Annotated in this window: 151 protein-coding genes and 10 pseudogenes (2 of these 161 only partly in view); 42 read left to right on the forward strand and 119 right to left on the reverse strand. The window is 34.9% G+C overall.

Annotation, left to right across the window (positions count from 1 at the left end):
* A protein-coding gene (locus BV11031_RS08345; protein ID WP_010328570.1) for a hypothetical protein crosses the window boundary here: on the reverse strand, positions 1-39 show its start. The gene continues 252 nt to the left of window position 1, outside the view; only the first 39 of its 291 coding nucleotides appear in the window; it begins with the start codon at positions 37-39; its stop codon lies off the left edge, out of view.
* Positions 40-349: 310 nt separating this feature from the next.
* On the opposite strand from BV11031_RS08345, the gene BV11031_RS08350 reads away from it, so the two are divergent.
* From BV11031_RS08350 to BV11031_RS22925, 4 genes are all read left to right on the forward strand, one after another.
* Positions 350-982, forward strand: coding sequence for an HNH endonuclease family protein (locus BV11031_RS08350; protein ID WP_010328571.1), 633 nt, complete (start codon positions 350-352; stop codon positions 980-982).
* Between the two features lie 33 nt (positions 983-1,015).
* Complete coding sequence (locus BV11031_RS08355; RefSeq protein WP_010328572.1) at positions 1,016-1,258, forward strand: hypothetical protein; 243 nt, start codon at positions 1,016-1,018, stop codon at positions 1,256-1,258.
* A 168-nt stretch (positions 1,259-1,426) separates the two neighbouring features.
* Complete coding sequence (locus BV11031_RS22920; RefSeq protein WP_010328573.1) at positions 1,427-1,888, forward strand: response regulator aspartate phosphatase; 462 nt, start codon at positions 1,427-1,429, stop codon at positions 1,886-1,888.
* Positions 1,875-2,390, forward strand: a complete 516-nt coding sequence (locus BV11031_RS22925; RefSeq protein ID WP_010328574.1) for a tetratricopeptide repeat protein — start codon at positions 1,875-1,877, stop codon at positions 2,388-2,390. Before BV11031_RS22920 ends, BV11031_RS22925 begins: the two co-directional genes overlap by 14 nt.
* Positions 2,391-2,540: 150 nt before the next feature.
* Here BV11031_RS22925 and BV11031_RS08365 read toward each other — a convergent pair.
* From BV11031_RS08365 to BV11031_RS08405, 10 genes and pseudogenes are all read right to left on the reverse strand, one after another.
* Positions 2,541-3,180: pseudogene (locus tag BV11031_RS08365) on the reverse strand (T7SS effector LXG polymorphic toxin); the annotation flags it as partial.
* A gap of 90 nt (positions 3,181-3,270) precedes the next feature.
* Positions 3,271-4,110, reverse strand: a complete 840-nt coding sequence (locus BV11031_RS08370; RefSeq protein ID WP_010328576.1) for an SMI1/KNR4 family protein — start codon at positions 4,108-4,110, stop codon at positions 3,271-3,273.
* Positions 4,111-4,531: 421 nt separating this feature from the next.
* Positions 4,532-5,866: a type I glutamate--ammonia ligase gene (gene glnA, locus BV11031_RS08375; RefSeq protein WP_010328577.1), complete on the reverse strand. Its 1,335-nt coding sequence runs from the start codon at positions 5,864-5,866 to the stop codon at positions 4,532-4,534.
* A gap of 58 nt (positions 5,867-5,924) precedes the next feature.
* Entirely contained in the window at positions 5,925-6,332 is a 408-nt protein-coding gene (gene glnR / locus BV11031_RS08380; protein WP_003238341.1) for a transcriptional repressor GlnR, read from the reverse strand.
* A 109-nt stretch (positions 6,333-6,441) separates the two neighbouring features.
* Positions 6,442-7,707, reverse strand: coding sequence for a methionine gamma-lyase family protein (locus BV11031_RS08385; protein ID WP_129550726.1), 1,266 nt, complete (start codon positions 7,705-7,707; stop codon positions 6,442-6,444).
* A gap of 16 nt (positions 7,708-7,723) precedes the next feature.
* On the reverse strand, positions 7,724-8,986 hold the full coding sequence (hflX, locus tag BV11031_RS08390) for a GTPase HflX (RefSeq protein WP_129550727.1): 1,263 nt from the start codon (positions 8,984-8,986) through the stop codon (positions 7,724-7,726).
* Positions 8,987-9,120: 134 nt separating this feature from the next.
* Positions 9,121-9,546: pseudogene (locus BV11031_RS08395) on the reverse strand (stage V sporulation protein K); the annotation flags it as partial.
* Positions 9,521-11,212 carry a recombinase family protein gene (locus tag BV11031_RS08400; RefSeq protein WP_010328579.1) on the reverse strand — a complete coding sequence of 564 codons (1,692 nt, stop codon included), beginning with the start codon at positions 11,210-11,212 and terminating at the stop codon, positions 9,521-9,523. The pseudogene BV11031_RS08395 and the gene BV11031_RS08400, both read right to left, overlap by 26 nt.
* A gap of 88 nt (positions 11,213-11,300) precedes the next feature.
* The gene (locus BV11031_RS22650; RefSeq protein WP_164834083.1) at positions 11,301-11,447 is read right to left on the reverse strand and encodes a hypothetical protein; all 147 of its coding nucleotides are present in this window, start codon (positions 11,445-11,447) and stop codon (positions 11,301-11,303) included.
* The gene (locus tag BV11031_RS08405) at positions 11,444-12,043 is read right to left on the reverse strand and encodes a hypothetical protein (protein ID WP_010328580.1); all 600 of its coding nucleotides are present in this window, start codon (positions 12,041-12,043) and stop codon (positions 11,444-11,446) included. Before BV11031_RS08405 ends, BV11031_RS22650 begins: the two co-directional genes overlap by 4 nt.
* A 655-nt stretch (positions 12,044-12,698) precedes the next feature.
* On the opposite strand from BV11031_RS08405, the gene BV11031_RS08410 reads away from it, so the two are divergent.
* Positions 12,699-13,784, forward strand: coding sequence for a hypothetical protein (locus BV11031_RS08410; RefSeq protein WP_010328582.1), 1,086 nt, complete (start codon positions 12,699-12,701; stop codon positions 13,782-13,784).
* Between the two features lie 248 nt (positions 13,785-14,032).
* Positions 14,033-14,245: an acid-soluble spore protein SspC gene (sspC, locus tag BV11031_RS08415; RefSeq protein WP_010328583.1), complete on the forward strand. Its 213-nt coding sequence runs from the start codon at positions 14,033-14,035 to the stop codon at positions 14,243-14,245.
* A 212-nt stretch (positions 14,246-14,457) separates the two neighbouring features.
* Here sspC and BV11031_RS08420 read toward each other — a convergent pair whose 3' ends face one another.
* The 15 genes and pseudogenes from BV11031_RS08420 to BV11031_RS08495 all read right to left on the reverse strand — a co-directional run.
* Entirely contained in the window at positions 14,458-14,667 is a 210-nt protein-coding gene (locus BV11031_RS08420; protein WP_010328584.1) for a hypothetical protein, read from the reverse strand.
* Positions 14,668-14,862, reverse strand: a complete 195-nt coding sequence (locus BV11031_RS08425; RefSeq protein WP_010328585.1) for a hypothetical protein — start codon at positions 14,860-14,862, stop codon at positions 14,668-14,670.
* A 206-nt stretch (positions 14,863-15,068) separates the two neighbouring features.
* Positions 15,069-15,422, reverse strand: a complete 354-nt coding sequence (locus BV11031_RS08430; RefSeq protein WP_010328586.1) for a hypothetical protein — start codon at positions 15,420-15,422, stop codon at positions 15,069-15,071.
* Between the two features lie 124 nt (positions 15,423-15,546).
* A complete protein-coding gene (locus BV11031_RS08435; protein ID WP_010328587.1) occupies positions 15,547-16,068 on the reverse strand; it encodes a dihydrofolate reductase in 522 nt (173 codons plus the stop codon).
* Positions 16,068-16,907, reverse strand: a complete 840-nt coding sequence (locus BV11031_RS08440; RefSeq protein WP_129550728.1) for a thymidylate synthase — start codon at positions 16,905-16,907, stop codon at positions 16,068-16,070. Before BV11031_RS08440 ends, BV11031_RS08435 begins: the two co-directional genes overlap by 1 nt.
* Before the next feature lie 56 nt (positions 16,908-16,963).
* Positions 16,964-17,308, reverse strand: coding sequence for a hypothetical protein (locus BV11031_RS23255; RefSeq protein ID WP_010331073.1), 345 nt, complete (start codon positions 17,306-17,308; stop codon positions 16,964-16,966).
* A gap of 114 nt (positions 17,309-17,422) precedes the next feature.
* Positions 17,423-17,638, reverse strand: coding sequence for a hypothetical protein (locus tag BV11031_RS08450; protein ID WP_010331072.1), 216 nt, complete (start codon positions 17,636-17,638; stop codon positions 17,423-17,425).
* Positions 17,622-17,927, reverse strand: a complete 306-nt coding sequence (locus tag BV11031_RS08455; protein ID WP_010331071.1) for a hypothetical protein — start codon at positions 17,925-17,927, stop codon at positions 17,622-17,624. The genes BV11031_RS08450 and BV11031_RS08455 overlap by 17 nt, the downstream gene beginning before the upstream one ends.
* 4 nt (positions 17,928-17,931) lie before the next feature.
* Complete coding sequence (locus tag BV11031_RS08460) at positions 17,932-18,099, reverse strand: hypothetical protein (protein WP_010331070.1); 168 nt, start codon at positions 18,097-18,099, stop codon at positions 17,932-17,934.
* 471 nt (positions 18,100-18,570) lie between these two features.
* Positions 18,571-18,999 carry a dUTP diphosphatase DutA gene (gene dutA / locus BV11031_RS08470; protein ID WP_010331069.1) on the reverse strand — a complete coding sequence of 143 codons (429 nt, stop codon included), beginning with the start codon at positions 18,997-18,999 and terminating at the stop codon, positions 18,571-18,573.
* A 66-nt stretch (positions 19,000-19,065) separates the two neighbouring features.
* Positions 19,066-19,428, reverse strand: coding sequence for a hypothetical protein (locus BV11031_RS08475; RefSeq protein WP_010331068.1), 363 nt, complete (start codon positions 19,426-19,428; stop codon positions 19,066-19,068).
* Between the two features lie 42 nt (positions 19,429-19,470).
* A pseudogene (locus tag BV11031_RS08480) lies at positions 19,471-19,714 on the reverse strand (thioredoxin family protein).
* A pseudogene (locus tag BV11031_RS08485) lies at positions 19,711-20,118 on the reverse strand (ribonucleotide-diphosphate reductase subunit beta); the annotation flags it as partial. The pseudogenes BV11031_RS08485 and BV11031_RS08480, both read right to left, overlap by 4 nt.
* Before the next feature lie 176 nt (positions 20,119-20,294).
* A complete protein-coding gene (locus BV11031_RS08490; protein WP_010331065.1) occupies positions 20,295-20,816 on the reverse strand; it encodes an HNH endonuclease signature motif containing protein in 522 nt (173 codons plus the stop codon).
* A 107-nt stretch (positions 20,817-20,923) separates the two neighbouring features.
* Positions 20,924-21,502 (reverse strand): annotated as a pseudogene (locus BV11031_RS08495) (ribonucleotide-diphosphate reductase subunit beta); the annotation flags it as partial.
* Between the two features lie 75 nt (positions 21,503-21,577).
* On the opposite strand from BV11031_RS08495, the gene BV11031_RS08500 reads away from it, so the two are divergent.
* The gene (locus BV11031_RS08500; RefSeq protein ID WP_010331063.1) at positions 21,578-21,916 is read left to right on the forward strand and encodes a hypothetical protein; all 339 of its coding nucleotides are present in this window, start codon (positions 21,578-21,580) and stop codon (positions 21,914-21,916) included.
* On the opposite strand, the pseudogene BV11031_RS08505 reads toward BV11031_RS08500, so the two are convergent.
* The 41 genes and pseudogenes from BV11031_RS08505 to BV11031_RS08715 form a co-directional block, all read right to left on the reverse strand.
* Positions 21,900-23,279 (reverse strand): annotated as a pseudogene (locus tag BV11031_RS08505) (ribonucleoside-diphosphate reductase subunit alpha); the annotation flags it as partial. The gene BV11031_RS08500 and the pseudogene BV11031_RS08505 sit on opposite strands and share 17 nt — an antisense overlap.
* A gap of 252 nt (positions 23,280-23,531) precedes the next feature.
* A pseudogene (locus BV11031_RS08510) lies at positions 23,532-24,251 on the reverse strand (ribonucleotide reductase N-terminal alpha domain-containing protein); the annotation flags it as partial.
* Positions 24,214-24,609 (reverse strand): class Ib ribonucleoside-diphosphate reductase assembly flavoprotein NrdI, encoded by a 396-nt coding sequence (nrdI, locus tag BV11031_RS08515; RefSeq protein WP_010331059.1) that lies wholly within the window; start codon positions 24,607-24,609, stop codon positions 24,214-24,216. The pseudogene BV11031_RS08510 and the gene nrdI, both read right to left, overlap by 38 nt.
* Positions 24,609-24,956, reverse strand: coding sequence for a hypothetical protein (locus tag BV11031_RS08520; protein ID WP_010331058.1), 348 nt, complete (start codon positions 24,954-24,956; stop codon positions 24,609-24,611). The genes nrdI and BV11031_RS08520 overlap by 1 nt, the downstream gene beginning before the upstream one ends.
* Before the next feature lie 328 nt (positions 24,957-25,284).
* Positions 25,285-25,593, reverse strand: a complete 309-nt coding sequence (locus tag BV11031_RS08525) for a hypothetical protein (RefSeq protein WP_010331057.1) — start codon at positions 25,591-25,593, stop codon at positions 25,285-25,287.
* A gap of 84 nt (positions 25,594-25,677) precedes the next feature.
* On the reverse strand, positions 25,678-26,145 hold the full coding sequence (locus tag BV11031_RS08530; protein ID WP_010331056.1) for a hypothetical protein: 468 nt from the start codon (positions 26,143-26,145) through the stop codon (positions 25,678-25,680).
* 14 nt (positions 26,146-26,159) lie between these two features.
* Positions 26,160-26,372 (reverse strand): DUF1653 domain-containing protein, encoded by a 213-nt coding sequence (locus tag BV11031_RS08535; protein WP_010331055.1) that lies wholly within the window; start codon positions 26,370-26,372, stop codon positions 26,160-26,162.
* A gap of 102 nt (positions 26,373-26,474) precedes the next feature.
* Positions 26,475-27,317 carry a DNA-methyltransferase gene (locus BV11031_RS08540; protein ID WP_010331054.1) on the reverse strand — a complete coding sequence of 281 codons (843 nt, stop codon included), beginning with the start codon at positions 27,315-27,317 and terminating at the stop codon, positions 26,475-26,477.
* A 248-nt stretch (positions 27,318-27,565) separates the two neighbouring features.
* Positions 27,566-27,991 carry a hypothetical protein gene (locus tag BV11031_RS08545; protein WP_129550729.1) on the reverse strand — a complete coding sequence of 142 codons (426 nt, stop codon included), beginning with the start codon at positions 27,989-27,991 and terminating at the stop codon, positions 27,566-27,568.
* Between the two features lie 15 nt (positions 27,992-28,006).
* On the reverse strand, positions 28,007-28,369 hold the full coding sequence (locus BV11031_RS08550; protein WP_206702152.1) for a hypothetical protein: 363 nt from the start codon (positions 28,367-28,369) through the stop codon (positions 28,007-28,009).
* Between the two features lie 54 nt (positions 28,370-28,423).
* On the reverse strand, positions 28,424-28,876 hold the full coding sequence (locus tag BV11031_RS08555; protein WP_010331051.1) for a hypothetical protein: 453 nt from the start codon (positions 28,874-28,876) through the stop codon (positions 28,424-28,426).
* A 353-nt stretch (positions 28,877-29,229) separates the two neighbouring features.
* Positions 29,230-29,409: a hypothetical protein gene (locus BV11031_RS08565; RefSeq protein ID WP_010331050.1), complete on the reverse strand. Its 180-nt coding sequence runs from the start codon at positions 29,407-29,409 to the stop codon at positions 29,230-29,232.
* A 34-nt stretch (positions 29,410-29,443) separates the two neighbouring features.
* A complete protein-coding gene (locus BV11031_RS08570) occupies positions 29,444-29,656 on the reverse strand; it encodes a hypothetical protein (protein ID WP_026014568.1) in 213 nt (70 codons plus the stop codon).
* Between the two features lie 289 nt (positions 29,657-29,945).
* Positions 29,946-30,704 carry a hypothetical protein gene (locus BV11031_RS08575; RefSeq protein WP_010331049.1) on the reverse strand — a complete coding sequence of 253 codons (759 nt, stop codon included), beginning with the start codon at positions 30,702-30,704 and terminating at the stop codon, positions 29,946-29,948.
* A gap of 399 nt (positions 30,705-31,103) precedes the next feature.
* On the reverse strand, positions 31,104-31,331 hold the full coding sequence (locus BV11031_RS08585) for a hypothetical protein (protein WP_010331047.1): 228 nt from the start codon (positions 31,329-31,331) through the stop codon (positions 31,104-31,106).
* A gap of 39 nt (positions 31,332-31,370) precedes the next feature.
* Positions 31,371-31,730: a hypothetical protein gene (locus tag BV11031_RS08590; protein ID WP_010331046.1), complete on the reverse strand. Its 360-nt coding sequence runs from the start codon at positions 31,728-31,730 to the stop codon at positions 31,371-31,373.
* Between the two features lie 2 nt (positions 31,731-31,732).
* Positions 31,733-31,951, reverse strand: coding sequence for a hypothetical protein (locus BV11031_RS08595; RefSeq protein ID WP_010331045.1), 219 nt, complete (start codon positions 31,949-31,951; stop codon positions 31,733-31,735).
* A 51-nt stretch (positions 31,952-32,002) separates the two neighbouring features.
* Complete coding sequence (gene dcm, locus BV11031_RS08600; RefSeq protein WP_241739745.1) at positions 32,003-33,490, reverse strand: DNA (cytosine-5-)-methyltransferase; 1,488 nt, start codon at positions 33,488-33,490, stop codon at positions 32,003-32,005.
* A gap of 48 nt (positions 33,491-33,538) precedes the next feature.
* Positions 33,539-33,808, reverse strand: a complete 270-nt coding sequence (locus BV11031_RS08605; protein WP_010331043.1) for a hypothetical protein — start codon at positions 33,806-33,808, stop codon at positions 33,539-33,541.
* 32 nt (positions 33,809-33,840) lie between these two features.
* Positions 33,841-34,359 (reverse strand): 5' nucleotidase, NT5C type, encoded by a 519-nt coding sequence (locus BV11031_RS08610; RefSeq protein ID WP_010331042.1) that lies wholly within the window; start codon positions 34,357-34,359, stop codon positions 33,841-33,843.
* An 8-nt stretch (positions 34,360-34,367) separates the two neighbouring features.
* On the reverse strand, positions 34,368-34,865 hold the full coding sequence (locus BV11031_RS08615) for a deoxynucleoside kinase (RefSeq protein WP_010331041.1): 498 nt from the start codon (positions 34,863-34,865) through the stop codon (positions 34,368-34,370).
* Positions 34,865-35,020, reverse strand: a complete 156-nt coding sequence (locus tag BV11031_RS08620) for a hypothetical protein (RefSeq protein ID WP_010331040.1) — start codon at positions 35,018-35,020, stop codon at positions 34,865-34,867. The genes BV11031_RS08615 and BV11031_RS08620 overlap by 1 nt, the downstream gene beginning before the upstream one ends.
* Positions 35,013-35,228: a YorP family protein gene (locus BV11031_RS08625; RefSeq protein WP_026014567.1), complete on the reverse strand. Its 216-nt coding sequence runs from the start codon at positions 35,226-35,228 to the stop codon at positions 35,013-35,015. The genes BV11031_RS08620 and BV11031_RS08625 overlap by 8 nt, the downstream gene beginning before the upstream one ends.
* 32 nt (positions 35,229-35,260) lie before the next feature.
* Positions 35,261-35,458, reverse strand: coding sequence for a hypothetical protein (locus BV11031_RS08630; RefSeq protein WP_010331038.1), 198 nt, complete (start codon positions 35,456-35,458; stop codon positions 35,261-35,263).
* 36 nt (positions 35,459-35,494) lie between these two features.
* Entirely contained in the window at positions 35,495-35,653 is a 159-nt protein-coding gene (locus BV11031_RS08635; protein ID WP_010331037.1) for a hypothetical protein, read from the reverse strand.
* A gap of 108 nt (positions 35,654-35,761) precedes the next feature.
* Positions 35,762-36,478, reverse strand: a complete 717-nt coding sequence (locus tag BV11031_RS08640) for a 3D domain-containing protein (protein WP_026014566.1) — start codon at positions 36,476-36,478, stop codon at positions 35,762-35,764.
* Positions 36,479-36,506: 28 nt separating this feature from the next.
* On the reverse strand, positions 36,507-40,424 hold the full coding sequence (gene dnaE, locus BV11031_RS08645; protein ID WP_010331035.1) for a DNA polymerase III subunit alpha: 3,918 nt from the start codon (positions 40,422-40,424) through the stop codon (positions 36,507-36,509).
* A 12-nt stretch (positions 40,425-40,436) separates the two neighbouring features.
* Positions 40,437-42,167, reverse strand: coding sequence for a single-stranded-DNA-specific exonuclease RecJ (recJ, locus tag BV11031_RS08650; protein ID WP_010331034.1), 1,731 nt, complete (start codon positions 42,165-42,167; stop codon positions 40,437-40,439).
* Positions 42,167-43,303: a hypothetical protein gene (locus BV11031_RS08655; RefSeq protein WP_010331033.1), complete on the reverse strand. Its 1,137-nt coding sequence runs from the start codon at positions 43,301-43,303 to the stop codon at positions 42,167-42,169. The genes recJ and BV11031_RS08655 overlap by 1 nt, the downstream gene beginning before the upstream one ends.
* A gap of 15 nt (positions 43,304-43,318) precedes the next feature.
* On the reverse strand, positions 43,319-44,833 hold the full coding sequence (locus BV11031_RS08660) for a replicative DNA helicase (protein WP_129550730.1): 1,515 nt from the start codon (positions 44,831-44,833) through the stop codon (positions 43,319-43,321).
* A 14-nt stretch (positions 44,834-44,847) separates the two neighbouring features.
* A complete protein-coding gene (locus BV11031_RS08665; protein WP_010331032.1) occupies positions 44,848-45,318 on the reverse strand; it encodes a hypothetical protein in 471 nt (156 codons plus the stop codon).
* A 42-nt stretch (positions 45,319-45,360) separates the two neighbouring features.
* On the reverse strand, positions 45,361-46,332 hold the full coding sequence (locus BV11031_RS08670; RefSeq protein WP_010331031.1) for an ATP-binding protein: 972 nt from the start codon (positions 46,330-46,332) through the stop codon (positions 45,361-45,363).
* A gap of 82 nt (positions 46,333-46,414) precedes the next feature.
* Positions 46,415-47,329: a hypothetical protein gene (locus BV11031_RS08675; RefSeq protein WP_010331030.1), complete on the reverse strand. Its 915-nt coding sequence runs from the start codon at positions 47,327-47,329 to the stop codon at positions 46,415-46,417.
* A 21-nt stretch (positions 47,330-47,350) separates the two neighbouring features.
* Complete coding sequence (locus BV11031_RS08680) at positions 47,351-47,722, reverse strand: hypothetical protein (protein WP_010331029.1); 372 nt, start codon at positions 47,720-47,722, stop codon at positions 47,351-47,353.
* Positions 47,723-47,893: 171 nt separating this feature from the next.
* Positions 47,894-48,190: a hypothetical protein gene (locus tag BV11031_RS08685; RefSeq protein WP_010331028.1), complete on the reverse strand. Its 297-nt coding sequence runs from the start codon at positions 48,188-48,190 to the stop codon at positions 47,894-47,896.
* Between the two features lie 56 nt (positions 48,191-48,246).
* Positions 48,247-48,627, reverse strand: coding sequence for a hypothetical protein (locus BV11031_RS08690; RefSeq protein WP_129550731.1), 381 nt, complete (start codon positions 48,625-48,627; stop codon positions 48,247-48,249).
* A gap of 60 nt (positions 48,628-48,687) precedes the next feature.
* Positions 48,688-48,981, reverse strand: a complete 294-nt coding sequence (locus BV11031_RS08695) for a hypothetical protein (protein ID WP_010330375.1) — start codon at positions 48,979-48,981, stop codon at positions 48,688-48,690.
* 189 nt (positions 48,982-49,170) lie between these two features.
* On the reverse strand, positions 49,171-49,566 hold the full coding sequence (locus BV11031_RS08700) for a hypothetical protein (RefSeq protein ID WP_010330374.1): 396 nt from the start codon (positions 49,564-49,566) through the stop codon (positions 49,171-49,173).
* A 37-nt stretch (positions 49,567-49,603) separates the two neighbouring features.
* Positions 49,604-49,876, reverse strand: a complete 273-nt coding sequence (locus BV11031_RS08705) for a hypothetical protein (RefSeq protein WP_010330373.1) — start codon at positions 49,874-49,876, stop codon at positions 49,604-49,606.
* Entirely contained in the window at positions 49,866-50,753 is an 888-nt protein-coding gene (locus BV11031_RS08710; protein ID WP_010330372.1) for a hypothetical protein, read from the reverse strand. The genes BV11031_RS08705 and BV11031_RS08710 overlap by 11 nt, the downstream gene beginning before the upstream one ends.
* A 48-nt stretch (positions 50,754-50,801) precedes the next feature.
* A complete protein-coding gene (locus BV11031_RS08715; protein WP_026014522.1) occupies positions 50,802-51,023 on the reverse strand; it encodes a hypothetical protein in 222 nt (73 codons plus the stop codon).
* A 67-nt stretch (positions 51,024-51,090) separates the two neighbouring features.
* On the opposite strand from BV11031_RS08715, the gene BV11031_RS08720 reads away from it, so the two are divergent.
* Positions 51,091-51,765, forward strand: a complete 675-nt coding sequence (locus tag BV11031_RS08720; RefSeq protein ID WP_010330370.1) for an SOS response-associated peptidase — start codon at positions 51,091-51,093, stop codon at positions 51,763-51,765.
* Between the two features lie 69 nt (positions 51,766-51,834).
* Positions 51,835-52,653 carry an ATP-dependent DNA ligase gene (locus tag BV11031_RS08725; RefSeq protein WP_010330369.1) on the forward strand — a complete coding sequence of 273 codons (819 nt, stop codon included), beginning with the start codon at positions 51,835-51,837 and terminating at the stop codon, positions 52,651-52,653.
* 392 nt (positions 52,654-53,045) lie between these two features.
* On the opposite strand, the gene BV11031_RS08730 is transcribed toward BV11031_RS08725, so the two are convergent.
* The 18 genes and pseudogenes from BV11031_RS08730 to BV11031_RS08810 all read right to left on the reverse strand — a co-directional run bounded on the left by BV11031_RS08730 (position 53,046) and on the right by BV11031_RS08810 (position 62,222).
* Positions 53,046-53,396, reverse strand: coding sequence for a hypothetical protein (locus tag BV11031_RS08730; RefSeq protein WP_010330368.1), 351 nt, complete (start codon positions 53,394-53,396; stop codon positions 53,046-53,048).
* A gap of 22 nt (positions 53,397-53,418) precedes the next feature.
* Positions 53,419-53,754: a hypothetical protein gene (locus BV11031_RS08735; RefSeq protein ID WP_010330367.1), complete on the reverse strand. Its 336-nt coding sequence runs from the start codon at positions 53,752-53,754 to the stop codon at positions 53,419-53,421.
* Positions 53,747-54,055: a hypothetical protein gene (locus BV11031_RS08740; protein WP_010330366.1), complete on the reverse strand. Its 309-nt coding sequence runs from the start codon at positions 54,053-54,055 to the stop codon at positions 53,747-53,749. Before BV11031_RS08740 ends, BV11031_RS08735 begins: the two co-directional genes overlap by 8 nt.
* 17 nt (positions 54,056-54,072) lie before the next feature.
* Positions 54,073-54,228, reverse strand: a complete 156-nt coding sequence (locus tag BV11031_RS22655; RefSeq protein ID WP_164834089.1) for a URC4/urg3 family protein — start codon at positions 54,226-54,228, stop codon at positions 54,073-54,075.
* Between the two features lie 13 nt (positions 54,229-54,241).
* Complete coding sequence (locus BV11031_RS08745) at positions 54,242-54,457, reverse strand: hypothetical protein (RefSeq protein ID WP_010330365.1); 216 nt, start codon at positions 54,455-54,457, stop codon at positions 54,242-54,244.
* A gap of 411 nt (positions 54,458-54,868) precedes the next feature.
* Entirely contained in the window at positions 54,869-55,540 is a 672-nt protein-coding gene (locus BV11031_RS08750; protein WP_010330364.1) for an SLOG family protein, read from the reverse strand.
* 17 nt (positions 55,541-55,557) lie between these two features.
* Complete coding sequence (locus BV11031_RS08755; RefSeq protein WP_128568247.1) at positions 55,558-55,800, reverse strand: hypothetical protein; 243 nt, start codon at positions 55,798-55,800, stop codon at positions 55,558-55,560.
* A gap of 378 nt (positions 55,801-56,178) precedes the next feature.
* Positions 56,179-58,377: an RNA ligase gene (locus BV11031_RS08760; RefSeq protein ID WP_026014520.1), complete on the reverse strand. Its 2,199-nt coding sequence runs from the start codon at positions 58,375-58,377 to the stop codon at positions 56,179-56,181.
* Between the two features lie 28 nt (positions 58,378-58,405).
* Positions 58,406-58,753: a hypothetical protein gene (locus BV11031_RS08765; RefSeq protein ID WP_010330360.1), complete on the reverse strand. Its 348-nt coding sequence runs from the start codon at positions 58,751-58,753 to the stop codon at positions 58,406-58,408.
* Complete coding sequence (locus BV11031_RS08770; protein ID WP_010330359.1) at positions 58,753-59,487, reverse strand: hypothetical protein; 735 nt, start codon at positions 59,485-59,487, stop codon at positions 58,753-58,755. Before BV11031_RS08770 ends, BV11031_RS08765 begins: the two co-directional genes overlap by 1 nt.
* A 49-nt stretch (positions 59,488-59,536) precedes the next feature.
* Positions 59,537-59,942: pseudogene (locus BV11031_RS08775) on the reverse strand (hypothetical protein).
* Between the two features lie 6 nt (positions 59,943-59,948).
* Positions 59,949-60,287: a hypothetical protein gene (locus BV11031_RS08780; RefSeq protein ID WP_010330356.1), complete on the reverse strand. Its 339-nt coding sequence runs from the start codon at positions 60,285-60,287 to the stop codon at positions 59,949-59,951.
* Positions 60,284-60,595, reverse strand: a complete 312-nt coding sequence (locus BV11031_RS08785; RefSeq protein WP_041952587.1) for a hypothetical protein — start codon at positions 60,593-60,595, stop codon at positions 60,284-60,286. The genes BV11031_RS08780 and BV11031_RS08785 overlap by 4 nt, the downstream gene beginning before the upstream one ends.
* A 32-nt stretch (positions 60,596-60,627) precedes the next feature.
* Positions 60,628-61,008: a YopX family protein gene (locus BV11031_RS08790; RefSeq protein ID WP_129550732.1), complete on the reverse strand. Its 381-nt coding sequence runs from the start codon at positions 61,006-61,008 to the stop codon at positions 60,628-60,630.
* Positions 61,008-61,337: a hypothetical protein gene (locus tag BV11031_RS08795; RefSeq protein WP_010330353.1), complete on the reverse strand. Its 330-nt coding sequence runs from the start codon at positions 61,335-61,337 to the stop codon at positions 61,008-61,010. The genes BV11031_RS08790 and BV11031_RS08795 overlap by 1 nt, the downstream gene beginning before the upstream one ends.
* A gap of 84 nt (positions 61,338-61,421) precedes the next feature.
* A complete protein-coding gene (locus tag BV11031_RS08800; RefSeq protein ID WP_010330352.1) occupies positions 61,422-61,616 on the reverse strand; it encodes a hypothetical protein in 195 nt (64 codons plus the stop codon).
* 117 nt (positions 61,617-61,733) lie between these two features.
* The gene (locus tag BV11031_RS08805) at positions 61,734-61,931 is read right to left on the reverse strand and encodes a hypothetical protein (protein ID WP_010330351.1); all 198 of its coding nucleotides are present in this window, start codon (positions 61,929-61,931) and stop codon (positions 61,734-61,736) included.
* A gap of 72 nt (positions 61,932-62,003) precedes the next feature.
* Complete coding sequence (locus tag BV11031_RS08810; protein ID WP_010330350.1) at positions 62,004-62,222, reverse strand: YopT family protein; 219 nt, start codon at positions 62,220-62,222, stop codon at positions 62,004-62,006.
* Positions 62,223-62,404: 182 nt separating this feature from the next.
* Between BV11031_RS08810 and BV11031_RS08815 the strand changes: the two genes are divergently transcribed.
* Positions 62,405-62,629, forward strand: a complete 225-nt coding sequence (locus tag BV11031_RS08815) for a helix-turn-helix domain-containing protein (protein WP_004399410.1) — start codon at positions 62,405-62,407, stop codon at positions 62,627-62,629.
* A 188-nt stretch (positions 62,630-62,817) separates the two neighbouring features.
* Here the strand turns inward: BV11031_RS08815 and BV11031_RS08820 are convergent, their stop codons facing one another.
* The 16 genes from BV11031_RS08820 to BV11031_RS08895 all read right to left on the reverse strand — a co-directional run bounded on the left by BV11031_RS08820 (position 62,818) and on the right by BV11031_RS08895 (position 72,572).
* Positions 62,818-63,795 carry a phage lytic cycle repressor MrpR family protein gene (locus tag BV11031_RS08820; RefSeq protein WP_003231032.1) on the reverse strand — a complete coding sequence of 326 codons (978 nt, stop codon included), beginning with the start codon at positions 63,793-63,795 and terminating at the stop codon, positions 62,818-62,820.
* Between the two features lie 23 nt (positions 63,796-63,818).
* Positions 63,819-65,201, reverse strand: a complete 1,383-nt coding sequence (locus BV11031_RS08825; RefSeq protein ID WP_010330349.1) for a DNA sulfur modification protein DndB — start codon at positions 65,199-65,201, stop codon at positions 63,819-63,821.
* A gap of 90 nt (positions 65,202-65,291) precedes the next feature.
* On the reverse strand, positions 65,292-66,386 hold the full coding sequence (locus BV11031_RS08830) for a tyrosine-type recombinase/integrase (protein WP_129550733.1): 1,095 nt from the start codon (positions 66,384-66,386) through the stop codon (positions 65,292-65,294).
* The gene (locus BV11031_RS08835; protein WP_010330348.1) at positions 66,376-66,588 is read right to left on the reverse strand and encodes a helix-turn-helix domain-containing protein; all 213 of its coding nucleotides are present in this window, start codon (positions 66,586-66,588) and stop codon (positions 66,376-66,378) included. Before BV11031_RS08835 ends, BV11031_RS08830 begins: the two co-directional genes overlap by 11 nt.
* Positions 66,589-66,631: 43 nt before the next feature.
* The gene (locus BV11031_RS08840; RefSeq protein ID WP_010330347.1) at positions 66,632-66,949 is read right to left on the reverse strand and encodes a hypothetical protein; all 318 of its coding nucleotides are present in this window, start codon (positions 66,947-66,949) and stop codon (positions 66,632-66,634) included.
* A gap of 2 nt (positions 66,950-66,951) precedes the next feature.
* Complete coding sequence (locus BV11031_RS08845) at positions 66,952-67,152, reverse strand: hypothetical protein (RefSeq protein ID WP_010330346.1); 201 nt, start codon at positions 67,150-67,152, stop codon at positions 66,952-66,954.
* A gap of 327 nt (positions 67,153-67,479) precedes the next feature.
* Positions 67,480-67,605 carry a lysogeny pheromone peptide AimP gene (gene aimP / locus BV11031_RS08850; protein ID WP_010330345.1) on the reverse strand — a complete coding sequence of 42 codons (126 nt, stop codon included), beginning with the start codon at positions 67,603-67,605 and terminating at the stop codon, positions 67,480-67,482.
* Between the two features lie 13 nt (positions 67,606-67,618).
* Positions 67,619-68,779, reverse strand: a complete 1,161-nt coding sequence (locus BV11031_RS08855; RefSeq protein WP_129550734.1) for an AimR family lysis-lysogeny pheromone receptor — start codon at positions 68,777-68,779, stop codon at positions 67,619-67,621.
* 141 nt (positions 68,780-68,920) lie between these two features.
* A complete protein-coding gene (locus tag BV11031_RS08860) occupies positions 68,921-69,202 on the reverse strand; it encodes a hypothetical protein (protein WP_129550735.1) in 282 nt (93 codons plus the stop codon).
* 19 nt (positions 69,203-69,221) lie between these two features.
* Positions 69,222-69,491 (reverse strand): DNA-binding protein, encoded by a 270-nt coding sequence (locus tag BV11031_RS08865; RefSeq protein ID WP_241210301.1) that lies wholly within the window; start codon positions 69,489-69,491, stop codon positions 69,222-69,224.
* Between the two features lie 63 nt (positions 69,492-69,554).
* Entirely contained in the window at positions 69,555-70,217 is a 663-nt protein-coding gene (locus BV11031_RS08870) for a UPF0489 family protein (RefSeq protein WP_129550736.1), read from the reverse strand.
* A 16-nt stretch (positions 70,218-70,233) separates the two neighbouring features.
* Complete coding sequence (locus BV11031_RS08875) at positions 70,234-70,776, reverse strand: hypothetical protein (RefSeq protein WP_129550737.1); 543 nt, start codon at positions 70,774-70,776, stop codon at positions 70,234-70,236.
* Between the two features lie 69 nt (positions 70,777-70,845).
* Positions 70,846-71,640: a hypothetical protein gene (locus BV11031_RS08880; RefSeq protein ID WP_010328079.1), complete on the reverse strand. Its 795-nt coding sequence runs from the start codon at positions 71,638-71,640 to the stop codon at positions 70,846-70,848.
* Between the two features lie 319 nt (positions 71,641-71,959).
* Positions 71,960-72,091 (reverse strand): hypothetical protein, encoded by a 132-nt coding sequence (locus BV11031_RS08885; RefSeq protein WP_010328080.1) that lies wholly within the window; start codon positions 72,089-72,091, stop codon positions 71,960-71,962.
* Between the two features lie 10 nt (positions 72,092-72,101).
* On the reverse strand, positions 72,102-72,317 hold the full coding sequence (locus BV11031_RS08890) for a hypothetical protein (protein ID WP_010328081.1): 216 nt from the start codon (positions 72,315-72,317) through the stop codon (positions 72,102-72,104).
* Positions 72,318-72,320: 3 nt separating this feature from the next.
* Positions 72,321-72,572 carry a hypothetical protein gene (locus tag BV11031_RS08895; RefSeq protein WP_010328082.1) on the reverse strand — a complete coding sequence of 84 codons (252 nt, stop codon included), beginning with the start codon at positions 72,570-72,572 and terminating at the stop codon, positions 72,321-72,323.
* A gap of 70 nt (positions 72,573-72,642) precedes the next feature.
* Between BV11031_RS08895 and BV11031_RS08900 the strand changes: the two genes are divergently transcribed.
* Positions 72,643-72,822, forward strand: coding sequence for a DUF8096 family protein (locus BV11031_RS08900; protein WP_082246280.1), 180 nt, complete (start codon positions 72,643-72,645; stop codon positions 72,820-72,822).
* Between the two features lie 13 nt (positions 72,823-72,835).
* Here BV11031_RS08900 and BV11031_RS08905 read toward each other — a convergent pair whose 3' ends face one another.
* The 17 genes and pseudogenes from BV11031_RS08905 to yonT form a co-directional block, all read right to left on the reverse strand.
* A complete protein-coding gene (locus BV11031_RS08905) occupies positions 72,836-73,756 on the reverse strand; it encodes a hypothetical protein (RefSeq protein ID WP_010328083.1) in 921 nt (306 codons plus the stop codon).
* Between the two features lie 105 nt (positions 73,757-73,861).
* Positions 73,862-74,257, reverse strand: a pseudogene (locus tag BV11031_RS08910) (UPF0715 family protein); the annotation flags it as partial.
* A gap of 49 nt (positions 74,258-74,306) precedes the next feature.
* Positions 74,307-74,660, reverse strand: a complete 354-nt coding sequence (locus BV11031_RS08915) for a hypothetical protein (RefSeq protein WP_026014427.1) — start codon at positions 74,658-74,660, stop codon at positions 74,307-74,309.
* A 108-nt stretch (positions 74,661-74,768) separates the two neighbouring features.
* Positions 74,769-75,410 (reverse strand): DUF3885 domain-containing protein, encoded by a 642-nt coding sequence (locus tag BV11031_RS08920; protein WP_129550738.1) that lies wholly within the window; start codon positions 75,408-75,410, stop codon positions 74,769-74,771.
* Positions 75,411-75,665: 255 nt separating this feature from the next.
* On the reverse strand, positions 75,666-75,890 hold the full coding sequence (locus BV11031_RS08925; protein WP_010328085.1) for a hypothetical protein: 225 nt from the start codon (positions 75,888-75,890) through the stop codon (positions 75,666-75,668).
* Positions 75,891-75,960: 70 nt separating this feature from the next.
* Entirely contained in the window at positions 75,961-76,209 is a 249-nt protein-coding gene (locus BV11031_RS08930) for a helix-turn-helix domain-containing protein (RefSeq protein ID WP_010328086.1), read from the reverse strand.
* Between the two features lie 94 nt (positions 76,210-76,303).
* Positions 76,304-76,747 carry a hypothetical protein gene (locus BV11031_RS08935; RefSeq protein ID WP_010328087.1) on the reverse strand — a complete coding sequence of 148 codons (444 nt, stop codon included), beginning with the start codon at positions 76,745-76,747 and terminating at the stop codon, positions 76,304-76,306.
* A 71-nt stretch (positions 76,748-76,818) separates the two neighbouring features.
* Positions 76,819-77,274: a UPF0715 family protein gene (locus BV11031_RS08940; protein WP_129550739.1), complete on the reverse strand. Its 456-nt coding sequence runs from the start codon at positions 77,272-77,274 to the stop codon at positions 76,819-76,821.
* 176 nt (positions 77,275-77,450) lie between these two features.
* A complete protein-coding gene (locus tag BV11031_RS08950; RefSeq protein WP_010328090.1) occupies positions 77,451-77,873 on the reverse strand; it encodes a hypothetical protein in 423 nt (140 codons plus the stop codon).
* Positions 77,874-78,005: 132 nt separating this feature from the next.
* Positions 78,006-78,290 (reverse strand): hypothetical protein, encoded by a 285-nt coding sequence (locus BV11031_RS08955; RefSeq protein WP_241739744.1) that lies wholly within the window; start codon positions 78,288-78,290, stop codon positions 78,006-78,008.
* A 37-nt stretch (positions 78,291-78,327) separates the two neighbouring features.
* On the reverse strand, positions 78,328-78,624 hold the full coding sequence (locus tag BV11031_RS08960; protein WP_010328092.1) for a hypothetical protein: 297 nt from the start codon (positions 78,622-78,624) through the stop codon (positions 78,328-78,330).
* 110 nt (positions 78,625-78,734) lie between these two features.
* Positions 78,735-78,977: a hypothetical protein gene (locus BV11031_RS08965; protein ID WP_010328093.1), complete on the reverse strand. Its 243-nt coding sequence runs from the start codon at positions 78,975-78,977 to the stop codon at positions 78,735-78,737.
* 37 nt (positions 78,978-79,014) lie between these two features.
* Positions 79,015-79,251 carry a hypothetical protein gene (locus BV11031_RS08970; RefSeq protein WP_164998435.1) on the reverse strand — a complete coding sequence of 79 codons (237 nt, stop codon included), beginning with the start codon at positions 79,249-79,251 and terminating at the stop codon, positions 79,015-79,017.
* Between the two features lie 341 nt (positions 79,252-79,592).
* Positions 79,593-80,810 carry a hypothetical protein gene (locus BV11031_RS08975; RefSeq protein ID WP_129550740.1) on the reverse strand — a complete coding sequence of 406 codons (1,218 nt, stop codon included), beginning with the start codon at positions 80,808-80,810 and terminating at the stop codon, positions 79,593-79,595.
* 110 nt (positions 80,811-80,920) lie between these two features.
* Entirely contained in the window at positions 80,921-81,082 is a 162-nt protein-coding gene (locus tag BV11031_RS08980) for a hypothetical protein (protein ID WP_010328095.1), read from the reverse strand.
* Between the two features lie 44 nt (positions 81,083-81,126).
* Positions 81,127-81,378 (reverse strand): hypothetical protein, encoded by a 252-nt coding sequence (locus BV11031_RS08985; RefSeq protein ID WP_082246281.1) that lies wholly within the window; start codon positions 81,376-81,378, stop codon positions 81,127-81,129.
* Between the two features lie 18 nt (positions 81,379-81,396).
* Positions 81,397-81,573, reverse strand: a complete 177-nt coding sequence (yonT, locus tag BV11031_RS08990) for a type I TA system toxin YonT (RefSeq protein ID WP_010328096.1) — start codon at positions 81,571-81,573, stop codon at positions 81,397-81,399.
* A 953-nt stretch (positions 81,574-82,526) separates the two neighbouring features.
* Between yonT and BV11031_RS08995 the strand changes: the two genes are divergently transcribed.
* The 4 genes and pseudogenes from BV11031_RS08995 to BV11031_RS22930 form a co-directional block, all read left to right on the forward strand.
* Positions 82,527-82,721, forward strand: a complete 195-nt coding sequence (locus BV11031_RS08995) for a hypothetical protein (protein WP_010328097.1) — start codon at positions 82,527-82,529, stop codon at positions 82,719-82,721.
* Between the two features lie 39 nt (positions 82,722-82,760).
* Entirely contained in the window at positions 82,761-85,289 is a 2,529-nt protein-coding gene (locus BV11031_RS09000; protein WP_010328098.1) for a hypothetical protein, read from the forward strand.
* A 250-nt stretch (positions 85,290-85,539) separates the two neighbouring features.
* On the forward strand, positions 85,540-85,815 hold the full coding sequence (locus BV11031_RS09005; protein WP_010328099.1) for an HU family DNA-binding protein: 276 nt from the start codon (positions 85,540-85,542) through the stop codon (positions 85,813-85,815).
* Between the two features lie 376 nt (positions 85,816-86,191).
* Positions 86,192-86,278 (forward strand): annotated as a pseudogene (locus BV11031_RS22930) (hypothetical protein); the annotation flags it as partial.
* A gap of 446 nt (positions 86,279-86,724) precedes the next feature.
* On the opposite strand, the gene BV11031_RS22660 reads toward BV11031_RS22930, so the two are convergent.
* Positions 86,725-86,901: a hypothetical protein gene (locus tag BV11031_RS22660; RefSeq protein WP_164834081.1), complete on the reverse strand. Its 177-nt coding sequence runs from the start codon at positions 86,899-86,901 to the stop codon at positions 86,725-86,727.
* 267 nt (positions 86,902-87,168) lie between these two features.
* On the opposite strand from BV11031_RS22660, the gene BV11031_RS09010 reads away from it, so the two are divergent.
* The 27 genes from BV11031_RS09010 to BV11031_RS09140 form a co-directional block, all read left to right on the forward strand.
* Positions 87,169-87,360, forward strand: a complete 192-nt coding sequence (locus tag BV11031_RS09010; RefSeq protein WP_010328101.1) for a YonK family protein — start codon at positions 87,169-87,171, stop codon at positions 87,358-87,360.
* A gap of 12 nt (positions 87,361-87,372) precedes the next feature.
* Positions 87,373-88,590 carry a hypothetical protein gene (locus BV11031_RS09015; RefSeq protein WP_010328102.1) on the forward strand — a complete coding sequence of 406 codons (1,218 nt, stop codon included), beginning with the start codon at positions 87,373-87,375 and terminating at the stop codon, positions 88,588-88,590.
* 325 nt (positions 88,591-88,915) lie between these two features.
* Positions 88,916-89,836 (forward strand): hypothetical protein, encoded by a 921-nt coding sequence (locus tag BV11031_RS09020; RefSeq protein WP_010328103.1) that lies wholly within the window; start codon positions 88,916-88,918, stop codon positions 89,834-89,836.
* The gene (locus BV11031_RS09025; RefSeq protein ID WP_129550741.1) at positions 89,823-91,592 is read left to right on the forward strand and encodes a terminase large subunit domain-containing protein; all 1,770 of its coding nucleotides are present in this window, start codon (positions 89,823-89,825) and stop codon (positions 91,590-91,592) included. Before BV11031_RS09020 ends, BV11031_RS09025 begins: the two co-directional genes overlap by 14 nt.
* Before the next feature lie 54 nt (positions 91,593-91,646).
* Positions 91,647-93,167, forward strand: coding sequence for a hypothetical protein (locus BV11031_RS09030; RefSeq protein WP_010328106.1), 1,521 nt, complete (start codon positions 91,647-91,649; stop codon positions 93,165-93,167).
* Between the two features lie 30 nt (positions 93,168-93,197).
* Positions 93,198-94,634, forward strand: a complete 1,437-nt coding sequence (locus tag BV11031_RS09035; RefSeq protein WP_010328107.1) for a DUF8531 domain-containing protein — start codon at positions 93,198-93,200, stop codon at positions 94,632-94,634.
* A 24-nt stretch (positions 94,635-94,658) separates the two neighbouring features.
* Positions 94,659-95,195, forward strand: coding sequence for a hypothetical protein (locus BV11031_RS09040; protein WP_010328108.1), 537 nt, complete (start codon positions 94,659-94,661; stop codon positions 95,193-95,195).
* A gap of 38 nt (positions 95,196-95,233) precedes the next feature.
* The gene (locus tag BV11031_RS09045) at positions 95,234-96,250 is read left to right on the forward strand and encodes a hypothetical protein (RefSeq protein WP_010328109.1); all 1,017 of its coding nucleotides are present in this window, start codon (positions 95,234-95,236) and stop codon (positions 96,248-96,250) included.
* A 35-nt stretch (positions 96,251-96,285) separates the two neighbouring features.
* Entirely contained in the window at positions 96,286-96,756 is a 471-nt protein-coding gene (locus BV11031_RS09050) for a hypothetical protein (RefSeq protein ID WP_010328110.1), read from the forward strand.
* 14 nt (positions 96,757-96,770) lie between these two features.
* Positions 96,771-97,166 carry a hypothetical protein gene (locus tag BV11031_RS09055; protein ID WP_010328111.1) on the forward strand — a complete coding sequence of 132 codons (396 nt, stop codon included), beginning with the start codon at positions 96,771-96,773 and terminating at the stop codon, positions 97,164-97,166.
* Positions 97,163-97,417, forward strand: coding sequence for a hypothetical protein (locus BV11031_RS09060; RefSeq protein ID WP_129550742.1), 255 nt, complete (start codon positions 97,163-97,165; stop codon positions 97,415-97,417). Before BV11031_RS09055 ends, BV11031_RS09060 begins: the two co-directional genes overlap by 4 nt.
* A complete protein-coding gene (locus tag BV11031_RS09065; RefSeq protein ID WP_010328113.1) occupies positions 97,401-98,051 on the forward strand; it encodes a hypothetical protein in 651 nt (216 codons plus the stop codon). The genes BV11031_RS09060 and BV11031_RS09065 overlap by 17 nt, the downstream gene beginning before the upstream one ends.
* Positions 98,048-98,554 (forward strand): hypothetical protein, encoded by a 507-nt coding sequence (locus tag BV11031_RS09070; RefSeq protein ID WP_010328114.1) that lies wholly within the window; start codon positions 98,048-98,050, stop codon positions 98,552-98,554. The genes BV11031_RS09065 and BV11031_RS09070 overlap by 4 nt, the downstream gene beginning before the upstream one ends.
* Complete coding sequence (locus BV11031_RS09075; RefSeq protein WP_010328116.1) at positions 98,551-99,279, forward strand: hypothetical protein; 729 nt, start codon at positions 98,551-98,553, stop codon at positions 99,277-99,279. Before BV11031_RS09070 ends, BV11031_RS09075 begins: the two co-directional genes overlap by 4 nt.
* 35 nt (positions 99,280-99,314) lie before the next feature.
* Complete coding sequence (locus BV11031_RS09080; protein WP_010328117.1) at positions 99,315-100,109, forward strand: hypothetical protein; 795 nt, start codon at positions 99,315-99,317, stop codon at positions 100,107-100,109.
* A gap of 17 nt (positions 100,110-100,126) precedes the next feature.
* Positions 100,127-100,738, forward strand: coding sequence for a hypothetical protein (locus BV11031_RS09085; protein WP_082246282.1), 612 nt, complete (start codon positions 100,127-100,129; stop codon positions 100,736-100,738).
* Positions 100,738-100,965, forward strand: a complete 228-nt coding sequence (locus BV11031_RS09090; protein WP_010328119.1) for a hypothetical protein — start codon at positions 100,738-100,740, stop codon at positions 100,963-100,965. Before BV11031_RS09085 ends, BV11031_RS09090 begins: the two co-directional genes overlap by 1 nt.
* A 63-nt stretch (positions 100,966-101,028) precedes the next feature.
* The gene (locus BV11031_RS09095; RefSeq protein WP_010328120.1) at positions 101,029-101,385 is read left to right on the forward strand and encodes a hypothetical protein; all 357 of its coding nucleotides are present in this window, start codon (positions 101,029-101,031) and stop codon (positions 101,383-101,385) included.
* A 1-nt stretch (position 101,386) separates the two neighbouring features.
* Positions 101,387-102,310, forward strand: a complete 924-nt coding sequence (locus tag BV11031_RS09100) for a hypothetical protein (RefSeq protein ID WP_010328121.1) — start codon at positions 101,387-101,389, stop codon at positions 102,308-102,310.
* An 11-nt stretch (positions 102,311-102,321) separates the two neighbouring features.
* Positions 102,322-102,636 carry a YomQ N-terminal domain-containing protein gene (locus BV11031_RS09105; RefSeq protein WP_010328122.1) on the forward strand — a complete coding sequence of 105 codons (315 nt, stop codon included), beginning with the start codon at positions 102,322-102,324 and terminating at the stop codon, positions 102,634-102,636.
* Entirely contained in the window at positions 102,633-102,803 is a 171-nt protein-coding gene (locus BV11031_RS09110; protein ID WP_010328123.1) for an XkdX family protein, read from the forward strand. The genes BV11031_RS09105 and BV11031_RS09110 overlap by 4 nt, the downstream gene beginning before the upstream one ends.
* Positions 102,804-102,886: 83 nt before the next feature.
* Positions 102,887-103,375, forward strand: coding sequence for a hypothetical protein (locus tag BV11031_RS09115; protein ID WP_010328124.1), 489 nt, complete (start codon positions 102,887-102,889; stop codon positions 103,373-103,375).
* Complete coding sequence (locus BV11031_RS09120) at positions 103,375-103,794, forward strand: hypothetical protein (RefSeq protein ID WP_010328125.1); 420 nt, start codon at positions 103,375-103,377, stop codon at positions 103,792-103,794. The genes BV11031_RS09115 and BV11031_RS09120 overlap by 1 nt, the downstream gene beginning before the upstream one ends.
* 13 nt (positions 103,795-103,807) lie before the next feature.
* Entirely contained in the window at positions 103,808-104,809 is a 1,002-nt protein-coding gene (locus BV11031_RS09125; RefSeq protein WP_010328126.1) for a tyrosine-type recombinase/integrase, read from the forward strand.
* Between the two features lie 142 nt (positions 104,810-104,951).
* Complete coding sequence (locus tag BV11031_RS09130; RefSeq protein ID WP_164998436.1) at positions 104,952-106,118, forward strand: DUF4238 domain-containing protein; 1,167 nt, start codon at positions 104,952-104,954, stop codon at positions 106,116-106,118.
* A gap of 665 nt (positions 106,119-106,783) precedes the next feature.
* A complete protein-coding gene (locus BV11031_RS09135; RefSeq protein ID WP_010328129.1) occupies positions 106,784-107,410 on the forward strand; it encodes a hypothetical protein in 627 nt (208 codons plus the stop codon).
* A 54-nt stretch (positions 107,411-107,464) separates the two neighbouring features.
* Positions 107,465-112,582 carry the 5' portion of a phage tail tape measure protein gene (locus tag BV11031_RS09140; protein WP_010328130.1) on the forward strand. The gene runs 1,761 nt beyond the window's last position, so only the first 5,118 of its 6,879 coding nucleotides appear in the window; its start codon is at positions 107,465-107,467; its stop codon lies beyond the right edge, outside the window.

Raw genomic sequence — 112,582 nt, forward strand, 5'->3', positions numbered from 1 at the left:
ACGTTTATACTTGCTGTCATCGACTACATAAGTGTTCATTTTACTTTCTCCTTATAGAGTGTATTGAGTGTCTTTAATTGAATCCCAATCAAACGTTTCGAGAATTTTGGACTTATCATCTTACTTGAGATCGCTTTAATCATTGTTTTAGTATCTATTGCGTTAAATTAGACTATATTTCAATATTATTTGATTTGTTCATCTCTGAACCCCATATCCCTCACTTCAATACATATCTCAATAAGGTTTACCAATTATTTACAAAATATTAACCCAAAAAAATCTATGACTGCAATATCATTGTAAGTAGAGCTGATCAACATTTCTATTACGAATAAGGAGGCTTTCTATGTTCAGAAAATCATTATTCTTTATTTTTGCATTGTTAATATCTTTTACTGCATTGCTTTTCGACCTCCAAACAGCATCTGCATTGCCACCAGGTACGCCTTCAAAATTAGAAGCACAATCACAATTAAACTCTTTAACAGTTAAGACCGAAGATCCTATGACTGGCTATTCTCGCGATTTGTTCCCACACTGGAGTAGTCAAGGTAATGGTTGCAATACCCGGCAGCTAGTGCTACAGCGTGACGCTGAATACTACAGCGGGAATTGCCCTGTAACATCCGGTAAATGGTACAGTTACTTCGACGGTGTTACAGTATACTCTCCATCCGAAATTGATATTGATCACATTGTTCCTCTAGCAGAAGCATGGCGTTCAGGAGCTAGAAGTTGGACGACAGAAAAGCGTAAGCAATTCGCTAACGACCTCGATGGTCCTCAACTAATTGCAGTAACTGCTAGTATCAACCGCTCTAAAGGTGACCAAGACCCTTCAACATGGCAACCGCCTCGTGTTGCTGCACGTTGCGGGTACGCTAAGTGGTGGATCAACACTAAGTATCGCTGGGACCTTAGCTTGCAGTCTACTGAGAAATCTTCACTGCAAACCATGCTCAACACTTGCTCATACTAAGTTTAACAGTCATACGCAGAAAGGAGTCAGCTGATGGATAAGAAGTCAACCGTCTTTATTGCAACCCACGGTGTCATGACCAAAGAGGCAGGTGTCATTAGTGGAGAACTCGAACTGATCACTACCTGTGATGACAAAGGAGTTCTCACACTGGCTATTACATATGTAGGAGCCAAGGATTTGTATACTCTTCCAGGTGAAGACTACCGCTTAAATGACCCGTCTGATCACGAAGTCGTCCACCGTATGCTAGCCACTGTGCTTGAGCGTCCTTGACCAAATATCAAGGGCGTTTTTAATGAAACTTATTGCGAATCGGTTGGAGCAATTAATTCCGTCATCCACAGTTGGAGTTAAAATCAATGAGTGGTATAAATACATTCGGATGTTCGCCGTTCCAGATGCAGGATATTAAAAGCAGAGGTTGAAGAAGAAATAAAACATATGAAGGAAGACCAAGACTTATTGCTGTATTATTCTCTCATGTGTTTTCGTCATCAGCTAATGCTCGATTACCTTGAACCTAAGTCCTTGAATAAAGAACGCCCTAAAATTTCAGACTTATTAGAAAAGATTGAAAGCACCCAAACAAAACTTAAAGGTGTTCTTGAATACTACGGGAATTTCTTTAGAGGGATGAATGAATTTGATAAGAAAGAATATATAAAAGCAATAAGGTCTTATAAAATTACTGAGAAAAAGCTCGCTTTAGTAACAGATGAAATTGAACGAGCTGAATTCTATTTCAAAATGGCAGAAGTGTACTATCACATGAAACAAACCCATGTATCAATGCACTATGCTGAAGCAGCCCTTAATATTTATAAAGACCAAAAAACTTATACTGTTCGCCGAATACAATGTGCATTTGTTATAGCAGGTAACTTTGAATTTGGAAAGTCATGAAAAAGCAGTTCCGCATCTTCAAAGAGCCCTAAAAGATTCTAAAGCCATAAACAAGCCCAAACTAATTGGTGCATCACTATACAATTTGGGGAACTGTTATTATAAGATGAAAGAGTATAACAAAGCTTCTGAATATATTGAACAAGCAGTCTCATTGTACGAAAACGATAAAAGTGATCTTCTCCCTCATACGTTATTTACACTGACGCAAATTTACTTCAAAATGAAGGATATTGAAAAAGCCCTTATTCTTTATAAAAAAGGAATCGAGAGAGCACAAAGCATTAACGATGCTGTCTTAGTTGCTGAGTTTAATTACTTAAAGGCTTTATATATCGACTCTATAGATAAACGCACAGTTTTTCAAACTTTTTCTGTACTTAAAGATCATGTTATGTATTCAGATTTAGAGGAATTAGCACTCGACACGGCTAATTATTGTAAGGAGATAGGGCAATTTGAAAACTCGGTGGATGCCCGAATCCAAAATCATCTTCATTAAGAATATCATCATAAATACTAGGTATATCATAAGAAAATACGGTTAGCAGATTTATAGATCTCTTCAACTATGTTTGGTCTAAAAGATTGGGAAAAAGCCAATTGAAAGTGAAAGTGAAATTGATCCTTGTCTCTTAAATCTTACTGATCTGTCACTTTCTCTATACGATTTAGCGTTATAGTGATCGGTGTAGCGTTCTTCCCTTTGCCTGTTGATTCCTGCAGCTTTTTAAAATCTTGTTGAATGAATTGTTCGTTAGGCTCAGTCTCTGCATACTCTGTTTTTAAATCCTCATCAAGTTTGTTTAGCTTATCAAGTGTTTTTTGACGTTTGTCGTCTGTGGAAGATAGTTTGTCTTTGAAGTCTTCTGTTGAGAATATTTCAAGGGGAAGAATATCATTGATGTCGTTTAGAATGTCTTTCATTGCTTTCTTTTGTTCAGACATAATGGACTTTGATATTTTATAAGCGTTTGCCAGCTCGTGTGCTAAGAAGGTTTTTTCTATATAAGCATCCGAAAACTTTGCTTCTTCAAGTTTTGAAGAAATGCTGGCTTAAAAAAGCAATTTTCATATCAATTAAATCAAGCCATTGACCGGTAACACCGACATGATCATGATATAATGCTTTAATATTGTCAGCACCTTTACTTGAAAAATACGCTGTCGCCCAGATCAGCTACATTTTTAATTGCTTTTCTGAGCTTCACCATTTGTGACCTTAGTTCCTTATACTCTTTGGTTCTTCTATCCGCTTCAGAGAGTAATGAATCAGCCTAAAATACCTTCATTTCATTCTATGAAAATTTTACCACAGCCATTTAATTCACATAACAGAAAAACCATCCAAACGTTGACTGCCTTAATGCATAGTGCTTTATTTACATGAAGTCTTTTAGTTGATTTAATATAATCTCAGTATCTTCATTTTTGAACACCCCTAACTTGTGAGCAGCTTCTTGAACCACAGTTTTTAAATTATTCGACTTTATTTGATGTGAGTATGAAGAAACAACTGACATCAACACGTCAGCCAATTCAAAAGCCATGTCACCTTGTGCCTCTATGGAATTATGGTTAATAATGTTCAGCAACCACTTCAGGTCTTCAAAACTTTGGATTGGAAAAAGAGAAATCCTATACATCTCCATAGGATTCTTATTAGCAAGAATTTTTTCGACTTCTTCCTTCTGAATAGCATCTGGATCATTTGGATCAATGCTAGGGATATCATTAAAATTTAAATTTTCGTCTTCTTGAATTTTTTCATATTCATGTGTGTATAGCTTTGATAAAAATTCATCAAATGAACCTGCAATCTTAAAGTCATTATTTAATTCTAGATCAAAGAAATGAACAGGTGGATTTTCATTAGTTAGGCGATAATCTAATGCAACCCCATTGTGTCCATCTCCCTGTATGAACAATAGTTTTTGTGGTAGACCCCACTCTTTTATTAAATAATCACTCTCTAAGATCCCCAAATCTTTTCCTATTCCTCTCATGTGATCAACTTGAATATGGTCGTCTGCCCAAGACGTTATATGCTTTGTTGGGAACGCATTAAAGGTAATCAATCCACCATTTTGTTGAATGATCAATTTTTTATATTCATGGGGCAAATTTACATTCAACTCTTTTTCAATCTTCCTTACTTCGTCTTCACTGATATCCTTTAACCTGAAAGGATCATATTCAATGTTCAGCCAAATGACTCTCATTTTCTCACCTCCTATGGGTTATCTACTAATTACACCCATATAAATACGCTTCTACACCTGTCATGTTTCATAAATCTTGTTCAATGCGTTTAATCGGGATTTTAAAGCGATCAAACATTAATATCATGCCAATCCATGCATTACACTGTACGCTTGCTGCATTATTTATAGACTCAGGCGTAAAAATATATTCAAGTGCGACTAGGTCATTAACCTCCAATGTGTTAATTCCCGTGTAAGTAAAAACTAACCCAAAACCGAATGAAGGATTACGAGAATTAGTCTCGTCACTCATGGAGTAAATTTATAACTTCAAATATTTTTCGTCATTTATTGGCCAACGACCAGAAATGTTTTTCTCCCATTCTATTGACCAAATAAAAAAATCCCCTGACATCAATAGTGCCAAGGGATTGAAAGATTAATACTGAGACATGTACTGTTCGCGCTCCCAAGGGTGAACTTGAGTTCTAAACATATCCCATTCGATTTCTTTTGATTCGATGAAGTGTTCGAATAGGTGCTCGCCCAGCGCTTTGACCATGACTTCGTTTGATTTGAATTCTTCTAGCGCTTCCGCAAGTGTTGCTGGAAGGTCAACGATTCCGTTTTCCATGCGCTCTTCTTTGTTCATCACGTAGATGTTGCGGTCGATTGGAGCTGGCGCTTCCAGTTTGTTTTTGATTCCGTCTAAGCCTGCAGCAAGCAATACGCTGAGTGCAAGGTACGGGTTAGCAGCTGGGTCTACGCTGCGTACTTCAACACGTGTGCTGATGCCGCGGGAAGCCGGGATACGGATAAGCGGGCTTCTGTTTTGCGCGCTCCATGCTACGTAGCAAGGTGCTTCATAACCAGGAACAAGACGTTTGTAAGAGTTTACTGTCGGGTTTGTGACTGCTGTAAAGCTTGTTGCGTGCTTCACGATACCTGCAATGAAGTGTTTCGCTGTTTCACTTAACTGAAGATCAGCGTTTTCGTCATAGAATGAGTTAACGCCATCTTTGAAGAGTGATAGGTTGCAGTGCATACCGGAACCGTTCACACCGAACAACGGTTTTGGCATAAATGTCGCATGCAGGCCGTGTTTGCGGGCAATTGTTTTAACAACTAGCTTAAATGTTTGGATATCATCACATGAACGGACTGCACCAGCATATTTAAAATCGATTTCGTGCTGGCCAGGCGCTACTTCGTGGTGAGACGCTTCGATTTCAAAGCCCATCTCTTCAAGCTCAAGAACGATATCGCGGCGGCAGTTTTCTCCCAAGTCGGTTGGAGCCAAGTCGAAATATCCGCCTTTGTCGTTTAATTCAAGCGTCGGTTCGCCTTTTTCATCTAATTTAAATAAGAAAAATTCTGGCTCAGGCCCGAGGTTAAAATCACTGAAGCCAAGGTCTTCCATTTCTTTCAAAATCCGTTTTAAGTTGTTTCGCGGGTCACCTTCGAAAGGTGTGCCATCTGGATTGTAGATATCACAGATGAAACGTGCTACTTTACCTTTTTCAGCCGTCCATGGGAAGATAACAAATGTATTCAGATCTGGATACAGGTACATGTCTGACTCTTCGATGCGAACGAATCCTTCAATAGAAGAACCGTCAAACATGACTTTATTATCAAGCGCTTTTTCAAGCTGGCTTACAGGAATCTCAACGTTCTTGATTGTTCCAAGAATGTCAGTAAACTGAAGACGGATATACTTCACGTTTTCATCTTTTACTAATTTTACGATATCTTCTCTAGTGTACTTTGCCATTTCGTAAAACTCCTCCTCTTAAAAGGTAAATGTATATAGCAAAACAGTTGCTAACGGATTAATGAAAGAAGCGGGACATGTCGCCTTGGCGGAATGTGTTCCCTCTTTGAAAACGGCCGGCTTGCATGAGCTCGTTTTTCAGGAGCTGTCTTAGTTCGTCATCGGACAGATCATGTTTCATTGGTTTTTTCGTCTTTTCGTTTTGTTTTTGCTCCGGCTCGGCTTCTGCCTTTGCCAGAATTTGTTTAATCCCTGCCATGTTTACACCTTGTTCTATCAGGTGCTTGATTTCTAACAGTTTATCTACATCATGGAACGAAAATAATCGTCTATTCCCTTCGCTTCTCGCTGGGAATATCAGTCCATTTTCCTCATAATATCGAATTTGTCTTGCTGATAACTCCGTTAACTGCATGACAATTCCTATTGGAAATAAAGGCATTGAGCGGCGAATATTATCACTCATCTCAATTTCCTCCTTTTCTTAACTTAGTTTCATTATAGGTGATGTTATATTTTGTGTCAATACGATGTAAGAAATCTTAACATCAAATTCAGTGAAATTTTTAAAAAATTTAAATTAATTGCTTTTCCATGAGTGAATCCACTGCACTGCAGGTGGCATTTTTCACATGCGAATAGGTTAATCCTCCCTGAACATACGCTACATACGGCGGGCGGATAGGGCCATCTGCTGATAATTCGATGCTTGCTCCTTGAATAAATGTGCCTGCTGCCATAATGACATCATCTTCGTATCCCGGCATGTAGGCCGGATAAGGTGTCACGTGTGCATTGATCGGTGATGCATATTGAATCGCCTGGCAAAAGGCAATCATTTTTTCTCTATCAGAAAACTCAACTGATTGAATCAAATCCGTTCTTTTCGCATCCCATTTCGGGTTTGAAGTAAAGCCCAGCTTTTCAAGGAATCTCGCTGTAAACACAGCTCCCTTTAAGCTTTGCGACACAACGTGAGGGGCCAAAAAGAAGCCTTGATACATTTCTTGGAGCGAATAAAGAGATGCCCCTGCTTCCCTGCCGATGCCCGGTGATGTCATACGGTACGAGCAGGCTTCAACCCATTTCGCTTTTCCGACGAGATAGCCTCCTGTTTTCGCAAGCCCGCCGCCGGGATTTTTAATGAGAGATCCCGCCATCAGATCGGCTCCTACATGGCAAGGTTCCAGTTCCTCCACAAATTCTCCGTAACAGTTGTCGACAAATACGATTAGGTTTTCATTGATTTCTTTTACAAAACGGATCATTTCTTCTATTTCGCTGATTAAGAAAGAAGGGCGATTTGCATATCCTTTTGAGCGCTGTATGCCAATTACTTTTGTCTTCGGATTGATCGCAGCGGCGACCTCATCATAGTCTATTTTTCCATCTTCCGTCAGATTAACCGCGTTGTAGCCGATGTGAAAATCCTTTAACGATCCAGCGTTTTCTTCTCCTCTGACGCCCACAATTTCTTCTAGCGTATCATAGGGCTTGCCTGTGATATAAAGAAGCTCGTCCCCCGGTCTGAGAACACCGAACAAAGCAATCGAGATGGCATGTGTGCCTGAGATAATTTGCGGCCTTACAAGACCCGCTTCTCCGCCAAACACATCCGCATAAATGCTTTCAAGCGTGTCCCTCCCGATATCATCATAGCCGTATCCTGTAGACGGCGTAAAATGAGTGTCGCTTACTTTGTGTTTTCTATAGCTTTCAAGCACTCTCCACTCATTACGTTCACTGATTTCTTCTATTTGTTTATGAACACCGGAAATGTCCGCTTCCACTTCCATTGCCGTTTTTTTCAATAATTCTCCGTGTGTTAATGTGTCAAACATGTTTTGTATGTCCTTCCTACATATACTTCTTTAATTCACCGATGATGCTTTGCTCCTCTTGTAGATAGCCTGATATGTCGTATCGTTCATTTTCTTCATCAAAGTAGAAGCGATCAACCATCGTTTCCGATTTGATTCTAGAAAGAAGCTTACCTTCACTTGCCGGCACATGCGCTTCAAAAGACGTTAACAGCTCTTGGCGCAAATAGCGCTGAATCGCTTCTTTAAATGTATCAGCGTCTTCCCCACGCTTCGCACTGACCATAATGTGATCCCTTCCAGCGGACGGTATAAAATCAGGCAGTTTTTGATCACATTTATTGTAGGCTGTCAGCATCGGAATATCATCGGCTTCAAGCTCCTCAAGCAACCGAAGCACCGTTTTTTCGTGTCCTGCGTAATCCTCATTTGAAGAATCAATTAAATGCAGGATCAAATCCGCTTCCTTGACTTCCTCAAGCGTTGACCGAAATGCGGCAATCAGTGTCGTCGGAAGATCCTGAATAAACCCTACTGTATCTGACAGAAGCACGCTGTAACCGCTTGGCAGGACCATTTTTCTGGTCATCGGATCCAATGTGGCAAACAGAAGGTCTTCTTCATAGCTGTCCGAACTTGTCAGCCGGTTGAACCATGTAGATTTCCCCGCGTTTGTATAACCGACAAGCGCGATTTGAAGCACGCCATTTTTCTTTCTTCTCTCACGGTACCGGCTTCTATGGCGAATGACAGTCGAGAGCTGTGTGTTGATTTCATGAATGCGATTTCTGATATGGCGGCGGTCGGTTTCCAGTTTTGTTTCACCGGGACCTCTCGCCCCAATTCCACCGCCTTGCCGGGAGAGATTGATCCCTTGCCCCGTCAGACGCGGCAGTGCATATTGCAGCTGGGCTAGCTCAATCTGGAGTTTGCCTTCTCTCGTTCTCGCCCGTTTTGCGAAAATATCTAAAATCAATTGCGTGCGGTCAATCATCTTCACTTCAATCGCGGTTGCCAATGACTTTAATTGGCTTGGCGACAGCTCATCATTAAAAATAAGGAGATCAGCTTCAAGCTCTTCCACCAATGCCTTCAGCTCTTCTACCTTCCCTTTTCCTATATATGTAGCGGCGTCAGCCCTGTTCCGTTTTTGCGTGACGCTGGTTAATACGGTTCCGTCTGCTGTTTTTGTCAAAGATGCAAGCTCTTCCATAGAATTTTCAAAATGCTCATCCGTGATATGCGGCAGCTGACATCCGACTAAAATGGCTTTTTCCTGTCTTGTTTCCTGTTCGTTCAAATGGATGTTCCTTTCTTTTGCATATTGGGCAGTAGTATTATCATACCAAACCCTGCATGTGTATACCACAAATCGATCGCTTTGAAAAGTTAGAAATACAACAAAAAAACAGACCTCTCGAAAAGCTGAGAGGCCTATACAGAGCCAGATGCTTCTTCTTGGATGGAAAGATCTTGGCTTTTAATGGTCATCAAGTCGCTTTTTAAGTATTGATCACCCATTAAAAGCCTCATGGCTTGCGCTCTGATCGATTTTTCGATCACATTTCTGACAAAACGGCCATTGCTGAATTTAATGGGACTTGTTGTGCTTTTGACTGTCATTAAGTAATCTTTCAATTTCCATTCCGCTTCTTGACTCAGCTGGTATTCTCTTTCAGCGATCATTCGTTTCGCAATCTCCATGAGCTGGGTGACAGAATAATCCGGAAAGTCAATGGAGATGGGAAATCTTGATTGGAGACCGGGATTTAATGAAAGAAAATGATCCATTTCCCGAGAATATCCGGCAAGGATCAAAATAAATTCATGCTGTTTATCTTCCATATGCTTGAACATAGTTTAATCTTTTATGCGAGTTCCTAAACTCCCCTCCCTGCTCGCCATTAAGAAAATCCACATGGCTGTTTTCATTAATGAGCGAAGAGCTTTTCCATACAACTTCCATGTGATCATCATCAAACAGTGTTACTTTTTCAATGAAGAAATCAAGGAATTGTCGTTTCTCTTCCATTGTAATTTCATTTTTAATCATTTTAGAGAACGAACCCATATACTCAATCATTTTTTGTTTTTTATCTTCAGTTTGTTTATTTGCAGCTAATTGTGAGTTAATTATTTTAATCTCATTCTCAATATGTTCTTTATTTTGCTCCAATGGCTGGGAAAGTTGATCGAACATACTTTCTTTAATTTTTCCTTTCCCAAAAAGAATCACATAATTTGCAATTTCCTCATCTATCTCACTAAGTTGGTTTTCTAATCGACTGGCTTTTGCTTTGAGCTCATCGATTTTCTTTTGATCGGACGCTTCCTCTAAAAATGAGTCTAAAAATTTTTCTGGGTTCTTCATAAGTTTTATAAACCAATTCCAAAAAACTTCATCTACAATATCAACTCTCCAGTTCTTGCCTTCACAAGAAACAACTTTCTTACCATTCTGATATCCTTTTGCAGTCTTTGCTCTACAAGAATAATACTTATAAACACCAGATTTAGTTTTAGAGGTTATCCCAGATCCACATGCTCCTCCACAACGACCACATTTGGCTTTATTTTTCAGCAAGTAGTCTTTTGTAGTTCGACTACGTCCTTTAAAGTTACTTTTCAATCGCTCAATGATTTGTTCTCGTGTAGCTTTATCCCACATCGGGGGAATTTTTATCAATATCCATTCGTCCCTGTTTGTCGGAACCTGTTTTTTCTTACTGTTAACTTGAACAACTTTGGATTTTCCATAATAAAAGTCACCAGTGTAATCTTCATTCTGCAACATTCTACTTACAGTGGCCTGATACCAAGTCTTTCCGTTAGGAGCAGGAACCCCTCTTCTTGAAAGCTCTTTAGCTATTTCATTAGAGGACATTTTTTTATTTAAAAGCATATCCTTCATTTCGAGCAAAATTTGTTTTTCTTCTTCGTTGTACTCAGGAAGATCTGTAACTGTGTTAAATTTATATCCGTATAACCTTTTAAATGAGGGAAACTCTCCTTTCTTTGCTTTAGCTAATCTTCCACGTTTTGAGTTAGCATGAATTTTTGCTTTATTGTACTGTGCAATTGAACCTTGTATGTTGTACATCAGCATTGATTCAGGATCATGAGGATTAACTTCAAATTCAATAAACTCGATATCAACACCCATACCCCATATTCTTCTTGATACCACTCCCTGTAAAGTGTTATCTCTAGTTAGACGATCTGGGTGTAGTACAATGAATTTTTTCCCTAGTCCTTTTTCTAATAAATATAAAGCGTGATTAAGAGCTGGCCGGTTTGGATCATCCCCCATGCCCCCCGGTTCAACCAACGCAATTATTTCACTTTCCTTGTATCCAAATTTAGAGATTGCTCTTTCTTTACACCTTTCTATTTGTGACTCAATTGAGAAACCCTTATTAGCTTGATCTGTTGTTGATACTCTGGCATAAATCAATGCGTTAATTTTGCCAATTAAATGCATTATATTGTCCGTGCTTAGCTTTTGATCTCCCTTTAATATAAGCAATAGATCACAACCTCCATATTGCTTTATCTTTTATGTCTGTATATAAGCACAAGTATACCATGGGAAAAATAGGTATACTTGTTTCACCTTATGCTTTTTTATACTTGTACATTAATGTAGCTGCAAAATCATAAAATTCCTTAGATGAAATCACCTCATTAACCCAGTTTTCTACATTCTTATTAATGACTGTGGTTACCTTATAGTTTTCTACGCATTCTCTTCTTTTGCTCATTGATGCACCACTCCCATAGATGACTTGTCATCAATGTATGAATTAAGTGGGTTGTCCAATAACTTGGATTTCTTTATCAACTCATCGCAAAGTTTGTTTAGATAATATGTATAATTCACTTTCTTTTTCATCCAGCGCACTTCAGTACCAATTTCTTCACAAATTGCTAATGGAATGCTGGCTTTGTTTACTTTATTCTTATATGTATGTTTCAACTGTTTTTCAGCTATGTTCTTATATGTAAGGAAATCATTAATATGTACAAAAAAAACTTTGTTTTCCGGCTCTCTGAATTGAAACAGAAAGCCAGGGATTATGTTTGGATATTGCATTGCCTCTTTTAAATGTTTTATCTGTTGTGCTTTTATAATTTCCTCTCGAAAGGCTATAGACTTGTCTTTTGTTGATTTAAGTTCTAAGGGAAACAAGTACCCCTTAAAGAACAGAAAGCAATCATATTTGTTTTTTGATACTGCAGCTCCTCTTTTCAAGAACATTGGGTTAACGTCTTTAATCCGGTAGAAGAACAACTTCTGATCCGCTGCAGATTTTTCAATATTCGCTTCAAAAACTTTCCCTTGATTGTTTGCTCCCAATCAATCACTCTCCTAATCTATATTGAAGGTAAAATATGGTTATGTTAATATTGATCGTGTAATAGTCTTGAATGTTGGAAAGGCGGTCAAAATGAACCTTTATTTAATTCCGGCGCTCGTTATTTCACTTTGTCTTAATGTTGTTTTATACATTCAATTAGCAAAGAATAAAACTGCTGAATACACTAAAATAGGATGGAAAGAAAGGATTGGACTTAACAATCCCTTAACAGCTTTGATATGGGCTTTTCTTTGCATTTCAATAGTATTAAGTCTCTTTGGCTTATTAGTTGGACTTATTAATTTATAAACGACTTAACTTATCCACTAATTTTATTTTTACTCTAAATAAAAGACCGATTTTATTCAGTTTTTAAGCCTTTACATACATAAGAATAACCAATATTAAAGTCCATATCCCCTATGATGGATGGCCGGAACATTCAATTCAAATCTTATAAGGCAAATAAACTAATATCATTAACAAATCCATGCTCCTACAATTAGATAGATCACCTCCTTTTTATTTGCTAACCTTTTTAATCAAATTTGCTTCTTGCTAAAAAATTTATTTCCTTTAACATATTGTTGTAATATAAAGTACCTAAATAAATTGCTTTACAATTTTTCACGAATTCATTTGGGAGGGTGTAGTATGACAAACTATTTAACAACTTTAAATCACGATTTACAAGGTTGTAAAAAGTTAATACTTGAAGGGAAAGCTTCCTCTAATTTTAACTCAGCACCAGTATTTTCACTTTTTCGTGATACATGTTTAATTCTTTATGAAACCAACAAAGTACTTAAAGAAGATGGGGTGATTAAATCTGATTTACCTAATATGGATGTGATTAAAGAAATCCGTCATAAAGTAAAGTCAACCCAGAGTCGAAACAATTCGAAAATATTCAATAGAATATTAAACCAACATAAAAGTGTTTTTGGTGATGATATTGATAATCTAGGCTTTTACTTAGATAATGAAATACTTGCAAGCTCTACATTATTTCCTACTTTTGTTTTTGATGATACTGTACTGTCTAATTCTCCATTTAATAAAGAAATTGCTAGAAATTTTTCTTTCTTTTTAGGTTCATTAATACATGATTTTATCGATGCTATAAATCAGCCCATTAAACTAACTTCCAATCCAATGAAAATGTGGGATGAAGAAGTTTACAGTACCAAGGATATCTGGCATAAAAGATTCTTTAAAGAAGACATAACTTATAATGTATTTTTAATTCGTCTTCTTTTTATTCAAAATGAGTTAACAACTTGTGTATGGATGGAAAAACACTTGGACTATAATTCTCAAAATTTCAACCTTGATAAATACATATTACTACGTTTATCATCCATTAAATTACATGAGACAATGCGAAACATTTTAGATATTCGAAACCGAGAAGGTCTCAAAAAACATTGGGAAACCTTCAATTTAAATAGGCTTGAAAGTTTAATTAATCAGTATCAAGATAAACTTGAAGGTGAAATGTTAACTTTAAGGAATATGCTCCATTATGATAACAAGGGAGTTAATTTTTATGATTATATAGAGCAAAAATTAGATGAAAATTCTCAATACCCTGATGAATTAATCGAAACTATATTTAATGATTTTATCCATAAAATCAGGAATATAATTTCGATTAGCATTAACATCAAGTCTTATGAAAGCATGACTGATGATGAAATAATGAACCGCAGGCTAAATAGTTTAAATTTATATAATTAATGTTTTACTTATGAGGTCATTTAGTGCAACAAAGAAAAAGCCGTTTTTTTACCCATCGATCTTTGTTGCATGTTAATGACTGAAATAAAGAAATAAATGGTGTAAAAGTTCCTTAATATTGAGTATCGTTCATTTAAAAATTAGAATTTTAAAGCAACCTTTTAAAAAAGTTTGTATAAAAGCCACAAAAGTCTCCATAATATGATTCAAACAAGCTTGTTTTCATTACACTTTAGGAGATGAATAAGATGGCTCAACAAAGCAGATCAAACAATAATAATGAGTTATTAATTCCTCAAGCAGCTTCAGCTATTGAACAAATGAAACTTGAAATAGCTTCTGAGTTTGGTGTTCAATTAGGCGCTGAGACTACTTCTCGCGCAAACGGCTCAGTTGGTGGAGAAATCACTAAACGTTTAGTCCGTTTAGCTCAACAAAACATGGGTGGTCAATTTCATTAATTTATGAGGGGAATAATCCCCTCTCTTTTTACGCCCCTCTTCCAAATCCGTAAAGAACTAATGGGATTGTATTCACCTCCTTTTATGCTACTACTATTATTAAGCTCCTCGACTAGCACTGTGTAATGTCTGCACCATTTTATTGCCTCCTTTGATTAGCCACTCGATAAATTGCATTCTCTTTAAAATACAGATTTTATTTAATAATCTCTTTACTGGACAACTTTTTCACTTATTTCAATTTCACAGTCTTCCTTAAAAACTACACACAATTTCATTCTTATGTCGTCTTCAGTTGTGTACCAAGTTTTAACCAAATATGCTTGTTGTATAAAGTCCTCTTCTACTATTTCATAAACATGACCAACAAAATTTTTGTACCACCCATGTCCCTTAATAATCCGTAAATTTTCTGGTTTCATTTATTCGTCCTCCTCCTCGTTTAGGTATAAACCAATCTCTTCGTATATCGGGAAATACTCCATATCCCATTCGCAGAAAACGTCCTGTGATTTCGATAATAATTCGTTTGCCTTCGCTAACTCCGTTTTCAGCCGCTCATTCTCGCCAATCAAATCCGCTACAGTACAACGTAATGTCTTAACTTCCTCGTTCATACACACACCTCAACCAAAAAATTCTCTCGAAACGAACACATATTCGTATATATGCGGTATAATATACCTAAATTACAAAAAGGAGGTTTGATCTATGACTCGTATCATAAAAAATGCTGCTACAGTATTTGCATTCCTTGCTGTACTAACACTCTTCTGGAAAGTCATACCTACTCTTGGTGGACGCTAATTATTAGCGTCCCTATTCAAATCTCATTCAATTCTTTTTTCAGATTAAAGAACTCATCATGAAGAACTTTAAATTTATTCTTATTTATGTATGCTTTTTCGTTAACCAGCTCAAAAAGGTCTAAGTACTTTCTTTTATTTCTTCTAATAATTCGTAAAGCAATCGTGCAGCTTACCCATTCTTCACCTTCCAATTGGGTTAAGACTTCACTTAGCTCGAATAACAATTCAAGCTTCTCTTTATTTTGCTGAGTTTCGAGTTTTAACAGATCCCTTTGTTTTTCAAGTAAAGTTGTTTCAATTTGGTATTTCTTTTTCTCTAAGGCTGTTATATCTTCGTTGGTGTTATGTATTTTGTCTCCTACTTCCAATGAATCACCTCCTTAAAGTTTGAATAAAATATTAGTTTTATCAAGATGTATATTTTTTGTTTTTGTGCGTTGTATCAATAACTTATATTCCACTTTCTATCTATAATTATATTATACATATTTTTTACTTTTGTCTACATTTATTTTCAAAAGTTAGGAAGGAATAATTGTATTTGTTCTTTTCATCGGCTTCATTATGTTGTTTATTAGCCACTTTCCAATGATCATCTAACATTGGGAAATATGAATCTGCTTCTTTTGAGACTGAGTCAACAATTGTCAAATACACTTTATCAGCGTAGGGCAAGAATGCTTTGTAAATCATACTTCCCCCTATCACCACTACTTCCTCATCAGGGTTAACTTGCCCTTGAATGAGTTTTAAAATCTCCTCAATTGAATGATAAACAAAGGACGAATAATCCGACTTAAAATTCTGATCTCTGGTGAGTATAATATTCTTTCTATTCTGTAGAGGCTTACCGGTCATGCTAATAATTGATTCGTATGTTGACCTTCCTTGAATACATATTTTCCCTTCAGTTTTTTCTTTGAAGTGTTTCATGTCAGCAGGCAAATGATACAGTAATTTGTTTTGATATCCAATGGCCAGAGTTTTATCACAGCAAGCAATCAGAGATAGCATTAAACTGCTACCTCAAATGAAAGCCTGTCCCCATGTTTATAGTTGATTAACTTGAAATCATCAATGGTAAAGTCATAAAAATCTTTAACGTTAGGATTGATACATACTTCAGGGGCTTCAAACTGCTCTCTTTCCATTTGAACTTTCAAATTGTCGATATGACGTGTGTACACATGGCAATCACCAATGTTAAAGATATATTCACCAAGCTCATAACCAGTCACCTGAGCAATCATGCGCTGCAACACATTATACTGAAATACATTGAATGGATTTCCCAACGCCATATCATTGCTCCGTGCTCTTACCTCAAGGTGGAGTTTACCTTGCTTCACATACCATTGTGTCTCGTATACACAAGGTGTTAAAGCCATTGAATCTAATTCATCAGGATTCCACAGCATTGTAATATGTCTGCGTGAAGATGGATTGCTTTTCAATTGATGTAGAAGATAATCAACCTGATCTACCTTATCTCCATTTAGATTTCTGTTTTTCTTGCCCAGCTGGAAACCATAGGCTTGTCCGATGGTGCCGTCTTCTTGTTTCCATTGATCCCAGATATGTACGCCCATTTTGTTTAATTCTGTAACATCGTTCGATTTCAGCTGCCAAATCCAGAGCAGCTCTTTAATCGCTGTTTTCCAGGCAACTTTTTTTGTTGTTAAAATAGGAACTTCTGAGTTGTCGAATCTCATTTGCTTGCTGATGATGCTTAGTGTGTAAGCAGGTGTTCCATCTGAACCCCACTTGGTTCTCACATCAAATTCTTCGTCTGAGATTCCATTATTCATGATATCCTTTATAATTGAGTTGTATTGTTTATCGAATTGAGTCATGATTCTCAGTCCTTTTGGAAATAGTATTTGAAAAAGCAAAGCATTAATTAAATATTTTATACGAATATATCTGCCAAATAAAATACAACAAAAAGAAAATTCCCACAAACAAATAACAAGTAAAAATATGTGTTTTGCTTGATTCTTTCACCTTCTAATGCATCTAAAACTTTGAACATTCTAAGGACAACATAAATAAGGGAAACTGCTGTCCACGCAAGCATTAGGATGTTATCGTGCATAACTAATCCAATATAAGCCAGAGGGACAATGAAAGATATTCCCTTGAGCAAAGTAAACAGGTAAATCAAATTCTTATTTCGTTTCACATTTTCAATAGTTGAATTATCGAGCACAATCTTTACTTTTCTATATGTATCACTTTCTCCTCGAACAATCAATCTGACCTCATTAATGTTTAATGCAATTAGAAAAGCTGCTAGAAATAAAGTTAGATACGGTATAATAAACATCTCCTTATTTTATATTTGTCTTTTGATTTATTACTACTCTAATCAAGTGATAATTAAGCATTTAGGCGAGTCATGGAAATCATAATCCCCTACTTTAAATAAATTAGTCGGTCTTGATCTATTCACTCGGCTATGCTGGTCAAAGTTCTTCATTAATAAATCATCTTGCAGCATATTCTTATATCCATGTAAATTAATTAATTCGTTTATTTCTTCGGGCGTACCCTCAAATTCAACACCATTAATATTTGCTTTCATCCAAAAAGCTCCCTTTTAATTCATTCACTTGATCAGCAAGGTTTTCTTTAATTGTATATGGCAACTGATCGATCCCTTTTCCAATTCGTTTCTGACCAGTTTTCCTGATTTTTGTTGTCATCTCTTTAAAACACTCTAAAGCAGTATCTGCAATTTCATCATATAGCCCCTGAATTTTCACTAATACACTTAAATACTCTTCGTCACCTTCTTCAAATAGTGCCAACCCTTCTTCAAGTTTATTGATCTTTTCAATACTCTTTATTATTTTATTTTTATCCTTAAACAATTAATCACCCACCCAGTTTATTTTGGTCATGCATCTTCATGAAGTTAGCTGCTGCCTTCTTGTATCTCGGGTCTTTCTCGTACTCAGCAACTTGTCTCATATGTTCAATAAATTCATCTTCAAGTCCTTCCAACTGAAGAAATCCAAAGCAAAGACCATTCCTATAAAGCATGTCGTCATATTTTGCTTGTAAAGCTCTTTCTTTGCTGTTAATTATCTCTTTCCTCCATAAAAAGATAAAAGTATTCTTTTATTTAAAAAGCACTTCGCAATATGTGTTAAATTTAATATAACTGTTCATATAAGGAGTGTTATTTTGCTTAAAATCATTAAGGTCTGTTGTTGTCTCATCCTATTAATTTTGCTAATTTATTCATTCTTCAATTACAACCCTATGTTTTTTTCATGTGTTCAATTAATTTTTGTTGCACTTTTTATTTACTTTGGTATCGATTCTTTTAAGAAAAAACAAAGATATCATGGGGCTCTTTATTTTATTATTGCGGGATGCAATTTTTACTTAAATATTGGGAATGTAATCTGATCATAACATTTTATTCTTTTGCATAATCTAACATGTACCTTGGCTGAAACCTCCATTGTGATCACGCAGCATGATTACAGCCAAGGTTTTTATGCTTACTTACTTCGTTCCCGTTGAACCGTGTCCGCCTCTATCCTCATTCCCTAAATGCTCAACCTCTACCAATTCAACTGCCGACATTTTCTTCATGATTCTAAATTGACAGATCCGATCCCCCTTCTTAATTTCTGTATCATGCAATGCATAAGCAGGAAAGAACCAGAAATCGTTGTCTCCCTTATATGACTCATCGATAACACCCATTGAATTTGTTTGGATAACGCCAAAGTTCTTGTAAGTACTTGAACGAGGAACGACATGTGCTTCGTAACCATCAGGAAGCTCCATTGCAACTCCTAAAGGAATAAGTTTAAACTCGTCCTTTTTGATTGTTACATCTTCAGCTACACGAAGATCAATCCAATCACCTTGCTCAATTTTGCTGATTCTTGTTTGTGTTTCATCTAAATATTTGATTTTAATTTGCATTATGTATTAACTCCTTTGTAATTAGTGTACCTATGCATTTTCTTTTTCAGTTTAACAAACAACTAATTATTGTTCGAATCTTGCCCTCAACTCTTCATATAGTTTACGATCACTTTCTTCTTTCTCTTTGAGATACTTTTCCCTTTTTGCCTCTTGCTTCTTTTTCAACTCATTCTCATACTCTTCCCACTCTGTTTCATCGATCACACCTTTTTCATGTAATTCTCTTTTCAGAGGGTGTAAGATCTTCTTTGCTTCATATGCGTATAAAATCCTTGTCTCATAGTCATCATCCCAACCAGCTTGTTGACAAGCCATAAACACGCCTCCATCCTTAGTAATAATTGTTGTTTGCTCACAAAACTGATTTGCCCAAACATAAGCAACTTCTTTACCAATTAATCCTTCTTGAGTTTCAATGAAATACATTTATTAGCTCCTTTTAATTTAAATTTGATTAAAATTACCCTTTTATCGTAATTCCTTTGATAACTCATCAAGTTCATTAGGCTTAAAAACCAACACTTCGTTTTACTTCTTCTCCTTGATCATTCAGCAAAATGGTTACCGGTACTCCCATAACACCAAATCTAGATGCTACTTCTGGTTCCTGTGTAACGTCCACTGTCTTAAATTGAATATCTGCTTGTTCTAAGTAATTGGATACCATTTTACATGGATTGCAATTCGGCTGCTCTAATTTAATTAATCTCATTGAATACATCCTTTCTCGGTAAAAATGAAATCTGAATCCTTTAATGGTTCAACCGTTGCTTTTTTGTATCCATTCCCTTTAGTTGAAAAGAAGTCATGGGACTTTGTCTTAGTGCTCAAACCATTGATAACAATTGGATTAACATTCTCTTCTTCAAACCAGTTATCAAAACCTAGATTGTTTAAAGCTTTATTAGCATTGTATCTGATAAATTTCTTCACATCAGGAGCTAAGCCAACTTGATCATAGACATCTTCTGTATACTCCAATTCATTTTCGTAAAGCTCCTGTAGTAAGCTTAGAGCCCATGCATACAGTTCTTTTTGCTTCTCTTGTGTTTCCTTCTTATAAATCTCTTGAGCTAGCAATCCGATGTATGTTCCATGTATCGCTTCGTCTCTAATACCCTTAGTTCAACCGAGTTCGCTACTATCGGTTCGTTGCCCTGTCGCAACCGCCTTACGTTACCGTAAGGAGCAGACTATATCATCATCCCTGTAGGATGCCTCCCGTTTCGATTTAAGGGGTTCTCACCCACGCCAATAGCTTGCGCCCTACTCGTTTTGCGGAATTTCGCCGCCTATGCGATAGTCGTTGAACGTTCTATGCGATCCCATAAAGTCTTCCATCTTCTTTTATGTCGTATTAGACTAACGTAACGAGGATGAAGGCTGTATTTTTCACCAGCTTCAACATTGTTCATTCCAGCAATCAAATCGTAGATTAAATTTGTTGCCTCCATATTTGTGAGCTTTGACATTGAATTACTTTCTCCAGGTTGTCCTGACATTAATCCAATTTTCATTGCATGTAGAGTATTTTCTTTAGGTGTAACTATTTCTAAGTTCCGAACGTGGTTGTTTAGTTTATTTCCATCTATGTGGTTTACAAACATTCCTTTTGGTATTTCATGAATAAAATATTTTGCGACTAACCTATGTACTAAAAAGTTCTGTGTTCCTTTTTTCGGATGCGTGTATCCTATCATTTCATAGCCATGTGGAGTAATAAATGTCTTTCTTGGTTTCTTTAATTTTTTTGATATGATAATTCCCGTTTCGGTTATCCACCATGGTGCTTCTTCGACTTCCTTTCTTATCACTTTCACCTCCTTTGGGTTCGCATAGCTTCGCTGCTGATTGTCCTAAAAAGGATTTTCCAGCAATTAGAGAGGTTCACATTTGCCGTTGCCGACAAAAGGGACTATTAAATAATCAGGTTGATGATCTCCCCACTTTGCATAAGCTTTCCTTGTCCATAAAAATAAAGTGGGTAATAAAACCCTGAGTAGAAAAGAAAACTCTCCAGGAACACAGATGCAACCATTGCTTTGAATAAAGAAATTTCATCGTTTTTCTTGATTGATTTATAGACTGAAACAATTGTTCTAGCCTTCTTTTGAAGAAACCTATTGTTTTTCACCCATTCAAAGACTTCATTTATCTGCTCGGTTGGAGCTAATGTAAGAAAGATGTTGCTGTAAGACTTTGCATGAACAGCATTTTCCATCATGGCCATGAAATTTAAAACTGCCTTTCTTTGATGCCCATATACATGTTCAGCAATGATCGGCATGCCAGTGTTACCTTGTTCTGTATCCAATAACGTCAACCCAGCTAAGACTTTCATATAAGTGTCCTGCTCATTTTTTCCGAGGTACTTCCATGTGAGGAGATCGCCGTTTAAAGCAATCTCTTCCGGAAGCCAGAACTGTTTCACGTTTTGGTTATAGAACATTTGGGTAAAATCGCCTTCATGCTTTGACCAGTTTGCTGCTGTATACTGAATTTTTTTATTAATAAGATTTTCCTCCCCTGTTATTTGCTATAATTATCATAAATAAAATGAAAAGAGGTTTTTGTATTGTTTATTTCTGGAGCTCTACCTTCTGAAACTCCTTGCGGTAACACTGTTATATATCCAATTAAAATTGACTCTATGAACATCCAAGAGAAAAAATCTATTATTTTTATGATTCATTGCTTTGAGTCTGCCAAGTCGTATCTTGTTAAGCCAAGACCTAGAAACGGTTCTCGCGTTGGCCTTGAATATATAAAAGAAGGAGATCCTAACACTATTGCAAACGAATACGCTAAGTTACCTTGGCCAGAATTTGAGATAAACGATGATAATGGAACATTCACCTATAAAGTAGCTCCTTCAGATGAAGAGCGAGACTCATTCTTTAAACAACGCAACTAAGACACCCTTCTTGAGTCGTATCCTTTGTTCTTGCATAATACAGCGTTTTAATTCCTTTATGATGAGCGTAGAGATCTATTCTATTTAGGTCTCTTGTCGTCATTGTGTCTTTTAAGAACAAGGTAAATGAAATTCCCTGGTCAACATGCTGCTGAATCGTAGCAATAAGATCAACTACCTTGAACATGTCCATGTCATAAGCTTCTTTATAAAAGAACCAGTTCTGAGGCGATAAACCAGGCATCGGATAATATGTCTTACTGTTTCCGTATGTACGTTCTTCAATTCTCTCCATAATAGGCATTACACCAGCTGTAGATGATTGGACATATGAAATACTTCCTGTAGGTGCTATTGCTTGTCTATAGGAATGGTATAAGCCATATTTCATCACATCTTCTTTAAGCTTCTTCCAATCTTCAGTATTAGGAATATGTTGATCTCCAAATAGCTTTTTAACCTTTTCATACTGAGGGCTATAATCATTTGTTACGTACTTTTCGAAATACTCACCTGATTTGTAAGTCGAACCATCAAACTTGTAGTATGTCTCCCCTGTTTCTCGTGTAATTTCCATAGAACGCTGCAGGGAGTAGAAGTTAACCATCATAAAGTACGTATTTGCAAAATCCTTAGCTTCTTCACTTTCATAAGCAATATTATTTTGAGCTAGAAATCCATGGAGGTTCATCTGCCCTAGACCAATTGATCTCATTAGTGTATTTGCTCTCGCAACTGCTGGAGCATTTACAATGTTTGTTTTCCTTGTGACAGTTGTCAGTGAGTCAATTGCTATTCTGACTGTTGAAGCAATTGATTGATTACTCATTACATTTACAATATTCATTGAGCCAAGATTGCAGGAGATATCTAAGCCAATTTCATCCTCTTTATCGTAATCCGTATAAACTGATACTTGTGACGATTGGAGTACTTCAGAACACAAATTCGAAAATTTCACTTTTGAAATATGTTCATTTGGATGCACTTTATTTACGTTATCAGCAAACATAATATATGGATATCCTGATTCACTTCGTAGAATGGCCAATTGCTCTAACAGCTTCCGAGTATTCCCTTTAGCTTTTCTAACCCTAGGGTTTTCGACAAGCTCATCATACATTTCATTGATGCTCATCTCATCAAGATACTGTCCATATTCCTTGTATACTGAATGCGGATAGAACATGTAATAATCTTTGTCTTCCCTTGCAAGTTCAATAAATTTATCAGGAACAACTACACCAATAGAAAGTGTTTTAACTCGGACATCTTCATCAGCACTTATTTTTTTGGTATCCAGGAAGTCTGTAATGTCTGGATGGAATACACTTAGATAAACTGCTCCTGATCCTTGTCTTTGCAGACCATTCAAACGTGTTCGCTAAGCACGCCCCGCCATATGGCTGCTTCATGTTACCATGAAGGTTAGACTATATCTTCACCCTCTAAGGGCGCCTCCTGTTTCGACTGCCAATAGCTTGCAGCCTACGCCTTTCGGCTAGTCGTTGCACGTTCAAGACTTAGTCTTGCTTCGCTCATGATTGTCCCTGTAGGAGTTCCCATGAATTAAAGAGGTTTTCGATCACCATTGCTGATGAAAGGGGCCAAATCAACCCATTTGGTCGGCATATCTGAAGGCATTATCTAGAAGTTTCATAACACCTACGACACCTTTAGTCGCATTCTCTACGTCTTTAATCGCTTCACCTTTGGCTCTAAGTTTGTTTAGATTTAATGCTACTCCTCCACCTAGCTTAGAAAGCTGCATGGAGATATCAATAGCACGTGAAATATCATTCAAACTGTCGCCTACTTCAAGTAAGAAGCAGCTCACCATTTCACCTCTTCGCTTACGTCCAGCATTAAGGAATGTAGGTGTTGCAGGCTGATACTCTTGTTTCATCATAGTATGTACTTCCTCAACAGCTTTCTCGTAATCGCCATCAGCGCAATATAAAGCCACAATTGAGACACGATCCTCATACCTTTCCAGGATCTTTGTTTTATCGTTTGTCTTCAATGCGTAGTCATTGTAGAACTTAAAGGCACTCATAAAAGAAGGGAATCTGAATTTGTAATTGTAAGCAATCTTATAGATTGATTTAATCTGTTCGAATGTATATTTGCTTAAGAATTCTTCTTCGTAATAATCATTTTTAATCAAATAATCCAGCTTCTCTTTTAAATCGTGAAAGAAAACTGTGTTTTGATTGATATAATCAACAAAGTAACTATGTACGGCTTCCTTATCCTTTTCGAATTGATACTTACCATCTTTCTGAATCATGATCTCATTATTGAGCTTGATCCACTTTGGTATTGTGTTTGTCAATAAGTTGTACCTCCTGAATGATCTTCTGTAAGTCTTGTTTCGTTCCACTAAGTTCAAACTTTAATAACAATGGTGTGTGGAACTTAGCTGAGAGCTTGTCTCCAGCTAAACCATAGTTATCACCCCAAACCTTGTTACCACTAACAGCAACTCCCCTTATTTTATTTTTATTCTTATTGATAAAATTCAAAGTCCTTTCAGGTACTTCCCCAAAGCCTATCGTATATGTAATATGTATGAACTCTTGATTGATGATCGTATCATCAGTTATTTCAATGGACTCAATATCTAATTTGTGTTGCAGCGCTTTTACAAACCTTCTTACATTGCCAGTTTTACTTTCATATGTAATGATCACTAATCGTTATATGCCCCTGTAATTAATCTTGTAGTTGCAGATTCAGCTTCATTTTCAACATGGAAATATGCTTCAGCTATTTCACTATTAATAGCTCCCATCTCAGCATAACCTTTGGCCATTTGAGCCTCATATGGAGATAATTCCTCTAATTCAACAGGGATATATTTATCCTTTTGGCTTTGCGGGACAACCATTTGATGTCCTTCTAAGTCAGTTGCAATAAGTTCTCCCTTAAATACTGTAAATGACTCACCATTTTGCATATGTATCTTCTTATTTTCTTTTGCTTCTTCCATAGTCACCAGATCATTACGCTTTACGTATAACTGTCTAGCTGCCCCCATTTTACATCTCCTTATTATTTGTTTTTATTTTGATTAAAGCTGTGATTTTATCTAGATTCAAACGGTATCTGCTCGTTCCCCTTAAAAATCGTCACTCCTCTTCGATTGTCCATCCGTTTAATCTTGCGCACTTTAATTTTCTTGAATATCTGCGTTTCCACTCGTCCCACCTTTTCGTTTCTCCATGTGTAGCAAAAGGATCTTGGTTTTTCTGTTTCCAGAGAATATCACTAACCCATCTAGGAACTGATGGCCTATGTTACTTTCCGGCATCTATTCGTCCTCCAATTGTTTCTGATTTTCACCAAGAGCTATTCTGTTGAAGCAATTAGAGTTTTTTATCAACAATGTCTTTAATACTTTGTAATGTTTGCTTATACTCACTGTCTAAACCACTTACGTTTAATTCTGTTGAAATCCTAAATTGTGAGCTTGTATCATACATAGTAATTACTGATTCAATCCCCTTTTCTTCGGCTATAAACGAAATGCCAAATACCTCAATATCATCCGCGCCTTGCTCCTCTTTAAGTTCTTCTAGAAAACTTGGTTGCATGTAATCATACAGTTCTTTAGAAGTCTTGAATGTTTTTTGTTCAACATAACTGTTTTCTCCATCAATTGAATCAAAAAGCAAATTATAGTCTATGTATCCTTTTACAGATTTCCCATGCTTAATGTATTCCAGGCTTCATCATCCTTTTTTATTTATTTTTATTCTTTAAAGTAAACTGCCATCAATAAGCAATACCATCTCTTCGTCATTAGAAATCTCCTCAAGAACCTGTTTAAACGGCATGAGCTCTTTATCTTCTCCTGGTGCCCTTCCATGTTGTATTGCCGCATAAACTTGCCCAACTTCTGTCATTTCATCACTTAACTCTCCATCATCATCTGTAACCGTATCTGTATACAGTTCCATTGCCTTTTCTTTTGTATAAGCTTTAATTAACGCATAATAGGGGTCACTCACTTCGAAATACTTCATAACGGGCTTCTCAACTTCCAATTCCTCAACGTAATCGCCTTTAATTTTCACATCATCAACACCGTTTTCGAGCAAATTATCTACGATGTCCTTTCCTAGCTGTTCTAACGCAGCCCCTTGAACAGATTCACTTTCGTCATTAAACCCTTCATGAGCGTAACAAGTTGCTTTTATTTTAAAAACTGCTGCTTTAATCCCCATAACCAATTCTCCTTTTAATTTATTTTTGTGAATCTCTTAATCTCTTTTCCATCAATAACAACTGTTCCAAAAAACATCTCTTTAGGTCTTGCCCACAGAATGCCATCCAAGTCTTCATATGTAACAAGCTTTTCTTCTGTCTCAGTATGAGTTACCTCTCCAATAACCTTATATAGACCACCTTTATAATGTCTAAACCGGCAACCAAATACTTCGTATGTATCCATCAAAATCGCTTCCTTTCTCTTTATCGAGGTTTTTATTTTGCTTTCCTTTGGTTCATCTAAGAAGTTAGACTCACCTACTTAAAAATGTTTTATGTCTTTTTGCTACCCTAATAAGGGAATATTAGTGTGGAAACACTTCTCGTAATCCGCTAAATCATCTTCTAATTGAATTTGTTCTAAACGCTTATTGATTATCTCTATGTATTTGGATTCAGTTTCAAAGCCAATCCATTTACGATTATTTAACTCACAAGCAACTGCTGTTGTACCACTACCTAAGCAATTATCTAAGACAACCTCTTCTTCAATAGTGTATGACTTAATTAAAAATTCACATAAATCAACAGGCTTTTGCGTTGAGTGAATAGCTTGTTTACCAGTAACGTTCTTGTATTTAAGTACATCATTAGGAAACCCTGTAAATGATTCGTATTTCCTTCCGATCTGATTAGGTCTTTCTCCTACAGTCCCTCCTGCGTTATAGTTTTTTGTAACGACTTTCTCTCCCGAACTTACTACACCTTGCGGAAAATAAGGCATTCGATTTTTCACTTGTGACTTATGTCCCCATTTAGCTTTACTAAAAATACTAATTGTCTCTATAGCCTTCATTGGCCTGTTCTTGGCGTGCTGGTATAGTCCTGCTTTGCTTTTTTCCCAATACCAGTCGTAACGGTACAAACTGAAGTTACTACTCCTTAACTTTGTACTAAAAGGCTCACTACCAAACAGTGCAATCACACCGTTCTCTTTAATAACTCTTTCATACTGCTCCCATAAAGGCTCAAAAGGAATAGCTATATCCCACTTATTTGCTGTTGTACCATAAGGTAAGTCACACAAAATCATGTCTATACTGCCGTCTGGAATTAAACTCATTCCCTCTAAGCAATCCATCTGATAGGCTCTGTTTAATTCGAGACTCCCTAATACTTCTTTCCCCATTAAATCCCCTCCAACTTATATTTAATTTTTTTATTAATTTTCACACTAAAGTTTCAAGAAAGAATGTGGTACTCTATTACTTTGTAATTCTATTTATTAAAGGAAAGCTGCATACCCCTTTTAAGCTCATATCTAACTCTCCTTTTAAGAATTGAGTTAAAATAAAACTTTTATTTAGATTTCCCTTTGTTCTGCCAATGAAGTTTAATTTTTTTGTAGCATCACGCTTAGTTTCGATAATCCCATTTTCAATTACTGTTTACTCTAAGCCAGTTTTGCCACCACTTTATTTTTAAATCTCCATTCTCCAAAGCCTTTAAATTGTTATGAAGGTTGTCGGGATGAATTCCATAAACCATTTTTCCTTTAATAAAAATAGCTGCCCCTTCATTTTTATAAAAATCATAAGTTGGTTCCCCTCTGTAGTCCTTCTCTTCTTCCAATACCGTAAAATCATTAGATAAAGCATTATAGTATGTAATTCGATTTTTCTCTGAGTTTCTTACAAAATCAACTAATATTGAAATTTGTTTTTGAGTTTCTCCCTCATACTTATTGCTGTGCTTGTAATGACATAATAAATTTTCAAATTTATAAAGCTCAGCCTTCCCAATCGTTTTGATTAACTCCCTTAATGCAGTTCCAACCTTATAATTAAGCTTAATTTTATTCATGAAAAATCCCCCTCGTCATCCTTTAATTAAGAAGTACCAAAATCTCTTCCAGCACGATGTTTTACTCACATCATTTTGTTCTTCGACACGCTGATTCTCTTGTCTGACATGCTGCTGCCATTCTTCTTCAAGTTTCGTTTGCTCTTGAATGGCTTTTTCTAAGCTTTTTTTGTCTTCAATTATTTTAATGATCTTATCAGTCTGATACGTCCATTCATTATTTGTGTTCCGCTGCCGGTCAATTACGACAACATATTCATTTAAACCAGGGATATATACTTTGCCTCCAATTTCAATTGGCACTAAATCAATAACCCCTTCGAAGAAACAGTTGAATTCTATTTTTTCCTTTTCAGAAAAACGACCGAGTACATCCAATCCATATGTTTTATTGATTATCTGGCCTTCAAACTTGGCTTGATGTCGTCCCACTTATTCACCTCCTTGTAAAAGATGTTTCTTTACAAATTGAAGGAGTGTATCAACGTCTTTCGTAGTTGCTTTATCATTGATCAAGAAGAAATCTGCTATAACATATTTTGAATAGTCACCACCGCCATGATATTCATCTGCCACAATTACTTTTAATTGAATATTTTCGGTTATAGGAATCATATGAACATCTGTTCCATCTGTAATTGGAAAGTCTAAAGGGTACATATCAATATTGTTTTCTGTTATGTATTCGTTAATTGAATATAGGATTTCCTCCCCTTCAATTTCATCAAAGCTGCCAGTATAGTCGGGAAGTCGCTTTCTAAAATAATCACTTAATTCATTGTTTAAATTGGTTCGCTTTCTCTCAATCAGACCCGTCATACCGACCATTAAGCCTTGTTCTTCCGCTTCTCGGACTATAACCCAGTCTGCTTTTTTGAGCTTCATGTTTATTCCTCGTTTCTATATAAAAATTGAATTTTATTCAGACTTTACTGTTAGCAACTCCTCATTATTTGTTTTGATTTGTCGTATACTGCGCTTGCCCGGGAAATTATGAACATTTCCTTCTGACTATTTCCCTTCATCTTGTTCATATCACTGTAAGAATAACTCCGAGAAGGAGCGAACAGGCTCCAATCAGGAAAACAGTGATGTAAAATGGCATGCCTTCTTTAAAGTTCTTATTCTCAACTAAACATGCAAGGCCATTGCCTAAAAACGTTGAACCGAATAAGATTAGACCCAGTATTAAAAATGAAATTTCATTCACCCCGATTCTTTCAGGTTTATTTACTTATTTATAGATCCACTAACAACAGCCCGTCTAACCCATATACCTTGTCTCTATCAGTTAACTTTCCGTTCTTTCTCATTGTCTGCAGTGCGTTTTCTGCTTGTTTACGGTTTGAGTAAATATGTGGGTGATATCCGTAAAGATATTTCCCTTCACTTTTTGCAGCAATTACGAACATGTTCACTCATCATCTCTCCATTCTCGATAAAAGGAATATTTCATCCACTTATTTTGTATTTGTTGTTTAGCCTTAAATATTCTAATGTCTTTTTAACGCTTAAATTGCTGCATTCCTTCTTCACTTTCTCGGAATAACCCTTTGCACAATCTTCACAACAATTGAAGTCTACATAAGTTTTTTCATCGCTGATTCTAAGACAAATTGTTTTTCCGTTTATGTACTCTTTACAGATGTCACATATATGATTCATTAACCCTCTCCCTTTGCTCTAAGTTATTTTAATTATATACATATTATTTGTATTTGTCTATTGTTTTTTAATCTATTTTTCAAGAAGAGTAGGAGAGTTTCCTCCCCTACAGTACAATACGGCTGCTGCTAATGGTTTTCAGCTCGTTTATGAAATACACGAACAATTATTGCCGCTATGAAGAATAAGGCAAACAATCCAAAAGCCATTGATCCATTCTTTAAAATTATCCCAAAGATCAACAATGCACAACCAGACAAAATAAATAGTATTTTACTTAAGATATTGATCATTTACACTTCTCCATACAATCAAAGAATGCATTTACACCAATAATACCAGCAGTATTTACACAAGCATAGCAAGCAGTTCCTGCTGTTGCTGGAACACCGGCTGTGCATGCAGCTCCACATAAAATAGCTAAACCAGTAATTGCCCATTGGCTAATATTCTTATCACCTAAGCAATCTGATACACATCCAGTCCAACTCTGAGTACTCATCATGTTAGATGAGCTTGTTTGATCTTCTAAAGATTTTTCTGTTTCAAAGACACCAGACTTGTCTTCATCCTTGACGCCATTAATCCAATAACTCATTTCGTTTTGAGTGCTGCTGATTTTCTTCATATCAACTTCATAGTATTCTTCAATATTCATATCGCTATCAAATGAAACATTGAATGAACTAACTCTATCTACTTTTTCAGTGTCCACGTATAAATAAGTAACTGAATAAGTTACTGTACCATCATCATACTTGATAGCCCTAACTGATGCATTATCAAATACTTTTTCGTTTGATTTATGATACTTAATGTCTCCGTCTTCAATTGCCTTATTTGCCTTTGAAAGAAGTTTTTCCTTAGTCTTTTTGCTCACATCAATAGTGTGATCTGCAATAAATTCTGCTTCTGATTTTACCTTACCCTTGTCAATATTATCTGTTGAGATTGTACTCTTCGCATCACTATTCTGAGGAAATGTTGCAAAGGCCAGCACAAATACGGCAACTAATGCTAAGATCGTTCGATAAAAAGACTTGTTCATTAAAATAACCCCTTTGTAAAAATATAATTCTCGTCTGGCACCAATACTTATCAAACAGACAATCTCATAAATCACCTTCTTTCTTTAATAAATGCTACCAATCATATAAATAAATGTTAAGAAACAAAGGCGATTTTGAATAATAAGTATCACAGATGTCATTAACTCAAAGGGATATTGCTCACCTTTATAAACAACTTATGTAATTTTGTAATTCGTTAGATTTAGTAAAAACCTCACCGAATTTTTTGTCTATAGTTTTCCATTGCCTTTCAGTTGTTGAAGGTAACTCATTTTCAAGGTATATGAACAACTCATCGATTTTACTGCTAAGTTGATCCATATTTTGTACGAGAGTTTCTTTTATTGGATCAGATATTCGCAAGGAGCCGTCCTCCTTTATGAAAAGATAGTTATAGCCTTGCCGTTATCATTTTTTATGTATGGGGAATATTTTCGCTCTAGGTAATTCCTTGACTTTCCTTCTCCCAGGCTTATATTATAAATATCCATTACTTTATGTACTTCATATGCTTGTTCTTTTGCATGCTCAGGTGATAGCGCCTCAATAACTAGAGACGCATTTTCACCTTTGCTATCTTTACACCTTACATAATACTTTTTCAATAAACATCCCATTATCCTTTCGTTTTTTCTTGAAACAATTTAATGAATCAAGCCTCGATATGTATTTGAATTGTGTAGATCGATTAGGTTAGTTAACTGCTCGATTTCCTTACTCATCGCATAACATTGATCAACATAAAATTTCTTTGGCATAATCACAAACCGGCCATCTTTAAATCCTTCCGCACCGGCTTCTTGCATTGCTGCAGGAAAGATATCAATTAGACTCCCTTTCTTAAAGCTCTCAATATACTCATCTACTGAAATAGTGTGCAAAACCTTAATTAATACTCCATTGGTCTTTTCATCGTTATGTACGTAAATGCTTTGTGTATGTGGTTCAATAACTACAAAATCAAGAGCGTTTACCAAGTCAATTTTTTCTTGATCAGTTAGCATACTCACTCTCCTTTTAAATACGACTTGAAAAACTCACTTAAGTTATCAGCCATAGCTGCAGCAACTTCAGAAAAGTATTTATGTCTTTTCTCCTCTGATTTCAAAAACTCAACTGTCGTTTCTGCAATTTCTTTAATCCTGTCTTCTTTGATATTTCCATTCCTAACACGCTCTTTAATTTCCTCAGCCTCTCTTTTTAAAGACTCTGGGTAACTATCCATTCTCTCCACCTTCAATTTCCTCTTATTTTGAATTTGTGTAAAAGACAAATTTTATTCAGATTCTTTATTAACGTATGTATGTATTAATTCCTTGAATATTGATTCAAGTACAGTTACAGTAATTGAGTTGCCGGCTTGCTTGTACAACTGCGAATTACTAATTCCCACTGATAAAGCTTTCTCAAAATCTTCTTCATCAAATGCTTGCAGCCTCCAACATTCTAATGGAGTGAGCTTTCTAATTCTGTATTTTGGGTATTCGCCAATTGCTACACCATGACGATCAATTGTATTAACAGTGAAGGCTGGTTCATCGTCTTTTTTAAAACGTCTGCCATTCTGTCTTTTTTCTTCCCTTTCTGGAGTTAAGACGGGTCTTATTTCAGGGGTTGACACAGTAATTTTCACCCCTTCACCCTTGTTTGTTGTTAAAGTTGGACTTAGCCCATTTGAATTGTAAACTTGACCATTCATTCCTTTTCCAGAAGGATTAATATTACCAACATACTCAACAGCAATTTTAGGTTCTCTATGACCTCCTCCCATAGTTGTTAATGTTGGTGACACCCCATCAGGCGAGTACACTCTTTTAATTGCATCATGTCCCTTTAGATCAACATGACCAACCATTACTGGATTGATCTCTAAAATTTTCGGCTCAGTATTTCCTCCAATACCTAACCCGCTAGGTGTTGGACACAAACCATTTGTTGAATAGACTCTTTTCTTTTGATCATGTCCATTAATATTAACTCTCCCAACGAGTTTACAACCTGTGGAATCATTTATTTCTTTGACGCCATTTCTCTCTAATTCAGCAATTAGACCCTTTGTTTTTTTCTCGGTTAAGTAATACTTCTCATCAACACAATCCTCAAGAATTTCTCGCAACCTCTTCCCAACAACAACCTGTAAAGGCCATCTAAAAGTAAAACTTTTTATATTTAATTCTTTCAATCTCTTTTTTCCCTTACTTAAAACATCGTTCCTTCCCTTATCCAAAAACCATTCGTCATTTTCAATTAAATCTTCTCGAATCCCAATTATGTATATGCGCTCACGATTCTGAGGGACATTGAAGAATTTTGAGTTAAGCAGTTCTAGATCAATTCTGTAACCAACCTCACTAAAAGCTTCTGCCATCACATTCAAAGTGTTGCCTTTATCATGATTAATTAACCCTTTAACGTTCTCAAAAATAAAGAACTTTGGTTGCTTTTCCTTAAGAGTCTCAATGTATTGAAAAAATAAAGTTCCTCTTGTGTCTTCAAACCCTCTCCTATGGCCGGCAATACTAAAGCTTTGACAAGGTGACCCTCCAACTAAAAGATCAAATTCAGGCAAAAACGTTTTATCTATCTTACTTACATCACCGTAGTTTAACTGCTCATCAACGTTGTGAATTGCGCAATATGACTTAATAGCATATTTATCAATTTCACTAAAGCCAACTAGTTCATATTCAACCCCAATGTTTCTTAGTGCAGCTTCAAATGCACCGATTCCACTAAAAAGACTCATTACTCGTAGTTTGTTCAATAAATAACCTCCATTTATTTTATTTTTATTCTAAATAAAATTGATCTTTTATTTAGATTGTACAAAATACCCAATACAACCTGGCTTTTCAGGTTTTAATTCGCCCCAAACGTTGTTGTTCTTGTCTATAATTTGAAGCTTATATTTATTGCCTGTTCTCTTCTCGACTAACTCTAATGCATACTCATCAATACATTTTTGAACTTCATATTCATTGAAAGTCCAAAATGCCGAGTCTTCTAATAACCGATGTAATTGCAATGACATTTTTCTACGCAACTCTAATATTTGATCTCTAAATTTTATTTTGAGCCTCATTTTTTCACCCTTTTCTAAATAAATGAGATATTTTAAAGTAATTTTCGTTCAATCTCTTCCCAGTTCATAACACGAATAAATCTGTTGTCATTCCTGTTATGGGGAGCATCAAATAGAATCTTCATTCCTTCAAATGATTCTAAGTTATGTATTCCGTCATCTATCATGATGTCTGCTTTAATTATGCTTTTATTGCCACAAAGCACTACATTGCTATGTGGGATAAATGAAAAATGCTTAGTGAGCCATTCAAGCTTTGCTTTAAGGGACTCTGGATGGTTTGTTGCAGTAGTCACAACATATACTTCATATTTCTTCATCAGTTCTTTTACTACTCTTTGGCTGCCTTCTATAACATCAAGATTTCTGAACAAATCGTAATCTAAATGTCTATAAACATTATTGTTGGTATTTGTATATTTTTTTATATCCCAGCATAGGATGTCTTCCTCTTTCAGAAAAGGATCATCGTGTGTGTTAATGTTAGCTACCCAATCACTTAGTAAATCAGCTAAGACCTGATCCATGTCAATTGCAATTACTTTCTTCATAAATTCCTCTATTCCACTAAAAAGATTATGTCTTTAGCAATTTCGTCACTTGACCATTGTCCAGTATCCCATGAATATGTATGTAATCCCGCATTGCTCATAACTTCTCTATACAACTCTAAAATTGAATCAATGTCTTTTCCTTCTATATACTCATCTCCCCGTACGTTTAACCGTTCCTTAATAATGCTTGGATCAGCATGTAAGTATACAACCTTCGTTTTTGCTTTAATTTTATCCTCAATAAATCTAAGCTGTTGCTCTGTAAGGATCGAGTAATCTTTGAATTTCTTTGCATATACCAAGTTAGAATAAACAAACCTGTCAATAATCACATTGTCTTCGTCAGCTAATTTGTTGAAGTGCTCAAATAATTTCACATTCCCGCTTGTGGCCAACTCAAAGCTTGAACCTTTGATAATTGGGTACTTCAGTTCTTTACTTAGCTTTGATGCAACTGTTGATTTGAAGCAACAGTCAGGCCCCTCCAAGATAATTAATGCCATTAATCCTCCACCTTTCTTATTTTATGAAATCCAACAACCTGGTAAGTACCATCAGGATACTTCACTTCCACCTGATTGTATCGATAATCAACTTTCGCAACAGCTCCAATCTCATCTGTAAAATCAACAATCACCTTTTGACCTTTCTTAAACATAAGTTAAACCTCCCTTTAGTGGTGTTAATTCATGTTCTTTAAAGTAAGTAATGTCACCTGTTTCATCGCTAACTACATAGTCATATGTAGCTGAATGTAAATGCTCGATAATCTTTCCTTTTCTCCCCACATGATGCGGGCATCCATATCGTGCATTATTGTTAATTTCTACAGCTAGTCCAACAGGATAACTCCAGTATTTAGGCAATTTAATACCACCTCCCCTCAATAAAAAACCTCTTAATCTTCTGTTACTATTCTAGAAACCTGTTTTTCATTAAACCCAAGGGACGACAAGAACCTCTTAAAATCATCTAACAACAATCCAGGGATTTCCCCTTTATGTTCTTCGATAATGGACGGTTTATAAGTCTTATATAATTTGGTCACCTGCCCATATTCGTCTGTGAATGACATTTCAATTTGAATACACTTCAATTGTCTCACCCTATTTTTTAATTTTGTCTTGAAATTTTAACTGCTTGTTGCCATAACAATATCATCAAAACGCCTTTCATCATAAGTTCCATCATAATAACAAAGTTCAACTGTCTTTGTTTCTGGATAGATCGCTTCAATAACCCCGTACTCTCCAGTTGATTTGACCTTTGCCTCTTTATCTAAAATGAACATCCTCTTCACTCTCTCTATGTAATAGTTTTCCTTGGGATATATTTCATGATATGTATTCCATCGAACGAATTGTTGAAATGTTTATACCTTTCAATTATTTAGACCGATTTACCAGCTCACTCTGACAGTCTTACGGCCAAATGCCTTTGCTTCTTTTTCACTGTCCATCAGAATATCAATTCGATTGTTTTTAATATCCCCTCCTGTATCTATTGCATATGCATGAAAACTATTTCCTTCATATGAAACTTGCACTAATGAATACAAAGGAATTACTTCTGGATCCACAGCAATTATTCTTTTTCCATTGTAATAGGATGTGTTTGATACATCATAGCCGGTTTTTGTTTTCCCTGTGCAACCTGTAGAACAAAATGCTGTGTAAGCTGTGGCAACAACTTCATGACTCTTCACTGCCTTGGTATTAGTACTTTTAGAAGCTGATTTATCTCCACTCCTCTTTTTGTTGGTTTTTTGTACTTTTTTTGTTTTTGTATGTTTTGCAGCTTTTTTATTTTCTTCTGTTAGATATGTAATCTTCGCATTAAGATACTTTTTTCTACTTTCAGCCTGTTTTTCTTCCTCACTCTTTAGCCTGGGAAGGATTCTTGGAACGTCAATTTCATGAATAAGTTTTTGCCTCACCTCTTCTTTATTTAGATAAAATGACTCTTTTATTAAGACTTGACTATCTTGATGTGTATACAAGTTTTTAGCGCTATATACGAGCCCTACTCCTAACAAACCAATTGTAGCAAAAAGTGTCATTTCGTTAATTCTATGATATACATATTTTTTGTGTTTGTCTATAAGTTTTTTGAAAATTTTCGTCTCTCCTATCATCAGCTAAGATTTATATTTCTGCCCTTTTAGTTGTCAAACTCATATTTCCTTCATTATCAACATTGTCTATTCTGCAGACAGTGTGATTATATATGCTATCTTTATAGACTTTCGGAATAAAATTGTTACCTCTTCTGAAACCAGTAAACATGAGCAATGTTCCTCTGGTATACCAAGATTTCTCGACTACCTCTTTCTTTCCGCCACCAATGGATCTAGAAATCTGTTTATTGTAATGACTAAAGCTGCCCGACCACTGTTTAACTGTAACCACCCCTGTAGGTGTTAGAAGAGTAATTGTATGTTTGTTTTTATCCCTATCTAAAACAGTGCCTATAATCCGTGTAGTCTCATATTCATAGAGAGTTTTCCCTCTCCATTGATAAGGTTTACCTTTGACCGGCTCTGCTGGCAGTTTATAAAAGTCAGCAATATCATACTTGGCAAAGTTTACACCAGAAAGCTCATGGTCATTATAATAATAGCTCAATGAATCCATTTCCCACTTACCTAACGATCCATCGGCGTATTTTTCCCACTCTTTTATTAATAAACAATCATTCAATTTCTTCAGTGGTTCTTCTGTTGTTATCCAGGACTTTATTTTAGACATCTTGTTATCATATTCTTTTTTAAAAGCTCTTTCAGAAATGACAAGCTGCCCGTTTAACATGTCAACTACACTATCCTCACTAAAATGCTGGTTATAAAACGAAGCTGATACATCATCCAATAAAAAAAGTTTATCTTTTGGCGACTTTAATGTTTTATACACCTTTTTGCTGATGTAATCTCTAAAACGAAAGAATCTCACTTCTTGTGCAAATTCTGAAGGAACAATGTTGTTTTCAATTAGCATTTTTAAATTAGACAACGTAAGCTTAATTTTTGGTTCTGATATTAAGTTAATAAAGGCCTTCATGATTTCTTGCCTGTCTCCAAAAGAATCAAAGCAGCCTCCTTTTATTAATTGGATTACTTGTCCTTTCTTAATAATGCCGCTCTTAAACATTCTTTCAATAAAGTCGTTAAAGTCACTATATGGTCTATTTAGAACTATATGATGAATAACATCGTCTCCAATTCCATTCATTCCTTTAAGTCCAAATAAAATTGAATTGTTGTTAATATCAGTTCTAAAACCAAAATCAGCCTTATTTATATCTGGAAGGTCTATTTTAATCCCTCTTTGTCTGATGTTTCCGATGGCTGAAGCAACTTTCCCGTAGTTTGTAGCAGCTGTCTTTTTGCTGTCTTTTGTATCCTCGGTATCTATCCCTCCACTGTTTACCGTTAAACAAGCAGTATTCCAGTATAGAGGATTATATCGATAGTTTAAGTTCAATTCCTGTAACGCAATAATTGAATATGCCAAAGTATGGAGCAAACTAAAACTGTAGCCGAACTGTCTTTTAAATTGAACATTCCAGACATAATTCAAAAGGTTATCGGAAGTGCCAATCTCCTTTCCTTTTTTAAAAAACAATTCTTCCACTTTTTTTAGTACATCTTCTTTCTTTTTTGCTATGGATTTCCTAAGATAATTTGATTCTTTAATGTCAAAGTTAGCTATATCTTTATCCATAACCATCTGCATAACCACTTCTTGAGTATCAGCAACACCATAAATGTCCTTAAGGTGCCTCTCCATTACTCTGATTTCCTTTTCGCTTAGACTGTACCGCCTCATTTCTTCATACCATTTATTAAGGTTATTTTTGTATTTAACATATGTATCTACAGGCTGTTCTTCACCGTCTGACATAAGCCTCATTAAAGAATTGGTTACTGCTGCTTCAAGTAAGTTCTTAGGTTTTACTTTGACAACTGATTGATGACCAACTTCAGTTGAGAACTGGAACAAGTCCATGATCTCCCCATTACCTGCCATTTCCCATAGCTTTTCATCTTCATACTCAATTACGTCTGGATGGATGTATTTGTTGTATGTTTTCTTTAAGCTACCTTGCCATTCAATTTCTTTATTCTCAATTAATTGGTCTAAGGTTACTCGAATCTTATCTAAAGCCTCGATCGTAAGAAGATCAAACTTTACTGAGCCCATGGCTTCACTGTCACCCATATTAAACTGTGTAATATAAGCTCCTTTAGGAGTTTTCATCATTGCATTCGACTTTGTATATTCATCGTTAAAGATTATTACTCCGGCTGCATGAGAAGACCGCTTATTAGTTAATCCTTCAATTTTTAGAGCTGTTTCTTTAAGATTAGGGTATTGTTCAACCTCCTTAATAAACTCTTTAATCGGCTTTCTGTCAGTTTCTTTGTCACCATAAAAACAATGCTTCAAAGGCCAGTTAGATCCTCTTTCAAATGGAATCATTCCACTTAAATACTGGGATATATCATTATCGATTCCTAAGCCTCTACATGCTGTCTGAAGCGCTGATTTTGAACCCTCAGTTCCAAAAGTAGCAATTTGAAGAACACGTTTGTCTCCAAACCTTTCTCTAAGCGCATTTAGAATTTTTTGTCTTTTTGATCCTTCAGTATCAATATCGATATCTGGAAGGTCAGGTCTCGATTTATGTATATGTCTCCAATGTGGTAAATCATATTGCATTGGATTAATTTGAGTATTGTCGAGTAGATAATTAACTAAGTAACCTGCAGCACTTCCCCTGGCTGCCCCAACTAAACTATCTCCTCCACACTCTTCATCCCAAATAATATTAATGATTTCTCTGACTGTTATGTAATAAGAAGGCATAGACTGATTCAGCTTTTGGCTGATTTCCCAAAGTTCACCTAGCTCAACGTTAATCCTCTTTAATATTTTATGAAAAGCTTCTCTCGTTAGTTCGCTTGTCTTTAATTTCTCTTCAAATCCGTCCTCAATTAAATTAAGGAGATATCTATCTTGTTCATCTGCTGATTCAGACATCTTTTTTATATATTCATATTGATCATATGCTGGTTTAAATAAATGTCTTAATTTAAAGTTTGGAAGATCCATTTTAGGGATAATTGGTTCGTGCTCTATAGTATAGTCTTCAATCATCTCGCCAATGAGCATTGTATTTTTTATGGCCTGATCGATGACTTCTTTATCAATGTAGTCCATTCTCTCGTGAATTTCATCAACGTTTTGAACGAAACAGGCTTCATAAAAGGAATCAACTTCTCTTTCTCCATCCTTAGCGTTTAAAAAGGCTTGATGAATTGCTCTATCTTCTGGTCTTAGATAGTGAGCATCTGTTGTAACAATCATTTGCAAGTCATACCCGTTGGCTATATCTATCAGCTTCTTGTTACAGTAAATCTGTTCTTCACTCAGTGCAGGTTGAAGCTCGATAAAAAACTTATCCTTCCCAAAAACCTCTATACACCAAGTTATAAACTCATGAATCTTTAGTTTGTGCTGCTTAATTGACTGAGAATCACCAGTTTCTTCAAAAGCCTTTATCTTTAACAGGTGAATGTTTACCTCAGACCCCAAGCAAGCTGTGGTAGCAATGATGTGGCCTGGATCTTTACTTAATAGCTCCTCTACATCCTTTTTTACTGTCGGCACTCTTTCCATTGTTCCTGTATAAAATGAGTTTTCCCAGGCTTGAGAAGACAGTATTCTTAACTGCTCATGTCCTTTTGGATCAATTGCCAACATCAAGAAATGCGGAAATTTTGTCACTCCCGATTTATAGTTATCTCGAACTTCCTCTAAAGAATCGACTAGGTACGCTTCATTGCCCAATATCAGTTTAAAATCTTCTGGCATATCCCCCTTCTTTTTCATTTCTCTAACTGTTCGAATAGCATCTAAATGTGCTGAGAGGACTTCATGGTCTGTTATGGCCAATCCCTTATATTCCATCTTTACTGCAGTTTTGAGCAGTTCTTTAACTGAGTTTGTTGAGTCTAGAAGCCTTATGTTACTCCTATCTGTGTGGCAGTGACATCCTATCAACTTTCTTCCCCCTTAAAACACAAGTTCTTTTTGTTTTGTGCGAACCACCTCCAATTCATAAATCTCGATTTGAGGTGTTTTCTTGCCTTTGTATTCATTTGCCTTTGCTTTACCAATTACATTTATGACTAACGTTCCATTTGATTCTGTAAGCTGATTAAAGTAGTTCTCATCGCTTTTAAATCTTATGTATTCAATATCACCATGCTTGAATTTAACTGTTGTCTTATTCTTTTTTCCTAAATGTTCAATTTGTTCGACATCAATTTCAAGTTCCGTTATAGCTATTAATGGTTCTTCGACTTTGTAACCCCAAAAGTCTTTGTAGCCATCAAGTTGAAGGATAAATTCTTTTCTCAATTGTTTTGCTGGTATCTCAAAATCAACATTCTGAATATCTTCTTCGATATCTATGTCTTTAAATTTTTCATTCAGCACTTTGTTCACCAGGATTAAGTTCTGTCGTTTAATTGCAAAGCCAGCTGCATTTGGGTGACCTTCAACAAGCTCAAATAATTCAGTATCTATAAGCTCTTTCTTAAAATCCTTTATAAACCCTTTGTCATATCCTCGTATAGAGCCACTCAAGATCTCTTTGCCTTTTTCGGGATCGTTTCTGGCTAACAAGATCGGCTTTTTATATTCTTCTGCAAGCTGATTGGCCACCAGTCCAGTTAGGCTTTTATCTAGAATTCCTTCAATGTAAACAATCAGTATTTTATTCGCTGTTAAACTTTTCTCCTCTATTCTATTTTTAATTTCCACTCCAGCTGCATCTGCAATCCGTTTCTGCTTTGCTTTTAGATTTCCTAGAATCCTAACTGTGTCATCATGTATTGGCACAAGCTCAGTTTCACTTTGCCCACGTTTTTTGTAGGGCACCTTTTCTTTAGAAAGGAGGAATGCTCTCATCATTTGATCTTTTTCTTCACTGCTTCCAACCCTAATGGCAGCGTTAATTAAAGGGTTAATAAAGAACTGTGTATTCTGTATGTTCTTGTCACCCTTGGTTGAAAACTCTTGCTTCTTAAACAGCTTCTTTAATAATGGATGTTTTATTTTCTTCAAGCCTTCATTCATAAAATACCTGGTTTCAAGGTTTCTTGAATCAGCCGAATCAGCAATGTTACCAATAGATACAAGGTCTAAGAATTGTTCGGCTTCATTTTTATTTAGCTTTTCATCAATTGCCTGGCAAAATTTATAGGCCATTCCTGCACCTGTCAGAGTTTTATTCGAATAATTAGGCGAAAGTTGATTATTTACTACGATCGCATGTTCAGACACTCGTTCACATTCATGGTGATCAATAACAATTATTTCTGTGCCTCTCTTATTAAGAGCCTCATGTTCCTCAAATTGACTTGAACCTGCATCTGGGATTATGACTAAGTCAACATCATCAGGAATTGTATCAATAAAAATCCCATGCTCTTTCCCATCTTGAATTCTGTATTGTATATTAGCTTTCGGACAAATCTTCTTTATGTAATTTATAATGATTGAGCTGGACGTGTATCCATCAACATCACTGTCTACCTGAACAAACAATTTATTTTTATTATTTAAATGCTTGATAAGACATTCTGCAGCTTTATCAATATTATTAAGCTTTGAATAATGAATAACTGAACTGTGATCAACATTAACAAACAACTTTGGATTTTCTATGCCTCTATTTTTTAAGATAGTAGCTAAAGGATCGAAATTATAATCATTGTCGCCAATTAGTCTATACTCCATTAAATTCCCCCTTCATCTGTGCCAATCTCAATTTTCCTTCTCATTAGCTCCTCTAGAGTTTCCTTCCCCTTGTCAGCTGGGCTGTCCTTATAATCCAGTAAGCCTTCATAATCCCACAAAACATATACACGAACATAAGGAGTAAATTTTGCTGCGAGCTTTAGAATTTTCTTCTGATATTCAACCAGTTTTTCTTGATATTTCTCCTCTGTTTCATGTTCTTTTGGTGGTCGGTATTTATCAAGAGCAATAAAAACTTCTTCAACACCAAGAGACAATAAAATGTCCCGGTGAAAATTAGAAATATTACTTGAACAAACAGCACAGGTAAAGTTTGATTCACCGTAAAAGTCTTGGCATTTTAACACTGATTTTTCAGATTCGAAAATCAATACTTTCTTGAACCTTTCTATCGAATTTTTTGTTTTATGTAATCCATATAGATTCATCATTGTTTGATGGTTATATAAGATATTGCCAACTTTTAAAGGCATATATTTATAGCCTGCATCGACTTCTTCTTTAATCATTGAGCGCCTACGTATACCAATCAACCTATTATTTAAATCTCGATGAGGAATGGTAATCCCTTCTGTATGAGGTCTAAAATAGTACCCAATCTCAAACTCTTTTAATGTCTTGTGACTTATTCCCTCACCTAGCCACAATTGGTGAGGATAAGGCACAAACACATCTAGTACCGTTTCATCAAAGCTGGGGAGCTCAATATGTATTTTTTTCTTCTTTTTGAACTTCCCCATCCATTCCCAGTCATCAATCAAATCATTGTTTATGTATGTCTCTCTATTCCCAAATCCAAATGTTCTTCCTGCTATTTTGGCAACATATTCGATAGCCTGATTAAAAGAGATATTAATACCTTTTTGGCATCTTGCTCTTATAACAAGTTCGAATACATCAAAATTGTCCCCACACTCTGTATAACAGTGAAACTGTTTTGCCTCATGATAGTAATACAACTTATAGCTCCCACCAGAAGCATTGTGGCAAACGGTTCTGTAAATTGGATTTCCTTGTTGATCCCACAGATTGTTCTCGCTACCTAAATCTTTTAAAATCTTATGTATATCCTCAATGGTCAGGCTTTCTTTTACTCTGTCTTTATCATACTTCAAAGGGCGCTACACCCCTCATCCTGCTTTTATATTCAATTTTTCAACTGTGATTAGTTCATTGTCAAGATTTGTTGTGAAACAGTCCTTAATCCGCATGTTGCCCATATTGATATGGGAAAAGACTTTAACTTTGTCATACTCATTTCCCCTATTTTTAAATACATGTGTAACAAAATTTGGCTCTGGATAAAATCCTTCTTTTAAGATTGGATCAATTGCATCCTTCTCTTTTTTACTTAAAGGAAGAATTATCATTGCAGCATCTGTTTTATCTGCGATGGCCTTACTTCCTCTCAAGTATGAAGCATCTATTACTTGTCCTTTTAACCATGCTTCTTTCCAATCACCATTCAGCTGAGTTGCACTCATCATATAGACATCGTATTTGTTACATAAGCCTTTTAACTTATCCGACATAAGTAAAAGAATTTGGTCTTCCCTCAAGTTGACACCACTTTTTTTGCTCATCTCTGAAAAAATGGTTACTGATGAGTGAATATAATCGAAATAAACGTACTCTACATTGTTTTTAATGACGTTCTTTTCAATTGTTCTTTCAATCTCCTGAATATTAAAATCAGGCAGATGTTCGAACCATATGTTAGACTCTTGAAGAACTTTAGCAGCCTTTCGCACAAGTTGTTTTTCTTGTTCATTTATTGTATTTCTAAGGATTTTTTTCTCTTCTACACCACTAATGTAGGCAAGTGCTAAGCTTTGCAATTCTTCGGCCATCATTTCTGTTGAAATAACCGTAGAACTTTCACTCCATGGGTTTGATACCCATTCCTTCTTTTTAGGATCATAAAGTTCGGTTGCACTTAAGCGACAAGCGTCAGCGACCATGTTTCTTGTTTTACCGCCACCTGTAATACTTGAGCGCAGATAGAACTTTTTCTTCCGTGATCCCCGAAAAATTGAAGTAAGCATTTCGCTATTTAATGGAACTCCAATATCCGGCGACTCTTCGAATGAATCCAATAATTCATTAATACCTTCTCCGCCCTGGATTCCCACACTTTCAGATGAAGTTCTGAATTTTTCTTTTATGTCTACAATCTTCATTTCATAAGCTGTCAAAATTTCATCAATCGACTTCTTATCAAACTGTTCTTGCATCTTTTCTTGTTCTTTTGGGTCAATCATAGATTCATCATATATTTCCTTAATATCGAATCCCAAGCCATCCATTTCTCTAAGCAGACTAAACTTTTTTAATCTTTTATAGTGGTAATCAAAGTTTTCGACAACTGCCAACTCTTGTATTTTTTCTATATATTCAAGACCCTTATTATCATGGAAAATTTTATATTGAATATCGTAATCCTTTAGATATCCATCTATTTCAACGTCATTCAATACTTCAGTTCCTTGATGAAATAGGTTGCTCATGGCAAAAAATAATATTGAATGAAACCTTGAAGGAAAATCATCCGAAGTTATCTTATATTTATTGCTCTCTGACAAGATTGTGGGATCTTTTAAGATGCTCCCTAAAACTTGAATTATTGCCTGTTTGTCTTGTAGCAAATGGACTCTCCTTCCTATAGCGTTGAGATATCAACTAGCCCTCTTTTCTTTCTCATTCCTTTTTTTATGACCAAAGTAATTTCTTCTCTTTTATGATTCTTTGGATCTTCAGCTGATTTTCGGATGGCCTTTTGTCTAATGTAATGCCGCTTTGCTTCATCATAAACAAATGGAACGATTCCAATGCCATCACCTTCTCTGGGTTGTTTATCCAAAGTTTCATAAAAGTACCTAAGCGCTAGTTCAATGCCTTTAAGCTTATACCCATATTCCTCTTGAAACTCTTTAATTTGTTTCAACATCATGCCAGTTGGAGATGTAAGACCATATAAATTGCATATGTATTGAATTAACTCTTTTCTGTGATCTGATTCTTGCTTCCAGGTATTAAAACACTTTTCATGGTAATATCTTTTTTTATAAGGAATGGCTGAGTCTTTGTCTAACTTGGTCTCGCAATAAGGACATTTAACTTGTCTCCCCAAATAATCACTCCTATTAAGGAGGAGAGAATAATCCCTCCTCTTTTATTCTGCTAGAAGGTCTTTTAGATCATCTAGAATTACAGACATGACACCTACTTGCTTACGGCTGCACTCAGTAACTTTTATACCCTTACCTAAATGTTTCTCTGTAATCTCATTAACTTCTTCTAAACGGCCTTCTTCATTAAGCTTCATGCCAATTTCTTTAATTTGATCCATTAATGAGTTGAAATCAAGTTCTTCTGAAGCGTTGTTTTGTTTTTGCTCTTCGTATGTAACAGCAACAATTCCTTCTGCTTGCTCCTGTCTTTCGACTGCCTCAATAATTGCTTTTTCTAAGTTTTCTGCAGTAAATTCAGGAAGGTACGTGTCAATGTAATCAAATCGGCTACGAGCAAAATGCTCTTCAGTTTCAGCTAACCAAGCACTTGATTTGATTACTTTTCTATCTTCATCAACACCATTAGAACTTAGATAGAGAACAATATCGCTGTTATCAATTACTGGAGCTAAAACTCGTTTATCCCCCTTCGGATATACTTTGCCTTTTTTGTCTTCAGCAGCATGAGCAATAAAGATAACCGTAAATCCTACGCCAATTAATTTATTGATTTCTTCCCATACTTCAGTTTCATACTCTTTCCAAAGGCCAAACCCATCATTACCATCTTTAATCCGTTCTACATCATATTGCTCGCATACATATCTAGTCGCATATTTAGCAAAAGCGTCTACTTCATCAACAATGATTGTCTGATACATTTCTTTGGCTTTTTCAGCATTTTTAGTTAACTGTTTGTTTACCTTTTTAAAATCAGCCCAACTATTGATAGGCATGAATTGGACACCGGCAATGGCATTTAATCCTTTTTCGAATGGCAGATATAACGGTTTCTTCATCTGAGTGCTTTGCTTAGTTTTACCTAAGTTGTTAGAACCGTAGATTGTGATAACTTTTCCTTCTAATCCTTTTGCTACTACAGAAACTTGTGGGTTGAAAATATCAATTGCCATTATAGTTCTCCTTTTATTTTGAATTTGTTGGGTGAGTCGGAGCTCACCCCAGTTATGTATTAGATTAATGATCTATTTTATTTTAGAAAGGGAGATCATCATCTGAAATTTCAACCGGCTTTGAAGGCTTGTTATTAGGAGCACTTCCACCAAAGCCAGACTTTTTATTGTTTTCATTGCTGCTTTCGTTCTTAAGTCCTTCTAGATAAGTCTCTCTTTCAGTCAATGCTTTTTTAATTACTTCTGGATTAAAAGCATTTTTACTATCTTCATCATAAGGATCGTTCCCACCTGTAACTAGATACTCTCTTTTTGTAATGGAGGTGATTTCTTTTTTGTCTTCTCCAAATGCAGCAGTTTTGGTTGTTACTTTTTGTTCTTTATAATTAATAATCTTTCCGAAGACATTAACCGTAGATCCTTTTTCATAATTGTTTTCAACATATTGAGAACCTTCCTTAGTCACTACAAATGTAAAAGGAATGACTTTCCCGCCATACAAAGGGATATAACCATTTAAATTAACTCTTCCTGTTTCTTCTCCTTTTACTTTTTCTTCAGTTACATTTTTAACAAACAGTTCAACATCAAATTCAGCTTTAGGATTAAATTCTTCATTAGCATCCAGTCTGTTTACAAAGTTGGTGGTTAGCTGTGGGTACGCCTTTAATACTCCTTGAGAGTAATATTCATTTAATCCAATCTTACCTTGGGTGATTCTCACTTTATCAGCTTGATCTCTTCCATGTTCTGCGATGGACTTATAATCACTTATGATAGTTTGATACCCTTTGGCAATAGCATTATCTGTACCATCAGCTTTCTTATATTTTGAAAAGCCTTTAACTGTATGCACTTCGTTAGGTGCAACCTCAATATCTAATTCAATATTTAGTCCATTTCCATTTTTCCACTCAGTGTGTCTTACTTCTGCCAGAGTTCCTTCAAGTGTTACAACGTTTGATGCTTCCCGTAATACCGTTTTGTTTTCTATCATATTTTTAATCATCCTCTATTTTTATTTTTGTCTATTGTGATTTTTCTTTGAATATGTAATTTTGCTAAACTTGCAGTCTTTGATTCCAAGTTCTTTACTAAGTTCTATGTACCTTCTTTTTGGGAACTTCCAATCATTTTGGTCAGAAAAGCATCCTGATTTATTTACAATTTCAAATACCTGCTTTTTTCTGTTAACTTTGATTATCATATTTCCGTAAGCGTACTCTGTGCAAAATAAACGTTTTTTCACTCGCTCAGGATGAGTTTCTTTGACAAGTAGGACATTCCTTATCATCTTTAACAGTGCCTGATCAGGAGCAATGGTCTTGTTGTCTTTAACGTTTTCTCTGTAATAGTTTAATGCTTTCTCTGTTATCCCAAGTACCTCCAAGTAATTCGCCTCCTTCCCTTTAACTTGAGTTTATTATATACATATTTTTTACCTTTGTCTACATGTTTTATAAACTTTTATATTTTTTATTTTTGTATTTCATTTGCGCTCTTTCTAATTCGAATAAAATTATCATTTTATTCGGAAAGCTAAAAAGGAAGCAATGTAATTTCATGCTTCTTTTTTAGCTTTTTTATTATCAGATAAATTTGAGAACATAAATAATAACGCAAATAAGATAAAGACAAAAGCAAACAGAACAACATTCAGAAATATTAATGGCAACGAAAAAAATAATAAAACTCCATAGATAATTTTTGAAATTTTCGGGCTGATGAGTGAAAAGATTCCCCCAACTAACATTAATAATCCAAAAGCGCTGCTGAAAGGAGAGATCCCTGATCTAAATCCAACACCAATTATCAAAATGCCTAATGCGAGTGATAATAAGCTTAAAAGTATCCTCATGAATTTCATTTCACCTCAATGTTTCTATCGGCAAATTTAAAGGTTTTTTAAGCCAATTAAACAATTTCACTCCATAGCCACATATCCATTGTTTGCAATGAAAAGCCATCAGGCAACTGCTTCATTTTCACATTTACATTGTATCTTCTGCCGGTTGTTTTATGTACAATAGCTAGTTCTTCACCATTAAAGAAACGTACAATAGCTTCATCAAATGCAATTGGCTGATTAACCACATAACCTTCCTTTAAAGCTCTGATAAACAAATAAGGATCATTTTTATACAGCTCATAGAGAATGTTTGCGTATTGTTCGTTTTTGTCTCTAAGTAGTTCGAAATTAATTAACGGTATGTATAAATCTTTGTCTGATAAATTTAATTTGTTTCTAAAGTATTTAATCGCTTCATCCTGTTCTTTAGAAATAATGTTTGGCATTTAGTTAACCCCTTTATTTATGTATAACGGGCTAGTCTGACTAGCCCATCTTGACTCTAATTAAAATTCTTCCAGCCCATAGTCTTTTGCACCTTCTACTATTAAACTATATGCAGCCAGAAGATGCTCTTTGATTTTCTCTTTTGTTTCTTCTCCAAAAGCACCAAAACCAATTTTAACTTCATTTGAATAATTAATTTCCCTATTACCTACTTGCGCTATGTTTTCCTTTTCAATTACAGCAATAAAATAAGCATTTCCTAGATTTTTTCCTAAGTACTCCCCAGTGAATGGATCATAATCATTATAAACCTCATATCGTATTTCTCCGATTCTAAGCTTCTGTTCACTCATACTCTCATCCCCTGTTTTGAAATTTTTGGTACTCTTAAATTATAAACCATAACCAAAAAGGGAACAAGTGTTCCTTTTTGCTATTTTCGATTACATTTTGTCCGCTCTTTATTTCATTGTGCTTAAAACTCTATTTTATCTTTCGGTGACGAAGTGTCCTTGTTCCATTATTTGAATAAAAAATTACTTTTATGTAGACTCAATACTGATGCCAGTATCTTTTAACAATTCAATCTGTTCCGTTGGAATATCAGCTTTCACCATACTCCACCCGACTAAGGTCATTCCGTAATAAAGATCGGTTAATTCAACTTCATCATTCAACTCACCTTTTAATCGAATCATTCGATCTTTATATTTTTCATGACCAACAATATCAAAGCTCTGATTATAAATTGCATATGTTTTACCGTCTGCTTCTTTGTCTTGATATGGGGTATAGACTGCCCTGCCGTCAGACAGGCTTGGATCAGTTTTCAACCATTCATATACCTCTTCATCAGACTGAGCAAGCACATATGTAAAGATACCCCGCTCACTCCCCTTAGGTGCAAAGTGCTCTAGCATAACTTCATATAAGTTCATTTCATTACCTCCCTGGATTCTGTTTAAAATATCGTTTTTATTCAGTTTCTTTTCTTACCCATTTTCTAACCTTCATTTCTTTTAACTCCACTTCATAACAATCCACTTGATCTTCAAATTCCCAAGGGCTCTCATATTGGCTTTCAGTGGCGCCCTTGCTATAGAAAGTTTCAAAAAAGCGTCCTTGATATGGAAATACAATTCTATAGTGAACACTCCACCTAGACGTGTCAGTGATTTCTTCCAATAGTGAGGATTCCGGCAGGCCCAATTTATTCAGCATGTAGTCCTTGTCCAATTTAATTTTCACTTAAGATAACCCCTCTTCCTTCGCAGCATTTGCATTCGACCAAAGGCTCATTGATTTTATCCATTAGATCGTCTAAAAAATTCTTAATATTACTCTTTAAATCTTCAACATCTTTTCCACTAAACGGTTCTACAATTGGGTAACTCTGATAGGCTTCAGGTGCAACCTTGTAAATCTCAACCTCTCGCTTTGTTTGAAATCTTTTTTCAAGTTTAGGCTTTCTCCGTTTGTACATTGCATTAAGATCAACTACATACTCGTGAGGCTTGTAAAGCTCCAAAACTTTGACCACAGTTAAACAGAAATCATAATCACTCGTGATTCTTGCAAATTTAGGGTTTATATTGGCTTTTATATGGTTTCTGATAATCTTATAGCTTTCTTCTCGGGACAAGTAACACGGCTTTGTTTCAAGAAGCATTGGATGAGTTTGAATTCTATCCAGTAAGTTATAATTCAAGTTAAAATTATGACTTTGCAGCTTAAGTTCTCCGTCAATCTCTTCAATTATGTTCATTTCAAACTCAATTTTTTCATTTTGTTGTGGGATTTCTTCAAATTTCAAATCATATAGACCTTTTACTTCGTAGTATTCACTTTCTTCATCTATGTAAGAAACATTAATTACTTGTGGTGTCAGATCAGTTTCCTGGAATCCCTCTTTTAATTCATACCTATGATTGATTTTTTTAGCTGGCATTTGCTTTTCAATAACACTTGGCTCTTTATGTAGCTTAAACCAGTCTGACTTATACGTTTCAGTTGCTCGTTCCCCATCGAAAAGCAATTCATCTAATTGACTATGAAAATATCTCTTACCCTCAATATTGTCAGACACCAAAAAACAGTTATTTGTTTTAATACCAATCAGTTTCATTAGAAATCCCCTTTAATATTTTATTTTTATTCTTATAAAATCTCTGTTTTATCTAGATCTTCTAATTTTATTTTTATCTAACAAATCAATTATGTAGGTCTCATACATGTCATCCCAATAAGGATCTGTTCTCGCTATGTATTTCTTTGCTCTTCCGTTCTCCTCTATCTTAAAAGTTTGCCCCTTTTTAATATCAGTGAACTTTTTCTTTCTCCAGATTCCCCTGATCAACACTTCAACTTCTTTAACCTCAACTGTTTGCTGCATCACATTCCTCCTTTTTGATTTTCGTGTATCAAGCCTGTACAATATTCAAAAACCCTAAAGGATGATGAACATGTGTGGCAGGTTCACTTTATTTTCTGAGTTTGATGACATCATTGAGCAATTCAATATAGATCAATTCTTACCCGAAGATGAATATCACCCAAGCTATAATGTTGCTCCATCACAAAACATCCTTACAATCATCAACGACGGATCAAACAACCGTCTGGGCAAACTTAGATGGGGTCTTGTCCCTCCATGGGCTAAAGACGAAAAGATCGGTTATAAAATGATCAACGCTCGAGCTGAAACATTGGCTGAGAAACCAAGTTTTCGAAAGCCGCTCGTCAGCAAACGTTGTATCATACCCGCTGACAGTTTTTATGAATGGAAACGCCTTGATCCAAAGACTAAGATTCCTATACGGATTAAGCTTAAATCATCTAATCTCTTTGCTTTTGCCGGCTTATATGAAAAGTGGAACACGCCAGAAGGGAATCCTTTGTACACTTGCACAATCATCACAACAAAGCCTAATGAGCTTATGGAAGACATTCATGATCGTATGCCAGTTATCCTTACTGATGAGAACGAAAAGGAATGGCTTAATCCTAATAATACTGATCCTGATTATCTACAAAGCTTACTGCAGCCATACGATTTCAATGACATGGAAGCATACCAGGTTTCTTCTTTAGTGAATTCACCTAAAAATAATTCGCCAGAACTTATTGAATCCCATTAAGTACCACTGCCATATTGCTTTATATATCACCTTCGCTTAGCTATTATGTTCTAAGTAGGAGGTGATATTTTGTTTGTATCGCCAATGTTATTACATTCAATAAAGGAACCTGAACTTTTCGATGACGAGAATTACATTACCGAGTTGAAGTTTGATGGAATTAGACTCATCCTTTCTAAATTTGATAATCAGATTAAGCTATACACTCGCCACAATAATGAAGTAACAAGCAAGTTTCCAGAACTCTTGGACTTAGATATCCCAGATGGAACTGTACTTGATGGCGAAGTTATTGTAGCTGCCTCAGGTGGTGCTCCTGACTTTGAGGCTGTAATGGAACGTTTTATGTCCAAAAAATCAGCTCATAATATTGTTTACTGTGTCTTTGATGTTATCTACAAAGACGGTCAATCAATTGCAGCTAAGCCACTCACTGAGCGTAAGACAGTTCTGAATTCACTTGAACTGGATCATCCTAATGTCTTTGTTATAGAGGGAACTCAAGGTAACGGTCTTGCTTACTTCAACCTGGCCAAAGAAAAGAATTTAGAGGGAATCGTAATCAAGAAAGCTAACTCCCCTTATGAGATCAATAAACGTTCGCATAATTGGCTTAAAGTGATTAATTATGATTACACTGAAGTTCTCATAACCGGCTACACGAAGAACGATATTAAATTCCTTCTGTCTTATCCTGATGGAACTGCAGCTGGATTTATGGAATTCATGCCGAATGCGGAACGAAGTAAGTTCCACTCTATGAAACAAGTAAATTCTGAATCTGATCAGTATGTATTTATTGAGCCTATATTATGTAAGGTTAAGCACAGATTTAAGACTAAGCACGGGAAACTCCGCATACCTTCCTTCGAATCCTGGAGAGTATAATCTCTCCGTTACATAACTCCTTAGTGCCAAGTAATTAAAAATTAATGAATATTTAGTACATGGATCATTTAGTTACTTTCTTTAAAAAAATATTTTATTTTCGCTCTAATTGGATCACCAATCCAGTCTTAAATCGTCCATAATATTTGTCATTGCATCATCCTCTTCTTCTGTTAATCCGTGATCAGCAAGCCTGTTTAAATAATCTTCTCGTTCTTGTTTAGTCAATTCTTTTCCCCCTAACACTTTTAAACCTTTGTAAACAATGGTTATATGCTATTATTAAAGTTGGAGGTGATGTTATGTTGGAAGCATTTTTGTCCGACTGGTGTCTTGGTAAAATAAAGACACGAACAGCAACCTCCTTTTAGATTTTGTTTAAAAACTATCTTTTATTCAATCTCTATATTCAACCCAGTTGCTCCCACTTTAATTTCCTTCATCTCTCCAATCTGTGGCATATATAAATGTTTCTTTTCATTCACCGAAACAATTTCACCCTTCCAACAACCGTTTTGCACAAAGAATTTTGTCCCAATTGGTAAAGTTCGAAGATCTGCGTTCTCTATGCATTCTCCTTCCTCTCTATACACCTCTCCTTGTTCAGAAACCCTCCTTTTAGAAACTTTAATATCGATTTTGTATAGTGAATTTTCATCTTCAAGCATTAATTTATGTAACCAATCAGTTACTTTTGATTGCCCATCAATAACGTTAACCGTATCGAAAATCTTCCTGTACATGTCATTCCTCTTCTCTTGAAAATTACTTATCTACCACTTGTTTTTCTAAGTAAACGACACCGTCTATTAATATGCCTCTATGTACATCTACATCTTCAACAGTAACGGTTCCGCCTTTCCAGAAGTTATTTAGGCAATCTTCTTTAACAGTTAATGTTTGACCCTTATAATAATCATTCGAATCTTCTTTATTACTATCCAATTCAAGAATCTGGTCATTAAATTGAATTGTCACACCATCAGCAATTATCTTATCTCGCCCAACTTTACTTAGCGAATCAGCTAAAATAACAAACTCCTGATTATATTCTCCTCCATTAACACCCACTGTAATTGAGTATTGATTTCTTTTATTCATTGATTTCCCTTCCGACTCCATCAGCTTGTCTAATAGTGTCTAACAACTCTTTCTTCTTGAAATAGGTCTTTTCCAAACGATCTACTTCCTTTTGCAATTCAGTTGCAGCATCATACTTCAGAATCCATTCTCCTACTCCACAGGCTTCTCTTTGTTCTTTCTCAAACGTTTTTATGTGATGCCCTTTGAACCAAACCCTTACTCTTGTTCCATATTCAAATTCATCATTAAAAGCTGCCTCTTTTTCGGATCCCGCATAAATGCATCTAAATTTACTGTTATCGACTACATATGTATTCATTAATTTAACCCCTTCACCTAGACTAATGCTTTTTCTTTCTGTCTTTCGATCAACTTTCGAGAAAATTTTTGAGTTCTTATTTTGCGTTTCTCCTCAAGTATCTCTCTTTCGTTGGCTTCTAACATCTTCTTCAGACTCAGATGTTTTCTAATAAGCTCTTTCATTCTGTCCAATTTCTCATCCCCTTTAAGCAAGATATTTCTTTCTATGCGGTCTTTTATGTATGAAATCAAATGCTAAATCAACTTTCTCTGGTTCCCTTTCCTCTGTTACTCGCTGCGTAACAACAATTAGTTGACCATTTTCTTGGCGATCAATACTCTGCACTGAATATCCTTTAGCAGCGTAATATTCTCCGATAATCTCATCAACTTGGTTGCTAAGCAGATTCCTCTTTATCATCTCCATAACCTCCACTTATTTTATTTTTACTCTTTAAACATTTATATGTATTCCATCCGCAGCCATCAAATACGCTTATGTCCGCTCCTAGGTGCCATTTAAACCAAACTAAGTTAAACCAAGCTGTTTCAATTATGTATTTAATGTAGCCTATCCTCTTGTCCTCCGTTCTGAATAAAATAATCCTTTTATTGTGATTCTGTGATCTTAATTAGAAATCTCATCCTTTCCTTCTTTGTTCTTGTTGAATTGTAGCTTTCCCTTAAAAAGTCCTGAAACCTGTGAAATGGGATAGGTTTTAAACCAAGGTTTCTCACTTGATTACAATAACCCCCATAGTATTGCTCATGTCCTCTCTGTTCAGATCTGTAGTTAAAAGGATTCAATGCTTTATTACCTCCCGCTGGGTTATTAAGGTGTATATGATATATCTAATTCAAAATCACATTTTGGATGCAACCTCCAAATTTGATGTCCTAAGTATGTTTTCCTTGCGTAATTCAGACAGTTCCTTGTCCCACTTTTACTTCCGTCATAAACAGCTACTATTGCTTCACTGTTATCAATCATGTATTCATTTCGTTTTTGCATCTTAGCCGGCGAAAACTCTCCTGGTTCATCTCCACTAACTTTATATTTATCTAATTCTTCAACATTAATAATCTCATCTGCTACATCAATCATACGTTTATACCACATTTTTTGATTTGCAGACCATACTTTATCTTGTTTCTTGAAAGGTGTAGGAATTATGTTTTTGATATGACGGTATTTCTTTTTGAGAATATGTACACACCAGCAAGCAGCCTGATCAGTTCCTAACGCTCCTCCAGTTATAAACCTGGACTTCTCTTCTTTTATGATTAACTCTTCAATTACTTCAAGCAGCTTACCTTTGAGTTTGAGCATTGTGGGATTTTTCATGTCATAACCACCCAATTTATTTGGTCTGTGCCCTGTGAAGCAAACTGTTTTCTTTCTCAGTGTTTCTTGTTCTTCTAAAAGCCGCTCACGTTCTTTTCTTTCATCAGCCCACTGCTTTTTCCATTCTGGATCATTTAGCTTTGCAAAATCAATTGCCATGATGCATTTTCACCATCCTATAAACAAATCTTTTTTAGCTGATCATCTAGTTTTCTAAACAACTGCTGAACCTTATCAAGCTTTTCATCTTCAAAAATAATGGCATCTTCTTTAAGAACTGCAGCTTTTGATAAAGGAGTGTTTGAATCATGTTGTACACTGTGAGCTATCCCGCCTTTATTTAATACATCGTAATACATACCTATCTTATCTTTGTACCAGTAGCTTGCATCTGAACATTTCATTATCCTTAATTTCATTAACTGTTCACCTCTCATTTCCGTTAAAACAGTCTTTTTATTTAGTGTAAGAATGCTTGACAGACCCACTTGTCTAAACCCTCATTCCTTTAAAGTTTCTTCACCGTCTGCTGGATTAAAACTCGCTAATCTTTCAAGTTGCTTTGAAAAGTGCTTAATCTTTTTAATCCTAAGTCTAAGGAACCCTCTTTAAGTTCAACCTCGCAGATGTACTCCATTGTTGAACGACTCCCGCATATTCCACAAAACGCCCTCTGTCTCTTATAAAATTTATCAATGGTAGTGGTACGGCCACAGCCAGTTCTGCAAATGTACTTGTAATGTGTCAAAAAAATTCTCTCCTTTCTTTTCCAATAAAATTTTACTTTTATCTAAAAATCATTTAGTTTCCAATGCCAAAGTTTCTTTTTCGAAATCGTTTCTCAATTTAATAATGGAGGTTGATTTTAGATATCCTCTGTCCTTTGTCTTAGCCCATGCAAAAAATCTATTATGCAAAGGAGTGTAAAGGCTTCCTGTGTTAACCATATGCTCATGCTTGTTGCTGATCTTATGCTTTAATCCCCTCATTTGTTTCCAAAAGTTATAGTAAGGGAGCTTAAGTTTTGTCATGAAGCCGGCAGCATCTTCAATTACATAACCCTCTTCCTCAATTGAAAAATCTTGTGACACGTCCAGATACCATCTATAGAAATCTGTCCAATTACTAAACTCCGCAACTTGTTTTTTGCACTCAATGGATAAACACTCTGCAGTAGCTCTCACTTCACTGTAAGGGAGTTTTTCATATTTCATCTGTCTTTTTACTATGTCTAAGAGGACTAGTTTGTCTTGATTGTATTCAATGATATGTGGATCTTTTTCTGTAAGTATTACTTCGAAAACGAATGAAACATTATTTAGCTTCAGATAATCTTTAATGATATTTACCTTCATTTCATCAAAGGACTTGAAAAACAGTTCTTCAACCCATTTCGCATGTTCATTTGATAATTGAGACGTAAAGGATTTAGAAGTGAATACCAACTGATCTGACAAAGAGTCATACCCTACAGTTCCTAAATATCCATTCGCCTTATCGAAGACTGTTACTGGAAACTTCATTGTATCTACGAGATGATGCATTCTTGTTTCAGACCGTTCCCCAATGTTAAAGAACTTATCATAGCTTCTGCTTACAATTTCATTGCTCTCAGTGTTAATAAACAATCCCCTTGCCTTAATATTTGTTTCATCCCACTTTTTCTTTCTAAATGCTTGCTTTGTAAAATTAAAAGAAGAGATATTGTTTGGCATTTTATTCTCTTGCACATATTCATGACCACGTAAGTGGGAAATCAATTCATCAATTGTTCCAACAGTTGCACTGTTACTCGGTACTTCACTTGAAATTTGTTTAAAGACTTTATTCTTCACTTCATGCGTTTCAATTCCGTTCTCAGACAGTGTAACGACTCTAAGATGTCCTCCTCTTTCCACTTGCCCTTCCAGGTTATATGATCTATCTGCTGCTAACACAGGCAAACGGTACATGTTTCTATGTCCATGAATCTGTACAACATTTTGACCTGCAGTATTATTTGCAAATTCATAATCAATATCGTCTGAATAATCTCCAACTCCATTGATGAATTGTGTTGTTGCAGTCATCAAAAGATTTTCTGGTACGGTTGAAACTCCACCATGGGTTACAATGTATGTAGTGTTTTTATATGTAAAGTAAGCTAACTGATGAAACTTTCTGGCCAACTGTCTAATATCTTTTTTATCAATGTTGGATTGTTCAATTTCTGGCTTAGTTTTGTTGTTAAATGTGCTGCTAGGTGTTTCTTCATCATTCCCATACATATTGATATATCTATCATGATTTCCTTCGAGAATAATCACATTTTTATAATCTTTAATTTTGATCATGAATTCTAACAGCTGTGCATTTTCAGTACCTCTGTCGATAAGATCTCCTACAAAGATGTATAGTTCATTTTCATTCAAATCATCGTTTAAGTACTCTTGAAGCACAGTATTGCAGCCATGAACATCTCCGAAAATATGTATCTTTTTATAATCGTCAAAACATCTCGGCTTATAAGTCATCGTGTTTTCGAACTCATCTGGTTTTAGAACAGTTACCCAAGATGGCACTTTTTCAGTTGTCATTCTTTCATAAATATTTAGAATACTGCTTTCAGGAACATGCTTATGTTCGGCCCTCATTTTATTTCTTTTTAAGATTCTCCGAACATCAACATCAGAAAAATCAATTACATATACACGGTATCTATATTTTTGAGCTAGTGGCTTATATCTTGAAATCATGCTTTGCTTTGAATGAGTTGCATCGATAATTGTGAATTCACCGCGATCCATCCTATCTTCAAGCAACTTTAGTAATAAATCCCACACCTTGTTGTCGTGTTTTGGAGAGATTTCATATTTTCCACTTTTGTTTAACACAGGTGACTGAAACAGCAGTCTAATGTTGTCTGCAGAAAGAGTGTATTGCTCAAGTCCATTTTCCTTGATCCAAGTTGATTTCCCCACTCCTGGGCACCCTCTTAATAACACTAATGTTCTCATTTTCTATCAACCTTTCTAATTTTTACTTTTATCCAAACTGCCTTCTCCAAGGGACATTGCCCACAACACTGTGATCAAGCATTTCTTCGCAACTTTTACACAGAGTTGATTTAGTTATTGTCATATGGAATGAGTCCCACTTACCGCAACAATGACACGTCTTTTCAAAGGCTGCTGACTCCTTTTGTTTTTCTCTTTCAAAGCCGTTGCCAGTTAACAATAAGCCGTTACTATAAAGGTCGTTCTGTCTTACTTCTGCTTCTACACTCCAGGGGTATATTCGCTTCTTTAAGTACCTTTGCAATAATGACTTGCTTTGGTTACTTCCAATCTTCATGAACTCTCTATTTACAGTAAGGTCAACTGTTCTTTTCATCACTTCGCCCTTTTGAACAGCTTTTTAAACCAATTTTTCTTTTCGTTAACCACTGTAAATCTGGGATTATTCATCCTAAACCCATTTGCTATCTTGTCCATGTTGTTTAACTGCTTCTTCAATTGCTCGATATCTTGGGGTGTATTGATGGTCATTGCAATATTGGATTCTTTTGCTTCCTGTACTTCGGAAATCATCTTATCTAAAGTGAGATCACAATATTCATCTTCCCAGTCGCCTATGAAATAAAAACGTTCAATCAGAGTGCCACTCAACTCATCTTGAAAAGTACCGAATAAAATTGGATCCTTATCTCTCCGTTCTTTTTCGATCTGCCTTTCAACCTTCCCCGTATAATCTGTAAACACAACATAAAACCGATCCAATTTGTCTTTCACTTTGTTGTATTTAATGATTACCTCATCAGGGATTTCACGTTCGTAATTTTCAAGCTCAATAATTTTGACTGTATCTTTTGCAATGTTATCTATGTATTCTTCAATGTCATCTCGATAAACAAACGTATCAATGCCAAGCTTTACAATCTCCCGTTCTTTTTCAATTGATTCTAAATGGAATATCAGTTTCTTTGCAGCTTTAATTTGATTGGTTTGCTTATACTTATTGAGTAACACCAAGCAATTGTCGTAATATCTTTGAAGTTCTTTGTCTGTAATCTTATTTTTCTTTGATTTAATCATTTCAAAATATTGATTTGGTTGTAACGCTTCCATCTGTTCATCTCCTTTACTTCATCTAATTCACTTTAAAATGCATCTTTTATCACTTCTTTGCAGCATAGCTCTCAAAGAATTCTTCAACTGATCTTAGATAACGGTATTTATTTGGATCTTCTGGGTTTCTGAATCTCTTCGATAACACCAATGACCAATTAAACATCAATGGAGAAAATCTTGCCCATTTGCTAAAGCTTAACTGTAGCCCTTTCCATTCCCTACCCGCTAGTTCTGCTAATTCTAGAATCTGATCTTCTTTTATGTTCACTTCGTCTTCAAACATCTTGAATTTCTTCGTATGGTTTATGCCCAAAACAACAGTGGCGTGTTTTTAATCCAATTTTGAAATTTAAAATATTAATTAAATTAATCATTTGTGTATCAAGTTCATCATATGGGATACCATTTCGGATGAATTTTTCTCTTTGGTTTGTTTTCACATTAACCTCCAATAACAGTTATCCCTCCTGGCCACTCCACGCTTCGAATTTCTCTATTGCAGCCTTTTGTTTATTTTCATGTTTAATTTGCTCCTTTATAGAGTTTTCATAGATAATGACTTCATTGATTGCCATCTGTATGTAATCGTAATCCCACTTTACTTCGAAATAACTCGGAGCGAAGTCTCCTTCTCTTGTAAGACACTTGAATTTTTCTTTCCTGAAAAAACCGCGTACCTTTTTATATAAAGATACTTTGACAAAACCTTTTGAGTGTCTATCGTTATAAACGCTGACGGCATACTCATTCCCTTCAACTGATGTCACGGGATATTTGTGCAAATGAAATTCCTTCATTCAGCGTCCTCCTCATAAAGTCGTTTGAATCTCTGCACTGCTTTTCCTTCCGAATATAAAAATTCAGGTTTATATGAGATTAAAACCGGTCGTTTGTCTATTGTCAGAATAGTGTTGTCGTCCTTATCTATGGCTAATTCCACCCGTTCAATTGCTTCTTCCAGTGATACGTTAAAGTGTTCAAATGCCTTTTTAATCTCTGCATCGAAAACCTGTTTCTGTTCATCAAATGCTCTCCAAATAGCATTATCCCAATTTTCAATGGGTGAAGAGTTAACCGGAAATTCCTTTCCCTCTGGCGTAATCATTCGGAACTTCAATTCGTTCTTTTCTTCAGGATTCACTCCGCGCCCTCCAATAACTCAGGATTTTCAAACACGTTCCCGCCGATGTTACACTCTCCCCAATGTACACAATCATCAATATAATAGTCGGGATCATTGGGATATCTAAGACCCGAGTTCCCGTTTACACGTGCAACAATCATCGGCTCGTTGTCTGTCATATCGATATCCTTGTCATAGATCATTTTTTCATTCTTATCCTTCAACCCTATGCCCCACATGAGAGCCGAGTTTTTTTGTTTGCTAGACGCAATACGGATAAAAGCCCCGAAATTGCGGTACAACCCCCAATCTTCTCCTGAGATAATAAGGCTCAGCCCCTCATCATCCCCATAATACATCTGCTCACCGTCCCAAACTCTGTATGCTGTGTTCATCAATACTCCTCCTCATCCGTATTTATGATTGCTCCAATTAGCTTAGTTAAATGAATCACTTGATCTTTATTTACAGCTGTGATTGCACCATACGGATGCTCTATGAAACATACTTCATTATTTTCATCGGTATATAAAGTACAATTACATGTAGTACACACATAATTTTCGTTAATCGTTTGGCTTTCTAAATTAATTAAAGACCCTTCATCATGATCCAGCACTTCAATTTTCTTACCTTCTTCATAATCACTGATTTCAAGTTTTAACTCACCGAAAAACACTAATGGTTTAAGATAGAGCTTCAATTCATCTAATGATAATTCCAAGTGATATTCCCCTCCAATTTAACCCTGAATAAAACTTACATTTTATTCACTAATTTTAATTTTGTTAGATTGAAAATTCACCATTCAATATGTACCTACTTCTTTACTCTCACTCTCTTCTTCTCTTAACATATCTTCAGCTATATACATCCCTTCGTAAGCATAATCAATTATTGAATGAAATTCTCCGATTACCCTTCGTAAATTTTCTTCTTCTTTGTATGCTTTTAATTGCAAAAGTGTTTTCATTAATTTTTCGAGCTTTTCCTCAAGCAACATAGCCCTCTTTACCAACTCCTATATACATATTATTTGTATTTGTATTTGTATAAACTATAACCCATCAATTAATATCTGTCAATTAGATCCGGCCAATTTATGTGACCGAATCTAATTTTAGTCTGAGAACATAAAGATCAATTCATTGATGTCATCCCTAAGCTTAACGAGGCTTTGAGGTGTAACTGAAATTGTAATATCTAATTTCTCTCCCTTGAAACCAAGTAGGAATTGATAATGTTCTGAAGTCAGCAATTTTTTTGTAAGTCTTAGACTAACCTCTTTGTAATTATCTTGATCAACAAATATATTCAAAACAATACCTTCATTCTCCTCTTGCTGCTGATTATTACATTATGTTTAACGGAGTCTTTCTTTTTTTTATTTTTACTCAGGCAATTCTTCTGTATTTGTTATTTCATATTCCATATCATTTAATTTAAAACTTTCAACTGATCCATCAGCTTTTAAAAACGAAACTTCTTTAGATAAGAGTAAATTTTCACAAATCCTGGTGACCAATGTTCCCGAGACTTCTGGACTATCTGCTTTGTTTTTAAGTACAATCTCCAGATTAAGTGCAATATTGTTTAAATAACCTGCCATCCTCATTCTCCTATGTTCAATTTTCTGTGATAAACCCTTATGGCGTTAAGGGAACGCGCGTTCTGTTTTGTATAATCATTATACATAGAAAGTAGGTGTTATGCTAGTGGTTATTTATCAGCTTCATATGATATGATATGTATTATGTCTTTCCATAACAGAACGCAGGAGGATGTCCGATTATGATTAAAGTTGAGATCGGGCAATGCTTGATACCTGAACTATGTAGAAAGAAAGACATTACAATCAATGAACTTTCAGAAATAACTGGGATTAAGAAACAGCAGCTGAGCGACTATAATCGATTAGTTAAAGTAGATATGTCTATTCGAACTGCAAAAAGAATTGCTGCTGCATTAGATTGTAATGTCGAAGACCTCTATGAATTCAAGGTTGAAAGGCATTGAAACGACTAAGACTTTGGTCTTGGTCTCCTCCTAAGTAAACCATATGGTTTACATGACCATCTTACTACATTTAAACATGCATTTAAAGTGATTATTTTGTCTATTTTTGTCGAAATGAGAATTTTTTCACAATTCTTCGAGATAAAAGAAAAATCCATTTAACGAATATAGTCAAATGGATTTCATATTTAAATTGTGGTCTCTTTTAGACCTAGTTCTTCTGCGTAATATTTATTAACTTCTTCCTCATTAATATAATCTTGCATTGAATAAACTGCTCGATATTTGGATTTTACTCTTAAATTAAAGTCATCAATAATCTGATACCTTACAGAGTTATCAATAACCCCTTTCTCTTTATAAAGTTGATATGCTCTATACAAATGACCAGATCTAACAATAGTGTTTGGTGTTAAAAAGTTAATTTTAAAGAACTCAGATATATCAGTAATTAAATTAGTAATGACAAATTTGCTTGCTTGGCCGTCTCCTTTGTTGGACGTTCTTTTTGTTTTAACTACATAATCATTTTCAACTAAAAAGACTTCTTTTGTTTGGCCTTTTGCCTTCCCATTCTTTAATTTATATTTAGTTTCCTGAGCAGCATTTAAGGCAATAACAAGACATTCACTACTTACTTTTAACTTCCGTTCACCGTGTTTTGAATCATAAAGAGTTAAAACGTTACCGTTAAGCATTGCATCCTCAACTTGCTTCTTCGTTAAACTTAGCAATTCAGAATGAGCTAAACCTGAAACCCCTTCAAACAATAGTCTTAACACAGCCTTAGATTGATAATTAACTAATTGATTTTCCATTTCCTCTAATTCGCTATAAGTAATATATAATTTTTTATCCCCGAGACATTCATAAAGCTCTTCTTCAGAAATAGTTCTTGCTAAATTGGTTAATCCTTTACTTAACTTATATGAAATTGCCCAATCAATATATAATGACAATAATGCTAAGGTTCTTCGAACACTGCCGATAGTGGTTTGATCGAATGATCGTATTAGCTCTAAAATTTGCATTGATGTGAAGTCATATATGTCTTTATTATATAAAGTCTCAGTAATCTCTGCCTTTGCAAAAATAGGCCTCATCTGCATAACCATACCCTCAGATAAGGTATCTAAATATTTTTCCTTAATCTCACTATTGAACATTGCAGCAAACAACTCCTAAGTAATTACTCATCTATTTTTAAATTGTTAAAGAAATTCCATATCTTTTGTGGTGATTTAGCATTTCCATTCTTGTCTACTACACCTAATTCATCCCACAACTTATTCTTCTTACTAAAGTTTATAGAGCTTAAAACATCAGTAATCTTACTTTCCAAATCATCCAGACTTACCCCATCTATTTGCAACTTCTTAGCTAATACAACATATCCGTTAAAGAACAAGTAGTTGTTTACAAAACTTCTCTTCCTTTCTTTTGCTATATCACCTAAGAATTCATCCACATATTGTGTAGCTAACGCATCAAAAAAGGATGTAAGGTATCTTGCGGTTTTTAATATGTCTGCCTGAGTAGAAAAATCTTTTTTAGAATAGCTTCTTTCAATTGCCTTTTTGAAGTCAGAGAAAGTTATAAGCAAGTTCTGATTCTGATTTATCCAGTCTCCATTTGTCTTTACATAATCACCAATTATGCTATTATCCTGAATAAACTTAACTATTTTATTAGAATAAACATTTTGGCTCATCTCAGCCACTTTAGATTTTTTCACTGGATTTATTGTATTTTGTTGACCAAAATGCTCTCTCGCTCTTTTTTGAGTGTAATTATAAATGTCCACTTTAAAGGTTTCTTCAAACAAATGATCTAGCTCAGGATGCTGTCTTATAGCCATAGTAATACCTATTAGCCGGTGATACCCGTCTAAAACGTCTAAAATGGTGTCTTCAGTCACTGTAAGTGACATACTGTCTTCATCATATATTAATTCTTCACCACTACTTGCACTTCCTACACGTGCATTAAAGGTAAAAACTGATTTAATTAATTTCCCCTCTAAGAACAGTTCTTTTATTTCCTCAACAGATTGTTTATTGAGCTGCGGTACAGGTATCTCAATATCAGAACCCTCTAGTTTTTTTGTTTTGTTTGTTCTTTGAGCATTAGGATTATAGTGCAATAATTTATTTTCAAATAACATAAATAACTCTTTAGCCGTAATTGGGAAGAAATAATTATCATCAGAATACTTTACAACTTGTTTAATTGTATACGGAAATTTTATATCTTCCTCCACAGATCCTTCCCATAACGTTTCAATTTCTTTCATATCCGTTTCTGTAAAGTAATTTCGTGGGTTAAACCTTTCACTTTCAAGAACTGAGTACAGTGACTTGGCTAAAAAGTACATATACTCTTTAGAAATTTCGACTTCTGGATTTTCTATATCGTAAATTAATTTTTGCGTTGTTCCTGGGGTAATTTTATTTTTAGCCATCTCTAATTGAATATCGTTAATAAAAGATCTTATGTGCTTATTTTTTGAGATAACGTCTTTCATTTCTGAAAGCAGTTTCTCATTTGCAGACTGATCAAAGATCACTGTCATATAGCCTTTCACCTCATGTCATGTTGCTAAATTTAAAGTTACCAAAGGCAATCTGGTTAATCAAGAAGAATTATCATTTGAACTGAGTAATCATTCCGAAATAATTGTTTTTCGCTCATTTACATGCTTTATAAATTTTTTTAATGTAACAAGATCAGTGTTTTCAAAAAAGCTAATAAAATCCTCTTCAGTTGCTTCATATAGTGGATTTAAGTCGATTTTTTCATCCATTGTTACACCAGCAGAGTTCGCTATGTTAATCTTTCTGCTCATGTATCTCTCTGTTGTTAATGTGTTTTTATGATTTCCTTGTTCTTTTGCTGCAAGTAAATCATGTCCAGAATCCTCATAGACATAGTCAATTCCTACACCCTTAAATGAGTGTAAGACTAATTCTCTTTCAGGAGGTATACCTAACCTTTTTTTCGACCTTTTCAATGAGTGTCGCAAAGATTGTTCCGAAAGTCCCTGAAAAACCAATTCAGTTTCGCTGACATCCTCTTCCTTCAGCTGCAACAATTCCTCATAAAATACCTGGTTAATGCCTGTAGACACAACCTGAGATCCTTTATCAATAACTGTTACTAAATAATGGCCTGTACTTTCATCTAGTGTTATGTCTTTCCATCTTACACGCAAAATGGCACTTACACGAAAAGATGTTCTGATGGCGAATTTAACAAACAGCTTTTTCATTAAAGGCTTTTGCCTTTCATTTATATACATATCCTGGGCAATTCTTTCCGCTTCTGTTTGTGTTGTTTTATCCCAGTTTTTAGTTACTGTTTTAAGTCTTTCAACAGTGTTAAACACAGACAAGTCAATATAGTCTTTATAATCATGCTCTAAATATGTATAGAGCATTTTCAGGGAGGTCATTTTTCTGTTAATACTATTATTAACTAATCCTTTTTCCTGCAGATACTTAACATAGTTGCTTAATTCGCTTTTACTTACAACTAAATCATCGGGAACTAAACTTTTGACATCTTTCCCTTTAATCACACTAAAGAACTGCTTAATATCCCCTTCATAATTCTTTCTGGTGTTAGACACTCTTATAGTTGATGAAGGGATCATATAGTTAGAATTCCCTGAGCTACTTCTTATATCTTTATTGATTAAAAAGCCCTCGATATCATCGTAAACTGCATAATTTTTTAATTGTTTTACTTTATTTTGCACAATCTTCTCCTCCTTTCCCCTCTAATAATTCATCAATAGAGACATTCAACACCAGAGCGATAAGCTTTATGGCTGTAACATCTGATTCATCTGGCATTTCAATGATTTTGTTTAAACTCTGAATATTAATCATTGTCTCCCTCGATAATTCCTCTATTGTGATGCCACGTTTGACCATTAGCTGTTTTATTCGCTCTGACATGCCGACCTCCTATTTTTTATGTATAGATTGAAGTGCGAGTATGTTATGGTTTATAAATAAACTCTTCAAATTCAATTGCTATGTGTCTTTTTAAATTCTTAGCAAAATGTATTAGGGATCTAAAATGAGGATTATTTTCAATGCTTCTTTTTAGTCCATCCCCACCTAATAATACTTTATTTAGATCATTTAATAATGCTGCTATCTCTATTTTTGCACCATGTAGATCATCTTCAGTATTTGCATTAACAATCATTTTTCTTATGTTTAGTACACTCTCTATGTAAGTTTGTTTTGCATTTAAAACAAAATCGGAATCAATATCTTTATGATTTGTAGACCTAAGTTCTACAACATGCATAACTAATCCTCCTTGTATTCACTTAGCAATTTCATGTATCCTTTAGTTAGTTGTTTTCTAACATTTTCATTCTTCATTATTTTTGACTTTTCAATGCTTTTTTCATGAAAGAATAAATCATTTTTAACTAAGCTTTCAACTTTCTTTTGGTAAATGGTTTTATGCACTGTCATACTGTTTTTTAAGTAACTAATTGCGGACATACCACCAACCTCCTATATACATATTTTTTATCTTTTACATCTATAGCAATTGTAATGCATTACATAAGGGAAGTAAAGATTTTTTTAACGACAAATAGCACATTCTACGCAATTTTTTTTGCAAATGTGCTGTTTTGTAATGCATTTCATTTTAAATTAGGTTGTATGTACTTGAAGTTGATCACTAGATGTTATAAAACCTTAATATTTAAGTGATGGCCTTAAAACTACAAAAGACGCTTAGCTCAAAAGAGCCAAACGTCTTCCTTTTCTGGTTAATTTAATTAAGTAAATAATAATACTAATAACTTTATGTGTCAATGGATTTTATGCTCCACGTGGCATTCCAGCTACTTCATAATCACCTGAAGCTTGTTGGTTTGAAGAATCTGCGCTTATGTAAGAAGTGCCCAGTGCGCCCAAGATAACTAAAGCCATAATAAGTTTTTTCATCGTCTCACCTCCTTTAAAGTAAAAGTAAATCTAAAAGTTTTTGATTTTCACCCATTTTTTGCAGTTCCAACAACGGCAGTCTAATAAGGAATTTGTCATTAGACTTTTTAAAATACTCGATTGAAGAATAGAAACATGCTTTATTTTGTTCGAGTCTCCCTTTCAAATAATGATGCATTGCAAGCTCATTATCGTTATGACGTAAAAGATATAATTTATCCAAAACTTTTTTTGCTTTGGAATTTTCATTAAAGTTGATAAAACAATGAGCTTGCTCCTGCAAATCCATAATTGACTCAGATTCAAAATTAATCCACTTATTTTCTTTGCGCCATACATTATTTAAGAAGCACAAAGCCTGCTGGAAAATCATGTTGTAATTTTCATTTTGAACAGAAACGCTTAGCCCTTTTAAAAAGTTTTCTTGAGCCAATTCATAATTCGAAAATAATAGAGAGTTGCCAATTGTTAAGTAGCTGAAAACCTGAAATCTCAGGATATTTGTACTTTCCAATGCCATTCTAGAGTACTCTCTGCACTCCTCTAATGAATTTTCATTTAGCTTTATATTAGACATTAGAACATGAACTCTTGTTTGATATGTATTTCTAATGTACATGTTCTCAGAAATCTCACTAAGGTCAATTTGTTTTATAAGTTGGGCCATCGGAGAAAAGTTACCAGTGCTTAAATAATGATAAAGCAGCAAGAGTCTTGAGAAAGAATTCATTTCAGGTGTTTTAATATTTAATTTACCGAGCCTTTTCACTGCCTCAAATTCAGTAATATCAAAGTTAGACAGTTCTCTATGTATTTTATACACTTTTCCATATTCTTTACTTTTCATATTGCTACAAGAAATCATTGATTCTATTAAAGCATCCTCTATTTCAAAAAACATATTTGCATCGGCGTACTCCAAAGCACTTCTTGCTGCTTTTGTCTTAACATCTAGGTTTAAACAGTAATCTTTCATTAATTCATATTCACGGTCTGGATACTGACTCTTAACAATGTTGACTATTGAAGAAAATTCATTAAAAGTTTTCCCATTATGGTTTAAGAAGTCATAAAGAGGATTTGGGTTTTTAAGGCCAGCTACTGTTGCCCATTTATTCATTAAAGAGTTGTCATTTTCCAAGTCTTTCTTCATAGCTATCCTTATTAAATCCATTATTTCCCCTCATTTCTTTTTGTTGTCTTTATTGGTTAACTTAATAATACTATAGATCACATTACGAGTCAATGAATTTATACATATTTTTTGTATTTGTATTCTCTTTAAAATTCTTATTTTATCAAGACACAATGAGGATTAACCCTCATTGTGCATAATTGGCCAAATACAGCTTTCCACCCTTATTTTAAGTTCTTCTTGTGCTTTATCATCTAACTTGTTGTAAAGCTCCCTTATAAGCTTTCTTTGGTATTGAATATGTTCAATTAAATAGTCTTTTTTGTAATTCTTTTTTAACCCTGGTCTAGTCAGTAACCATTCGTCTTCATACCCAATAAACTCAAGCAAAAGCGTCTTAAATGCCTCGTTTTCTTTTTCCAGAATTTTAAGCCGCTCTATTGTTATATGATCTGTAGTCATAACTATTCTCCTCAAATATTCAACTATTTGTATAATCAAGCGATGACATCCACTGCAAAAATTGCTGATAAGGATAATAGACTGTTCCTTTCAATTCTACCTTTGGAGCACCAGGGAATTTTTCCAGTAACTCTTTAACCTCCGCTTTACTTAAACCAAGGTGGTAATGCAAATCAGACTCCTTAATTAAAGTTGGATAGTCTGAATAACTTCCTTTAGGATTTTTGAAGTTTTTCAAACCATCGTTAATAAAATAGCCTAACGCAGCTAAGCCAATTCCTATCCACATGAGACCCAAAGAGAACACCCTTTCCATTTATACTATCAGAATAAAACAATTATTTGTTGATATTCACCATAGCTCTCCATCTTCAAGTTTTAAATCGAACACATCTAAAAAGAGGTTTAGTAAATATTCACACTCCTTTTCACCACCACAAAATTCTGGTGATAAAGCTACAGTTATCATGTCCCAATTCCACATTTTCTCTTTCATGTTTAATAATTGAGTCCTTATGGCTTCTTTAGATAATAACAAAGCATTAGAGTTATAATCTAAGTAGTTTTTATTAAAATAATCTAAGTCCAAATCAAGAATCAAACTTGTACCTTCTGTTTCCTTGTACCAATTTTCTCTCAAAATTTGTTCATAATGATTGTATGTATATGCTCTTTGAAAAATTTCAGATTGTTCAATATATACCGTATCATCGCTAATAGTAAAACAACCCTTTAATGTGCCATTTTTTTGTGCTGGTATTATAAATTCTACAATATCTAATTGGTTAGCGATTTCAACTGCCTGACTTTCCTCTTTTATATTCGAAACATCTATTGGATTGTCACAATAATCTAAATGCGAATCAATATGAATTAGGGATGCCCCAGGTTGTATGTATCCCCTTAATCTTCCTATTTCCCAAGCTGCAAAAGCGAAATTATGGTCTCTAGAAATAAAAATTTTTTTGTTTGGAAAACAAATACGTAAATTATCATGCAACATTTTTTCAATCATTTTATAACCTCTTCTGCTATTTTAAATTATACCTTTTTAAATCTTCTAAGACTCTATAATGATAATCAGGATCCTCTTCTAAAACATCATAAATGATCTTTGTTTTGATAAAATCATCTGCCCAAGACATATCAAATGTATCTTGCGAACTCACTAATAATATTTTTTTAACATTTTTGAAGAAAGTAATATCCTTCAATAATTCTTCTCTAAGCTTCTGTTTTGTCAGAGGCATAAGAGGGTAAATAATTGCAAAATCCAAATCACTTGGTGTCTTATCCCATGTGCTTCTAGTAACAGTGTCAATATAAACTGTACTTCCGTTCAAATTATAAGGGACTCCTGTTTTTAAAGTTCCAGTTGCCTTCATAAACTCCTTAGCATTATCTAAGCTGCTAGTTCTAAGTAAAATTCTTGATCCAACAAAATTCTCAGTTATGGTTTTAAACACAAGTTCATGTTTCTTAAACATATTTGTTCCAGTTATTAAAGCAACTTGTTCATTTGATTCAATAAAAGAAAGAATTTTTTCAATTGCTTGACTTTTGTTATTGCTCATACTTTTCACCTTCATTTTTAATTTTTAAAACGTTGTACCAATTAACAATGCAGATTACCATAAAAACAACTACGTTAATTTAGCGATTAATAGTATAGTAATATCAAACACCAGATGCACTATGTATCCAATAAAAAAGTTACCTGACCGGGAAAACAAAAGAATTTGCATTAATGTAAAAGGTAAGCCGATTAAAAAAACGCATTGAAGAACATTACCGTTATATACTGCCAAATGCGCTAGGCCAAAAATTAAAATTGCAGGGATTAAAGATATTATTACTACAATTTTATTGTTAAGTTTCAGTTTTAAAAACAATAAAAAGAAAAAGTAATACACAGAAAAGAACAGAATTTGCTCTGCCATAAGACTAATCGATAAACTATAAAAAGTAATACCGATTGGATCCTCAACTGCAGGATTTGCACTTGGCTTTATTCCTTTTAGTAAGAGACCTATGTTTACCGATAGTATAATCTCCGTTAATACTCCCAAAATTATATAAATCAATATTCTTGAAAATTTCACTTTAAAGAATAAAGCTCGGTAATTGCCTTTAAAAACATAGATAAAACTTAGAAGCAAGGGAAACGTCTGAAATACAGGCAACACCAAATTTGCTATTAAGATATTCCCTTGGGATATTCTCAGTATAAAATTGCCAACATGCTCAAAATAAATTACATAGGTAATCCATGATAATGATACAGAAAAAAGTACAAAAAGCTTCAAAAAACCTACTCTGTTTAATAATTGCTCTGTTTCAATCAATGTCCTCTTAATCGAGTTTATATTATACTTAATAAATTCTCTAAATGAATCAGTATCTTTTTGATAAGAAGTTGAAGTTTGATTTACTTTCAATTTACACGTTCTCCTCAGATCCGCTCTATTAGTGTTCCTCTCTCATTTTTTTGTTTAGCTTGAACCCAATTAACATTGACTACCCAGATGGAAAATATAAAATTCTTGCACCCATTATATACTTAACGCGGTACTTGACCCACTATAAATACCTGTATTTCTGTGCTTCTTAACTTCAAGTTAAGTATACTAGAAGGTCAGCTAAAGTCCCCATAAGCCATGCAATACCTGGATTAAAGAAATCTGTTAGGGCTTCAAATAATTGCCCTTTAATTGATAGCACAATCCCTTAAAAGCTGGACAATAATTTCACCCCTTTTCAAAGCCGCTTCCATTCAACGTACTCAAACCGATTTTGATACAGGTCTTCAAGTATGGTAGCCCATTCAATCCAACCTTCTGCAACAATGCTTTTCTTTTTCTCATCCTCAATCCACTCTATCCAGTACACTTGAACACTCCTAACGCTTTACGACTTGAATTTCTCTTACCTCACATTGAACATTACACTTTGTTTTAAGCTCACTTGCTACCTCAATGACTTCATACATTGTTTGTAATTTAGAAGCTCCGTGGAGGTCGCTAGATGTCAAATAACCGTCCTCATCTAACTTAAATGATTTGAAATATTCCTTGTTTTCAAACTGCAGTACATAAAAATAATCAATCAAAGGCATAAATCAACCTCTTTTAAATAATTTTATAATCCTCATAGCTAATGGCAGTAAACCAATTAACATGAAAAAGGCAATCACATTAAGCTTATTTTTGAAAAAGAGGCTGGCCAAATTCCTTTCCATGCCTGCTGCTGTTTCTTTTTCCATGAGTTCTTTAAACTCTTTATCATAGACCTGATCAACAAAAATAAACTTAGTGCCAGTCAACAATCCAACTCCAAGCCAGATAATTAAAAAATAAGCTAATCCAATCATTTGTTCCCTCCCTATATCGAACGAAATTTGCTATTCTTAAATATGTTGAATAAATTATGTGGGTGATCTTGTGGAAGAGAAATATGAAACAAACGGGTATGATACTACTATCGTTTATGATTACAAAGAGTATCCTGATGTAAAATACGGCCGCTGCGACAATTGTGATTACACTTTATTCAAAAGCTCTGTGAAGAGTGGAATTTTCTTGCGCGAGTGTCGGCGATGCGGTATGAAAAAGAGCATTTAGTTCAATGCTCTTTTCAGTAAAATTCTGTGCCTATTTCATAAATTTTAATAGTAGGAACAACTGCTTCACCATCAAAAGTTTCGATAGTCTCCTTTCCAATCGCAGTTGCTTTAACACCAACAAGAACAGATCTTTTTTCAGAAGTGCCTGCTTCAATTTGCTTTTTTAATTCCCAGGTTATACTCCCAACATCACTTTTCACAGTTTTTTTCCCAATATAACATTTTATAATGCCTTTGTTTGCATCTCTTAAAAGAAAATAAGGGTTAGCCAATTTAAGATGTCGCCACTCTGACATCCATAGATAACCTAACAAATAAAAAGCATGACCAAGTTTTTCATTTTCAATATCATTAATTAATTTCCCTCGATCCTGTATCCAGTAAAGAACACACTGATCTTTCAATTCTCCATATATCTTTCTTTGAATCTCCTTATCATATGCAGCAAGTTCTTTTTTCAAAGTAAAGAAAGATCTCACGCTAATAAGCTTTTGAATATAAGGTTTAGTATGTTCCTTTATTGACTTATTTACAGTTACAGCGGCATGATTGGAAATTACAGTATTAGAAGTCCCCCTATTATTAAAATAAGTTTGCTCTTCTTCTAGTGGCACAACCCACTTTACCTCATCGTATTTTGTCCTTTTTTCATTTACTTCAATTACATCCACATATTCATCAGGAATTAGATAACTACAACCATTTATATGGTTGTTTGGTTCACCGTTTGGTAGTCTCCGCAAAAAGAAATATGGTTTAGGATTCTTACCACAACCCTTATTATGACTTAATTTAGCGTTACAATTTGTATTTGGACAATAAAAAACTTGGCTTCTATCCTTCATTATTTTTGTGACATCTCTTGCATAAATCGATTTTAAAGTTCCATTTACCTTTATAAGTGCTTTTTGAATTGATCTTCCTCTCCCCATTGTAGTTACTTACCTCCATTTAATTTTCTTTTAATTACGAATGAGGATGGGAAAAGTTTCAAACTTCTTTATAAAACACTTCTTTCATCTTGATTCTTTATGCTCTCAATTCCGTAAGAATATAGAATCCCAGAACCAATAAATTAAAGCTGCAACAATGCTCATAATGTAATAATTTAAGCTTTTTAGCACAGCAAGAGCACTTGTTGGATTAGTCACAACAAAGAACGTTAACGCAGCTACAAAAGCTATTACGATGTAAATAATAAGATTAAGAAAATTAAACTTTCTGACCCTTCTTCTTAGCAACACTTGCAAAGGGACGGCAAACACCAAGTAAGTGATTAAAGCGTAAAATGCAATGATGGCAATTGTGACTAATGCTATTGCCATAAAACCAGAGTAAACAAACAGATACAGACCAAAGATTAGACCAAATGACAAACTTGAAAACGCTAGAGTATAAACATAACTGTTTAACGCTTTTTGATTGAGGCTTAAATCAGCACCTCCGCTTGTTTCACATTTCCCTTTAAAATCGTAGTTTTATTTAGTCTTGAGAAAGTTTGTCAAAATCTCTTTCTTTCATTTCAGGTAAAGTTAGATTAATCCCTAACATATTTATTAATTCTTGTACATATCTTTTAATTGCAAGCATATCAAATGGAAAATCGAAATCAAATTCCTCTTTAACGCTTAGAATATCCATTGAATACGAACAATTATGCTTCATACCCAAAAGATCATCATTAAAGCTTAGTACATCTTTATATGATTGATCAGATAACTCAAAGTGAGTAACTAAATAAACACTAATATGGTTACCACCTTGAGAATCAAAATCCTCTAATCTTTCCTCAAGTACTAATAAAAATGCAGATCTCTCATCATCACTTAAGACCAATTGAAAAAATTCTAAGTTTCTTAGTTTCAATAACCGTTTAAATCTTGTGTGTTGTGCCCTCATAATCTAATTCTGCCTTTCCTGGTATAAATCGTTTTAGAAAGAGTATTACATGTATTTATATTCTTCTACCCAGTTGTGATATTTTTCATAAAGTGGACGTATTCGTTTGAAATCAAGAGCTATGACTTCACATCCTCGGTCATCATAGATAAAGAAAATAATGTCTTTTGTAATGTTCACAAAGAAAACATCAGGGTAATCAATTGAGTAACCCCCGAATCTCGGTTTCAATGGAAAATCTTCATTACTGGCTGCTTTAAGTAGTTCAGTTACATGTAAGTCTCGAGGTTTGCATAACAAGGAAAATTGTTGCATCTCGTATTCTTCAGCTTCATCTATCTCAAAGGGGTAGGAATATGTCTTTACTTGAATTTGATTTAAATAATTTTTACACTTTAGAAACGGTTGATACACCTTCAATTTTTTTATAAATTTGTCGTTGGTTTTGTGCTTATACATATTCGTCACAAGGAATATGTCATCGTTTTGTTCAAATAATTCATTGAAAATGGTTGAGATTTGCTCATATACAAACCGAAATCTCTTAAGATTCAATTCTTCATTCTCTTTGAGTTGGTAAATATTTTCCCCAAGACACAAATGGATTCCTATGCTCCATTGATTATAGATGCTAGGAATTAATTCGAGTCTTGGAAACCTTTCCTCCATATACCCCATTAAATTCATTCACACATTCTCACTTTCGGTTAATCGAATAGCAATTTTTTGAATCACTCGCTTTTTGCCTTCCTATAACAATTAAAAATTATGGAATAACAGGAGTGTTTCATTTAAATGTCAACATACTCTTTTTTGATAAAAGAATGATTTTATAGTGATTTTATTTTTGTACTCTAATTGCTTCATTCACATAATTGTTTTTTGAAATGATACGTCTCTGCTCTCCATCTTCCTGTTTTCATTGGTTTGCCTTGATTAGTTTTAACCGCCTTTATTTAGATTGGAAAACACTTCTGTAGAAGTCAATTTAATTTCATCAGCAAATGTAATCAACTTCTCTAAATCGTCTTTATCAAAGAACTCGGGGTCAGTATTCTTAAGAGTTTCATTTGCATTATTTAGCATTAAAAGTAATTGTTCAATTTCTTCAAATGGATTCAATTTATTTGGTTCAACTGGTGAAAAATCAGAGTTTGTTGGTTCCATATTTATCTCCTTATCAAGTTAAAAGTACGATTTTATGTAGACCTAAAAAACTTGTAATTCTTTCCTAACCTTATAACTTTAGTATACCATTTTTTCCCGAGTGATCGATATGGTTATGATCTTTTTGGAATAGTAACAATTCATGTAGCTCAATGTTTAGGTATGTACAGACTTTATCTAACAGCTCTCTTGGATACCGTTCCATTTCATCTCTGTATAGCTTCCTGACAGTCGGATACTCATGATCAATATCTCTGGATAGTTGCCTAATACTAATCCTTCTTTCGTCTAATATGAGCCTTAAATTTGATTTAATCAATCGTTCTCACCTCTGATTACTTTTGATCACTTAAAATGATCATTAAACTTATAATATTGGCCAAGGTTATCGTTCTCCTTGACCCTGTGGAACATTAAAAAGGATAGTCGTCCGGCTCTTCATGGTCAAATCCATAAGTGCCTTTTATTTTCACATCTCCGCATCCTGGATTTTTTGTAATCTCTAGAGAGTGATTTTTATATGGATCTCCCTCTACTCTGTCTGTTGCAGTAAAATCAAAGTGGTTTCCTGTGAATTCTTTTACACTCCTTGGGAAAACCCATCCACCCAGAGTTATTCTGTTGATTGTCATTGTTAGAGTACAACCTTCAGCATCAAAAACCGTAAACTTGTACCACAACCAAGTGGGATAGTAGTTCTCGTTATCATAATCAGCCATCGAAAACCCAGTAGATTCCTCTGTCATAGTAAAACTCACTTTCTTGTATTCAGTTGTAATCTTAGCAGTAGCACTGTTAACATAAAAACCTGAGATTAAGCCAAAGCAAATCAAAGTCAAAACGAATAACCTTTTCATTCCCTCTCCTCCCCTCACCTAATTATAGCATAATTTGGTAATTCGGAAAGGTAGTGATAACTGAGATTACTTTACGCTATTTTTGCCTTGTTTTGCATAAAAACTGAGTCCCAGACCCAAAAGATAAAAGCAAATGAAATGCTAAACAAGTAAATTTCGTATGACAATAGAATCCCTAAGGTGTTAATTGGATCAGTGATTAAAGCGAAGAATAACCATACTAAGAAGGAAAAGAATAAGTATATGAATAAATATTTCAGGCTAAACCTTTTTGGCTTACGATTTAAAAAATATTGAACAGGCGTTGCAAAGATTAAATAAAATATATAGAGAATGGCACTTATTAGAATGTATGGATAGTAACCATTATAATCGATGCAAAAAACATAAACAGCAGCAGCAGATAACGCAGACAAGACATGAACAAACATGATCCTAAAAACTTGCATGTTTTTTATAACCCCTTTCATGTTAAAAGCTTCTTCATCATTGTCTAGACGCCTCCTTAAAATCACTTTAAAATCCATGTTTTATTTGATCTCAGCTTCAATTTGCAAAAATCTCCTAATGGTTCAACACATATTACTTCGTACATACAGTCGTCATAAGTATTAAGAAGGACAGTTGTATCTTCTTTTATTTGACCTCTCTCTAACATGCTTTGTAATGAATTTATTAGCTGCTTTACGTTCATAGACATTAATTAATCTCCCCTTTCTACTGAATTTCTCTGTATATTTCTTAGCCTCTGAGACAATGCCTGTTGATACTTCTTCCCTTCATTAGTTGCTGAACAATCAATTAGGTTAAGCGTGTGGCCTCCTTTTTCAACAGTAGTCAATAATTGATCACCTACATCACGATTAACCCATTTTTTATGCCTTCTTTCTCCTAGGTATGAAAAACCAAAATTGTTTTGTGTATGTAAATTGACTATGCAACTGGATGAAAGACTTGCAATTGCAATTTTAGCAGCAAGGATTATTGATCTATTTTGTGTCCGCTCTAAACAACTAAAATATGTTTCTTTCACAATTCCTTTGTATCTAAATATCACGATAGCTAAACCAGTTTTTTCAGGCGCAGTTTGTAGCACTCTGATGAAAATATCAATTTCCTTAGACATAATATCCACCTTTTCTAGATTTTATATTATATCTAATTATCACATATTAAGACCAAAGCTCAATCAATATATTATTGTCGCTTTTGTGTATGGAGTCAGCATGTAACCAACTTTTCAACCTTCTTTACAAATTCAACAAACTGATTTTGGTCTTGAAGAATACCAAGCTTTCATATTCACCGGTAAAAAGCCATTGAGGGTTTCCCCATTTGTCTGTATCTCCATGATAAAACTTGATCCTTTTGTGTTTATCTCTTCATCTTCCTGAATTTCATAATGATACTCAATCAATTTCTTCAAAGAGTGGCTGTCCTTTATTTCTTTTGTATAAAAAGTTAATCCTTGATCCTCATATTGCTTTAGTTTAAAGCCTTTATCCAGTAAAAATTTAAGGTTGTTTTCATTTAACACTGTCATCACTTAGAACCCCTCTCATTAAAGCTGCAGTAAGTATTTAAATGTTCTCTTCGATTAAATTTTCTTTCAAAAGTTCTAATAGCTTATCAACATATTCTTTTTGATCTTCATTGAAGTAAGTGCTAAACAAATCATTCTTTTCAAAGTCATCGAGTTTATCTTTAAGGCTTGAAATCTCATATAGTGTTTCAACTGGCTTCCCTTCAAAAACAAACTCAACACTTTCATCACCGTACAAAGTAATCGTTTCAAGCGCTTCTTTGATGTCTCCATTCCAGTTTTTCAAATAAAACAATTCCATTGACACGTCATACGATAGACCAATCGTGTACATGTTTAACACTCCTTATTCCCTTAGAATTAATGATTATTGTTTCTTAAAAGACTTATTTGGGTTTAAACTGCTGTTTTATTTTGAATTCAAGTACCTCGTCGATACAAAATTCACATATCACTTACCTTTTCCTTGCTTTTTGTTGATTTTTCTTGTATACGTTTCACGGTTATTTCAATAATATCTCCCGGCTCTGTATTCATTCCTAGATCAAAATCTACCCCTGTCAAAAAGTCTGCCGCTTCAATCTCACTTCCTTTTTGAACAACAAGATACCAGCTGCCGGATTCTTCATCATATTTAACTTTACCTTTTAAATTTAGAATAGTGTTTAATTGCTCATTCTTAGACATCTCATATACCCCTTAAAATTGTTGTTTTATTCATAACTTACAGTCGATTTTTAACATCATTTTTATAATTTGTTGCGTAGAAATATCCATCAGTACATTCAACTTTTACAATTGGTGTAAATTCATCTTTGTTATTTTCGTTTACTTCCTTATATTCATAGCCCTCAATAACCTCATTATCTAAAATGTATTCATATGTTCCTACGCAGTTAAATGTTGTTCCAATAATTTTCATTGCTTCATAAGTGTTTTTATTTGTTTTAATAAATTCCATTTTCATCATTTCCCTTCTGTTTAAAATATGCATTTTATAATGTTTATATTTTTTGTATTTGTTAATTGTATTATAACCTGATTACCCTTAATGATCAACCATTTATTATACATATTTTTTGTTTTTATATTATCTCTATAATAAATCGCTCATGAGGGGGTTTGGGGGTGGTGTGAGCAAAAATTGTTCAGGTGAGGAACGAACCGTTTTGAACAATTAGCAGCACCCCCATTCTCTTATTTTATTATTTAATTTATTTTTGTCTCTCTTAAAGACTTAGACGGGAAAACCCTTGGTATTATTGAGCTTTTTTTAGAGTTTAAGAGGTTTATTCTCTTTAGCTACCCATTTAACCATTCAATAAGTAGCTCCCTCATCCTTAATGAGGGTATGTATAATGTTATTTCTTCACCATCTCTTATTGCAGATCTCCAAATCCATTGTACTAATTCGGATAATGCAAATGCATCTTGATCAATTGTTATTTGATATTTCTCTTTAAAATAATTATATAGAACAGTGTTAACGTATCTGTTTATTGTATACACCAAGTGTTTTTTGTGCTTAAAATCATTGGTAGCTCTTGCATTACATGACACAAACCCTTTTGTATACCCATTCCCCTTTACTTTGTTTTTGTGTTCTGAATAAGTCGTCCACATAGCTTCATCACTTGATGATTTAACAATGTTGTTAAAGTAATTGAATACATTGTTCTTTACCTTCTTGATCGTATATGGTGATTTATTTTTATACCAATTAGATGATAAAGAATAATCCAATTGGCCAACTGTATTCAAGTTACCTTCATATATTTTTATTTTATTTCTTAATTGAGCCTTTAGAATACTCTCAAATTCAGTATTATGTTTTGTAAACCTATATTGCCCATCTATAAATTCAGAAACGTATCTTTGATACTTGATATTGTTTATATCATAATAATATCTTTGTATTTGAGCATCAAACATGTAAGTGAGTATGTAAACCTCTTTAAACAACTTGAATATATCTGCAGGAAAATTCCAAATCAATATATTGTCTTTAAAGTACATCAGATTATTGTTTAAAGCCATATCACGAATATCATCATAACGTGTTTCATAGTCCTTTTTTTCTTCGTTCCATTTCACAAATCCGTCTTCAACATATATTAACTTTGATTCAAATAGTGTAGTAAGATCATGCTTCTTAACGCGTAACTGTTCAACTACTTCCATAACTTCATCTAATATCAATGTATAGTTACCTGAAAGGATCAGCTCCTTTGTTTCGTCATTAGCATTTTTGAATAGATTATGTGTGGCAACAATATTTTTGTTCTGAGATAAAAGTTCATGAAATGACTCAAACTTATATTGTGTTTTGTCACCTTTCTTCTTTACTTTAGGTTCATAAATTTGTTTACTGCTTATGCTCTTCTTAATACGATCCACTTCATCCAAGTATGGTGTAATGAAAATAAAGTTTTCGTCTGTCCCTGAATTATTCATCATGTCAATTGCTGCAGTTGTTTTACCGGATCCCATAATAGAATCAATCACTTTAACCTTTTCCATACAATCCCCTTATATTTTAAATTTGTATCTAAAAATAAGGAACGATAATTGCTTTACCGCTCCTTAATTTGTAGTTCATATTAAATTATCCTTTTATGTTCGCTGAATGATTAATAAGAATCATCTTGTTTTACTTTGCTTATCTCTTCTCTGTACTCTAATAGCTCTGAATCAATTCTGTCAGTTGTGTCTTTGATGGAGTCAATATCTTTCTTGAGCATTTCTAATTCCTTAGCAAGCTGCCGAATAGCATCCGGGAATTTTTTCTCCACTCATCTCACCTCAATGATTTTATCATACCATGAGGCCTATATGATTAGTGTGACTTGTTTCTTAGTTTAAAGAATACAAAATAGATGATCCATAACAGTATGACAATGATGCATGTGACTACAAATATTGTATTAATAAGTGTTTGTGCTTCGCTGCTGAAGTAATCCTTAATGAGTTGAAACATTAAGAATAAGCCAATGAATGTGATATGAGTAAACCATAATGAAAATCGTTTCATGTTTGCAATGTGCTTGATCATGTTATAATATGAGTAGGAACTAAAGGAGAAGTTCATTCCCCTTTAGCTTGGTACTCATCTGCGTATACGTTTGCGTTGTCTCTTCCTACGGAGTCGCTTACGTGTACGCTTTTTCTTTTTGCTTGTCCCATTCATTAAGTTTCTTACCTTCTCAACTATTGTGAGGCAGTTGATAGTAAGAACTGTTAATGAGATAAGGAAAGCAACTAAGATACCCACCTTCTCAAGCACTATGTACACCTCCTTTCCTATGACTTTATTATAACACATTTCGTTATCTTTATATACATATTTTTTATATTTGTGTTAAGTTATTTATGTGTTAATGGATGGTGTTGAGATACTTTGTTTGCTGTCTGAGTGAACAAGAATGCAATTGGATTGGGAATTGATTAAGGATGCTTAGAGGTTGTTATATTGATTCTGAGATCGTGTGAGTGTGATGAGTGGTTAGTGTAGGATATATGATTGGGTAAGGTATGGTTATGTATAGTGATGAGGTTAGGTTAAATATGTCTTCGATTCCCTCGGATCCGTTATAAATACGATTATTTTTAATGAATGGTTATTCATTTTCAAATTACTAATCATTTTATTTTTTTAAAAATTTATTCTTGTGTTTGCCTTGGAATTATGTTAGCACTGTTGCAGACCTGCCCAAGTCATTAAATGCACGTATAATGTACCTTATACACGTATTACAATACCAATATATGGGGGTATATTTACATCTAATGGTAAAATCAAGGGAACAGATGTACCCATAGCACTTCCATTTCCACACCCTATACAAATTTTCATTTTCTTAATTCCACCTCAAAATCGCCCTATTTCACATCGTAATTGCTTTCGTAAAAGCCTTTTATATCAACGTTTTCCCCTTTTCAAATTACCTCGTTTTCATCAATATTTAGATAAAGCATCCACTTCCCCCTACTCTCACTTATGTTTTACGATCGTTTTATCCCTAATCACCATTCGATGCATCAAATCCCCTTACGTTTACTGGATTTTTGAACTCTATTATATTATTTACGATAGGCATGTTTTTAGATTACGATAATCACTCTATATGGCTTAGAATTCATCTCAATAACCTGGAGCTGTTAACATACTAGCGAAAAAACAATAGACAAATACAAATAATATGTATATAATCATCTCATAGGTGAGGAGGTGAGATAATGCAAAAGGATTCAAAGAAAGTAACGTACATGTTTAGTAATTTAATTGGATTTTTAGAGACTACTATTATTGAAGGAACTGCTTCACAAGAAGAAAACACTCTTTATGAGGGCTATAAACTTTTTGGAACAATCGATAAAAAGAGCTATACATACAAAAATCTTGTACATAAGTATCTAAACAGCGATTATTAAATCAAAAAATATGCATAAAAGAAATAAGGGGAGAATTTATTGAAAGGAAAAAAAGACGGTCTAAATAAGCAAGTACATATTTACAGTATTGATACTTCTGCTTTTTATAATGATCAAGAAAACAAATTACATAACAAGATTTTAAAATCATATAGGTACAGAGATCATCTCAAAAAACTTGAACATGTTGATAAAAAACATAAGAAGTACATAACGCAAAGGATTATTTCCTTAAAAGAAAAGCTTTATAAAGCCTTTAACGATCATATTCAAATAAGAACACTTAGAACAGATTCTCTGAAAGATAATAATGTGATTTCATTATTTGATTCAGTCTTAACTCGAACGCTGGGAATCAAAGAAAACTCTCTCTCTGAAGAGATCATGGTTGTCCAAACTTATCACTTTCAAATTTTAAGGGACATTATTGATAAAGGATTCATACATAACAATGAGAAATACGTTTATTTCACTAGCAGTGCAGGTCAAATACGAACCAAAAAGTCTTGTTTTATCAAGCAAAGCACCTTAGATGAGTATCAAAATGCTTTAACTTGTGGCCTTAGTGTGGAGCAAATCAATGCTCAAGGTGGGAGTAGCATAAACAAATGGAATAGCTACATGGCCTTATCGAATAGCGCCAGCAGTCCATGGGAAATTGATATTGATAAAACAATTGTCGTAAATGACTTAGAAACAAACGTTTCCAGCCTGGTTGATTATATTGATCGTGATACATATGAAATCAATCGTAAAGTTATGGATATTCCTATAGAACATACAGATGGTTGCGGAATGATGCTTCCCAGTTTGAGCCAGAAAAGCTTTATGGTCAGATTACCTTGGGTTAAGGGTCTACTTGTTCCATTTGACTTTAGAAAGTTTGCTGAAAAACACAGTTCATTTATAGTTAAGGACGTCTACGGTAAAGATTGGGACATTATTAAAGATGATATCCAAATAATTTTTACGAAAAGCCAGTTTAAGATGTGGAAGTACTATGATTCATGGGATGACTATCGCTCTAAATTTAAAAAGCATGGATGTCTAGGCGCTAAGTTAAATGAAGAAGATCCATCTGTTGAGGGAAAACTGACTTACCAAATGCTACAAACACTCACTGATATCACAGATGAGGAATTGAAACAAATCAGCTCAAAGACTGTTAGTGAGATTACTCAATTAGGCACTGATAAAGAAACCATGATGAAAGTTTTGGGGGCTACCGAGAAAAATAAACATAAAACAAGCCTTCAAGAAGCTCTACTATCATATCCAGAGCTGCTAAATGATGATCACACCAAAGAAATCATTAAGAATAAGAAGAAGAGTATGATTAAGGACGCCAAATCAGGAAAATTACTTGTCAGTGATGCTGGGTATACATATTTATGTCCAGATCTATATGCTTTTTGTGAAAGACTGTTTCTTGGAATTGAGAATCCAAAAGGACTTCTCACCGGCAGCAATGTCTATTGTTCTTTATATGATGAAGGGCATATTGATATCCTTCGCTCCCCTCACCTATACAGAGAACATGGCGTTAGATGGAACAAAAAAGATGAGGAATATGAAAAGTGGTTTATTACCCGAGGTGTTTATACCAGCATTCATGATCCGATATCGAAACTGCTGCAGTTTGATAATGACGGGGATAAGGCTTTAATTATTTCTGATGAGCTAATCGTCAATATTGCCAAGCGTAATATGGAGAACATCGTTCCTTTGTATTATGAAATGTCTGTAGCCCAGAAACAAGAGATTAATAGCAGAAACATCTATGAAGCACTAACTCTTGCTTATGGAATCAATATCGGGGAGTACAGTAACAACATCACTAAGATATGGAACAGTGACAATATAAACATGGACGTGATCAAATGGTTATGCATGGAGAATAACTTTACTATCGATTTTGCAAAAACCTTATTCATGCCCACCCGCCCTGATCTTGTTGATGAGAAAATCAAAGATTACATAAAAAATAAAGTGCCCCACTTCTTCATCAATGCAAAGGATAAAGAAGAACATAGCGTAGAGTTGATTAATGAAAGTACAGTAAATAAGTTAGACTCAATTATCCCTTCCGACCGAATTAATTTCGCAACTGTTGCAGGAAAGTTCGATTATCGTTTCCTGCTTAAGAACAAGGAGATTAAATTGGACGAGGCAATTATTAGTGAATACAAACGATTAGACCAGCACAAGAAATGGCTTATGAATGATGAAGACATTAAGCCTGGGCAAAAACATTATGTCTATAAGATCATTAAAGACAGATTGTTGAAAATCCATAATGATGAGCAATATGTTACTGATGTTTTAGTTAAGTATCTATACAAGAAAAAGAGTAAGTTTAAGACAACTTTGTGGGAGTGTTTTGGAGAAAAGATTTTGCTTAACTTAGAATACAATTTTAAAAAGTTTAATCAGTGCGGAGGATGCGGAAAGTTATTTAAAGCTGTAACAAATAGACACAAAAAGTGTCAAAATTGCTCTAAAATTGAGAGAAGGAATTATCAAAAAAATTTGATGCGTAAAAAAAGAAAAGAAGTTGTTAGCATTTAGAAAGCGCCTTGAGCCTTACTCCCCCAAGGGGTACAGCGATTTTACCGGAAAAAGTTTAACAAAAAAAGTGCCTTGAACCCTTGATATAACTGGGCTGAAAGCCCCTTTTGAGATAATCGCCATAAGGGAGAAAGAAAGCTAATTTCCACATAAAAGGGTGAGTAAGTCTCCCACTTTTCAAAATGTACAAACATTACCGTAATTATACTTTACCACAAAAATAAACAAAATCACTAGGAGGAATTAAAACATGAACAAAACAGAATTTGTTGGAGCAGTTGCAGAAAAATTAGGTGTTACTAATAAAGAAGCTAATCCTAAAGTAGAAGCAGTATTTAATGTCATCGTTGAAACACTAGCAAAAGGTGAATCAATCAAGATTCCAGGAGTTGGAACATTTGAAGTTCGTGAACGTGCAGCTCGTAAAGGGAGAAATCCCCAGACAGGCGAGGAAATTGATATTCCAGCTACAAAAGCACCTGCATTTAAGGCTGCTAAGGCTCTCAAGGACGCAGTGAAAGCTTAACAATCTATAGTGAAGGATTAGATTAGTATCCCTCCCCTCTCTTCACCTATAAATGCGGTGGCGGAATAGGTAGACGCAGACAAGCCGGAGGGCCGTAAACTTATGTGAGGTGCAAATCCTCTCCCGCATTCATCTCCAGGTTAATTAATTAGAGTTCTTTTATTATTGATGGCATGGGGGTGTACTGATATGTGGGATATCAGTTCTCTGCTAATATTCATTAGTTTGTGGACTTGGAGTGTCAGGGTTTCGGATAAATGGCTATTATCGGGCTAAAAATGCCGGTAAGACTTAACGCATTAGTATAAATTGCGACTGATTCCCATCAGGGTCTTATTATGGGTGGCATATAACCTGATTATTAATTGCGGTGTAATGCTTCGGCTTACACTTAGGTAAGGCAGATGCGTCTTCCTTCCCTTTAAATAATGCCCTTGTAAGCTTTGAAGCTAATTATGCGGTCACATAAAAACTTTTTCCGGTTAGCGAGTCTTCTATACTCGTAAAATAAGGGGAATAGTGTTTGAGCGATTGATCACCGCTCCTATTTCACAGAAAAGGATTATTTTCGGTCTTGCCTTTTCAATTTTCTAAGCAATACATTCGCTATGTCTCCTTAAATGTTCTGAATGGAGATTTACCTTTCCCATGCACATACCTCCTTACACGGGTCAGAGAAAACTGTGCAAAATAAATGGCGAGCGTTTGAGACGCTTTGTTTCTCAATAAGGCGTGTAACCTAACAAGAGAGACTGAAAATGCCATTGAGAAGGATTATAATGGGTCTTTCCTTCCGTATAATTGTTTTCAAATTTCCCTGTCAATCCGAAGGCTTGCGTTCCTACGTGAGCTACTGACGTAGGTGAGATGGGTAAGAAAATAACTAGAACAATAGTATTTAAAAGTCATTTACTCTTTTTTTGTAGCTTTTACTTTATCATAACCAAACATATAGCCAAAAGCTATCAATGCTGCCCCACCAAAACGAAGATATTGATGATATTCAAAATCTTTAAAAACAGTAACCGCTCCAACTATCAACAAAACACCTATTATAATACAGGTATTCAAAACTTTGTCTATCAAAAAAACACCCCTTTTTCAAATTCATCTACACTTCATTATACACATGGATTATTTTACCACACAGAGCACTTCTTGATAACTGGAATAGGTCTGTAATACATATGTACGCAAGTTATCAATAATCTCCTTCGGGCGTTTCCCCAACGCCTATCCGACTTATCTTTCATCTCCTTTATATCCCCTTCTCGGACGTTACCGATGCTTCGGATCATCGGGCTTCCGAAGGAGCTTATTGTACGTAAATAGAAAACTACTGGAGGAAATTAAATGGCAAGCAAAAAAGTACATCAAATTAATGTTAAAGGCTTTTTCGATATGGACGTAATGGAAGTTACTGAACAAACTAAAGAAGCTGAATACACATATGACTTCAAAGAAATTCTCTCAGAGTTTAATGGAAAGAATGTTTCAATTACTGTAAAAGAAGAAAATGAACTTCCTGTTAAAGACGTTGAGTAAGGAGATGACTGAATGATCGATCCTATTCAAACTAAGCGTCACTCAGATGAAAACCTTAAAGAATGGAAAATAAGAATCTGCTCTAATAAAGACATTTATAATCTAAACTGGGAAGAAATCAAAGAGTTAATAAACAAAGAAACCGGCGAATCTAAAGGTGAATCAGCTTATAGAAAATGGTTCAACAACTTCATTGAGGGGGTTGAATACCAAAGAGAAAAGTCAGATGAATCAAATAATTCTCTCCTTGAATTGGAACTGAAAAAGGTTGAAATCATGGAAGAGAGAAAAAAGCTTCAAGCTGTAAAGCATGAAATACATAAAAACACACGTGTCAAAGGCCGAACAGAGCTGCTATATGAAAATGTAACTGAAGCAATTGAGAAAGTAGGCACTCTCCCTCCCCCTTCCTTCTATCCATTAAATAAGAGCGAAAGAAAAAGAGCTGCTGTTCTAGGGTTTGGAGACGAACACTTCGGAAAGCAATTTAAAAGCAACAACAATGAATACAACGAACAGATTTATTTGCAGCGTATGAATCAGATCCTTTCTGAAACTGTTGAGTACATTCAAAAAGAAAATTTAGATGAGTTGGTCGTGTTAAATGGTGCTGATAGTGTTGAAGGTATGGCATTGCGCGTATCGCAATTAACTGCCCTTCAGTACGGGTTTATTGACCAAGTGATAAAATACTCTAGGTACAAAGCTGAATGGCTTTTAGAACTTTCTAAGCACGTCAAAATTAAGTACATACATATCCCTTCTGCAAATCATACTGAACTAAGATTACATAATACAAATCGCTCGGAAATGCCTAAAGAAGATGTAGAACGTATTATCGTTACTTATATTCATGACGTACTCAAAGACAATGAGCGAATTGAAGTTCCTTTATACGACGAAGGAATTGTGGATTTTAAATTACTTGAATTTGAAATTGTTGCTTGTCACGGACACCAGATTAAAAACAAAAAGAATGCTATTCGTGACATTTCACAGATGAAACGAAAATTTTACGATTACATGTACATCTCCCACTTCCACCACGGAAACATGCTCACTGTAGGTGAAGCAGCCACTCATAATATCCAAGTTATACAACTCCCTTCTATAATGGGATCCGATGAATACAGTGACAGGTTAATGACAGGTGCCAAAGCTGGAGCAAACCTATCAATTTATGAGTCCGGTAAAGGTCGTACTATTCAGTATGATTACATATTGAATTAATTTAATAAGGAGTAAAACTAAATGAAGACAAAAAGTTTTATTAACGAATTAAGTGGTCATTGGGTTAATTTCACAGATAAATTTAAAACGGAGCTTTCCATAATTATTGCTGGTTAATTCCTACAACTGAGCCTAATCGAAGTGTTAGGACATTATTTTTTCAACTAAGGGAGCCTCGATGTAGGCTCCAACTTTGTTTAAAACTTTAATTTTATCCAGATAAGCACTTTTTTAGAACGCCCAGCGATGATTGCAGTACTCCCCTTCCGCTCTATTGCTGGGCGTTTCATAAAATGTGTTTACATCAACTTTATGGAGGTGAAATATGTCTGCAGAGAAAATCAAATGCTCATGCTGCGGCAAAGAACAAAATGCCAATCAATATTATATCTCGGAATCTCCTTTCAATACTGCAACCGGCAAGCTGTCAGTATGTAAAAGCTGTCTCCAAAATGAATTCCAAAAAGACAAAGATAACTTAAAGAATGTTCAAAACATCTTAAGAATGATTGACCGTCCTTTTGTTTACGACTTGTGGGTTTCCGCTGTTAATGAATCAGAGTCCAAGAAAAAATCAGCTGGAAATGTGTTAGGTACGTATATGAAAAATATCGGAATGAAAGATTACAAGTCAAAAAATTGGGCAGACAGTGAGTTTGACTTTGAAGAAGAACAAGAATATACAACACAGCTATTACTAGCTAAAAGTACAGAAGATATATCTAAGGAAGACATAGATGAATTAATGCAATTCTGGGGTCGTGGTCTTGATGTTGAAGATTACATTTGGCTTCAGAATGAGTACATTGACTTCACGAATAGGTATGAATGTGATTCTAAAGGAATGGAACTTCTTATAAATGAAATATGTTTGACTCGGCTAGATATCCGCAAACGGCGTGAAAATGGCGAAAAAGTCGATCAGCAGCAAAAAACTCTTCAAGATTTACTTGGGTCAAGTAATTTAAAACCGGTTCAAGAAACTGGAGCAAGTGGAGTTGAACAAGAGTCTTTTGGCACTCTGATCAAAAAATATGAGAATGAGAAACCTATTCCTGAGCCAGAGCCTAGATGGAAAGATCCTGATAAAATCGGGAAATACATTAAGGTATTTTTCCTTGGGCATCTGTCCCGAATGCTTGGTTTGAAAAATCAATATTCAGAGGAATATTGGGAAGAAATGAATAAGCATACTGTTGAAGAACCTGTTGCAGAAGAAGAGGATCGAGAAAATGACTTCGCATAAAAATTTTACAACAGATCGCAACAAGCACAGTCGAGGAATCAATATTTTTAAAAAGGGAAACAACTTAAAAAAGAAATCAAAATCCGAACGATTAATGGATGGTATCGGCGCATGGACTTCTTTCTATAGAGCAAACCCACATCGTTTTGTAAAAGAATACTTGGGTATTACACTTAAATTGTTCCAGTGTATTTTAATTTACATGATGGTACATAATCATTACTTTATGTATCTAGCCAGTCGTGGGCAGGGTAAAACATGGTTAACCTCTGTATACTGCTGTGTGCAAGCCATACTCTTCCCAGGCACTAAAATAGTTATCGCATCGGGCACAAAAGGACAAGCTCGTGAAGTCATAGAGAAAATTGATGACTTACGTAAAGAATCGCCTAATTTAAGGCGAGAAATAGAAGATTTAAAAACCTCAACGAATGATGCTAAAGTGGAGTTCCATAATGGCAGCTGGATTAAAATCGTAGCCTCAAATGATGGCGCCCGCTCCAAGCGTGCAAACCTCCTTATTGTAGATGAATTCAGAATGGTTGATTTTGAAATCATCAGTAAGGTACTTAGAAAATTCCTGACAGCTCCCCGTTCTCCTAAATATCTCGAAAAAGAAGAATACGCTCACTTAAAAGAACGAAACAAAGAAATTTACTTGTCATCCTGCTGGTATAAGGTTCATTGGTCATTTAACAGATTCATAACTTACTACAATGCCATGATGAAAGGATCCAAATACTTTGTTTGCGGTCTTCCTTACCAGATCGCAATTAAAGAAGGCCTTTTGGATAAAGATCAGGTTAGAGATGAAATGGCTGAAGAAGACTTTGACCCTATTGGTTGGTCAATGGAAATGGAAGCTCTATGGTTTGGTGAATCTGAAAAAGCTTATTATAAATTTGAAGACATTGAAAAGAACCGCAAGCTTGCTTCCCCCCTCTTCCCCCCTGACTATTACAGTCTGATCAAGGATTCCAACTTCAAATATGAAGGCAAGAAACCAGGAGAAATTAGGCTGGTAAGCAATGATATCGCTGGAATGGCCGGTAAGGATAATGACGCAAGTGTTTACACTGTATTCAGACTTATCCCAAACTCCAATGGATATGATCGTCATATTGTATACATGGAGAGCATCGTAGGTGGTCACACAGGAACTCAAGCAACAAGAATTCGACAAATATACGAAGATTATGAATGCGATTATATTGTATTGGATACTCAGAGTATCGGACTAGGTGTGTATGATGCATTATGCCAGCCTTTATATGATAAAGAACGTGCAAAAGAATATGAGCCATTTTCATGTATTAACGATGACAGAATGGCTGAGCGTTGTACTTATCAAAATGCCGAAAAAGTAATTTATAGCATTAAAGGTAATGCACAATTGAACAGTGAAATTGCTGTATTACTCAAAGATGGATTTAAACGAGGGAAAATCAAAATTCCTATCAACGAAAATGAAGGAAAAGAATATCTGAAAAGATTTAAAGGCTATGAAGGGCTATCTCCTGAAGTTAAAGGAAAATTCCTTTCAAGCTATGCTCAGATTACCCTTCTAATAAATGAAATGATCAACTTGGAAGCTGAATATAGCGATAACGGACAAGTTAAGCTTAAAGAGCCAAAGAGTAAACGAAAAGACAGATATAGCTCAGTGGCTTATGGCAACTATATTGCTACCGTATTAGAAAGACAGTTAAACAAACAAACTGAATATGACGTTGAAGATGAACTAGTCTATTTTTAAAAGATATGACGTTGAAGATGAACTAGTCTATTTTTAAAAGAAATGAGGTGAAACATGGTAACCTTAAATAAAGTTGACATTGAGTCTGAAGAGTATAAGCAAATGCTGAATGACTATTCAACTTATACTTCTACATTTGCTTCCGGCTTTATCTCAAATATGTTTTCCAATGGCATTGTTACGGAAATTGAGGCCGAACAATTAAAGAATTATTTTTCTAACCCCGATGAATTTCAAGAAGAAATTGAAGATCTTGCTGAGTATTTTTACATTTCGACTGCAGAGATTCACCAATTGTTTGAATTGATTGAAGCCCTCCCTACCCTCAACTATAAAATTGACTCCTTTAATAAAGTTAAGTCTTCAGATAAGCACATTTCCCTTTTGAATAAATCCTTACATAAGGTCAAACATAAAAGACTTACTAGGGATCTGTTAAAACAGGTAGCTACAGCTGGCACCCTTGTTGGCATATGGCTTGGGGATGCTAAAAACCCCTATCCGTTTATTTTTGATGAAATTAAATATGTATTCCCCTCCTTTAGAAGAAATGGAGACTGGGTATGTGTAGTTGACATGGAGCTGTTCACTAAGTATAAAGATGATCACAGAAATGAGTTGTTAAAAAGCCTCTCCCCTTATATTAAACAAAGCGATTATGAAAACTTCATGAAAGATCGAGAGAAATATCGATTTAAGGAATTGCCACAAGAAAGAACTTTTCCACTACGCACAGGGACGCTAAAAAGAAATCAAGGGTTGGGAACATCTTGGGTTACCCCAGGTCTATATGACGTTCTCCATAAAAAGAAACTTAAAGATGTTGAAAGATCGATTGCAAATAAAATTATTAACGCTGTTGCAGTTCTAACGATTGGAACAGATAAAGGTAATGGCGAATACACAAACATGAAGCTGCCTAAAGCAATTAAACAAAAAATTCACGGTGGAGTTAAAGCAGCTTTAGAGAAGAACCAAAAAGATGGAGTAACTGTAGTATCAATCCCTGACTTTGCTGACATCAACTTTCCAGATGTTAAAGCAGATGGATTAGATGGAGCAAAGTTTGACCATATCAATAGCGACATTCAATCTGCTTACGGCTTATCCGGCTCCCTTTTAAATGGTGATGGGGGTAACTACGCAACATCGTCGTTAAACTTGGATACATTTTATAAGCGTATTGGTGTTTTAATGGAGGATATTGAACAAGAGGTTTATCAAAAGTTATTCAACCTTGTTTTGCCTGCTGCCCAAAAAGACAATTACTATATGAATTACGATAAAGACAAGCCGCTCACTCTTAAAGAAAAAATGGACATTTTAATTAAATTAAACGATAAAGGTTGGTCTATTAAGCACGTAGTTGATAATTTGGCAGGAGTGTCTTGGGAAAGCTACCTTGAACAAACTCTATATGAAACTGAAGAGCTGAAACTCCAAGAAAAAATTAGACCTTATCAAACTTCATATACCTTCACTGGGAATGAAGCAGGCCGTCCAAATAACGGAAATAAAAACAACGACAACACAGTGAAGTCAGCTACATCCAACGGTAATGACAATCCTATTTAAAACTTCACTTTTGAAGGGAGGTGAAATTATTTGACAAAGAAGCAAAAGAAAAAACTATGCCAACTTCAATTGAATGAGATTAAAACATCAGATGACCCAACAAAGTTGTCATGTAGCTTTGTCATTTTTGATTTCGATGTCTCTCACAATAACGCAGTAATTTCAAAGGATGTTGCTCTTGAGGCTGCTTCAACAATTATTAATAAACCGATTGTTGCAAAATATTACGAGGTTGATGAATTAAATACTTCTACAGATGCATTGGGAACTCATGAAGCTTATCTAGACACAGACAAGCACGGAGAACTTGAAGTAAAAAGAGATACTGCTCCAATTGGTGTCTTTACTTCTGAGGGATACATAACTGAAATTGAAACCCCAGAAGGTAAGAAAGAAGTATTGGCAGCAGATGCAATACTTTGGAGCTCCCGATTTAAAGATGCATGTGAACTTTTACTCGAATGGTATGGTCGAGGCATCAACATTAATACAAGTTGTGAGATCCTTTATTCAAATTACACCATGCAAGATGGTATTGAACACCTACAGTCCCCTATCTATTTCGAAGGTCATGCAATTTTAAATTCAGAGAAACGAGGAGAGCATGACATTGTCCTCCCCGCTTATGATTCTTCCAAACTTCTTAGCTTTAATGAAATTCAACAATTTGAAAGATTAGTTGCTCAAGCAGCTACAAGACAAAATAATGAGGAAGGTGAAAAAATGAATAAGTTTAGAAAAGTGTTTGAATTGTCTCATTCTGACGTTCGAACATTTCTTTATAACCAATTAGATCCAACCCTTGACAAGGAGTCAGCATCTTATATTGCAGATGTATATGATACTTATTTCATCGTAAACGTGTATAGCTGGTCAGATGACAATAGCTATGACAAATACTTTAAGTTCAATTACACAAGAACAGGCGATACTGTTTCAATTGATTTTGACAGTAAAACTGAGGTATTCATGACACGTAACTGGGAGGAAGTTGTTCCTGAACCTATTCAAACACAACTTAACCAAAAAGATGAGCACATTAAAGATTTAACAAAACAAGTAAATCAAATCAATAAGAATAAGGCAGATATTGAACAGCAATTCAACACTGCCAGTGAAAAGCTTGTGCAATTAAATTCTGAAGTGGAACAATTGAAGCCTTACAAAGAAAAACACGAGAAAACTTTATTAGAGCAAAAACTAAATGAGAAAAATGAATTCTATAGAGCGAAATTTGAAGCTTTAAATGCTGAGGAAAAATTCAGTACAGAAGAAGTACAAAACCTTATCCATGCTTCGGTTAAACAAGATGAAGAAGGAGAAAAAGCTGTATTACAACTTAACACAATGTTAGTTGATTTAGTTAGTGTTCCTACTGAAACAAATACAACCATTAGAGAATTTTCAAGTAAACGGGAAAATTTAATCCCTAACGATGACTCTTTTGAATCACGCTTTTCACAATAAATTTTAAACTTGGAGGAATAAAATATGGCTACAAGATTACAAAAAGCCCTTACTGAAGTAGGTAATCATACTACTGGAAACTTGAATTCTTTAAAAATCAAAACAGTTGCTCACGGTGCAAAAGTGACTGGTTCAGACATTGATAACTTTATGCTTGTTGAACTTGGTTTTGATGCTGAGGGGAACCGTACAGCTTCGAAACTATCAGATAAAACAAAAAAAGCATATTTAATTGCATCTCCTGAAGCACGCTACCTTGGTGAATCAATGAGAGATTTTTATAACGGTGTAGGAGAACATGCTCGAATTGTTATCCTTGAGCCAGCTTATACCCGTTTTGATGTTTCTGCATTTTCATTTAATACAGGAGTGACTGAGGTTAAACAAGGTCAAGTAGCTCACTTTGATATTGCTACTCAAAAGTATATTCTCAGTGATCCTGCTTCACCTCATGAGGATTATGCTGATTCTTCTGCTAAGTTCCTCGTTGTAAATAATGAAGATGACCTTGTTTACACAATGGGACAAAAACTTGTTCGCCTTGAAGTAATCGAGGCCTAATACATAACAAATAAATTTCAATAAAAGGAGTATTTTAAATGAATTTAGATACTGTGAAAATCAAAGGCTTGTTTAGCCGTGTATTAAATAACAAAATGGACGGTACAGACCAAGCTGATATCCAAACTTACATTAAGAAAGTGTTTGGTGATGGCGGTACTACACCTGACCCTTCCATGCTCCATCAATTTAATAACCTTGTCGTTGAACAAGCAGATGAAATTGCGAAACCAAAAGTAACACAGCTCCTCTCCCTTTTGGCCAATGTCCAACAAGAAAAACGAGGCAATATTAAAGAAATTAAAATTCCGAAAAAGAATAAGGCAAAAGTCATTTGGTCTGCTACAGGCTCTGGTGTTGATTTAGTTCGTGTTGAAGGACAAGAAACAGTTCCTGCTGTTCCGAAAACTATGTCAACTGGTTTCTATTATGAACCACTAGATCTTGTAACAGATTCAATTGTTTACTTCAATAAATTGGTGAATGATATTGCAGATGCTAAAGTCCGTTTGTACCTCGATAAAATTCATCAATTAACTGCAAGCGCAATTACAGCTGGTAAAATTCCTGCAAAAAATGTTCAAACAGGCTCAAACCTTACTCTTCAACAATACAACAAAGTAGCTTCCGTGCTTCAACGTTATGGTGGAAAACCTATCTTCGTAGCTGATACCCTTCTTATCGACTACTTCGCATTCCAACAAGGAACAGACTCCACGTTTAAGAACTTCTTAACAGAAGAAGTAAAAGGAGAACTCCTTACTGCCCTAAATCCAACTACAATCGGCAGAACAACTGCTGTTAACCTCACTAACCCATTTACTGATGATACAAATAGTAAAGTCGAACTTCCTGTCAACAAAGGATATATGTTTGCCGGCGGCGTTTCTCAAAAACCATTTTCTGTTGTTGAGTATGGCGGACTACGTCAATTGACTGAACAAGACATTGAAGATGAAAGAATCAAAATGAAAATTGTTCAAGATGCTTCTGTTAACCTTCTTTTTGGAGAAGCAATCGGAATTATTGAAGAACAAGCTGCAGTATCTATCTAAATCAAAATATGAGGATTTTTTAGGAGGATATAAATTTGACTGAAAAAATTAAGTTAGCACGATACAGAAGTACATCTTATTTTGTAGGGTATACCGGAGATGGTGGGCATAAACAATACACTTGGGCTGGAAGTAAAAATGGGAAGGCCGATATTAAAGAAGTTCCCAAAGAAGTTGTTGAATGGCTCACAATGAACAGCGTTTGTTTCGATAAAGGTGAATTAGTTATTATTGAAGATAATGATACAACCAAAGAAATTAAAGATTCTATTGTTGAGTCGGAGGCTTATGAAAATAACATCCACACCAAAGAACAAATTGAAAAGATGATTAAATCGGGAAATATTGCTCAACTAAAAAATAAGCTCGATAAAATCACAGTGGATTCTGAGAAGCAATTTATTATTGACGTTGCTTCAGAATTTAGCGATGACATTGCTGCAGGCAAATTAAAAGTTTTGGCTGATTGGATGGGAGTCGCTGATCCTTCCCTTCTCTTTGACTAAGAGGAGGGATTTTTATGACATCTTATGATCAAATATGGGAAACCTTTTTAAATAACTGTGAAACATCTGATTTTGATGTTCCTCAAGAAGAAGAGGACATTTATAAATCAATTCGAAATGCGATCCTTCATTTCAATAACCGGCTTAGAGACAATTTAAAAGCTGATAATTCAACTGAAACTGTTAATCGAGAATTATCTGAGGATGATCTTCTTATTCTTGCACACTTCTTGAGATACATCTTTTTGTTAAATAAAAAGACCTTGTTTGAGAATACGTGGCAGCCCTTCACTAATGACGTGGGGATCAAGAACTTTGGCACACAACTCAATTCTCTTAAACAAAGTGTAATAGATCAGAAAAACGAAATTGAACGTTTGATATTGAATGCTGCGGTGGATTATCTATGAGTACAATTAAAGTTAAATCTGCAAATAAAGATGGACAAATAAAGCTTGAGGACTTAGATGTTTTTTGCAATAAACTGTGTAAGAGAAACAATTCAGTCCTTTTCAAATTGGAGAAATACCTTAATAAAAAGCTGCTAAGTGATCCTGAACTCACAGAAATCAGGGACATTATTTTAACAGTAAGTGGTGAATTAAGCAGACTTAGGGATAACTTAGTAACAGACGGTGATTCGAATGAAGGACTACAGTAATTACCACAAGGTTAACATTAATAATAAACTTCTTCATGATGGTAAGCTTATTTTCCAACAAGGCCTTAAGGGGTTTGAATCTGAAAAAGTCACAATTGATGGAATCGAAAAAACAGTAATGATCACCTCTAAGTACTCTAGTGGCGATGGTTCTGCAAGATATATATTAGGTGAAATTGCTGACATTTATCGTGGCGGAGTTGTTAAGTTTAATGATGAAACATGGCTCATCACCTCCCACCCTCTCAGTAATAAGATTTACAAAAAGGCTGAGATAAAAATATGTGGAACATCATTTTTTCTTACTTCAGAAGACAAGCTAATCGATACTGGCAAAATTAACGAAATCACAGGTAAGCCAATTTATGAAAAAGTACCTGGTGAAAAAACTGAAGTCCCCTGCATATTCGAAAGGACAACTTCAATAAATGGAACTGAATTGGCTGTAAATCTTCCAGATGGTCAAGCAAACATTACAATTCCTTATCTTGTTCATGAAAAATTGAAAATTGGACTTACTCTCACCTTCTTTGGCGAAGATTATCAAGTCGATGATATAGACTTTTCTAAAGTTTATGGAGACCATGGAACAATAAAATTGGTAGCCAAAAAGAAAGTTGGTGAAAAGACATGAGCATGACTGTTGAACAGATGACAAAAATCTTCAGATTAGTTATGGATGATGTTGAACTGAATCGGCTCTTGTATTACAAAACTGATCCTCTCTCCCCTTTTCATCCAGATGTTCAATCACTCGAAAATTATTATGTCTCCACAAATGACTCTCCCGCTATAATCAATACCATATTCAAGCGAGCACCTAAAACAGATGATCTATCAGATTCACCATTATGTAGAATGTGTGTTTATTTAGGGAATGCGCTGCCCAAGCCGACAAATCAAAGCGCTATGCTTCTGGATCAAGACTTGATGATTGATGTTTTCACCCATATTAACACCTTTGAAGAAACTGAATTTAGAAATCTTAAGATTAATGACAGAATTAATAAACTCTTGTTCAATCAGAATTTTGCTGGTATTGGTAAAACAAACTCTTATAAAAGACTGTTAATCACTAATCCACCTGACGGTTACCTCGGATATAAATTAATATATACCTTTGGGGCGATGAAATGATTGATAGTGAATTCTTTATAACCGGTGAACCAATCCCTACTGAATTTGGCGATTGTCGATTTATAAAAGTTAAGGAATATGCACTTTTAACTCCGTACCTCAGCTGGTTTAAGATGTCTAAGAAAGAGATTATTTATACTTACAGCAAAAAGGAAAATAATCAATTTGGCCAATTAGATGGTCTTATTGCCGAACTTAAAAAACTGTCTTTATTTGAAATTACAAGTATCCTTCCGAATTTTAAAGAAGCGTATGAAGTAATATTTAGTACAGTTTTTAATGGTGTTGAAATTTTAGAGAAACTTACACCGGAAAACTTTGAAGCCCTAAGAGAATTGGTCTTGAGAATGTCTTGTCTAAAAGAGGAAAAAATCAGCTCTAACCCAGAGATCCAGCGAGCTAACGAGCGCAGCAAAAGGGTGAAAAGTCAGGATTCAGATATGGTTGATATGGCAGACATCATGAGCAGTGTTGCTGCTCACACTGGATATTTGTACAAAGATATAAATGAAATGACTCTGTTTCAGTTATACATGACTTACTACAGAGTTGGTCAATTCAAACAGTACGATACCTCCACCCTGTTTGCAACCGTTTCACCTGATGCAGCCAAACACATGGAAAGCTGGGGAAAACATATCGACTTATTTGAAGAAGAAAAACACTATATAAGCAGAGAAAGTTTCATGAAACAAACTAAAGGTTTTGGTAAAGGCAGCTCATAGCTGTCTTTTTTATTATTTAAGGAGGCAACAATTAGATGAAAACAGTTATTCAAGATACAGCTGACGTTTATTTTAAACGAAAATCTGACGGTAAGCTTGTATTCACAGCCGAGGCACAAACAGCATCATTCTCCCAAGCAATCTCCGAAGAAAAACTCAGAGGTGGAATCGGAAATAAACCACTTTACATTCTTAAATCTGAGAAGGAAATTAACCTAACTGTCAAAAATGCTTTCTTTGATTTAGAATGGCTTGCAATGACACAGGGTGAAACAATTCAGGAAGAAACAAAAGTAAAGGTTTTCGATAGAGAACATGGACTGATTGTAGATGATACAAACAAAGTTACTCTAAAAGGAAAACCTGTAAGCGATGTTACTTTCTATAACAAAAAAGGTTTAACATATAAGATTGCTGTTTCAACTGATGGCACATATACAATTCCAACAGCATTTGCGGCTGCTAAAGACAAACTAACAGCTGTGTATCAAATTGAAAAAGTCGGTAGACGTTTAGCCATTAAAGCCAGCAAGTTCTCAGAACGATATGAAGTTGAATATCGCACCATTGCTTATAACCCTGATACAGAAGAAGTTTACAGTGACATCTATATCCAGTTCCCTAATGTTTCTCCTTCAGGGGAATTTGAAATGTCATTAGAAAATGGAAATGCTTTAGCACCTGAAATTAAGTTTGAAGCGTTAGCAGATACAGATACAGACGAAATGGCTGTAGTAATCGAAGCAAGTAGAGATGAAAATACCGCAGCTCCGGTTGAGGATACAACAGGTTCAACTCAAAGCTCAGATCTTGGCGGAACAACTGAATAATTAAGGAGGCGTTTATTATTGCTTTTTTAAACCAGGACGGTGATAAATACACCTCTGCAAAAGATGATGGGACAGGTAATCCCATAACAGCTGTATCAATTGAACGTTCCACTGTCCCCTTGGAGGTTGGTCTCAATAATGACCAGCCTCTTAATGTTAATGTGGCCAACACTGCACTTGATGTAAATATAACTAATACGGCTTCTGTCCCTGTTTTGGTTAAAAACACTGCAGCAATTAAAACCCAAGTTCAAAAATCCTATTCTGAATTTGTTGTTACTGATGCTGATACCGTAGCTACAGGTGCAACTAAGTCTTATACAGTTGATCTAATCGATTCACTTGGTGTTTTCAGAACTTACGGTGTTGCTATGTACACAACTCAAACAGACAGCTCAAACAGCAAAGTTTTAGCAAGTATTTATTCCGTACCGAAAAACATCCCATATTATTCTGCAACTACATCAGGTAATGATAGTTCTGTTCTTTTTAACAGCATTGCCTTTGTTCAGAACTATCCTTTGCAAAAACAATTAACTTTCACTGCTCCAAAAATATATCTGACAGTTAAAGCAGCCGGCACAGTTGATCTAACTGGGTTAAAAATCGTTGTTTGGGGGATGGAATAATGACATTTGATGAAGTATGTGGTCTGTTCAAACAATTTGATGGTTTGGAACAAAAATTCCTAGTGCTATCAGATGGATCCTATATCAGTGTTGATGATTTCAAGCAACGCTTTGAAGGCGACTTCAATGAGTACGAACCTTTAAGTTCGCTTGAGTCATCCCCTTCTTCTACCCCAGCTTGGGAAGGTATATGGAAAAAGCTACAAGAGGATGGGCTTTTTGAATAAGTCCTCCCCTCTTGTTTTTCTAGATAAAAGACAGTTTTTATACAAATTAAGGAGGTGGAGTTGTTGACAGAAACGACTGAAAATGTCGTCATAACGATTCCAGACAAAACTTCATTTACTTTTCATGAAGCAACAACTGCCCCGTCTGAAGGTGAAGAATTTGTAGTGGGTCATTTTCAGACACTTACTGTTAAGATCTCTGGTTCCTCTACGTCAAGAGAAATAAAGTTTTATGCAGTTGATGAAAAGGGCGAGAAAACAGCATTATGCGGAGTCAATAGAACTGACTTCCAGCTATCTACAAGCACCTTATCCGCAAATGAGTATTGGGATTTCGATATTAGTGGACTCTTCAAAGTATGTTTTGAGGTGGTTTCAACTAATGGAGACATAACAATCAAAGGAACTGCGGTGAGCTAATTTGAGCAATAGTGAATTCATTGGACAGTTAAAACAGAACAACGTGCAAATTAACAACCTAAAAGAAAATTTTACCCAAACAGAAAAACATATGGTCAACCACGAGAAGAACTTAACTGACCAAATAAACCTCTTCATGGAACAGCAGAACTCTGAATTAAAGACCCACACTGAAAATACTTCGAACCCTCATAATGTCACAAAGAGTCAAGTTGGTCTAGATTTAGTTGACAATGTCCAGCAAGCATCTAAAGGTGACTTTGACACTCACAACACTGACATCAATAGACATGTTACGGCTGATGATAAAACAAAATGGAATAATGCACAGCTGTATAAAATTTCATCTGACTCAGGATCACATAAATTAGGGTTAGCTAATAAGGATATGTTTACTGAGTTAACGAACGCAAGAACATCAACCTTTTATACAAACTCAACTACAACAAATAATCCCAATGGAACTGTCTCATTACGTGGTCTTCAAATTGGTCAAGACGGAATTAGTGAAGTTTTAGGTATGGGTAATGATGGAACGACCTGGAGAAACACACAAAGCAATGGATGGAAAATATGGCGCCGGCTAATTGATACAGCTGACCTTTCATTCACATGGAATACAGCTACATTGCAAAATGGTTGGAAGCATTACAATGGTAGCGCTGACGTGCAATATGGGATTGATTTCTTAGGTAACGTCTATATTAGAGGTGCTACAAAAGATGGTGCAATTAATACAGCTGTTTTTACGCTCCCAAGTGGCTATCGTCCTTCCCAAGCTTTTAACTTTATCTCCTCTAATTCAACAGGCTCCTCTTCCCCTTCTATTGCAAGGATATCAATAGGCACAGACGGGACTGTCACAATTGAAAGTGTTGAAGCTGGAAACTCTTATGTTAGGTTAGATGCTATTTTCCGAGTTTAGGAAGGTGTTAAATGAAAAAATTATATAAATATGATGAAAATTTACTTTGGCTTCCTGGTGAAGAAATCGAAATTAAAGACAATGCTGAGATTCCCGCTGGTTATACAGATATACAACCTGAAAGTGGACTTTTCAAGGCGAAACTTAACGAGGAAACTGGCAAATGGTATGAATCCGCTTCACAGGAATACATTGATACATTATGCAACAACAATACTTCAGTATCCACGGAATTAGAGTTAAACAATCTAGTTGTAGATATTGGGAAGCAATTAACGAAGACCAAGCTAGAACTATTGCAATTGAAAGGAACTAGCTCATCATGAACTTTTGGGTTATAGCGCTAAATCAAGAATGGGCAAATACAGAGGAAGTAAAAATCGCTTATGGATACAATGATATATCTAAAGACGAATTAGCCCTTGGAGTTGAGAAAGGGTTAATTTCAGTGCAAGAATATGAAGCCATAACTAATGAAGACATTCAGCAATAAGGCTACATATTAACAGCTAAAATTCCAGTTGCCTTTCAACTAGGTATTTTTATTATTTCAAGGATATTAAAGGAGGATAATAAATGGCATCAAAAAAGTTGAATTTAGGTTTAATCGAGGAAAGTGTCAATAAGTATGACAAGAAAGAAAAAGTCCAATTAACTGGTGACGTACATGTATTCATCTATCCATACTTCTCTCCTTCTCGATTGACAAAAATGTTATCCGGATTGATTTCTGATCAAGAAGAAGCAAAAGAAGTAGGAATTAAATCATTTAAGGATATAAATCAAGTTCAGTGGGCATTCTTTTCACTAATTAAAGAGTTTACGGACTTGGGCATTCCAAATGACATTAAAAATAAAGTCAAATGGTATCTTAAACTCGTAGACTCAGAATTCTTCCCTTTAATTATCAATAGCTTCCCTAAAGAGAGTTTAGAAAAACTGGGTAAAGCCACTGTAATGCTGCAACAAAACATAGATGAGTTATCAAAAAGATCTCAGGAAGAAGCAAATAATCTTATCCTTCAGAAGGTCGAAGAGATTGAAAGTAACACTGATCCACAGTAATGGCGAAAAACATAAAAGAAATCAAAGCTATGGTTGAACAAGCTGCAATTCAGTCTATACATAAATCTTCCTCTAACGTTAAGCAAGTCATGACCAAAACAGGTCAAGATCATGTTGAAGAAGATGTTTACGGAAACTATAGCCCCCTACTCTATGAACGCACAGGAAAGCTTAAAGACGCTTTTATAACCGCAAACGAGAGTAACGGGGTATCCTTGGACAATATTAGAGAAGATGATGGGAAAGATGTTGTTACAGTTATTGAAACCGGACAAGGTTATACTTACCCTGATTCATATGGATATGGCTACGGTAAACCTCGTCCTGTTATGAAGAATACTGCCGAGACTCTAAAAGATGGACGGTTAACAGAGGCATTAAAAAGAGATTTAAAAGTAGACGGTATTAAAATATACTAATGGTGGTGAATTAATGACCAAATCAATTGAAAAGAATATGCTCAGATCTCGAGCAGTAAAGCTTCCTGAGGTCACGGAATCAATGTGGGAGCAAGTTGACGAGGAACATAGAAACCTGGTTCAAGAGTTTTTAGATGCTCACTCGTTTAGAGATAAAACACGAAAACAATATTACTCCTCCCTTCGTCAATTCTTTTGGTGGGTACATACCTCTCTTAACGGGAAAAAGCTTTATAAGATTTCAAAGCGTGATTTCATTAGGTATCAAAGTTTCTTAAAGAATCGTGGTATGTCTTCAAGTGGGATTGCCCTCAAAAAAGCCGGTGTATCCTCGTTAAATAATTATATTGAAAATGTTGTTTCAGAAGATGATCAGAATTATGAGAAATTTAGAAACTTCACTCGTGGACTCCCAGCTATACCAAAAACAACTACATATGAAAAAGTAAAAGTTACATATGATGATTATAAGCTTATGATGAACGCCCTAAAAGAAGATGAAAACTATTTGGGGATGGCATGGCTTGCTACTGCCTTTAATGTTGGCGGACGAAGAGCAGAACTTATACAATTAAAAACAGAAATATTAGATTACCCTATTCTAGAGGGTCAGTCATATGTGATGAGTCATAAGGTATTTGGAAAAGGTAAAGGCGAAGGAAAGCCTCTTGAGTACATGATTAACACAGAAGCATTGGAGTACCTTCGATTGTGGCATGAAAAACGTGGTTATGATCATGAATATCTCTTCACTACTCAGTATGGCGGAGAACCTAAACAGATGTCAGAGTCTTGGGCTGATTATTTTTGCTCTGATGTATTATCAGACATCCTTGGCCGCCGTATTAATCCTCACCTCTTTAAGGCCTCATGTATCACTTATCTCCTAGAAGTTAAGAAAATCAAAATCGAATTGATAAGCAAATATGTAGCTCATCATGAAGATGTCTCAACAACAATCAAGCACTATGATTTACGGGATTTTGAAGAAGAAAAGAATCAAATATTTGTTTAGTTAAAATCCCTCTTTTATGCAGAATCAAGATTCCTCAGTAGAGGAATTTTGCTTAAGCATAGAATGTTCTACACAAAAAAGGAGTATCCTCCTATTTTATCGAATTATCTTATTTGAAAATAATTTAGCGAGGATGTCAGCAATGTCAAAGAATATTGTAAAGAATCAACATTATGTTTCAGAATTTATACTAAGGAACTTCGCCAATGAAAAAAAACAAGTAGTGGAATGCCAACTAAAGCACAAGAAAGCATATCCTATCAATATCAACCGCTCGATGAGCTCTAAGTATACTTATGAGCATAATAAACTTGAGCAAAATCTCCTTGAAAAATATTTCAGCAAATTGGAAAGCAAAGTGGCACCTACATTAAAAAAAATTGTTAATGAGCTAGAAAAGGAAATGAGTAATACAAGATTAGTTTATGAATTGGTTTGCTCTATCTTTATAGAATTATTAGTATTCTATTATAGAAGTGGTGCCCTACTTCATGAGTTCACTTCTCAATATGGGCTAGTTAAAAGTGATGAAAAAATAGAACTTTTGATAAAAAAGATAATCAATTTTAAATATTTAAATGATCTTAAAACAATGATAGTGAATAATTACGAGTGGTCAATAATAAAAAATGATAAAAATGATTTTATTCTAAGTGATCAATACATCAGTACAGCAGCACTTTCAGCTAAAAGTCGTTTTTTAAATATTACAAACAGACATATGGGTCTTAAAGATGTAATAATACTAATCCCAATCTCTAGTCGGTTTTATTTTGTCTTTTACAATGGGAAAAAGCCAAATTATATAAAAAAAGAGCAACTATGCACTCTAAATGAAAGTCAAACATTTGAAATAAACGTGGCTATTCTAAATAACTCTTATCAAAAGTGCATCAGTTGTAATGATGAGGCATTAACAAGAGTATTGGATAGATTTAACGAGGTGAATCCAGTCGGTTCATTTGCCCATTATAATTCTGGATATAAAGAGTTTAAAGTTAAAAAAGAAGTGTTTTTTTATGAAGAAGATCTAACATCTTATGAATTTTTTACATCTTTTCGTTTTCGTAAGTATAAGAATCTAAAAAGAAATGAAAGATGTGTCTGTAAAAGTGGCATGAAATATAAAAATTGTTGTTTGATTTATGTACAAAAAGCTGAACTTATCTTTAATGATTTCCAGCGTAATGTAAACCCTCTTTCCTACAGTGCTAATCCATACAATATTATCGAACAAAGCATTAACGAAGTATTCTCTATTGAAGAACCCCAATTATTTAAGGATATAAGATTAGCTTCTAAAAAATAAAAAAACAACGCCCCATAATTTTTCCGTATTCTCGGATAATTGGTAGAGGTGTCACATATGTTATTTTTTAAGAAATGAAAACGGCAAATCAATTATTTAAGGTGATTATTACATATTATATGAGCACGAAAACTAAATATAAAATGAGAAAGAGGAATGCATTGAGCGTTCCTCTTTTATTTAGTTAAAAATTATACTGCTAATTCGTTACGGGTCTTTTGTTTTTGAATAATCGTACGACAAAGGTGAACACCAATGAACAAATCAAACTAACCAATAACAAATTCAAAATTGAACTGACTTGTAATCCATCAGTGTTTATTTGGAAACCGAAAAACAAAGCGAAAAACAGAAAAGACAATGTGAAGGATCTAGAAAGAAAAAACTGTTTCATAAAACATCAGCTCCTTTGTTTATTTTACGCTTGTTTTCTTACTAATTGTTCCTTTTTTATTGCCGGTTAAATTAACTTATATATATTGATCTTTGACTACCAAGCCATAACCATTAATTTCGAGACCAAAGTAGAGATTCCCTCTGCCGTAAACCTCAGCATAATTAGATCCTTTTTATGTGGTGCTTTTTGTCGCTCTGGCCATCTCATATCAGTCCTATACTTTTGGAAACATGGTATAATGCAGGTAAATGATACCGGCGGTGGTTAAATGATTTGGGCAATTATTTTGGTTTTGGGGATTGGAGCTTTTTTTATAATTGGATCTCTTGGTATAGATAAACAAAAAGAGGAGGAAAAACAAAGGTTAAACAAAATTGAATCTGCCGGGAACTTCTCTTCCCAGCACAGATATGTTCTCAATCCCGATAAAAATAAAAAATTAACTTTAAAAGAGTCTGAAAATAAGTTTATTGTTCATCAGTTTAAATCAAACAATGATCTTGAAGAAATGGTTATTCCATTCGATAAAATTATTGAAGCTGAAATTTCTATTGATGATACTTCAATATCAACTGTATCTAGAGGTAGTCAAATGGCAGGTACAGTTGTCGGCGGGCTTGCTGCAGGCGGTATTGGTGCTCTTATTGGAGGGTTATCATCAAACAGAACTGAGTCGAAACAATTTAGAAAAATTGACCTTAAATTAAAACTTGATGATTTTTCAAATCCTATATTTAAACTAGAATTTTTGCCAAGTAAAAATGATCTTGGTTTAGAAAATACTAAAGGATTTAAACAAGATGACCAAAAAGTTAAAGAAGCCTTATCGAATGTTGAAATTTGGCAAGGGATTATGGAAATAGCAATACGCAAAGGGAGTAAAGTCGCTCAATAGCTGAGTGGCTTTTTTATTTTCCTCCCTCCCCTACTGAAAGGAAGTGATTCTTACTTGAGTCAAAACCTCAAAATCATATTAACCCCGCAAGCTGATACGTCATCAAAAACTGTCGAACAGTTAAATCAGCAAATCAAATCTTTAGAAAAAAAGCTTAACTCCCTCAAACTCAACACAAATATTGATTCTAAAACCTTAAAAGCTCTGCAAGAATTCTCTTCTGCTGTAGATGCGTATCAAAAAAATCTAAGCTCTTATAATCAAACAGTAAAAGAAACGTCCACAGTAATTAAGAATGCTGATGGATCAGTTGAAAAGCTCACCCAGCAATACAAGAAAAACGGTGAGATTCTTCAACGTGAAACGAAAATAATCAATAATCGTAATGCTGCTCTAAGGCAAGAAACTCAAGAGATTAACAAACTCGCTCAAGCTACTGAAAAACTAGGTCAAGTACAAAAAAAGACCGAACAAAAGAACTTACAGGGTCAAACCACTAAGGTTGTACAGAAAAATCGTAACGGTTTTGAAGACATTGTTTATACGACTGACCCTAAAACTAATGCAACTTCATCAAGAACTACAACTAATTATGATCAGCAACGGAAAGCAGTTGAACAACTAAACCAGAGCCTAGAAAAGTTGAGAGAAAAAGGACTAGTCTCTTCCCAAGTGCTCACTCGTCTCTCGACTTCAATTAATGGTGCACAAACAGCTTCTCATATTGATCAAATTGCTAACCGTATTAAGCGTCTTGATGATTCATCCACCGCTAAAGCAAAAACAAAAGAACTTGAGCATCAAGTTCAATTATATCAACGTCAAGCGCAAATAAATGTTCAAAACCTCAATACTCGTTACGGCAGTTCACTTAGCACTGCTAACTCCTCTGTCCTGCAGAATTATCTCAACTCAGTAAACCAACTCTCGGCAAGAACTCCTAATTTAAGAACACAGATGCAGAATCTAAACATGCAATTCAGAGAAGTATCTGCAAATGCATCCTCTGCCTCTAGCAATGTTTCAGGTTTTGGGGAACAATTAACACAGTCATTCAGCCGTATGCCCGCATATTTTCTGAGTGGGACAATATTCTATTCGGGCATTCAAGCATTGAAATCGATGGTGGATCAGGTTATTCAGATTGACACACTTATGACTAATATTCGCCGGGTTATGAACGAGCCTGATTACAAGTTTAATGAACTCCTTAAGTCTTCAATTGCTCTAGGTGATCAGCTTTCAAATAAAATTTCAGATATACTTGAAATCACTGGTTCATTTGGGAGAATGGGATATGATGAATCTGAACTTGGTGACGTAACTAAAACTGCTCAAATATTACAGAACATCTCAGATTTAAATCCTACTGATACAGTAAACACTTTAACAGCAGCAATGCTTAACTTTAATGTAGCAGCCGGTGATTCTATATCGATTGCGGATAAGTTGAATGAAGTCGATAACAATTATGCAGTAAGTACCTTAGATCTTGCAAACAGTATTAGAAAGGCAGGCTCTACAGCTTCTACTTTCGGTGTAGAATTAAACGACTTAATTGGGTATACAACAGCAATTGCTAGTACTACTCGTGAATCCGGGAATATTGTTGGTAACTCATTAAAGACGATTTTTGCTCGTATTGGTAATAACCAGAGTTCAATCAAAGCATTAGAACAGATCGGTATCTCAGTAAAAACAGCTGGTGGTGAAGCTAAGTCTTCAAGTGAATTAATTGATGAACTCGCTGAAAAATGGGACACGCTCTCTGATGCCCAAAAACAAAATACATCAATAGGCGTTGCGGGTATTTATCAATTGTCTCGTTTTAACGCAATGATGAATAACTTCTCCATTGCCCAAAGTGCCGCTAATACTGCCACTAATTCAGTCGGTAGCTCATGGAAAGAACAACAAAAATATGCCGATAGCTTGCAAGCTAGAGTCAATCGTTTATCCAATGCTTTTACAGAAATGTCTGTGGCATCAGGTGAAGCGTTAATATCTGATAGTATCGTAGTGTTCGCAGATGCATTAAAAAGTTTGATGCAATTAAGTGCGCAAGTAACCAAGTCCGTTGGATTACTTCCACAAGTATTTGGAGCAGCAACAGCTTCAGTTATATTATTTAACTCTTCACTTCGTGCAAGTGCTTTAACTTCAGGCACTGCAATGGGTGCAGCTCTAAAAAATCTTATTCTTAATTTTAATACTTTTACGGTTGGAGTGACAGCAGCTTCAGCCAAAACAGCAATTTGGAGTAAAATCACCGCTGCTTTTTCAACTTCAATCACAAGCTTAAAAAAGGCCGCAATGACTACTGGAGCTTTCTTAGCTGGTAGCTTCCTACCTATGGCAGCAATGATGGCCTTTGGTGTTGTTATTGAGAAGCTAATATCCTCATACTCCAAATTAAAACAAGCTCGAGAAGATTTCGAACAAGCTAAGATAACAAGTATTGAAGCTATAACAACAAACAAAGACTCAACGGATAAGTTAATTGCTCAATACAAAGAATTACAAAAAGCAAAGGAATCTGGAACCCTTAGTTCTGAAAAAGAGCAAGAATACCTTCAAGTTACACAACAACTAGCTCAGACTTTCCCAAATTTAATTGCAGGATACGATTCACAAGGTCAAGCAATAATCAAAAACAATGACGCTCTAAAAGAAGCTATTCAATATACTAAAGAACTAGCAGATCTTAATAAAGAAGATATTAAGACTGGTGCAAAAAGCAACTTTAAAGAGAGTTTAAAAGATATTGAAAAGCTAAATGATAAAATTGAGCAGTATAAACAAATTGCTGATTATTATAAAGACGGAAAAAGCTGGGATATTTTTTCTTCAGATAATGATAAAAAGAACCAAGGGATTAAAGCTGAACAAGACGCTCTACGCACTGAACAGGAACTGTCTAGCTCCCAGGCTAAAATCAGAGAACAAGTACTTCAAACTGTCGATGCGTTCAACTCAGTAAAGATCAATCCAAACCTCTCTAAACAAATTAATGATGCATTTAATAAAATTGATTTCAGTAAAATGAACCCTGATGAGCTTGAGTCATTTTCGATTAATGTAGCAAACTATATGGACGAGATACAAAGAGCTCTTCAATCAGGCAACAAAGATAACTTCTCAAAAGCTTCACAAGGGCTTGAACTGCTTATAAATCAAGCTATGAGTGGCAAAGACAAAAATAATGGTCTTGTGCTCTCTTATGGAGATCTTAAAGATGCTATTGACTCAGCAAACAATTCAGCAGAAGCATCTAAAGTAACATGGGACGAAAATGGAGAAGGTGTTGATGCTTTAGGAGAATCTATTGGCACCCTGTCTGACAAGCTAAAAGATGCTAAAGGTGACTTTGAAGCAATTAGCTCTATTATAAGTGACCTTGTTAAATCTAAACAAAATGATTTAGCTATTTCGGCAATGCAAAATGATGCTTATAATGCTATGGCTGATAACATCTCCCCTTTAAATGAATTACTTGAGAAAATGGCGAAGGGTAAAAGTTTATCAGCTACAGAAGCTATGAAGCTTATACAGAAAGAAAACGATCTTGCAGGTGCTATTTCAGTAGAAAATGGCGTTGTAAAAATAAATAGAAATGCAGTTGTTAAGCTTCGTGACACAAAACTAAAAGCGTACAATGATATGCAGCAGTCTGTTAAGCAGGATCTAATAAATCAAGCTAATGCTTTAAACAAAAAGATTAATATGTATAAATCTGAAGTTAAAGCGATCAAGACCGTTCAAGATGCTTATAATATGAAGTCAGATATTGAAAAACAAAAGCAAAAAATTCTTGATGAAATGAAAAAAGGTAATGGTGGAGCAATTCAATACCTTCCTAAAACTCAAGAAGATTTAAATCAAGTTACTGATATTACAGATCAACTTAAAGAACTTGATAAATTAGCTGATTTAGCCTCTTCTTCCCTTTCAGAGACTGGCACATCAATGGAAGGCATGTCTTCATCTGCAGAAAAAGCTTCTGAAGAAGTAAAAACTTCAATGTATGTTGCTGATAAATACAAGGAGGCATTAGAAAAAGTTAATGCCGAAATTGACAAGTATAACAAACGGGTCAATGATTATCCGAAGTATTCTCAGAAATATAGAGATGCGATTAAAAAAGAGATAAAAGCTCTACAACAAAAGAAAAAGCTTATGCAGGAACAAGCTAAGCTGCTTAAAGATCAAATTAAATCCGGTAACATTACGCAATATGGTATTGTAACCTCCACAACTTCATCTGGCGGAACCTCCTCTTCAACTGGTGGCTCATATACAGGAAAGTATTCAAGCTACATAAATTCTGCAGCTAGTAAATACAATGTTGACCCTGCCCTTATTGCAGCTGTAATTCAGCAAGAATCAGGGTTCAATGCTAAAGCACGATCTGGCGTAGGCGCTATGGGACTAATGCAACTGATGCCAGCAACAGCAAAAAGATTAGGGGTAAATAACGCTTACGATCCTTATCAAAATGTTATGGGTGGAACCAAATATCTTGCCCAACAGCTTGAAAAGTTTGGCGGTAATGTTGAAAAAGCATTGGCTGCATATAATGCTGGGCCTGGTAACGTAATTAAATATGGCGGTATCCCTCCTTTTAAAGAAACACAGAATTATGTTAAGAAGATTATGGCCAACTACAGCAAATCCCTCTCCTCTGCCACTTCTTCAATCGCCAGCTATTATACAAATAATAGCGCTTTTAGGGTAAGCTCCAAATATGGACAACAGGAATCCGGTCTCCGCTCCTCCCCACACAAAGGAACTGATTTTGCTGCAAAAGCAGGTACAGCAATTAAATCTCTTCAAAGTGGTAAAGTCCAAATTGCTGGCTACAGTAAAACTGCAGGTAACTGGGTTGTTATTAAACAGGATGATGGAACAGTTGCCAAGTACATGCACATGCTTAACACTCCTTCTGTAAAAGCAGGTCAATCAGTTAAAGCCGGTCAAACTATTGGTAAAGTTGGTAGCACAGGGAACTCAACTGGGAACCACCTTCATCTACAAATCGAACAAAATGGGAAAACAATCGATCCTGAAAAGTACATGCAAGGTATTGGAACTTCTATTTCAGATGCGTCACAAGCTGAGGCAGAACGGCAACAAGGGATAGCACAGGCTAAATCTGATCTTCTCTCCCTCCAA

The organism is Bacillus vallismortis, from assembly GCF_004116955.1.
Lineage (GTDB): Bacteria > Bacillota > Bacilli > Bacillales > Bacillaceae > Bacillus > Bacillus vallismortis.

Excerpts from the sequence above, each read along its gene's own strand:
- BV11031_RS08350 (WP_010328571.1), top strand. The coding sequence starts at position 350 with ATGTTCAGAAAATCATTATTCTTTATTTTTGCATTGTTAATATCTTTT.
- BV11031_RS08355 (WP_010328572.1), top strand. The coding sequence starts at position 1,016 with ATGGATAAGAAGTCAACCGTCTTTATTGCAACCCACGGTGTCATGACC.
- BV11031_RS22920 (WP_010328573.1), top strand. The coding sequence starts at position 1,427 with ATGAAGGAAGACCAAGACTTATTGCTGTATTATTCTCTCATGTGTTTT.
- BV11031_RS08370 (WP_010328576.1), bottom strand. The coding sequence starts at position 4,110 with ATGAGAGTCATTTGGCTGAACATTGAATATGATCCTTTCAGGTTAAAG.
- glnA (WP_010328577.1), bottom strand. The coding sequence starts at position 5,866 with ATGGCAAAGTACACTAGAGAAGATATCGTAAAATTAGTAAAAGATGAA.
- glnR (WP_003238341.1), bottom strand. The coding sequence starts at position 6,332 with ATGAGTGATAATATTCGCCGCTCAATGCCTTTATTTCCAATAGGAATT.
- BV11031_RS08385 (WP_129550726.1), bottom strand. The coding sequence starts at position 7,707 with ATGTTTGACACATTAACACACGGAGAATTATTGAAAAAAACGGCAATG.
- BV11031_RS22650 (WP_164834083.1), bottom strand. The coding sequence starts at position 11,447 with ATGAGCAAAAGAAGAGAATGCGTAGAAAACTATAAGGTAACCACAGTC.
- BV11031_RS08410 (WP_010328582.1), top strand. The coding sequence starts at position 12,699 with ATGACAAACTATTTAACAACTTTAAATCACGATTTACAAGGTTGTAAA.
- sspC (WP_010328583.1), top strand. The coding sequence starts at position 14,033 with ATGGCTCAACAAAGCAGATCAAACAATAATAATGAGTTATTAATTCCT.
- BV11031_RS08420 (WP_010328584.1), bottom strand. The coding sequence starts at position 14,667 with ATGAAACCAGAAAATTTACGGATTATTAAGGGACATGGGTGGTACAAA.
- BV11031_RS08425 (WP_010328585.1), bottom strand. The coding sequence starts at position 14,862 with ATGAACGAGGAAGTTAAGACATTACGTTGTACTGTAGCGGATTTGATT.
- BV11031_RS08435 (WP_010328587.1), bottom strand. The coding sequence starts at position 16,068 with ATGCTATCTCTGATTGCTTGCTGTGATAAAACTCTGGCCATTGGATAT.
- BV11031_RS08440 (WP_129550728.1), bottom strand. The coding sequence starts at position 16,907 with ATGACTCAATTCGATAAACAATACAACTCAATTATAAAGGATATCATG.
- BV11031_RS08450 (WP_010331072.1), bottom strand. The coding sequence starts at position 17,638 with ATGAAAGCAAATATTAATGGTGTTGAATTTGAGGGTACGCCCGAAGAA.
- BV11031_RS08460 (WP_010331070.1), bottom strand. The coding sequence starts at position 18,099 with ATGCTTTATAGGAATGGTCTTTGCTTTGGATTTCTTCAGTTGGAAGGA.
- dutA (WP_010331069.1), bottom strand. The coding sequence starts at position 18,999 with ATGCAAATTAAAATCAAATATTTAGATGAAACACAAACAAGAATCAGC.
- BV11031_RS08475 (WP_010331068.1), bottom strand. The coding sequence starts at position 19,428 with ATGTATTTCATTGAAACTCAAGAAGGATTAATTGGTAAAGAAGTTGCT.
- BV11031_RS08520 (WP_010331058.1), bottom strand. The coding sequence starts at position 24,956 with ATGGGGGCAGCTAGACAGTTATACGTAAAGCGTAATGATCTGGTGACT.
- BV11031_RS08530 (WP_010331056.1), bottom strand. The coding sequence starts at position 26,145 with ATGGGGATTAAAGCAGCAGTTTTTAAAATAAAAGCAACTTGTTACGCT.
- BV11031_RS08535 (WP_010331055.1), bottom strand. The coding sequence starts at position 26,372 with ATGGATACATACGAAGTATTTGGTTGCCGGTTTAGACATTATAAAGGT.
- BV11031_RS08540 (WP_010331054.1), bottom strand. The coding sequence starts at position 27,317 with ATGGGGAAAGAAGTATTAGGGAGTCTCGAATTAAACAGAGCCTATCAG.
- BV11031_RS08545 (WP_129550729.1), bottom strand. The coding sequence starts at position 27,991 with ATGAATAAAATTAAGCTTAATTATAAGGTTGGAACTGCATTAAGGGAG.
- BV11031_RS08555 (WP_010331051.1), bottom strand. The coding sequence starts at position 28,876 with ATGAAGCTCAAAAAAGCAGACTGGGTTATAGTCCGAGAAGCGGAAGAA.
- BV11031_RS08570 (WP_026014568.1), bottom strand. The coding sequence starts at position 29,656 with ATGAATCATATATGTGACATCTGTAAAGAGTACATAAACGGAAAAACA.
- BV11031_RS08575 (WP_010331049.1), bottom strand. The coding sequence starts at position 30,704 with ATGAACAAGTCTTTTTATCGAACGATCTTAGCATTAGTTGCCGTATTT.
- BV11031_RS08590 (WP_010331046.1), bottom strand. The coding sequence starts at position 31,730 with ATGCTAACTGATCAAGAAAAAATTGACTTGGTAAACGCTCTTGATTTT.
- BV11031_RS08595 (WP_010331045.1), bottom strand. The coding sequence starts at position 31,951 with ATGGATAGTTACCCAGAGTCTTTAAAAAGAGAGGCTGAGGAAATTAAA.
- BV11031_RS08605 (WP_010331043.1), bottom strand. The coding sequence starts at position 33,808 with ATGAGGCTCAAAATAAAATTTAGAGATCAAATATTAGAGTTGCGTAGA.
- BV11031_RS08610 (WP_010331042.1), bottom strand. The coding sequence starts at position 34,359 with ATGAAGAAAGTAATTGCAATTGACATGGATCAGGTCTTAGCTGATTTA.
- BV11031_RS08615 (WP_010331041.1), bottom strand. The coding sequence starts at position 34,865 with ATGGCATTAATTATCTTGGAGGGGCCTGACTGTTGCTTCAAATCAACA.
- BV11031_RS08620 (WP_010331040.1), bottom strand. The coding sequence starts at position 35,020 with ATGTTTAAGAAAGGTCAAAAGGTGATTGTTGATTTTACAGATGAGATT.
- BV11031_RS08635 (WP_010331037.1), bottom strand. The coding sequence starts at position 35,653 with ATGTTCATTTTAGATAAAGAGGCAAAGGTCAAATCAACTGGAGAGTAC.
- recJ (WP_010331034.1), bottom strand. The coding sequence starts at position 42,167 with ATGGAGTATAGACTAATTGGCGACAATGATTATAATTTCGATCCTTTA.
- BV11031_RS08670 (WP_010331031.1), bottom strand. The coding sequence starts at position 46,332 with ATGGCAATTGATATTTTCAACCCACAAGTTTCTGTAGTAGCAAAAGGA.
- BV11031_RS08675 (WP_010331030.1), bottom strand. The coding sequence starts at position 47,329 with ATGATAGAAAACAAAACGGTATTACGGGAAGCATCAAACGTTGTAACA.
- BV11031_RS08685 (WP_010331028.1), bottom strand. The coding sequence starts at position 48,190 with ATGAGGATACTTTTAAGCTTATTATCACTCGCATTAGGCATTTTGATA.
- BV11031_RS08690 (WP_129550731.1), bottom strand. The coding sequence starts at position 48,627 with ATGCCAAACATTATTTCTAAAGAACAGGATGAAGCGATTAAATACTTT.
- BV11031_RS08695 (WP_010330375.1), bottom strand. The coding sequence starts at position 48,981 with ATGAGTGAACAGAAGCTTAGAATCGGAGAAATACGATATGAGGTTTAT.
- BV11031_RS08700 (WP_010330374.1), bottom strand. The coding sequence starts at position 49,566 with ATGAACTTATATGAAGTTATGCTAGAGCACTTTGCACCTAAGGGGAGT.
- BV11031_RS08710 (WP_010330372.1), bottom strand. The coding sequence starts at position 50,753 with ATGAAACTGATTGGTATTAAAACAAATAACTGTTTTTTGGTGTCTGAC.
- BV11031_RS08720 (WP_010330370.1), top strand. The coding sequence starts at position 51,091 with ATGTGTGGCAGGTTCACTTTATTTTCTGAGTTTGATGACATCATTGAG.
- BV11031_RS08730 (WP_010330368.1), bottom strand. The coding sequence starts at position 53,396 with ATGTACAGGAAGATTTTCGATACGGTTAACGTTATTGATGGGCAATCA.
- BV11031_RS08735 (WP_010330367.1), bottom strand. The coding sequence starts at position 53,754 with ATGAATAAAAGAAATCAATACTCAATTACAGTGGGTGTTAATGGAGGA.
- BV11031_RS08740 (WP_010330366.1), bottom strand. The coding sequence starts at position 54,055 with ATGAATACATATGTAGTCGATAACAGTAAATTTAGATGCATTTATGCG.
- BV11031_RS08745 (WP_010330365.1), bottom strand. The coding sequence starts at position 54,457 with ATGATAAAGAGGAATCTGCTTAGCAACCAAGTTGATGAGATTATCGGA.
- BV11031_RS08750 (WP_010330364.1), bottom strand. The coding sequence starts at position 55,540 with ATGGCAATTGATTTTGCAAAGCTAAATGATCCAGAATGGAAAAAGCAG.
- BV11031_RS08755 (WP_128568247.1), bottom strand. The coding sequence starts at position 55,800 with ATGAAATTAAGGATAATGAAATGTTCAGATGCAAGCTACTGGTACAAA.
- BV11031_RS08760 (WP_026014520.1), bottom strand. The coding sequence starts at position 58,377 with ATGAGAACATTAGTGTTATTAAGAGGGTGCCCAGGAGTGGGGAAATCA.
- BV11031_RS08765 (WP_010330360.1), bottom strand. The coding sequence starts at position 58,753 with ATGAAAAGAACAGTTGACCTTACTGTAAATAGAGAGTTCATGAAGATT.
- BV11031_RS08770 (WP_010330359.1), bottom strand. The coding sequence starts at position 59,487 with ATGGAAGCGTTACAACCAAATCAATATTTTGAAATGATTAAATCAAAG.
- BV11031_RS08780 (WP_010330356.1), bottom strand. The coding sequence starts at position 60,287 with ATGAAGGAATTTCATTTGCACAAATATCCCGTGACATCAGTTGAAGGG.
- BV11031_RS08785 (WP_041952587.1), bottom strand. The coding sequence starts at position 60,595 with ATGATTACGCCAGAGGGAAAGGAATTTCCGGTTAACTCTTCACCCATT.
- BV11031_RS08790 (WP_129550732.1), bottom strand. The coding sequence starts at position 61,008 with ATGAACACAGCATACAGAGTTTGGGACGGTGAGCAGATGTATTATGGG.
- BV11031_RS08800 (WP_010330352.1), bottom strand. The coding sequence starts at position 61,616 with ATGTTGCTTGAGGAAAAGCTCGAAAAATTAATGAAAACACTTTTGCAA.
- BV11031_RS08810 (WP_010330350.1), bottom strand. The coding sequence starts at position 62,222 with ATGGCAGGTTATTTAAACAATATTGCACTTAATCTGGAGATTGTACTT.
- BV11031_RS08815 (WP_004399410.1), top strand. The coding sequence starts at position 62,405 with ATGATTAAAGTTGAGATCGGGCAATGCTTGATACCTGAACTATGTAGA.
- BV11031_RS08820 (WP_003231032.1), bottom strand. The coding sequence starts at position 63,795 with ATGTTCAATAGTGAGATTAAGGAAAAATATTTAGATACCTTATCTGAG.
- BV11031_RS08825 (WP_010330349.1), bottom strand. The coding sequence starts at position 65,201 with ATGACAGTGATCTTTGATCAGTCTGCAAATGAGAAACTGCTTTCAGAA.
- BV11031_RS08835 (WP_010330348.1), bottom strand. The coding sequence starts at position 66,588 with ATGTCAGAGCGAATAAAACAGCTAATGGTCAAACGTGGCATCACAATA.
- BV11031_RS08840 (WP_010330347.1), bottom strand. The coding sequence starts at position 66,949 with ATGCATGTTGTAGAACTTAGGTCTACAAATCATAAAGATATTGATTCC.
- BV11031_RS08845 (WP_010330346.1), bottom strand. The coding sequence starts at position 67,152 with ATGTCCGCAATTAGTTACTTAAAAAACAGTATGACAGTGCATAAAACC.
- aimP (WP_010330345.1), bottom strand. The coding sequence starts at position 67,605 with ATGAAAAAACTTATTATGGCTTTAGTTATCTTGGGCGCACTGGGCACT.
- BV11031_RS08855 (WP_129550734.1), bottom strand. The coding sequence starts at position 68,779 with ATGGATTTAATAAGGATAGCTATGAAGAAAGACTTGGAAAATGACAAC.
- BV11031_RS08860 (WP_129550735.1), bottom strand. The coding sequence starts at position 69,202 with ATGACTACAGATCATATAACAATAGAGCGGCTTAAAATTCTGGAAAAA.
- BV11031_RS08865 (WP_241210301.1), bottom strand. The coding sequence starts at position 69,491 with ATGTGGATAGGAATTGGCTTAGCTGCGTTAGGCTATTTTATTAACGAT.
- BV11031_RS08870 (WP_129550736.1), bottom strand. The coding sequence starts at position 70,217 with ATGATTGAAAAAATGTTGCATGATAATTTACGTATTTGTTTTCCAAAC.
- BV11031_RS08875 (WP_129550737.1), bottom strand. The coding sequence starts at position 70,776 with ATGAGCAATAACAAAAGTCAAGCAATTGAAAAAATTCTTTCTTTTATT.
- BV11031_RS08890 (WP_010328081.1), bottom strand. The coding sequence starts at position 72,317 with ATGCCTTTGATTGATTATTTTTATGTACTGCAGTTTGAAAACAAGGAA.
- BV11031_RS08895 (WP_010328082.1), bottom strand. The coding sequence starts at position 72,572 with ATGATTGGATTAGCTTATTTTTTAATTATCTGGCTTGGAGTTGGATTG.
- BV11031_RS08905 (WP_010328083.1), bottom strand. The coding sequence starts at position 73,756 with ATGGGGAGAGGAAGATCAATTCAAAAAGCACTTATAAAGGTAAATGGA.
- BV11031_RS08920 (WP_129550738.1), bottom strand. The coding sequence starts at position 75,410 with ATGAATTTAATGGGGTATATGGAGGAAAGGTTTCCAAGACTCGAATTA.
- BV11031_RS08925 (WP_010328085.1), bottom strand. The coding sequence starts at position 75,890 with ATGGAACCAACAAACTCTGATTTTTCACCAGTTGAACCAAATAAATTG.
- BV11031_RS08935 (WP_010328087.1), bottom strand. The coding sequence starts at position 76,747 with ATGAAAAGGTTATTCGTTTTGACTTTGATTTGCTTTGGCTTAATCTCA.
- BV11031_RS08940 (WP_129550739.1), bottom strand. The coding sequence starts at position 77,274 with ATGGATTTTAAAGTGATTTTAAGGAGGCGTCTAGACAATGATGAAGAA.
- BV11031_RS08950 (WP_010328090.1), bottom strand. The coding sequence starts at position 77,873 with ATGTCTAAGGAAATTGATATTTTCATCAGAGTGCTACAAACTGCGCCT.
- BV11031_RS08955 (WP_241739744.1), bottom strand. The coding sequence starts at position 78,290 with ATGACAGTGTTAAATGAAAACAACCTTAAATTTTTACTGGATAAAGGC.
- BV11031_RS08960 (WP_010328092.1), bottom strand. The coding sequence starts at position 78,624 with ATGTACACGATTGGTCTATCGTATGACGTGTCAATGGAATTGTTTTAT.
- BV11031_RS08965 (WP_010328093.1), bottom strand. The coding sequence starts at position 78,977 with ATGTCTAAGAATGAGCAATTAAACACTATTCTAAATTTAAAAGGTAAA.
- BV11031_RS08970 (WP_164998435.1), bottom strand. The coding sequence starts at position 79,251 with ATGGAATTTATTAAAACAAATAAAAACACTTATGAAGCAATGAAAATT.
- BV11031_RS08975 (WP_129550740.1), bottom strand. The coding sequence starts at position 80,810 with ATGGAAAAGGTTAAAGTGATTGATTCTATTATGGGATCCGGTAAAACA.
- BV11031_RS08985 (WP_082246281.1), bottom strand. The coding sequence starts at position 81,378 with ATGAACTTCTCCTTTAGTTCCTACTCATATTATAACATGATCAAGCAC.
- BV11031_RS08995 (WP_010328097.1), top strand. The coding sequence starts at position 82,527 with ATGCAAAAGGATTCAAAGAAAGTAACGTACATGTTTAGTAATTTAATT.
- BV11031_RS09005 (WP_010328099.1), top strand. The coding sequence starts at position 85,540 with ATGAACAAAACAGAATTTGTTGGAGCAGTTGCAGAAAAATTAGGTGTT.
- BV11031_RS09010 (WP_010328101.1), top strand. The coding sequence starts at position 87,169 with ATGGCAAGCAAAAAAGTACATCAAATTAATGTTAAAGGCTTTTTCGAT.
- BV11031_RS09015 (WP_010328102.1), top strand. The coding sequence starts at position 87,373 with ATGATCGATCCTATTCAAACTAAGCGTCACTCAGATGAAAACCTTAAA.
- BV11031_RS09020 (WP_010328103.1), top strand. The coding sequence starts at position 88,916 with ATGTCTGCAGAGAAAATCAAATGCTCATGCTGCGGCAAAGAACAAAAT.
- BV11031_RS09025 (WP_129550741.1), top strand. The coding sequence starts at position 89,823 with ATGACTTCGCATAAAAATTTTACAACAGATCGCAACAAGCACAGTCGA.
- BV11031_RS09030 (WP_010328106.1), top strand. The coding sequence starts at position 91,647 with ATGGTAACCTTAAATAAAGTTGACATTGAGTCTGAAGAGTATAAGCAA.
- BV11031_RS09040 (WP_010328108.1), top strand. The coding sequence starts at position 94,659 with ATGGCTACAAGATTACAAAAAGCCCTTACTGAAGTAGGTAATCATACT.
- BV11031_RS09045 (WP_010328109.1), top strand. The coding sequence starts at position 95,234 with ATGAATTTAGATACTGTGAAAATCAAAGGCTTGTTTAGCCGTGTATTA.
- BV11031_RS09055 (WP_010328111.1), top strand. The coding sequence starts at position 96,771 with ATGACATCTTATGATCAAATATGGGAAACCTTTTTAAATAACTGTGAA.
- BV11031_RS09060 (WP_129550742.1), top strand. The coding sequence starts at position 97,163 with ATGAGTACAATTAAAGTTAAATCTGCAAATAAAGATGGACAAATAAAG.
- BV11031_RS09065 (WP_010328113.1), top strand. The coding sequence starts at position 97,401 with ATGAAGGACTACAGTAATTACCACAAGGTTAACATTAATAATAAACTT.
- BV11031_RS09070 (WP_010328114.1), top strand. The coding sequence starts at position 98,048 with ATGAGCATGACTGTTGAACAGATGACAAAAATCTTCAGATTAGTTATG.
- BV11031_RS09075 (WP_010328116.1), top strand. The coding sequence starts at position 98,551 with ATGATTGATAGTGAATTCTTTATAACCGGTGAACCAATCCCTACTGAA.
- BV11031_RS09080 (WP_010328117.1), top strand. The coding sequence starts at position 99,315 with ATGAAAACAGTTATTCAAGATACAGCTGACGTTTATTTTAAACGAAAA.
- BV11031_RS09090 (WP_010328119.1), top strand. The coding sequence starts at position 100,738 with ATGACATTTGATGAAGTATGTGGTCTGTTCAAACAATTTGATGGTTTG.
- BV11031_RS09105 (WP_010328122.1), top strand. The coding sequence starts at position 102,322 with ATGAAAAAATTATATAAATATGATGAAAATTTACTTTGGCTTCCTGGT.
- BV11031_RS09110 (WP_010328123.1), top strand. The coding sequence starts at position 102,633 with ATGAACTTTTGGGTTATAGCGCTAAATCAAGAATGGGCAAATACAGAG.
- BV11031_RS09115 (WP_010328124.1), top strand. The coding sequence starts at position 102,887 with ATGGCATCAAAAAAGTTGAATTTAGGTTTAATCGAGGAAAGTGTCAAT.
- BV11031_RS09120 (WP_010328125.1), top strand. The coding sequence starts at position 103,375 with ATGGCGAAAAACATAAAAGAAATCAAAGCTATGGTTGAACAAGCTGCA.
- BV11031_RS09125 (WP_010328126.1), top strand. The coding sequence starts at position 103,808 with ATGACCAAATCAATTGAAAAGAATATGCTCAGATCTCGAGCAGTAAAG.
- BV11031_RS09130 (WP_164998436.1), top strand. The coding sequence starts at position 104,952 with ATGTCAAAGAATATTGTAAAGAATCAACATTATGTTTCAGAATTTATA.
- BV11031_RS09135 (WP_010328129.1), top strand. The coding sequence starts at position 106,784 with ATGATTTGGGCAATTATTTTGGTTTTGGGGATTGGAGCTTTTTTTATA.